We start from the raw sequence: 110,847 nt of genomic DNA on the forward strand, positions 1-110,847 counted from the left end.
ATCACGCGGTGACCGTCGCTACGTCCGCAGCGACACGGTCACCGGGGGGTTCGTACACCACCATGCCGGACGCAACCACTGCGACGCGCCGACAAGGACGACCTCAGTGTCGTCTGTATGGTGAAACCCGCGCTCGGCGAAGGAGTTCCGTTTAGTGGGATCACCCCAATAGATGTTGTCCGCTACAACATCCGCGTGAGCAACGATCTGCTGCTCCAGCATTGAAGCGTCGGGTGTGCCGACCCCGCCACCAAGGAGGCCGGATGAATTCGCGTGCGTCCCCGACTCGTCTAGGTACACGGTGCTCATAGGTTCAGACGCTATTCGAGTGGCATCGAAGGGTGAGCGTTTCAACGCTCAAGGCGAGTTTGCACCGCGTCTCACTACCCGACGGCCGAGTGGCGGTTGCGATCAGGAAGTCGCCGCGACGCACGCACCGGCTTCACGCGTGAAGGGACCTGATCCCGTCCTTCGCGAATGCCGGCAACGCGTTGAACTCGATGCCCTGCCACAGCGCTGGTCTGCCGAATTCCGTGCCTTCTCCCTTGGCGCCATTCCACAGCTTCTTGAAGTAGCTCGGGCCGCGACCGTCGCTCGCCATCCACTCTTCGACCTCAGGGTCAATCACCGACAGCCGCTTGGCTGCGTCTCCATTCATCCACCTGGTCAAAGCTCGATTGATGTGTGCATCTCGGAATGAGTAGCCGACGATCGTCAGCCATTCGGTGTGGGCGAGGAGACTGTCGAGCTCTACCAACATCGCTAGAAAGGGCCCGTCAGAACGCAGCTTCGAATTTGCGCCGAAGACCATGGCAGGGTTGGCACCGATTTCGTTGCGAAGCTTGATGAGTGCGTCGCCCGGCATCCGCTTCCCTTTCTCACGCGCCGGGTGCAGCTCGTAGTCCAACGAGCCATGCAGCTTTAGCAGGCGCACATCTACGTCGTCGGCCCACCGCCAGTCCAGTTGTCGAGCCCCGTGTCAATCGACAACTGGGCTCGCCGGCTTGCCGTCTCGACAGATAGGTCGTAGTTGAGCGTTGCGACCGCGTGCAAGTCGTCGGCGCAGATCATCGGCTCGAGGTATGCCACCTTCGCCTCGTCGACCTGAAGGACCTCAACCAATGCGCGCAGCATCTGTCGTTCCAGATCGTGAAAAAGCTCCCACGCCCGCAGCTCTGTCAGCGCGAGGACTCCCTGCTCGAAACTCGATTGCAACTCACTGTCACCGGCCCTTTCACCGTTCAGTGCTTCGCGAAAGTCGCGCCCCCATGAGTGGCGGAGCCCGGACGGGCCGGTGGCGGCATCGAGGCTGCGACTCCAGCTCTGCACAAAGGCTGACAAATCAGAGTCGTCACGCTGCTTGAGAGTTCTTACCGCCGCGAACACGTTCTCGACGTCGGGAGTCTCGAATGCATCCCCTCCGTTACCTGACTCGTGCTGGATCATTGCGCCGACAACAGCATGCAGCAGTTGGGCAACAGCACCTCGTGCGGAACCTTGCTGGAGTCGGCTAGCGATCACCTTCGTGAGTTGAACACTCGACCACAGTCCGGCGTCGATTGACGCGCCCGCGCCGAGGAGGAACATCTTCTTCATTCGCTATGTGTAACAGCTTGCGCCGCCGTCAACTCACCAATCGCTGCAGCATCGTGAAGCAGCGGCCGTGGGCACTGCAACCAATCGCCGCGGTGTCCACCGACATCCCCGTTCGACTGCTCTTTGGGTGACCGTTACGGTGAATTCTGCACCGTGACGCCAGCTGAGGCCGTGCCCGAGAGCCGGTCGCTCAATTGCGCGGCAACCCCCGTGTCGGGCTTCTGAGCTAGAGGGTGTCCCGTTGAGTTTCTCGCGGCGTACAACGGCTATGACACCTCTGACACCCGGCGACTGGATCGAACTCGCGAGCCTAATGTTGACCTTCCTCATCATCCACGGAACCAAGGACGATCGCGATCGATGACCAATCCTTCATCGCCGCCGTTCGGTGTTGGGTGCTGGATCAGCGATACGTTGTCCACGTGCCCACCCTCGTAACCACCGCCGAGCCGGAGCTCATGACGGCGGTGCAGACAGCCAAGGAAGTCGTGTGGCTCGCCAGCCCATTTCTTTCGATAAGCATCGCCAAGCGGCTCGCCCGGGTCGCGAGCCAGTCGGCTGCGGATTGGCGCCTTCTCGTTCAGCTGGACCCCGGTGCGGTTGCCGGCGGATACCTTTCGACTGACGGTATGCGAGCGCTCCTGCACGCTGGAGTCGAGATCAGGAGTGCCTCGCGCCTTCACGCGAAGGTGTATCTCGTGGACAGCACGTTCGGGATAGTGGGATCTGCGAATCTGACCGGTGCAGGATTGGGCGCTTCGACCAAGCCAAACCTCGAGCTGTCGCATCGCCTCGACGCGGGCGGAGCCGAGGAAGCCACCACGCAGCTGGAGGAGTGGTGGCGCGCTTCAGTCCATGTGTCGCTCGTCGACCTCGCGAAGGTGGACGCGGATGCGCGAGCGCTACCTCGGGGCCTGGCCCTGGAGATAGCCCGGGCCTCCGACTCAAGCGAGAAAGAGTTGACGCTGCTTGCCGCGCTTATTGGTGACGCTCGCCAGACCAACCTCTGGGTAAAGGCGCAGTACGGCGTACCGGATTATGAGCAGTGGAGAGGTGAATTCTGGTTCTCCAGCGCCGCAAACCGTCGCCCATCGTTTGCGCCGGGGGATCTGGTCCTGATTTATGCCAAGGAGGTTCACGCTTGCTACGCAATTGTCGAGGTGATCGATGAGCCTAGGAACGATCCGCGCTTCATCATCGAACGCGGCGGTCGGCCCGAAGAGGAGGCAAGGCGATGGCCGTGGGTAAACCGGACCGTGCCTCGCTTCGTCCCGGCCGACGGGCGGATCGTGCGTCCGGCGGAGCTCGGCTTCACCGGCCAAGGTTTGCAGGGCGGCCACCGGCGAATCGGGTTACCTGAGTTCATCAGCGCTGTGCGAACTCTCTCGGATGGTTTCGAAACTCTCTAGACGCAAGACAGTCGACACCGACCGACCGCCCGCAAGCCGGTCCTCCATGAGAACAGGCGACGAGCTGTCGCGAAGGAACTGATGTCGCCATCCCACCCCACCCGGTTAGCACGCACGAGCGCTTGCCCGCTGAGCGCGCCGCGAATCGAACGCAGCTACATCCCCATCCCACGTCCCGGATTCGGCGCCCCGACAACTGGATCCGTCGCCATCGCGGCCTCGCGATTCCGCGCCGCGCGGCGCATCTCCGCCTGAGCCGCGCGCACGGCATCCTGCATCGTCAGCTCGGGTGTGCCGCGCTGCATCGACTCGGCGAGGCACTCGCGCGCGGCCGCATCCGTCCACGCGACCACGATCGCGACGTTGTGCACCCGCCCGCGAGTGAGGCCCACGTACAGTCCCGCCGCGTCCACATCCGGCCCGACCACGGATGCATCGGCGGTGTCGCCCTGCACTCCGTGCACCGTGGAGGCGTATGCGAGCTGCAGGTGCTCCCGCGCGTACTCGGTCGACACTCGCCGGAACTCGCCGCTGTCGCCAACCGACACAAGATCGACGAACTCGTCGCGGATGCCGCGCACGATCCATTGCGCACGGTTCTCGACGCCCGTGAGGCGGTCGTTGCGGCGGGTTTGGACGGTGTCGCCGACGAGGATGCGCTGCTCCCCCGTTCCCCACGCGACCACGCCGGGATCCAGCTCGCCGTCATCGACTCGCCGCTGCTGGATCGCGTCGTTGATGGCATCAGCCTCAGCGTTGGTACCGCAAACCAACGTCACCCGCCTGCCACGCACGTGCCACTCGAAGTAGGCGTCGATCATCCGCTCTCGGGCTGCATCATGATGCTTAACCCGTACGACGTGACCGCGTTCCGCCAGCTCACCAGCGACCGCCAGCCCATGCTCGCGGTCGCTCGTGTTGCGTAGCCGCAGCGTGAGAGCCGCGTACTCGGGATCGCGGAACCGATGCACCGTATCCAGCTCGACCGCTGCATTCGCATGCCGAATCGCTGAACCCATCGCACCGGCATGCCCGACCGGTAACGCCTGATGCGGGTCACCGACGAACGCGAGCCCGACGCCCTGTTCGATCCCGAGGTCGGCGAGGACGTTCGCCGTCTGCAGATCGACCATGCCGGCCTCATCGACCACTATCCGATCGCGAGGACGCAGCGCGTACTGCGCCGGCCCGCCATATGCGACACCCGTGCTGGGGTCGATCTCCCCCACGCTCAGTCGTGTCCACATCTTCGCACCGGACTGATCGGCACCCCATCGGTACCCGTGGTCGGCGAGCAGTGCATGAATGCTGGATGCCGCAGCCCCAACCTCGCGAGACGCCACCGATGCCGCTTTCCGGGTCGGAGCGACGACGAGCATCCGCCGCCGTTGCGCCCCCAGCGCTGCGAACGCAACACGCAACATCGTCGTCTTGCCTGTGCCAGCGGGGCCGGCGACCGTCACGAGCCCGTCGGTGCCGGCGATCGCGCACGCGGCGACGTTCTGCGAAGCATCGAGTGCCGAGGTGTCCTCGTTCGACGCGAAGCGATGCAACTCGTTCGGCAGGAGCGAGCGCCCGGACCGGGCGAGCACGTCAAGGCGTCCGGCGAGGCGCACCTTGGCCCGCACCGTTTCGGTAGCCATGAAGGCCTTCACGTGCGCGGGGGAAACCTCCGCAACGAGCCGATAGACAGCCTTCGCCGCGCGCGTCGTGATCTCTACGATCACGCCGTCGAGCTGATCGCGCGGCGCAACAATGCCGGTGCGAGAGAGCGCGCGAGTTGCGCCGGCGCGGATGTCGAAGGTGCTGAACCGCCCGCCACATGATGTGGACCGTTCGTCCGCATCGACGATCGCCGCAGCAGCGAGCAGATCCAAATCGAGGGCGTGCAGGTCTGTCGCAGCGACTGCAAGCGGTGCACGCGCGGTAATCAGGCTCGGATCGATGGCTGCAATCTCGTCGCGGACGCGCGACTCCCACGACATTTCGTCAAGGTCGGCCGGCTTGTTCGGTCGCGCTACCGCCCACGCCCGCCGGTCGATCTGATGGAGCACGTCGACGCTTGGCGCCGATCCCCCATGCGCCGCCGACCACTCCGCGATCAGACGGGCGCGGTTCGCCTCGATCTGCGCCGACCGACGCGAGAGCGGGCGGACGGCACCGGCGAGTTCGGTGATCTCCCCCGCGTCGTCCAGTGTGTACCCGTAGCGCGCGAGCGCAGCGATCCACACGGGGTCTGTCCGGGCGGCGAGTTCGCCCTCGGCGTTAACGACGGTGTGCAGCTTCATCGCCACGCGCGAGTCGAGGTTCGACCACTTGCCGTCCGCGCCGAGCACCTTGATGTTCAGCCATAGGTGGCGGTGGATGTGCGGGTCGAGCGCCCGGGATCGGCGGTGCTGCAGCTCGACGACCTCGATACGCGTGACCTCCTCGCGGATGAGGCCGCCGTGGCCGCGTCGCGCGTTGAGCTCGGTCTGCCACGTGAGGAGGATGCGCTCGCGCAGCCGATCCTGGAGCGCTTCGAACTCGGTGGCGAGTTCGGGATGTAACAGAGCGGCGATGCTGTACGACTTCGGGTGATTGAGCGTCCCGTCGAGCAGCAGATCGGCGTCAGGGCTCAGCCTCTGGTGGCCTCGCTCCTCGCCCGTGGCCGGGTCGTGCCCGGTGAGCCAGACACGGAGACCGCCGGCCGTGAGCTCGTCAGTGGTGATGACGCCGTTGTCGACGATGAACCGAGAGACGGTGGAATCGGATGCCGTGCTGTATGCCTCGAGAGCTTCGGTGCCCGTCGTGTGTCGCAGGTGGGCGTCGCAGGTGCCCTCCAGAGCGTATGAGATCGCCTGCCGAACACCGTGGGATTCGACACCCCTCTTCCATCGCTCCAGACCTCCGCGCATGGCGCCAGAGTAGGATAGTTTTTCCCAGTTATCCAGGGATTTTTCGGCATTGCCGGCCCTTGCAGCAAAGTGGCTCAAAACGGCGTCGCCCACCTATGGTGCCTGCGTGCATCGTTGACTCATACTTAGGCCGTTTCCGCGGCGTGCACATGTCACCGCCTGGACTCGGTCGTCTCGGCTTACGGATACGGTGTTCCTGACAGTGGTGACCAGGGGGCCGATATGCGGTGGATCGTTAGTGACTTCAAGGGGCTTCGCGAGGCCGAGTTGGATCTAACCGGCGGCAAGATCACAGTGCTAGCCGGAATCAATAGCAGTGGCAAGTCCTCGATCGTGCAGTCCCTGCTGATGTTCGCGCAGAGCCTGTACCACGACGGTGCAATCGTCCTCAACGGGCCGCTCGTTCGCCTTGGCCAAGCGAGCGACTTGGTGAGGGAAGGGGCCGATGAGGGGTCCGTCCGATTTTCGATTGAGTTCGACACGGCCGACGATGAGGGGACCGAGTCGATCCGAGTCGACATCGACTTGGCACCCAGCGAAGACGACACATCGCTCACTGTGCTCAAACTGACCGCAGTTGGCTTCCCTGGTGCGGGCGTCGCTCAGCCGCTGACGGTCGACCGGAAGCGTGCTCGCTCGTCGGATGCCACTGAGGCAATCTTTGCGGCTGGGATTCGAGGGGTGACGGACGCGCTTCACATTAAGACTCTCCTCGCCTCCGATCGGCGAGCGCTACGAACCTACGTCGCCTTTAGCGGCGTAGTGCCCCGCGCCGTTGTACAGCTTCGGACCCCGGAAGAGATCTCCAGCCGATACCAGAAAGTCCTGGATCCGATACTTTCCGCGGTTGCGGAGGAGACGCGCCATTCTGGGCTGAGAGATATCGCAGAGGCAGAATCCGTTCCCATCGCGCGCGAGTTTGCGCAACTCCTCGCCCAGGCAGTAGGGGACGATGACGCTACGAGGCGGCGATTCCGGGGCGTACTTTACGATCGAGGCTGGTTTTCAGCTCGCTTCCGCGATGCGTGGCGCGACCTCGATCAAGGCTCCCGCGAAGAAGCGATACGTCTTGCCAGCTCAATCCGCGCGGAGACTCACGTGACGGTACTGCCGCTGGACGAGCGGCTACGTCGACCGGGCGGCTCTCCCCGGGGGGCGCTTGAGATTGCCTTGGCGGAAGAACTCGGCGAAAGCCTGAAGGTTCTCCGATCGTTGACGCGTAGCCTGCTCGAGCTTGGAGACCGAGTTCAGTACCTAGGCCCTCTACGTGACGAGCCTCGAGTCGTCTGGAATCAATGGAATGAGCTCACCCGTGGTCTTCCAGTAGGGACCCGCGGCGAGTACAGCGCAGCTGTTCTTACGCGGTCGAGAGAACGTCGCATTCCGTTCGTCAGCCCAGAAGGCGTGCTTGGCATGGGGAGCCTTGGAGAGGCAGTGGATGCTTGGCTTGGATATCTTCAGATTGGCGACGCCGTCGTAACGAACAACCGAGGCAAGCTTGGCGTGGGTATGGAGATCAGCCTCCAGGGTGCGCGACGCGACCTAACCGCCGTCGGTGTTGGAGTCAGCCAGGCATTGCCGCTTGTGGTGGGACTATTAGTTGCGCCAGCCGCTTCGATCTTTTTGGTGGAGCAACCCGAGCTTCACTTGCATCCAGCAGTTCAAGCGCGGCTCGCCGACTTCATCGCACGAGCAAGGCCGGACGTCACCGTAGTGGTAGAAACCCACAGCGAGGCTTTGATCACTCGCATACGCCGGCGCGTCGCAGAAGAGCAGATCGACCCGAACCGGGTGGGCATCGTGTTTGTTGAGCCAACCACCGAGGGAACAGTGACGCGGGCGCTTCGGTTGACGGAGTTTGGCGACCTCTCGGACTGGCCAGCTGGCTTTCTGACGTTGCCGGATGAAGACACATCGGCCATTCTGCAGGCGAACCTCAAGCGTCTATCTGCGAGCGATCGGTGACGGTCCAGGTTCGGACGCTGCTGGACCCAGAACTGGCCGTTCCGTCCATAGAGCACATCAACGACCTCGCCTTCTGGGCTCGGCTCGACCGATGGACGAGTGGCGAAGTGCCACACGTGGGGCCTGAGACTCTGCGCGCAATCGGGGAGCTACTGTCCAATCCCCCGAGCGTCCCCGGTCTTGCTGTGTGGGACTTTCGTCGGATCACTGGGCGTATTGCATCCAGAGTGCTGGCGCCTGCAGATCCCCGCGCAACGTGTTGCGAGGATCACGTCCTCGCTCGGTACGAACCGATGTGGGGGGACGCAGACAATCGCGTCAGACTCGAGTTCGACGTCTCGGCTTTCCCCGCCGAGTTCGCTGTGGTGCTGGCGACTGAAGCCCGTGCGTGGCCCGGGGGGCCGCCCGTACCGGATGTCTCGTGCGCACGCTGTGAAGCACGCCGTGTGCACTTCCAGGTGGTTCCCGGCCCCAACCCTGCATCCGCTTGGCGAGAAGAGCTTCTACGGTCGGGAGCCTCGCTGCGCGATCTCGAGGTGCACGCTGGACGGCTCTTCCCCCACTTGGCGTTCGCAACGGGCGCGTGGTCGAACGCGCGAGACGCGCTCTCCGGTGGAGCCGACAGCTCCGAACTCCTTCGTCACCTGGCCGTCCTCAACGACTTCGGAGCAGAAATTTGGGCGTCTCACCTCGATACACGAATGCGCCAGCAGCAACTCGCCGCCAAGGGCGTTGAAGCGTCTCCCGAGAGTCCCCGAACCAGACGAAACAGGGCGGCAATTAGCGAGCGCACCTTCTTGTTCGGTGAGCGTTCAATCAGTTGTCAGTGGCATACGAAGCTGAGCCCCACGTTGGGGAGAGTGCACTTCGAGGTCGAAGCTGAACGCTTACTCATCGGCGCCATCGTCGGTCACTTGAGCACTTAAGCGGCGCACCCCCGCATGTCAACGGCCCTGGGTCCTCCGCAGCAGGCCGCGCTGGCAAGCGTTCGGAGCTCTATCACCGCGTTGCTAAAGGGCGACGGAGCGTTTGACCTGACGCTTCGTAGAGCAGCGCAAGCCGCAAGCCGCTCATTTGGGTAATCACGCGTGTCGCGTCGCTGCGCTGAGTACCACTCTCCGCTAGCCTCAGAGTCAGCCAGCGGGGGAGGCAGATGGGCAATCAGAGCGCAAATCTGCGTGCCATCCAGTTTGCCGAGAACTATGCGAGTAGCGCGAACGAACTGATGCACGATTTCTACGTTCCCGCTCTGTCGCACTCGAGTCGGTACGACCGTGCGGCGGGATACTTCTCATCGGCGATCTTCGCATTGGCGCCAGCAGCGTTCAGCGATTTTGTCGCTCGAGGGGGACGGATCCGCCTGCTCTGCTCTCCGCACCTCAGCGAAGCCGATGCAGAGGCGATACTGCAACTTCCCGATACTCACCGCCCGGACGCTCTGACCGTCGCGGTGGGCTCCCTCGCATCGCTGACGCATGGTTCCAAGGTTCAGAGCCGGGCAGTCTCGTGCATGAGGGCGCTAATCGATGCGGGTGTGCTTGAAGTTCGATTCGTTACCGTTGGCCGGACGGGCTTGTATCACGAAAAGATTGGGATCTTCTCAGACGAGCGCGGCAACAGCGTCTCATTCAACGGAAGCGCCAACGAAACTGCCGCAGCCTGGTCAGGCTTCGCGAATCATGAAAGCTTCGATGCCTTCCCAAATTGGATGGGCCCATCCGAAGCACGGAGATGCGACCGCCATGCGGACCAGTTCGAGGAAACTTGGCAGGGCCTGAGGCGGGGCCTCAACGTTACGTCCTCCGACGACGCCGCCGGGATAATCCGCGAACACGTGCCACCCGAACCCCTGAAGGAAATCCTCCGGTCTTTACGAGAAGCCATCCACCGTGCGGAATTTCAGCCGGACGTCATCTCGCTGCGGGAGTATCAAGCGGACGTCCTGACTTCATGGACAGCTGCCAATCACCGCGGTATTGTCGCGTTCGCGACCGGTGGCGGCAAGACCCGGACTGCCCTGGAAGCCATTCGGCGGTGGGTTGTTCAGGGGAAGCCGGCGCTTGTGCTCGTGCCGTCAGAGTTGCTGCACAAACAGTGGTCTCAAGAGATTGCCGCACTTATACCGTCGGCTGCAGTCCTACCAGCGGGCGCTGGCCACACACGTCAATCCTGGTCTTCGCGGCTCGCGGATTACACGAGACCAGACGCTGCACTCGGTCAACGGATCGTGCTCGCGACCTATCAAACTGCCGCATCGCCGCGCTTCCTAGAGCTGGTCCAGGCTGGTGAACACCTTCTCATCGTTGGTGATGAGGTTCACCGCGCCGGAGCACGCGACACTCGAGGCATTCTTGAGCGTCTAGACGCCGGCGGCCGACTGGGACTGAGCGCGACTCCGGAGCGGTTCGGAGACGAAGTTGGGACAACCGCGATCTTCTCCTTCTTCGGTCCAATTCTCGTGCCCGAGTTCACGCTGCGAGACGCACTTGAGGCGTCTGTGCTCGTGCCATACGACTACGACTTTGTGACGTGCGAGTTGACAGAGGATGAGCAGACAGCTTGGGACGAGTTCACCGATCGAGTTGCTCGAGAAATCGGCCGAAACGATGGCAAGCTGAGTGACTTTGCACTCCATCTACTGCGACAGCGAGCGCGCGTCGCGAAGCGCGCCCACCACAAAGCCGGAATCGCCCGAGACATCGTCGGCGGGACCTACCGCAAAGGTGACCGATGGCTCGTCTACTGCAATGACGTCCAGCACCTCAAGGAGGTTCGAGCAGAGCTCGAAGGGCTCGGCCTTAACTTGCTCGAGTATCACTCGCAAGATGACGGCGACCACGAGGCCACGATTTCATTCTTCTCGAACCGCGGAGGCGTGCTGCTGGCTATCAAATGCCTGGACGAGGGAATCGACATACCTATGATCAATCGTGCCCTCATCCTCGCGTCGTCCACGAACCCGCGCGAGTATATTCAGCGACGCGGCCGCGTTCTGCGGCGATCCCCTGGAAAGTACAGCGCGCAGCTATTCGACGTCATAGTCGTCGGTCGCGATGGCAAGGCCATTAGCCCAAGCGAGGTGGTTCGCGCGAAGGAGTTCGCCGAGGATTCCCGTAACGTGAGCCCGGCGATATATCTAGATGACTTGCTCTGGCCCGACGCGGGACCGCTCATGCAAGATGTGGAAGAGGACTAGGAGGCTAACCATGGTACGAACGGGCCGTTTGTCCCCGCGACAGGAAGCGCTGGACGCAATTCTGGCGACTAGGTCCGCAATTGAGGATCCGAAAATCGATGAGGCCACATGGGAGCAGCTGCTCAACATCGCCTGGGACGGCCGCTCCACGGGCGGCGACCGGCGAGACATTCAGCGCAAGATTCGAGCGCTTCTAATGGAAGCTGGGCGCGAGAGGGCCAACAATGCAGTTGACTGACCTCGAGCTGAGGAATTGGGGGCCGTTCTTCGAAGACCACCTGATTCCCCTGAGTGTTGATGAGGCAGCACCGGTGATCCTGTTCCGGGGCGAGAACATGCGAGGAAAGACGAGTCTGCTGCGCGCGATCGTCTGGTGTCTTTACGGCGAAATCAAGGAGCAAGACGGGCGAACGCCGCTAGACGTCGCGCGCATGGTGAACATCGATGCACTGAGGTCCGGCCAGGCCGACTTCTCGGTAAGACTCGGCTTCTCACACAGCGGGAGTGTCTACAGCCTCTACCGGTCGGGCGTCGCCACCGAGGACGCCGAGGGCCGACCCATGGTCTCCAACGTACGCGTGGATCTCATCCCGGCCGGCGGTCAGCCATTTCCCGCTGCGCAGATCCAGGACATCATAAACGGCGTCCTCAGCCGGGAAATCTCGGATTTCTACCTTTTCGACGGCGAAATGTTGAATCGATTCGAGGAGCGTCTTCGTGCTGAGCGAGCGGCGTCTCAAAGCTTCGTTCGCATGCAGGTTGAGCGCGCACTGGGATTGCCGTTTCTGGAGGATCTCAGCCAGGACCTAGACAGCCTTGAGAGCGGACTCACCGCATCTATGGAGCAGGTCTTGAGGCGCAGCAATCAACACAAGAAACTAAGCGAAAGCTATCGCGAGAAGGCGGACGCTCTGGATTCCATGAGTCGTGACCTCGCGAAACTGCGAGCCACCGAGCAGGACTTAGCGGACGACATCTCGAACATCGATGCGCAGCTAGCGAACGTCGACGAAATCAAGGAGTTGTACTACGAGCGGAAGTCGCTGGAACGCGACCTCGATGCTGCAGACGACGCGATCAAGGACCTACAGGAGGCGATTGCCGACCGCACAGATGCACTCTGGTGGCTCCCGATGGCGGAGCAACTGATCACGGACCTTGAGGCTGTGGAGAGCGAGATCGTGGAGGCCGAGGGCCTCGAGCGGGAGCGGCTCGCGCTCGAGTTCAGGGCCAATCAAATCGAGGAGCAGCTTGCGTCGGGGTTCTGTGCTGCGTGTGGCCAACCGGTCGCTATCCACAATGAAGCCGAGCTGCGAACCGAACTGAGTCGCTTGCGCGGCGGATCGGCGTCCGCGTCGGTCCTAACGCTTGATCAGTTGCGGCCGCGTCGGGATCGGCTTCGCAAGTTCGCGGGAGCGCCAAATCAACTGCAATGGCTACACGATCAAGAACGGGACTTGAGGAGGGAGCGGCTCCGGCGTGACAAGCGCGAACAACGGATACGTCAGATCTCGGAGCAGTTCGAAGGCGAGACCCTGGACATAGAAGTTCTCGAGCGGACGCTGAGCGACCTGAAGTTCAAGCAGTCTCGTGTCGCTCGCGCGATCGCTGACCTGGATGAAACACGAATGAAGCTCAAGCAAGAGGTCCAACGTCTCGGAACGAGGCTTGCAGACCAGCCGGAAGTGGACGCAACGGAGCGGGTATTGCAGCACACTCTTACGGAGGCGCTCGAAGTCGTTGGTCAGTCGTTTGAGGCGTTCACAGCAGCGATGCGGGAGCGGGTCGAAGACGCCACGTCGGAGCTCTTCCTCCAGTTGACGACAGAGAAGCAGTACTCGGGTGTGACAATCACCGACGACTACCAGCTGACCCTTACGGACCAAGAGAGTCGTCCGATGAGCGTCATATCGGCTGGCGCTAACCAAATTCTCACCATGGCATTCATCGGGGCCTTGGCGCAGTGCTCAGTGGATGAGGCTCCCATGGTCATGGATACTCCATTCGGCCGACTGGACCTAGGGCATCGCAGTGCAATCCTCGAGTGGGTCAGCTCGTTCGAGACCCAAGTGATCATGTTCGTACAATCGGGCGAGTACGACGTCGAAAGGGACTCTCATCACCTAGCGGGGCGTATCGGTCGCGAGTACACAATTGATCGACTGTCGCCGAATCGCTCGGAGGTGAGCGTCGCATGAACGACGACGAAGTGGATGACAAGATCAGCGACCGCGTAACGCTTGGTCCTTCCGTCTCTAACAAGGATGTACTGGATCTACTTGTTCGACAGGGCATGTTTCGCACCGCTCTCGGCGCATTTCAAGCGGCCGCCATGCTCGCGATCCGCAGGGGGTTGGACCCCGCGACGGCGCAGGGTTCTGCCGGCACGATGTGGAACCGCGGTTCTGTGACACCACAAGTGCTCGAGTTCTTGGAGTGGTACCTGCCAACGAAGACGCCGGTTCGAATGCTTGAACAACTAGGGAATCTAGGCACCGCGCACGTTGCCGATCGAGTCCGCTCAGGCGGTTACACCCTCACGGAATTATTCGAGCTTCCCGAACTTGAGATCGATCAGCCCTGAGTGTCGTGGTACACAGTGAAAACCCTGAGGTTGGTGCCAAGCGGCAGAGTGCAACCGAGCTAGGACGGGGACTGCGCACTGACCGAGAAGGCCTCGACGAATTTCTCCTGGATCTCGAGCGTCGAAACCCCGCGCTGACCGCTAGCCGGCTCAAGAGCGAGATAGACGAGCTGCTGGGACGCCCATCCGAGCACCAACCTGCCAAACGGGCGCGAACGCCGAAGGTTCAGCCGGCCGACGCCGCATCCGAGTCACCAGACTTCTCGTGGTTCGGCAATCTCGTCGCTACCATCCCCGCATACGACGAGGACCCTGCAAAGTATGCCGCGCACGTCGAGGTCGGCCTCCTTGCACGCGGGCGGGCCGCGACGCTCAACAGATCCGAGGCAACAAGGCGCGAGATTAGCGACCTCAGTGTGCTGATCGACAGAGGCGAGTCGGCGTTCGAGGCGCTTGTACTTTCGAACATTCGGCTCGTGTTCCACTGGTCGAAGGGAGTTGCCCAGTCTGTTGACTCCGACTGGGCGCAGGACGCATTCCAAGTTGGCTGCATCGGGTTGATTCGGGGCCTGCAGAGCTGGGATTATCGGCTTGGTTATAAGGTCAGCACGTTTGTCTCGTGGCACATTCGCCAGGCCATTCAGCGGTGGCGCGCAAACGACGTGATGATCATTCGCGTACCGGTTCATGTTTGGGATGCCCTTGGCGCCGACCCGGCGGGCGCAGGGGACGCTGCCCGGCTCGGAGCTGAGCGCGCCCAAGACCTGCGCTCCATCGACGCGATGCAGTCGAGGGGCGAGGACCAGTCGTGGGACGGCGGTCTCGAAGACATCGAGGAGCGGATCGACGCTGCGAGACTGACCAATCGCGTTCTCGCCCTCCTCGATGAGCGGGAGGCAGGCGTTCTCACCCTTCGTTTTGGGCTTGAGGGTGACGAGCCAGCGAATCTCGAAGACATCGGGCGAGCGTATGGCGTGACGCGCGAGCGAATTCGGCAGATTGAGAAGAAAGCTTTGGAGAAGATTCGCGACCGTATGGCGCCCACCCGCCTCCCTGGCGAGCCGAGTCGGTGATACAACAACGGCGCCATCCGGAGCGCGCCGCTCGAGCAGCCGGGCCGAAGCGCAGGGGCTGTCGGCGGGTGGAACTATCCTTGACGGACCAGGGGTCGCCTTACCGTCGAACGCCAGCGCGGCGGTCCGCGCCTCGCGCGGCTGCTCTGCGAAAATCGCTGTAGCCAAGGAAAGTAAGAGACGTGACGGAAACCCAGAGTGTGGACGACGGCGATCGAAGCTTTGATGCGTCGGTACACCAGTTCGCGATCGAGAATGTGCCTGTAGTTAAGATCCGCCCAGAGGATGGTCTGGGGCGAAAACGGGACCGCGACGGCCACGCCGAGTTACAGCGGTCAATTGCCCAATTCGGCGTACTTACGCCGATCACTGTCCGTCGAGCACGTGATGGTGACGACTTCTTGCTCATAAAGGGCCAGGGGCGAACCCTCGCCTGCAGGATGCTTGGACTTGAAACGATTCCAGCCATGGTCGTTGATGACCGGTTCTCGGACAATGAGAAGGTTCAGCAGTTTCTCGTCGAGAACGTGGCGCGGTTGAAAATGCGTCCTGTCGATCGAGCACTTCTCATCCACCGCGCGCGAAGCGCCGGCGAGGAGACCGGGACCATTGCAAGGCGCTTCGGTATCTCGGCAGCAACCGTTCGCCGACTAGCGACACAGTTGGAGGGCGTCAGCGCGAACGAAGTAAGGGCGCTCCGAGACGGTGAGATCTCCCTCGCGCTTCACGCTGTTATAGCCCGATTCGTGGCTCGAAACGAGCGTGCAGGCGTCATGGCAGCAGTTGCCATGGATCCCCCCTCTCCGCGCGAACTTGAGACGTTGTTCGTTGCCTTGGGTTGGTCGACCCTAACCGCCCTCGGTCCCAGTTCGCTCGCACACCGACTCGTTTTGCTCGCGTGGGCATGTAAGACAATCTCGCGAGCTTCGGGGAGCCTTGAGGAACGACTCAGCGAAGTAGCCAGTCAATTTCCGACGTCGTTCTCATCCGAGCCTGACTCATTGGCAATACAGATTTCATGATGCGCATCGATGTCAACCCAGATGACCTGGTGGTGAGTAGAGAGCTGGCGCGGTCAGGTTCGTCGCGATCGTTTGAAGAGCGACTCCGAGCATCCATCGATCAAATTGGACTTGCAGAACCACTGAAGGTCGCCGCCGACCCCAGCGGAGGATACGTGGTGATCGACGGAGCCCTGCGACTGAGGGCAATTGAACAGATCCGGTCGGCTGATCCGTCCCGGTTTCCGACAGTTCCCGTCTACGTCCTAGATTATGAAAAGCGCTATGAGATCCGATATCAGTCGGACATCTATCAGGACCTCCTTCCAAGTCAGCTCGCGACACTGGTCGAGCACCTTCATCAGAGCGAGCACGTACTGAAAACTGACATCGCAAAGTACATCGGCGTCTCCCCAGCGACCCTTCGGAACTACACCGGCCTATCGCGTCTGATGCAGCGCGAGGGGCTGTTTGCCCGCGTAGTCGAGCTAATGGATATCGGAGTACTGCCGTCATCCAACCCGTATGCGTGGCTACGGCTCACGGCTGCCGGCCTTGAGCGCGTGCTCCAGGAGAGCTTTTCAGACGGACAACCCGCCGACGCATGGATTGACGGACAAGTCTCCGCAGCTCGTCTCGGGCACGCCGTCCGATTTCCCATCAAGTGGGTCGAGACAGCAACTGACGGATTGCCTCCCGACTGCTACCGCGAGCACGCGGACGTCCGGCGCGCCAAGCGCGATCTTGGCCTCAGGAAGGGCGGGACGGCAGCAGCGGCAGTATACCGGCGCGGCCCAGCTTGGACGAAAGGGCAAGCAGCCCTTGCTCACGTCTTGACTGAAAGCCGCGAACCCGTGCTCAAGACGGCCGCTAGCACCTTGATGGAGTATCTCCGATGAGCACTGTGACGGAGTGGACGGATGACGCATTCTTCGATTCCACCGAGGCCCCCTCGATAGATGGCGGGACTACGTCCTCTGGAACGCTCTGGCATGGGGTGAGCGCGCGCTGGGGTCACTCCATGAATTCGATGTGTTCTTACCACGGCATGTTTCCCGCAAAGGTGGCCCACTACTTCATCCAGCAGTACTCCGAACCGGGAGACCTGGTGGTGGACCCGTTCAGCGGACGAGGGACGACCGCTCTGCAGGCACGAGTAGAAGGGCGTCGGACAGCCGCGAACGATCTCAGTCCACTCGCATATGTCTTGACGGCTGCGAAGGTCGACCCGCCCTCGTGGGGGGAGATAAACGAATTCCTAGATGACCTCCAGCGACGCTTCGGCGCCGCGAAGTACCTAACCGAAGCCGTTTCACCAGACATCTCGATGCTTTATCACCCGCGGACACTCCAGCAGATCTGCTTCATCCGCGACTACCTTCTCAGTCGCCCGATCACCGCCTGGAACTCGAAGCAATTGATGATTGCGGGTGCGCTAGCAGGCATTATGCATGGCTCGTGGCGCCGCGACGGGTCGTCACAGTACTTGAGCATCAGCATGCCCAATACGTTCAGCATGTCACCGACGTACGTAGCAAATTACATACGGGACAACAACCTCGAAACGATCGAACAGGACGTCTTCGACAGGTTGCGCGACAAGCTCGGGCGACTGTACCTCGACGACATCGATGGTTACCGGGGTCAGGCAGGTCACACCGATGCAGCGGACTTTCTTGGCTCCGGCCCCATCGAGCCTGGCTCAGCGGACCTCATCCTGACCTCCCCGCCTTACCTGCGGGTTGTCAATTATGCCGCCGCAAACTGGATACGCCTCTGGCTCTTGGGAATCGATGAGGTAGGTAGAGACAACGGGGCCGGGCGTCAGAGACTGGATTCGACACTCGACCACCGACACTCCTATGAGTCGTACAAGCAATTCATGTTGCGCACCTTGCTTGGGGCGCAGCGCAGCCTCGCACCCGATGGCATTGCGGTTTTTGTCATCGGCGACGTGGCCGATCCGGGAAAGACTCCTGTTCCCCTTGCAGCCCAGCTCTGGCGTGATGTCGCAGATCAAACAGATCTGCGATTGGTGGAAATCCTGGAAGACGACCTGCCGGCGCAGAACAAGGTGAGCCGCATATGGGGGGAGACTAAGGGGCAGGCAACAAACCGCGACTGTGCACTAATCCTGACGCACCGTCGCGGGAATCCCTCGCTCGAGGCGAGGAAGATCGACTGGACCGAACCGTATAAGGATGGCGGTCCCGACGCCGCGCACCTGCGAGTTAGAGCGCGCTGAATTGGCCGGGGCTCCGCACGGGGATGGAAGCCACGAGGGAGCCGCGCAGCGCGACATCGAAGGCTACGCCCGGCAAATGCCTTGAGGTGAAACGCTGCCAGCGAGATGGGTGCCGCGGCGTTCCGCCGACTGTCCAGACCGGAACTGAACATCGCGCGACGGCGTCCAAAACCCACTCAACCTGATCTCGATGATGATTCCTCGCCGTTCCCGTCGGTTCCGTCGTTCCCCACGCGAGAAGTACGTGGTCAGCCAGGTGAATGGCATCGAGAATGCCTTGCCTTGATTGCACCCAATCTTTTTGGGCGGCGCCAACGGAACTGATCGCAATGACGTCCGCCGTCGGAGTGCGAAGCAAATTGGCGATCACAACCTGCTCGCAGCCGAGCAGGGGAGCTAGCCGTTCGAGTCTGCGCCGAGTGCGGGTACCTGAAGTCGCGAGTGGCGGCGTCGCGAGGATAGCAACAAGCCTGGGCCGGGCGGTAGGCGCGAAGTCTGTCCGGCTTGAGGTCACTCGACGAACTTACCTCCGGCTGCGACCGTCGACGGTCAACTCAACGCCGGAGTTGGCGGCGGCTAGGCAACAACGGTACAAAGGGGGCTATGGCCTCGAAGACTCCGCCTTTGGATGATTGGCGTGCCGCATTTCACAAGGCGGACAACCTCCCTGAGGAGGCGAGTGCGCAGCAACGCCGCGCGAGAGGGAAATTGCTCGAGAGCATTCTTCGATCGATGTTCGCCGAGTCCGGGCTCGACCCCCGACTGAGCTACCGACCGCGCGGCGAAGAAATCGATGGGTCGATCTGGCTTCATGGGCGCACGTTCTTAGTCGAAGCGAAGTGGACCGCCGAGCCGCAACCTGCATCGAGCATCTACCAGTTCCGGGGAAAAGTAGACGGAAAGCTTGTGGGAACGCTGGGGATATTCATCAGCGTGGCCGGATACAGCCCTGATGCGGTGAATGCTCTAGTTGCAGGCAAGGAACTGAACATCGTGCTTTTCGACGGGGATGACCTTCGCTCCATCGTCGCGGGACACCACACGATCGAGGACTCGATCATATTCAAGCTACGTGCCGCTGGCGATGCCGGTACTCCGTTTGTACCGCTACACGCGCTCACGCGTACTCAACAGGTTGCCACGCGAAGTCTCGTGGTCGTCGAGAGCCGCAGTGAAGCCCGCGCATTGGAAACTCTCCGGGCCCGGTACAAGGGCAATCCGTCGGTGACAGTCGTGGCGTCGGGGGGCTACGGCAACATGCTCCCCGTGGTGGACGCCCTTACAGAGGAGGACCCGGGTATTGAACGGGTGACACTGGTGCTGAGCGAGGACGCTGCGGCGACGAGCGAGATCACCGACCTTGTGACCGTGACGGAGGCCAAGCGAGCGTCGCCCCATCTTCGCTGGGAAGCCATCACCGTCGCCCCAAGCCTGCGTTACGCATTGGGCATTGCGCCGAGTGAGGAGTTCAGGGAGTCCCAACGCGAATCAAGGTCCCGAGAGGACTTATCGCTCCTGTCCATCGATCTCGCTGCAGTCATTGCCAGCTTTCCTACGGTTAAGAGAGTTCTTCGACGCGCCGGCATATTCGTTCCAAACGCCTGGTCACCAGTCGTCGCGAGCGACGCCTAGGTTCAGGATGACTCGTTCGGAGGACGCAATCGGCGTTCCAGCTTAGGATCTGTCGCTCACTGGCGAAGGCGGCTCCGGACGTAGTCACGCAATGCTGGATCGCAGACGTAGACGTAGGTGCCGAGCACGCCACGCGTAAGCAGTACCCCGTAGATGTTTCGGATGTACTGGAGCAAGTCACCGTCGGTGAACGCGATGCCCAGCCGTGGGTTGTTCTCGCTGCCCTTCTTGTCACGGTATGAGTCCCGGTCGATGAACAGCTGCCCCGAATTCGAGTCATAGCGCAGATCCGGTCCGATTATCACGCCAGCGAAGTTGAGGTCATAGCCCTGCACGGTGTGAATGGACCCGACTTCCTGAAGCGATCCCGGCGAGTCGATCCAGTCGGTGTCCTTGCTGTTCCATCGCATCGAGACGCCGTCGAGCACGATGTCGTGCGCAGAGGCGTCTCTCTTACTCACCCAGTCCCATGCATAGCCAGCTACGAGTCTGGCAAGACCGCGGGACGCATCCTGGGCGAAAATGGCGCGGCGCATCGCGCCCACATCGTCGAAGAAGCGGAGGTCATACTCGCCGAAGTCAGGGCGGGCACTCACCTCCGCCTCCCCGCGCAGCAGCCGGCGAATGAAATCGACATAGTCCGTGCCGGCGCGGACGCGCATCTGAGTCGTGAGTGGATACAGACGATGCGCGGCCTGCGTCAATCCAGCTCTCGTCGGAGAACGAATTCCGGAAGATCTGCGGGGCGGACGCTCTGCTCGCGGTCCAGGAGCAACAACTGATGGCGACTCTTGGCCTTGATCCAGTCGAGCTGTGTCTTCACGTAGTCGTCGGCGCCAAAGAGCTTCTCATTGATGCGTTGATAGTCCAGGTTGCGCATGCCCGACGACTGGTTCGCTCGTCGGCTCAGCCGGTGGGTCTCATCAACGACGAGGAGGTCGTAGTCGCCATCCCCGAGCCCCACATCCCATGGTGAGAGGACCATCGACGGGTGGAGCTTCGGCGTCTTCTTGAAGACTCGTCGAATCGACTGGCGAAGCGATTGCTGGGGTACGACCAGACCCATTCGGAAGCCGTCCAGCAACGCACGGTGCTCGGGCACGAACAGCTCAGAGAAGACCGAGTCGGGCTGTATGTCGTCCAGGTCGTAATCGCGAATGTCGGCCAGAAGCTTCAGTAGGAAGATCCCGATGATCGTCTTACCCGTCCCGGGTTGTCCCTGGATGACCGCCGTCGAACTGAGACCTAGGTCAAGATCGACGAACAACCCCTCCAGAATGTCCTCGACAGCGATCGCTTGATCGGGCGTCAGTGCCTTAAATGGCGACAGTTTGAAGAGATCGCCGTTCTCGATCTCGGGGATGCTGCGCGCGAAGAGGCCCTCCGCGCGGAGCTGATCGAAGATCTGGCGGAACGACTCTCGGTAAACGTCGCGGTCGTAGTAGGCGGCATCGACTATGCCCTCGTTGCCGTTGATGACCGTGAATCGACCATCCCCCGCGAGCCAGCGAATGAGATGAGACTCAAGGTCGAGGCAAACGGACTTGTTGAACGTGTCATCGAGAACGACGCGTATCGTTTTCAGGCCCGACTTGGAGGGTGACGCCAGGTGCTGGCGCATGCGGGCGACCGTGTTGACTGTCTCGCCCACGTAAACCGATGACTCTGTCCCACCGTTCAGCACATAGACGACGGGCCAATTGGAGTATCGCTTGTCGCTGCGCGACAGTCGGGCGATCGCCGCGGCTTCGAAGCCGAGCTTCTCGACGCTAGAGGGCGTCATACTTCGCGCTCTTCCCACGCGCCGTATCCACCGGATACTTGGCCGCCGACTCGCGAAGCTTGTCGAGCACGATCTCGTCGAGGTCCACTCCGAGCCGGTCGGCCAGCAAAACGCAATACGTTAATATGTCCGCCAGCTCTGCGGCTACTCGACGGGGATCGGCGTCGTCGGACCACTGGAAGCACTCCAAGAGCTCGCCCGCCTCGATGGAGATGCTCTTGGCGAGGTTCGCCGTCGAGTGAAATTGGCCCCAATCTCGCTCCACGGTGAACGCCTTAATCGCCTCTTGCGTCTGCTGATTGACCACGATGCGAAGCTATCAGCCGCGACAAGGCTCGCCTTGGCGCCCGTCTCGCGTCTAGACCAGCCCATCGCTGCTCGACAGCTACGAGTCTTCTACCTCCGGCAGATGGCACATCGCGCGATCGGGGCGCGGCGGAGTGCCGGGACCGTGAAATAGCGCAGGACCGGAGCGAGCGAAGTGAGTGAGGATATGTCGCTGAGTCTGGCTCTGGCCGGTCTGGGACCTGGCTGGCAGGGTGGGCGTTGGTCGTCTTCGTCCGGTCGTGGCTCGATATGCCGCTGGCCCTCAGTGGGCCTTTTCTTTCGACATGTCCGACCAGGCGGGGGCGGGCGGCGCCGACCCGGCTCCACGTCGATGGCCGGATTAGAAGCGTAACAAGGCACTCCACTACATCGCGATTACCCGAATGAGTCGGCACCCCGGCACCCGGGCCTATCTCGAGAGACGCATCGCGGAAGGACGCAGCCGACGCGAAGTCCGACGCTGCATCAAGCGCTACCTCGCCCGGCACCTCTATCGCAAGCTCGACGCTCTCTACGAGGCGAACCGAACGGGGTCCACCTTAAGCCTCACCCTCGCTCCGACAGTCGGCTGATCACGCGGGGAGGTGAGGACGTAGTGCCGGAGTGAGCGGTTGATAAGCGGAGCTCGTAGCGAAGCGGAGAGCGGAGTCTGCAAATAGCGAACGACAGGAACGGAGTCATCTCCTCCCCGCTACCATCTCGCCGTCGGAGGAAGGGCAACAGCGTCAACGACACCTTGACAAACATAGAAGCGTCGAAAGCCCGGAACGCAGCCGCGGCAGGTCGCTAGACTCTCGGCGGCGGACGGAGGCGATCGCCTCCCGCAGCCCCACACCTGGCGACGTTCTCCAGCATCTGGCTGCATCCCGTTTCTCGGCGTTGACGCAGTCGTTCTGATGTCCGACACTGGCCCGATACTGACCGTCGAGCCGGGCATGAGCGGAGGTCGAGATGGGCAGCATTAGCCCGTACGAATCGGCGAAGGGTCGCCGCTACCGCGTGCGCTATCGCAAGCCGGATCGCACCGAGGCGGAGAAGCGCGGTTTCACGACGATGCGTGAAGCAGAGCTGTACCTGGCCATGGTCACGGTGTCGAAGTCGAAGGGCGAGTACATCGACCCGTCTTCATCGCGGGTCCCAGTTCAGATGTTCGCGGACAGCTGGTTGCGATCAAAGCAGCCGCCTATGTCCAAGCCCTCGTACTACATGACCCTCGAGCGCGCATGGAAGAACCACGTTGCTCCGGTCTGGGCTGACAGGGAGATCTCGTCGATCCGGCGCTCGGAAGTTCAGGACTGGGTGTCGGACCTCGCGTCGCGGAGATCGCGGACGGTTGTCCTGCGCTCCTTGGGGATTTTGGCCGGCATCCTCGACGTCGCCATCGACGATCGTCGTCTCGCCAGCAATCCGGCTCGGCATGTGCGCAGCCTTCCGCGGCATGGGCCGGGGAAACGTCGCGTGTACCTGACGCACGACCAGGTGGCGACGCTGGCGGCGTGCTCGGCGTATCCGACGCTCGTCCTGACGATGGCCTACACCGGCCTCCGCTGGGGCGAGGCGACGGGGCTGCGGGTGCGGAGCGTGAACCGGCTCCGTCGGCGCTTCGTCATCGAGGAGAACGCGGTGATGATCGCCTACGCAATCCACGTCGGCACGCCCAAGACGCATGAGAAGCGTTCGGTCCCGTACCCCGAGCGTCTGGCTCCGATGATCGAGCAGGCGTGCGCCGGCAAGGGCCCCGAGGGGCTGCTGTTTGGCGACGGAGTCAACCACATGCGCAACTCGGGTGCGAAGGGCTGGTTCGCGAACGCGGTCCGGCGTGCGCAAGAGTTCGACCCGTCGATTCCGCGGCTCACTCCTCACGACCTCCGTCACACCGCAGCATCGCTCGCGATCAGCTCGGGCGCAAACGTGAAGGCCGTGCAGAGGATGCTCGGCCACGCGTCGGCCGCGATGACGCTGGACACCTACGCCGATCTCTTCGACGACGATCTGGATGCCGTCGCAACGAGACTGAACGACCAGATGCCGTTGGTTGCGCTGCCGTCGGGTCCGCAGACCCGCTACGCCCGACCTCAGTGACCGCAGAGAGCAGATTGCTCAGTTTTTCGATGAGGCTTGGGACGCCCGAAACGCTCGATTTCGGCGTTCCGCGACGTCCGACGAAGCGCCCCGAAGCGGCTTGTCGGCGCCCTCAGAGTTTTCAGAATGCGGGCAAAAAGCGGGCAAAAACGCCTTTCGTGTGGTCCGACCACACAAGAAATACCTGGTCAGAGGGAAAAAAAGACTGTGCCCCTGGAGGGACTCGAACCCCCAACCGTTTCCTTAGGACGGAACTGCTCTTCCATTGAGCTACAGAGGCTGGCGGCATCCAGTCTACCGATCCACGCGGAGACCACTGGCAACCCTGCACCCGGTCAGCCAGCGTCCGCCGCCACCGCAACGACCACCTTCCCGAGCGCCCGACCGCCGCCCACATACGCTAAGGCGTCCGCCGTCTGCTCCAGCGGGAAGACCCGATCGATGTGGATGCGCACGTCTCCGGCGACGCAACGCTCGGCCACAGCCCCGAAGTGCTGAGGCCCTTCTCGCACAACCAGTACCCCCAGGCGCGCACCGGTGACCAGCCCGAGTGCCGCACCGACCGTGAGGACCCGCAGCAGCGCGCGCACCGTCCCGCCGACAACGAGGTACCTGCCCCCGCGGGCCAGCGCCCGGCGGTAGGCGAAAACCGAGCGTGACGCGACAAGATCGATGATCACGTCGTACGGACCGGTGCGGGTGAAGTCCTCGACTCGATAGTCGATCGCCCGATGTGCGCCCAGCGACCGGATGAAGTCGAGCTTTCCCTCGTTGTCGACGCCGGTGACGTGGATGCCGGCGGCAGAGGCCAACTGCAGGGCGAACATGCCCGTGCCTCCCCCGGCGCCGTTGAGCAGCATCCGCTCTCCCCTCTTCGCGCGGCCGACGGCTTGCGCCGCGATGGCACCCGCCTGTGGGATCGTCGATGCCTCGGCGAAGGACAGTTGAGCGGGTTTGGGCGCCAGTACCGACTCCGGTGCCACGACGTACTCCGCGAAGCCGCCCATGCGGGTGAGGTTGTCTCCGAAGACCTCATCACCGGCCGCGAAGCGGGTGACGCCGGCGCCCACGGCAGCGACCCGGCCCGCGATGTCCGAGCCGAGGATGCGCCGAGCCGGTCGGGTCAGTCCACCGAAGCGCGCGTACATCGGCGAACCCCGCAGCCCCTCCCAATCACTGAGGTTGACCGAGGTTGCCACGACCTCGACGAGCACTTGGCCCCGGCCTGGTGACGGTGTCGGGACCTGCTCGACCCGCAGTTGGTCGGGCATCCCGTAGTGGTCGTACACGACGGCCTTCACATCAATCCGCCGTTCCCCCGGAGATGTGACCGGGCGCTGGCTTCAGCGTACGGGTCGCTATGTCTCCTGTCTCAAGGCAGGCGTCCGAAGCGAGGGGAAAGGGGTCGACGCTGCAGCCGACGCTCAGCGGAAGTCGCGGGAGCGGTGATCGATCTCGACCCTGAGGTCTTCGAAGCGGTCCGCGAGCAGGTTGGTCACCCCCTCGGTCGAGCGCTCCAGGATCCCGCGGACGATCAGGGCCGGAGCATCCCGCACGACGCGGCGATAACGGTTCCACATCCCCACGGAGCAGATGACGTTGACGAGACCGTGCTCGTCCTCGAGATTCAAGAACGTGACCCCGGATGCCGTGGCCGGACGCTGCCGGTGCGTCACCAGCCCCGCGACCTCGACCCTCCGGCCGGTCTCGTTCGTACGCAGATCGCTAGACGTGAGCACCCCTCGAGCGTCGAGACCGGATCGGTAGTGTGTCATGGGATGGTCGTCGGTCGAGATGCCCGTGGCCCAGAGATCGGCGGCGAGACGCTCGTAGCTCGAGGGATCGGCGAACAGCGGCGGCTGCACGGAGATGAGCGAGTCGGGGAGGAACTCGGCACGGTCCTGGGCCGCGGAACCGGCGAGCCAGATCGCCTCCCGCCTGCTGAGACCCAGACACTCGAAGGCTCCGGCCGTGGCCAGGGCCTCTAGCTGCGCCGCGGTGAGGCCGGTGCGGCGGACGAGGCTGCGGAGGTCGGTGTAGGGGCCGTTGGCCTCACGTTCGGCGACGATCCGCTCGGCGACGGTCTTGCCGATGCCGGTGACCGCCGCGAGGCCGAGGCGAACGGCGAAGGCTCCGTCGCGGCGGTGGGCGGCGGATTCGTCTGGTGAGTGGAGGTGAAAGTCTCCGACAGGGGGTTGGATGCGCTCGGCGCAGGAAGGGAGTCCGGTGGGGCCCTTCGTCTCGGTCGCTGCGCTCCCTCGCTCAGGGACCGGGGAGAGAGTGGGCGACGCCTCGACGGGCTCGGCGACCGGGTAGAGGGTGGGCGACGCCTCGACAGGCTCGGCGACCGGGGAGAGAGTGGGCGACGCCTCGACGGGCTCGGCGAGCGGGGTAGGGGTGGGCGACGCCTCGACAGGCTCGGCGACCGGCTCCAGGGTGGCCTCGACGCCCGAGCGGAGGAGGTCGGGGCGGCGGACCTCTACGCCGTGCCGGCGGGCGTCGGCCGTGAGGGTTGACGGCGAGTAGAAGCCCATCGGCTGGGCGCGCAGGAGGCCCGCGAGGAAGGCCGCGGGGTAGTGCAGCTTGATCCACGAGCTCGCATAGACGAGCAGGGCGAACGAGAGCGAGTGGGATTCGGCGAAGCCGAAGTTCGCGAACGCCTGGATCTTCGCGTAGATGTCGTCGGCCGCCTGGCCGACGAGCCCGTTCGTCGCCATGCCCTCGTAGAGCTTCTCGCGCAGCGAGTCGATGCGCTCGATCCCGCGCTTTGAGCCCATCGCGCGCCGCAGCAGATCGGCATCCTCCCCCGTGCACTCCCCCACGGCCATCGCCATCTGCATCAGCTGCTCCTGGAACACCGGCACCCCGAGCGTGCGCTCCAGGACAGGGGCGAGCTTCGGATGCGCGTAGGTCACCGGCTCCTGGCCGAGCTTGCGGCGCACGAACGGGTGCACCGCGCCGCCCTGAATGGGACCCGGACGGATGAGCGCGATCTGCACCACGAGGTCGTAGAAGCGCCGAGGCTGCAGGCGCGGCAGCAGCCCCATCTGCGCGCGGGATTCCACCTGGAACACGCCGATCGAGTCGGCGCGGCACAGCATGTCGTAGACGGCCTTCTCCTCCTTCGGCAGGGTGGCGAGCTCCCAGTCCTCGCCGGTCGCCTCCCGGATGAGATCGAAGCAGTACTGCAGGGCCGCCAGCATCCCGAGGCCCAGGAGGTCGAACTTGACGAGGCCCATCCACGCGGCGTCGTCCTTGTCCCACTGGATGACTGTGCGGTTCTCCATGCGGGCGTGCTCGATGGGCACCACCTCCCCGACGGGCCGGTCGGTGAGCACCATGCCGCCGGAATGGATGCCGAGGTGCCGCGGCGCCTTCAACAGCTCCGAGGCGTACTCGATCACATGGGCGGGGATGTCGTGGTCGGCGCCCGTGTCGAGGGTGGCTCCCCATCGCTCCACCTGCTTCGACCACGCATCTTGCTGACCCGGCGAGTGACCCAGGGCCTTCGCCATGTCTCGGACGGCGTTCTTCGGGCGGTACTGGATGACGTTGGCCACCTGCGCGGCCCGTTCCCGGCCATAGGTTGCATAGACCCACTGGATGATCTCCTCCCGCCGGTCGGAGTCGAAGTCCACGTCGATGTCGGGCTCCTCATCACGCAGGCTCGAGAGGAATCGCTCGAACGGCAGCTGGTAGGCGATCGAGTCGACGGCGGTGATGTCCAGCAGGTAGCAGACCGCGCTGTTGGCGGCGGATCCCCGTCCCTGACAGAGGATGCCGCGGCGCCGGGCCTCCTGAACGATGCCGTAGACGATCAGGAAGTACCCGGGAAAGTCCTTGAGCTCGATGACGCCGAGCTCCTTCTCGATGCGAGTCCGGTCCTCCGGCGCGAGGTCCGGGTACTTCCGCGGCACCGCCTCCCACACGAGCTGCCGGAGCCACGACATCGGCGTGTGACCCTGCGGGACCTCCTGCTTGGGCAGAGCGGGCTTCGCCCGACGCAGGGGGAACGCCAGCTCGTCCGCCAGGGTCACCGTGCGGGCGACGGCCCCCGGATACCGGAAGAAGCGCTCCTGCATCTCGGCGCCCGAGCGCAGGTGCGCCCCCGCGTGCACGGGGAGCCAGCCGTCCAGTTCGTCGAGGCCCCGATTCGCCCGGACGGCGGCGACGGCCGCCGCCAGCCGCGCCCGCTCCGGCGCGGCGTAGTGCACGTTGTTGGTGGCCAGCAGGGGAAGGCGGCGCTCCGCCGCGAGCCCGGCCAGCACGTCGTTCGTCCGCGTGTCGAGCGGGTCGCCGTGGTCGAGCAGTTCGACGTGCACGGCATCCGGACCGAAGAGCGTCGCCAGCCGGTCGAGCTCTCGCCCCGCGGCATCCGGACCGTCGTCGGCCAGGGCTCGCCGAACGACGCCCTTGCGGCATCCGGTCAGCACCGCCCACTGACCATCGGCCTGCGCGGCGAGCTCTTCCAGGTCGTACGCGGGACGCCCCTTCTCCGAGCCGCTCAGCTGCGCGTGCGTCAGTGCGGCTGCCAGGCGGTGATACCCCTCCTCGCCGCGCGCGAGCACGAGAAGGTGTGCTCCGGTGGGGTCTGGTTCGCCGCCCCTCGCCGGACTCGGAGACCGATCCTGATTCCCGAGCGACAGCTCGGCCCCGAACACCGTCCTCAGCTGCAGCGCCTCCGCCGCCTCCGCGAAGCGCACGATGCCGTAGAAGCCGTCGTGATCGGTGACGGCGAGCGCGTGCAGGCCGAGGCGCTCGGCCTCCTCGGCGAGCTCTTCGGGAGACGACGCCCCATCGAGGAAGGAGAACGACGAATGGGCGTGCAGCTCGGCGTAGGGCACGACGTCGTCGGGTCGCTCGATGACCGGCGCCACGTACTTGCCCCGTTTGTACGACCACGCCGGGCTGTCGCCCCCGTCTGCGCCGGCCGGAACCCCCCGCGGGCGACGGGTGTCGCTGAGGGTCCGCTCGATCTCCGACCAGGGCACGGGAGGGTTCTGGAAGCCCATCAGGAGGCCGACCCTTCGACAGGCTCAGGGACCGGCATCCGCGACCCTTCGACGGGCTCAGCGACCGGCATCCGCGACCCTTCGACAGGCTCAGCGACCGGCATCCGCGACCCTTCGACGGGCTCAGCGACCGGCATCCGCGACCCTTCGACAGGCTCAGGGACCGGCATCCGCGACCCTTCGACGGGCTCAGGGACCGGCATCCGCGACCCTTCGACGGGCTCAGCGACCGGCATCCGCGACCCTTCGACAGGCTCAGGGACCGGCATCCGCGACCCTTCGACAGGCTCAGGGACCGGTTCGACAGGCTCAGGGACCCGCATCCGCTCAGTCATAGCGCGCCTCAGCGACCCACGCGCCGTCCTCGCAGACGAGCAGCCACGCCATCCCCTCGGCGTCGATGATCTGCACCCGGTGCGCGCGCCGGGCGCGCGCGGCATCCCATCCGCGTTCGAGGATCGGCCACGGCCCCGCCCACGCGTCGATCGCCATCCGGCGACCGCCCTCGAGGAACATCGCCGGGGGTGCCGTGACCCTCCCCCGGTCATCGATGTCGACGGGCACCCCGCCCGGAGAGGCGACCTGCACCGGCACGGGGTCGGGAAAGACCGTCCCCGGCAGGGGGTCGGGCAGGCTTCCCGGCCACGGACGCGACCGCTCCTTCGCCAGCACCGCGCGGTCACCCCACGGCACGAGCACCTGCCGCTCGGCGAGCCAGCGGCCGCCGCCGATCGCCGGCGTGAGCACACCACGGTGCCCCAGCATCGCCTGTACCCGCGAGAGCGCGTGGTGCAGGCGCTCTTCGGGTCCCGAGCCGAAGATCGCCGCAACGTGGTGCGACGCCTCGTCCACCGCTTCGGGCGCGATCCGCACGAGCGAGACGCCGCTGGAGAGCACGCTCTTGCCCTCGGGCTCCTTCGCCGCCTCACTCAGCTGCCACCGCACGCGGTCGACGACGGATGCCGCGTCGAACGATCCCGGATGCAGCCACACCCGCTCGCTGCGCTCTCCCCGGTCTCCCCGGAGTTCCACTCGCAGCTCCGTGCAGACAAGCCCCGCGGCGCCGAGGCGTGCGACGAATTCGTCGGCCGCGATCCGGATGCCGAAGGCCACCTGCTCCGCCATCTCGAGGGCGGGCTCGAATGCCACCTCGCGGTGCAGCTCCGGTGGCGGCACCCGGGGTTCCACCTCGCGTGAATCCTGACCGGCGGCCAGGGAATGCAGCCGAACACCACGGTCGCCGAACCTCTCCCGCACACGATCCGGGTCCATCTCGGCGAACTGACCCAGGGTTCTGACCCCCAGCCGGGCGAGCAGATCGACCAGCTCCGCTCCGGAGCCGACGGCGGCCGACGCATCGATCAGGGTGGCGACGGACAGGGGTGCCAGGAATCCGGCCGCTCCGCCGTTCGGCACGACGAAGACCGGGTCTGAGACCCCGGTGCCGATCCGTGCCGCCTGCTCGGCGGTGAAGGGCCCGTCGGCGATGCCCGCCCGCACGCCCTCGACCCCTGAGGCGCCCTCTCCCCCGCCCTTCCGCAGCGCCGTCAGCAGCACGCGCGCCGCCTCGACCTCGCCCCCGTAGTACCGCGCCGGGCCGCGGATGCGCAGCGCGCACATGCCGGGCCGCAGGATCTGCACTCCCGGCGCCCGCTCTTCGACGACCGCCACGAGAGGAGCGAACTCCCGCTGGTCTCGCATCGGATCCGCCGCGACGACCGCGAGACCCGGGCACAGGGCCTGCGCATCGCGACGCCGCTGCCCTCGGCGAACGCCCTCCGCCCGAGCGGCCGCGGAACACGCCACCACCGTGTTGTGCTCCATCACGGCGATGGCCGGACCGGCATCCAGCGGCTGTGCACGCTCGCGCGCCAGCGCGGTGACCGGCCAGTCCGGAAACCACAGCACCAGGCTTCGCACCGGCGCTCCGGGTCGCATGTCAGCCCACCGCCTCGAGGGGCTGGTACTCCGGCAAGGGCGTCTCCCGCACACGGCGTTCGATGGCGGAGACCGCTCCGTCGGCGCCGGGCAGCATCACGCGGCCGCGCCGCGCCACGGGCGTGCGCCGGCTCGTCACCGTCACGGTCACCTCGCGCCCGGCGAGGTAGCCGTGCCCTGGGCCGAGGCCGCTCCACTGCGACTCCTCGATCCCGATCGACGCCTCGGCCTGCGGCCATGGGCCCTGCACCAGCAGCACGGTGCCTCGATCGCGGAGCCGGGCGGCGAGCCGCGAGACCTCGGCGTCCGCCGCGCGTCGCGGTGGCCGCACCGCCACGACGGGCAGCACCTCGGCGATGGTCGCCGTCACGGCGAGCCAGCGATCGCCGGGATCGGGGATGAGCACCAGTCGGGGCAGCTCGACGCCCATGCTCTCGGCCGCCTCGGCGCCGAAGTTCGGCATCCCGACCACCCCGCACCACGATCCCGCCTGCGAAGGCGGTGCCAGCAGGGCGAGCAGCAGCGACGCGGACGAACTGAGCGAGTACGCGGCACCGGTACGCAGCCCTCCCCCGGGGAGGAGCGACGCGAGCGCCGGATGCGCGGGGAGCACCGGAGCATCGAGCCTGCGCCCCTGCGCCCGCTCGAGCTGCGCGCGGAGCCGCAGCACGTCACCGCTGCGTTCGTCCTGCTGCGCACCCACGATCGCCCTCACTCCCACAGGCTAGAACAGATGTTCTAGTCGGTCAACGTAGTGAGGCGATGCTAAGGCTGGCCTCCGACACCCGGAGGCCCGTTTCCATCAACTATGTTCGAGAGTCGGAGGGTGCAGCTGCTCGTGCGACACGTTGTCCTTGCCGCTGCCCTTGGACTCGTACATGGCCGCGTCCGCGCGGATGAGCAGTTCTTGAGGCGACGGCCGGCCGTCGACCTCGGGGCTGTAGGTCGCGACCCCGATGCTGGCCGACACCCACAGGGGCTCGGGGCCGGCCTCGATCTGGTGACGACTGAAGGAGCGGAGTCGCTCGGCGATGGATGCCGCCGACCTGGCGTCGGCGGTCGGGCAGATGACGACGAATTCGTCGCCGCCCATCCTGCCCAGGATGTCGTCCGCGCGCACGGCGTTGCGCAGCCGCTCCGCTACTTCGCGCAGCACCGCGTCCCCCGCCGCGTGACCGAGTCGGTCGTTGACCGCCTTGAACCCGTCGATGTCGAGGAAGACCAGCGACAGGGCGTCTCCGCTCCGCTCCGCGTCGGCGATGGCCGCATCGATGCTCTGCAGCAGCAGCTGCCTGTTGGCGAGCCCCGTCAGCTGGTCGTGCAGCGCCATGTGCGAGAGCTGTCGCTGCAGCCGCACGCGCACGAGCGTCTGCGACGCCTGCCTGCCGAGGGCGCGCTGCAATTCGAAGAACTGCGCGTCGAAGTCGCGCTGCCGCGAGAAGAGGCAGACCAGGATGCCGAGCTGCTCACTCTCGGTCGACAGCGGCATGATGCTGAGGGCATCCAGCCGCGCTGCCCGGAGCCCCGCCGCGAGGTCGGGATAGTCCGTGTCGGCGTCGTCGACGGTGACCACGATCTCGACCGGAGAACGCCGCAGCGTTTCCACGGGCGCGACATTGCCCCAGAGCGGGTTGGTCCCGGCGGCGAGGTGCAGTTCGCCGGCTTCGTCGTAGAGCAGCACAGAGGCATGCGTCGCTGCGAAGGCTTCGCGGGCGATCTCGGCGAACGACTCGACGACGTCTTCGTCGTTCGCGCTCAAGCCGAAGGTGCTGGAGACGTCCTGCAGGATGCGCACGCGGGACTCGGATGACTCCGCCGACCTGCGGGCGTTCACGAGCTCCCGCTCGTACTCCAGGCGCTCGGTCGCATCGAACACCGCGGTGCGCACCACTGCGGACGCACCCTCGGGGATGAGCACCGAATTGACGAGCACCGGCATCGGCATCCCATCCGCCGTCACCATCGTGAGCGCGACCTGGTCCACGCGCCCTTGCAGGTGCAGCACGGGGAGGTGCCGGGTCGCGTAGAAGAGCTTGCTGCCGGGCTCCAGCAGCGACGTGAAAGGGCGACCGACGAGCTCGTCGAGCCCGTAGCCCATCCATTCGAGCAGCGTGGCGTTCGCCTCGAGGATGGTCCCCTCCGCCGTCGACGACAGCAGCCCGCAGGGTGACTCGTTGTACCGCCTCTCCCACTCCCCCTCGTTCATGCGAGATGTCGCCGGATCTCGGCGACGAGCTCCGCAGCCCCGGAGAGGATCGGGACGTGCCCGGTGGTGGAGAGCACCGTCAACCGGCTGCCCGGGATCGAGCGATGCACGTAGTGACCCACCTCCAGAGGCGCGATCACGTCGTCGCTCGACTGGATGACGAGTGTGGGAACGGACACCTCGGGCAGGTCGTTCCTGTTGTCCGAGAGGAACGTGACCCGCGCGAAGTGCCGGGCGATGGCCGGGTCGATGCTGCAGAAGCTCGCCGTCAGGCCGTCGCCGAGCTCGGGGCGATCCGGATTTCCCATGATGACCGGCGCCATGGTGCCCGACCAGCCGAGGTAGTTCGCATCCAGCGTGTCGAGCAGCGCCTCGATGTCGACGCGCTCGAATCCACCGAGATACGCCTCGTCGTTGACGTACCTGGGGGACGGCCCGACGAGGATCAGCTCGCCGAAGCGGGACGGATCACGGTTGGCCGCGAGGACGCCGATCATGCAGCTCACCGAATGCCCCACGAAGATCACGTCGTGCAGGTCGAGGGCTTCGAGGATCTCCAGCACGTCCTGCGCATACCCGTCGAGCGAGTCGTATTTTCCGCGGTCGTATGCCGCGATGTCGGAGTTGCCGGAGCCGACATGATCGAAGAGCACGACCTGGTGGTCCTCCTCGAATTCCGGCGCGATGAGGCGCCACGATTCGAGACTGCAGCCGAAGCCGTGGGCGAAGATCATCGCGCGACCGTCGGCGTTGCCGCTCACGAGAACGTTGTTCCGCGTGAGGACCTCGTCGATGGATGTCGGTGCCACTGATCCTCCCCAGGAGTCGCGCCTTTGCCGGCCCATAATTCGTCCAGTCAGATCGTAAGCGAATCCGCGCCGGAAACGGCTACGGGAGGCAGGGCGAACTGTACGCCTCCTGCGGGTAATCGGCGTGGCATTGCGTTCCCGCCCCGGTTAGGACTGACTGGAACCATGGAAGACATCGAAGACCTGACCGCCGCGCTCGGCGGCGCCGTCTCGCGAGGGGAGGTCTTCGCCGTCTTCCAGCCCCAGGTGGCACTCGACACCGGCGACGTCGTAGCCGTCGAGGGGCTCTGCCGCTGGCGGCATCCGGAGCTCGGTCTCATCGCGCCGGACCTGTTCATCCCCCTTGCGGAGCGCACGGGAGCCATCCACGAACTGGGCGCCTTCATGGTCGACGAATGCCTCGAGGCGGTGGATTTCTGGCATGCCGGCGGACAGTGCGTCGAGGTGTCGGTGAACGTCTCCCCCGTCCAGCTCGCCGATGCGTCCTTCGCTGAGCTGCTCGCGGCAAGGCTGGGCGATCGAGCGCTTCCGCCGAACTCCTTCACCGTCGAGATCACCGAATCGCTGCCCGTGACCGATCTGCCGATGATCGTTCCGCGCCTGGTCGCCCTGCAATCGCTCGGCCTCGGCGTCGCTCTCGACGACTTCGGCACCGGTCACGCATCCTTCGACCAGCTCGATCGGCTGCCCGTCACGGAACTGAAGATCGACCGGTCGCTGATCCAGGGCGATCAGGCGGATGGCGACGAGGTGCTCGTCGGCATCATGGCCGTCGCACACGCACGCGGGCTGCGCGTGGTCGCCGAGGGCATCGAGACCGCGGCGCACCTCGCGCTGGCCCGCTCGCTCGGTTGCGATCGTGCCCAGGGCTTCCTGCTGGGGCTGCCGATGGTCCGGTCGGACGTCGATCGTCTGATCGCGGCCTGATCAGAGGTCGGCGAAGCTTTCGCGCTCGGTGGTCTCGGCGGGCTCCGGGTCGCCGCCGATTTCGAGCTTCGTCCACACCACCGGCATCCCGGGGGAGAAGAGGATGTCGATGCCGGGGCCGGATCGCAGTGGCGGGATGTTCACGTATCCCCCACCGGCACGGATCGCCTGCAGGATGTTCTCCCGCAGCTCCGTGACAGGGTCGGGCAGAAAGTAGTCCCGCCCGTCGACGGTGAGTCTGTTGACGATTGTCATCGATTTCCCCTCTTCAGCACGAAGTCCGACACATCAGGCTACGGCCGCCCGACAGCCTTGGGCTTCGTCGCGGGCGCCGGCTCAGGAAGCAGCTCGAGCCCGTTCGGGCTGTTCGCCGTCTCCATCAGCGCGTCGATCCACGCCCGGTTGAGGGACGCTTCATGGCCGCCGAAGAATTCGAACTGCAGGGGTATCGCCGGATGGATCCAGAACGAGCTCCGACCGCTGCCCTGCACCGTCTCGTACTTCCACGAGAAGCTGAAGCTCTCGGAGCGGCGCAGCTTGGCCAGCATCACGATACGCAGGTGCGCCAGTGCGCGGTCTTCGAACTCCACCGACCACGACGGCGTGCCATAAACGAACTTTCCCACTGAACCTCCCAGTCGGCATCAAGTCTCGCATGAGCGCGCGCGCCCAGTCGCCAGCACGGGGCGAGGCGGCCCTCGTTTTCGCCGCCGTTGCCGCTCGCCGGGGTAGCGTGAGGCTGTGAACTGGCAGGTGTTGAGCACGGTGCTGGGGGTGGCGCTCATCGTCTACGGACTGTCGGACGTCTTCCTCACCCTCGTGCATCCCCATGCCCGCGGCCGGCTGACGCGCGGCATCGTCGCCGGGGTGTGGATGCTGACATCCGGCCTCGGCAAACGGGCGAGGGCCGCGTCGGGTCCGGTCGCGGCCATCAGCGTGGTGTTCGTCTGGACCGCCACGCAGGCGGTGGGATGGGCGCTGGTCTACTTCCCGCACATCCCCGACGGGTTCCTCTACAGCGAAGGCGTGGATCCCGACCGCTATCCGAACCTGCTCGAGGCGCTCTACTTCTCGATGGTCTCGCTGTCCACCCTGGGATTCGGCGAGGTCGTGCCGGTCGATCCCGTCATCCGGATGGTGTCGCCGCTGCAGGCGGTGACCGGATTCGCGCTGCTCACGGGTGGCGCGACGTGGCTGCTGCAGCTGTTCCCGACCCTCGCGCGCAGGCGCGGGACGGCGCTCTACCTGACCTTCCTCGGCCGTTCGCGCTACGCGGAGACGCTGGAAGACCTGGATGCCGTCGCTTCCTCGAGCGTCGTGCACTCCGTCGCCCAGCAGCTCGGCAGCGTGCGCGTGGATCTCAGCCAGAGCCCCGAGTCGTACTACTTCCGCGAGGGCGAGGCGCCGACCTCACTGGGTCACGCGCTGCCGATCGCGCAGCGCCTCGCCGACGCATCGCGCGCGTCGAAGCACGCCGACCTGCGCGTCGCCGGCGCGGTGCTCGATGAAGCCCTCGAAGACCTCGGCACCTGCCTGCGCGACAACTTCGCCGCGCACGGCGAGTCACGAGCGGAGCTGATGGAGTCCTTCGCCCGCGATCACTCCTGATCCCGGGCGTCGAGAAGCGCGTCGGTGGCCACGATCGACGCGAAGCCACCGGCCTGCAGGTCGAGCGCCGTGGTCGCCATGAGCTCCGACGCCGTGCGCGTGACGGGACCGAGTCCCGCGATCTCGGCAGAGAGGTCGAACGTGCGCGTCGCATCCAGCGCCACGGTCACGTCGTAGCCGAGGTTCCCCGCCATGCGGGCGGTCGTCTCGACGCACATGTTGGTCTGGATGCCGCACAGGACGACATCCCGGATGCCGCGGCCGGCGAGCCAGGCGTGCAGGTCGACATCGCCGTAGAACGCCGAGTTGACCTGCTTGCGCACGAAGAGGTCGGGTGCCACGGCGGCAACGGGCTCGACGAGGGCGTTGCCGGGGCTGTCCGGGTGAAGGGGCGAGTCCGGCGACGTCGAGTCGTGGCGCACGACGACGATCGGCTCTCCACCGGCCACCCAGGCATCGATCAGACGCGCGACGTTGGCCTCGCAGTGCGGGTTGGCGGTGGCACCCCAGAAGGATGCGTCGTCGAAGCCGCGCTGCATGTCGATGACGAGGAGCGCTCTGTTCATCCCTCCATCACATCACGCGCGGATGGCTCTGGCGTCCCGGAGCCGAGCGCGGCGCCCGGGCCCGCGCCGCGCGCGCCGCGCCCGCCGCGTCAGGCGGCGAGCGCCAGGTACGGCTCCCACCGTGGATCGGCGCGCTCGGTGCCCCGCACCGACCACCCCGTGCCGTGCGGCGGCCTGGGGGTGAGGCGCAGCGACCACGACATCTCCTGCGGCGTGCGGTCGCCCTTGATGTTGTTGCACCGCAGGCAGCACGCCACGAGGTTCTCCCAGGAGTCGGCCCCTCCGCGGGAACGGGGAAGCACGTGGTCGATCGTCGATGCCGCCTTGCCGCAGTACGCACAGCGATGGGCATCCCGGCGCAGCACCCCGCGTCTGGTCACCGGCACCCGTCTGCCTCCGGGAACGCGAACGTATCTCGTCAGCACGATGACCGCCGGTCGGTCCCATGCCGCCGACGTGCCCCAGACGGGGTCGTCTTCGATCCGCTCGATGATCGTCGCCTTGTCGTTCATCACGAGCACGATCGCCCGCTTGAACGACACGACGGCCAGGGGCTCGTAGCCCGCGTTCAGCACTAGGGTGCGCATCCGTTGTCCTCTCGAAGATGCCCGGAAGGCTTCCGGGTTCTCGATCTGTCTCGACGTGGGATGAGCGATGGGTGCGGGCACGAAAAAGGCGCTGTCTCAGAGACAGCGCCTTACCGCCACGGCAGAGCCGTGGCCTCCGAGCGAGCATTGCCGAAGGACGTAACGACCGAGTGCATCCATGGTGCGGATGCCAGGTATTCGTTCCATCGGCTCCCCTTCGCTGATCGCAGCGTCGAGTTTCAGGGTAACCCACGCCCACGACACGTGGGTCGCAGGGATCATGAACGCGCGGTGGCGTGTCGGTGCCGCGGGGGCGCCGACGCAGCTGCGTCGAGGAGGAGTCGTCAGCCGGCGTTGGCGTTGAGCCAGCTGATGGGGTCGACCAGCTGGCCACCGACGCGCACCTCGAAGTGCAGGTGGTTCGCGGTCGAGCGACCGGTGCTGCCCACGAGGCCGATCACCTGTCCGGCCTCGACGTACTGGCCCGACGCGACCTGCCGGCTGCCATAGATCATGTGCCCGTACAGCGTCGAGACGCTCTGACCGTTGATGACGTGGTCGATGGTGACAGCGACGCCGTAACCGCCGTAGCTCTCCTGCGACACGCGCACGACGCCCGCCGCCGAGGCGAAGATCGGGTTCCCGCCGCCGGTGAGCATGTCGACGCCCTGGTGGGCTCCGCCCCGCGACATGAAGCCGTCGCCCTGCGTGAAGCTGTTGAGGGGCCAGCGGACCGCTCCGGAACCGGGCGCCACCATGTTGAGGTCGACGTTGGAGCGACTGGATGTCGGAGCAGACCTGACGGTGGCGGCGAGTCGGGCGCGCTCCGCGGCGGCGGCCGCGGCCGCGGCGGCGGCCTCCTCGTCCTTCTTCTTCTGGATCTCCTCCGGCGTCGTCGCCGCGTAGGTGTCGCGTCCGAGGTCTGGTGTGTCGGCGGCCGAGGCCACCACGAGCGACTGGGCGCCGTCGGCGGCGACCTGCTGCAACGTCACCGCATCCGCCGTCGGCTTCCACGCGCCATACGCGGGAAGAGCCACGGTCGCCACGAGTCCGGCCACGATCGCCAGAGTCGCCAGGCTGCGTGCCGGCTTGGCGGCGGCCTTCGCCGCGCGCTGCGGAGCGGCCCGCACGTCTCGCGCCGGCCTGCTCTTGCGGGCGGGGCGGCCCGCAGCGGGTCGAGTGCTCGGGTGGCGGCGCGCGCGCCGTTCGGGCGTCAAACTCGTCGCGTCGGTTTCGGGTACGTCCGCAGACGAATCGATTGGTTCAGCCAAGCTGGGATCCTCCGTCGCCTCTGCGCTGTGAAACGCTGGTTCGTCGGCACTCTGTTACTTCGGGCACTTTGTGCAGGCTTCGCCGTGCGGATGACGAACCGGTGAGGCAATCCGCGCGGGGTCCGACGGCTGGCTTCTGCCTGTGGACGCTCCCACGCTACCCGAATGTAACGTTTCTGTCACCTTGAGCCCCTGGCAATGAGCTGAAAACGCTTCCCGCGCCGGTCAATCCGGCTCTGAAATGCCCGGTCAGGGCGCAAATCAGCGCAGTTCGTCGACCAAGAAGATGTGCGAGGCGACCTCGACGGGCAGCTCGAGCCCCTCGTCGTTGCCGTCCATGTGCACGAGCACGTAGCCCTCGCTGTAGCGGTAGTCACCGCGTGCACCGGGCAGCACGCCCGCGGCGCGCAGCTGCTGGAGCAGCTCCGGGTCGACCTGGGCGGGCTCCGCGAGGCGGCGCACCGTTCCCTCGATCGGGCCCCCTGCGGCGTTGAGGCGCGTGACGAGCCCGACGACACCCTCTTCGAAGGTGCGGGCGGGCGAATCCCCGAGCTGATCGAGACCCGGAATCGGGTTGCCGTACGGCGACTCCGTGGGGTGCCCCAGCAGCTCCACCAGGCGGCGTTCCACCTGCTCGCTCATCACATGCTCCCAGCGGCATGCCTCCTCGTGCACGTATGCCCAGTCGAGCCCGATCACATCGGAGAGCAGTCGCTCCGCGAGCCGGTGCTTGCGCATCACGTCCACGGCCTTCTGCCGTCCCGCGCCCGTCAGTTCGAGCGTTCGGTCCTCCGAGACCACGACGAGGCCGTCGCGTTCCATGCGGCCGACCGTCTGCGACACGGTGGGCCCGGAGTGTCCGAGGCGCTCCGAGATGCGCGCGCGAAGGGGAACGATGTTCTCCTCCTCGAGCTCGAGGATCGTGCGCAGATACATCTCGGTCGTGTCGATCAGGTCGGTCATGTAGCCCTCGTTCGTGCGCAGTCGATGTAAGGCAAGCCTATCCACCGTTGCTGTATGCGAGCCGCCGCCCGGCATCCGCCCCGCTCGCGCATCGACGGCGCCGACGCAGCGCGCTCGCGCTGCATAACTTGTCGCACGCGGCGCGAATAGGCGTAGCGCGGTGCGGGAAGTGCAGCACGGACGGGATCCCGTCGCTGTGGCTGCCGGGGCTACCTCGCCGGGAACCTTGACCCCTGTGCCCGGGGAGGAGCGGACTCCTCCCCGGACGGCCGGATGCGCTCACGCCTTCCGCCGCTACCCATCACGTGCACAACGGCGGGGATTCTGCGGGCCACGCCGACGCGCGGCATCCGCTCCCGGCGTGTTGACCACGATCCCCGCCATTGTGCCGAGCGCAATTCGCGGCGGCGGCTCGGCGCACCCGCGCTCCCGCATTGAGCCCGGCCCGCGTGCAGCCCTCACTCCCCCGGTGGCGCTGCGTTGATTGGCGTGCGCGGCGCGAATCGGCGGAGCGCGGTGCGAGAAGTGCAGCGCGAACCGGATGCCGGCCCGGCGAGCGCAGCGCCGAGGGATGCGATGTGACGCAGGGAGACGGGCCACGGCTTCCAGGCGATGCCCGCGAAGCGGCGAACCCTAGAATCGAGAGATGCCGCACGCCGTGATTCCGCGCGACCTCCTGCCCGTCGATGGCCGCTTCGGATGCGGGCCGTCCAAGATCCGCCCCGGCCAACTCGAGGCGCTCGTCGGCCCGGGGGCCGGCATCCTGGGCACCTCCCACCGCCAGGCACCCGTCAAGGACCTGGTGGCACGCACGCGCAGGGGGCTCGGAGAGCTGTTCCGCCTCCCCGACGGCTACGAGATCATCCTGGGCAACGGCGGCTCCACCGCCTTCTGGGACGCCGCCGCCTTCGGGCTCATCGAGAAGCGCAGCCAGAACCTCGTGTTCGGGGAGTTCGGCGGCAAGTTCGCGGCCGCAGCCGGGGCGCCGTGGCTCGACGCCCCCGACGTCCGCAACGCGGCGGCCGGCACGCGCACCGCCGCCGAAGCGGTCGAGGGCATCGACGTCTACGCCTGGCCGCACAACGAGACGTCCACGGGCGTCTCCGCTCCGGTGGAACGGGTGAACGGCGACGCCGGCGCTCTCACGGTGGTCGATGCGACCAGCGCCGCCGGAGGCATCGACTTCGACATCACCGAGGCGGATGTCTACTACTTCGCCCCTCAGAAGAATCTCGGCTCCGACGGTGGCCTCTGGTTCGCCGCCGTCTCCCCCGCCGCCATCGAGCGCATCGAGCGCATCGCGGCCTCCGGCCGGTACATTCCCGAGTTCCTGAGCCTGAAGAACGCCGTCGACAACTCCCGCCTCGAGCAGACGCTGAACACTCCCGCGATCTCGACGCTGGTGCTGCTGGAGAACCAACTCGACTGGATCCAGGGCAACGGCGGCCTGTCGTGGGCCGGCGCGCGCACCGCCGAGTCATCCGGTGCGCTCTACGAATGGGCCGAGGCATCGACGTTCGCGACGCCCTTCGTGACCGATCCGTCGCACCGCTCACCCGTGGTGGCGACCATCGACTTCGACGACAGCATCGACGCCGCGGCCATCGCGAAGACGCTGCGCGCGAACGGCATCGTCGACACGGAGCCGTACCGCAAGCTCGGACGCAACCAGCTGAGGGTCGCGACGTTCGTCTCGATCGAGCCTGAGGACGTGCGGCAGCTGATTCGCTCGATCGACTGGGTCATCGCCAACGCGCAGGAGTAGGGGCGTTTCGTCTCGCTGCGATCGCTCAACGACCGGGACTTATCGGCTGCGCCAGAACGCAGCAACGAAACGAGCCCTACCGCGCCAGCTCCTCCGGAACCGGCCGCGGCGCGAAACCCGCCGCGACGACGCGTTCCGGGTCGTGCCGCAGGCACGCCACCGAGCGCCTCGGATCGTCTCCCTCCACGAGCGGCCCCACCAGCTCCGGCGTCACGGAGCCGCACGGCTCCCAGGCGAACCCGCACCGGTCCCGATAGGGACAGCCACCGCCGAGGCGCGACAAGTCCGGCGGGCTGCCGGGGATTCCGGTCAGCTCGCGGCGCTCTCCTCGCAGCGGCGGGAAGGAGTGCAGCAGGGCGTCCGAGTACGGATGACGGGGGTGCCGGTACACATCGAGCGAAGCGGCATCCTCGACGATCTCGCCCGCGTACATGATCGCGATGCGGTCGGCGATCTCGATGAGCAGCGACACGTCGTGCGTGATGAAGATCACCGAGAAGCCGAGCCGGTCGCGCAGCTCGGCGATCTGCTCGACGATCTGCCGCTGCATCACAACGTCCAGCGCGGTGGTCGGCTCGTCCATGATGAGCACCTGCGGCTCGAGCGCCAGCGCCATCGCGATCATCACGCGCTGGCGCATCCCGCCCGAGAGCTGGTGGGGGTATGACCGCAGGCGGTCGGGCGCGATGCCCACCATCTCGAAGAGCTCCGCGGCCCTGCCCTGGGCATCGGCCTTCGACATCCCCGGGCGATGCGCGAGGATCCCGTCCACGAGCTGCCGCCCGACGCGGTAGACCGGGTTGAGCGAGTTCATCGCACCCTGGAAGACGATCGCCAGGTCCTGCCAGCGCGTCTGGCGCAGCTCGTCATCCGAAAGCGCCAGGATGTCGCGGCGCAAGCCGTCGCGGCCCGTGAAGTGCACGGCGCCGCCCGTGATGAGCCCTGGCGGGGGCAGCAGGCGGGTCGCGGCATACGCCAGCGTGGACTTTCCGCATCCCGATTCCCCGGCGAGACCGAGCACCTCCCCGCGGCCGAGCGTCAGCGATACCTGCCGCAGCACGTGGGTCGGATCGTCATCGAAGCCGTAGTCGACCGACAGGTTCTCGATCTCGAGGACCGGATCCGTGACGGTGCGCAGGGGTGCGGTGGTGCCGATCATGCCCGATCCTCCGGTGCTTCGCGCACGACGGGCGTGAACCCGATGCGGGGGCGGATGCCGCGCTTGCGGAGCGAGCGGGCATTGAGGTCCGTCGACCGCAGACGCGGGTTGACGAACTCGTCGATGCCGAAGTTGACCAGGGCGAGCGCCATGCCGACGAGGGCGATGCAGAGGCCGGCCGGCACGAACCACCACCAGGCCCCCCGTTGCAGCGCCAGCTGGGCCTGCGCCCAGTAGAGGATCGTGCCCCAGTTCCAGTCGCCGGTCGTCCCGATGCCGATGAACGACAGCGTGATCAGGGAGAGGATGGCGAAGGACACGGTGCCCACGAACCCGGCCGCGATGATGGCCGTGAGGTTCGGCAAGATCTCGGCCGTGATGATGCGCCAGGTGCGTTCACCGTTCGCGCGGGCCGCTTCGACGAAGTCCCGCCGCCGGAGCGACAGCGTCTGCGCACGCAGCACGCGGGCACCCCACGCCCAGCCGGTGATCGCGATGACAAGGGCGACGGTGATCCCGCCGGCGGAGGGCAGCTGGCCGGCGATGATGATGATCAGCGGCAGCTGCGGGATGACGAGGAACACGTTGGCGAGGACCGAGAGGCTCTCATCCCCCACTCCCCCGATGTACCCCGCGGTGACGCCGACCACCACACCGATGGCCGTCGCGACAAACCCGGCGACGAACCCGACGACCATGACTCCCCGCGTGCCGACGAGCAGCTGCGAGAAGATGTCCTGCCCGAGATGCGTCGTACCGACCAGGTGCTCCCACGACGGCGGCTGCAGGATGTCGTCGCTGCGGGCACTCGGATCGTACGGGGCGATCCACGGTCCGATGATCGCGATCAGGGTGAAGAACCCGAGGATCGCGAGCCCGGTCAGGGCCTTGCGGTTGCGCAGGAACAGGAATCGCCGCTTGCCGCCGGCCGACGGCGCCGTGGCGTCGGGGCCGACCTCGGCGGATTCGCTGACCAGCGAGGTGTCGATGGCCATCTCAGCCCTCCTGTCGGGTGCGGGGATCGAGGACGCCGTACGCGAAATCGGCGGCGATGTTCGCCACCAGCACGGCGATGGTGATGACCAGGAAGATGCCCTGCATCAGGGGGTAGTCCTTGGCCGCGACGGCGGTGAAGAGGAAGTAGCCGATGCCCTGGTAGGAGAAGACGATCTCCATCACGAGCGTGCCCCCGACGATGAAGCCGAGCGAGAGGGCGAAGCTCGAGATCTGCGGCAGGATCGAGTTCCGCGCGGCGTATCCCCAGAGCACCTTCCGCTCGGACAGCCCCTTCGCGTGGGCGACGGTGACGTAGTCCTCGGACGAGACGGTCACCATCATGTTGCGCATGCCGAGCATCCAGCCCGCGACCGACGCGATGACGATCGTGATGGCCGGAAGCGTGCCGTAGTAGATGACGGAGCCGATGAATTCCCACGAGAGCTCGGGCACCAGGTTGCGGTCGTAGCTGCCGCTTGCGGGAAACCAGCCGAGCGTGACCGAGAAGATCGAGATCGCGATGAGCGCCAGCCAGAAGTACGGCACGGCCGAGAAGAAGGTCGAGATGGGCAGCAGCGAGTCCGCCCACGTGCCCCGCCGCCAGCCGATGCCCGCGCCGACGAGCGTGCCGATCGTGAAGCTCAGCAGGGTCGCGATGCCGACCAGCCCGACCGTCCACGGCAGCGCCTGGGCGATCACCTCGGACACGGGCGTCGGAAAGTAGGTGAACGACGTGCCGAGGTCGCCGGAGAGCAGCAGGCGCCAGTAGTCGACGTACTGGTCCCACAGCGTCGACTCCTGATCGAGGCCGAAGAGCGTCCGAAGCGATGCGGCGGCGTCGGTGGAGATCCGTCCCTGGTTCTTGGCGATGAGGGCGCTCACCGGGTCGCCGGGCATGATGCGCGGGATGACGAAGTTGATCGTCACGGCGGCCCACAGGGTGATCAGGTAGAAGCCGACGCGGCGGAGGAAGAATCTCATCGGGCCTCCTCCGCATTCAGGGGCGGCACATCGATGCTCGGGCGCTCGCCGTACGCCTCGAGCACGGAACCCACGAGGGGGCGGTTCTCGCGGTCGGAGTATCCCCAGCACGCGGCCTCACGACCGTCGCCGACGTGGAGGAGCGGGGGCACCTCGGCCTTGCACAGCTCGGTCGCGAACGGGCAGCGAGGGTGGAACCGGCATCCGGTCGGGGGCGTGACGAGGCTCGGCGCCTCGCCGCGCGCGCCGCGGGCGCGGGCCGTCAGGTCGTCGGGGTCGGGCGCCGATGCGATCAGAAGCTGGGTGTACGGATGCTTCGGGTCCTGCGTGAGGGACTCCGAATCACCCGTCTCCACGACCCGGCCGGCGTACATCACCATCGTGCGGTCGGCGAAATAACGCGCAGACGCGATGTCGTGCGTGATGTAGAGGATGGCGATGCCCAGCCGGTCGCGCAGGTCGCGCAGCAGATTCAGGATGCCGAGGCGGATCGACACGTCGAGCATCGAGATCGGCTCGTCGGCGAGCAGCACCTCGGGGTTGGCCGCGAGCGCACGCGCGATGGCGACGCGCTGGCGCTGACCACCGGACAGCTCGTGCGGGAACTTGTCGATGTAGCGCTCGGCGGGCGTCAGCTGCACGCGACCGAGCAGTTCCCGGAGCGCGGCCTCGAGCTCGTCTCCCGTGAGCCGGCCGCGATGGATGCGCAGGCTGCGGGTGAGGATGTAGCGCACGGTGTGCACGGGGTTCAGCGACCCGAACGGGTCCTGGAAGATCATCTGCACCCGCCGCGCGTAGCGACGGAAGGCGCGTCCGCCGCGGGCGGTCGCGTCCTCGCCGTGCAGCAGGAGCCGGCCGGAGGTGACCGGCATCAGCTGGGCGAGCAGTCGCGCGATCGTTGACTTGCCGGACCCCGACTCGCCCACCAGGGCGACTACGCGACCGCTGAACAGCGAGATGTCCACGTCGTCGACGGCGTGCACCGAGCCGGCGCCGCGGCCGCGGAGGCGGAAGTACTTTCGCAGGGCGACGGCCTGCAGAACGGGGGTGTCGGCGTCGACGGTCATGATCCACCTGAGGGTATCGGGAGGGAACGGGATGCGGCGGGCGGCCTCGCAGGCGCCCGCCGCATCCGTTCCGTCACTTCGTGGGCGTCAGCTTGGACAGGATGAGCGCCGCCTGCGGCCCGGTGGGCTGCGGGTTGGCGTACGGGTCCTCGTCCGTCGGAAAGCCGGTGTAGTTCGCCGTCGAGTACTGCGCCACCGCCGGGCGCGACCAGATGATCAGACCGGGTACGTCCTCGACGAAGCGCTGCTGCACCACATCGAGCGCCGCCTGGCGGTCCTCGTCGGACGTGCCGGCCTTGAACCGCGCCAGCGCGTCCGTCACCTCGTCGTTCTTGTAGCGGCCGTAGTTCCACGTCGCCGTCTCACCAAGCGGCACGTACGAGGCGCCGTCCATGATGTTGGAGTACATGTTCCACGGCGTGCTTCCGCCGTCCGTCCAGTGCAGCGAGGCCTGGAAGTTGCCGAACGGGATGGTGTCGTTGAACCAGGTGTCGGCGACGATGGGCTCGACGGTCGCCTCTGCGCCGAGCGCCGCGGCACCCTCGGCGATGATGCCGAGCGCGTCGAGGTAGTCGGTCCAGCCGCTCGGGTTGGTGAGCACGAAGCTGACCGGCTCGCCGTCGGGGTCGATGAGCGCCTCGCCCGACCAGGTGTACCCGGCACCCTCGAGGAGCGACCGTGCGCCCTCGACGTCGACGTCGAGCTCCTGGCCCTGGTAGGCCTCGGAGATGAAGGCGTCGCCGGAGGGCTGCGGCAGCCCGGTCACGCTCGTGATCTCGGGCCAGACGCCGTAGCCGGCGGTCGCCGAGATGTCACCGCGGTCGACGACCATGTTGAGCGCCTGGCGGAACGCCACGTCGTTGAAGGGCTTGGTCTCGTTGTTCAGGTAGAGCACGTCCACGCCGAACCCGCCGCCGGCGACCTGGTGGTTGTTCTCCGGGTCCTTCGCGATGTAGGTCTGCTCGTAGTCGGGGATGAACGTCCAGCCCCACTGCGCCTCGCCCGTGGTGAGGGCGGTGGTGAGTCCGTTGTTGTCGTTGAACGCGTCGTAGCGCAGCTGCGCCACCTGCGGCTTCGCGCCCCAGTAGTCGTCGTTCGGCACCAGCGTGACCGACTGCGGCGTGAAGGACTTGAGCGTGAACGGGCCGGTGCCGACCATCTCGTCATTGGTCCACTTCACCGGGTCCTGATCGGCCCAGAGGTGCTCGGGCACGATCAGCAGCCGGTAGAGCTTCGCCTGGTTGACGAACTGGCCGGACGTGAAGCCGACGGTGACCGTGTTGCCGTCGACCGAGATGTCGCCGTACTGGTCGGGGAAGTCGGCGTTCAGCTCCGGGTTGTCCTTGCGCAGCTGAATGGAGAACGCGATGTCCTCGGCGGTGAAGTCCTCGCCGTCCGACCACTTCACGCCCTCGCGCGCCGTGATGACCGCCTGCGTGGAGTCCTCGTTCCACTCCACCGACTCCGCGAGCCACGGGGTGGGCGGGTCGGTCGGCTTGACGTCGTTGACCTGCATCAGCGACTCGTAGACGGCGAACGCGTAGCCGAGCGAGAGGGATGCCGAACCCGTGGCGAGCGGGTTCTGGTTGGGCTGCTGCGGGCCGTTGGGCATGCCGACGGTCAGCACCGCTCCGCTGCTGTCGGTGTCTCCGCTGCTTCCTGCGCAGCCGGTGGCGACGAGCGCCACCGCCGCCATTCCGGCTGCGATGGACAGGATCCTGCGCTTGTTCACGAGTGCCTCCTTGCCTCGGTTGTGGACGTGCGAGCGTCTGCTGTCTGGATGCGCGCTCTTGCGGTGCCTGACATCTCAATGCCTCCTTGCATCTGTGGGTCCTGAATCTGTCGGTCGGTGTACTGCTGCTCAGTCCGCGATCGTGTGCGGCGCCGCAAGGCGGAGGTCCCGGCTGGATCGACCGGTGCGCACACGGTAGGCGCCGCTCGGCAGGATCCATGCGCTGCGGTCGACCGACCACGTCTCGAACGACCGACGGGCGATGGGCACGTCGACGCTCGCGCTGCCGCCGGCGGCGACATCCGCCACTGCGAAACCCGCCAGCCAGCGCACCGGGCGCTCCGGGTCGCCCCCTGGTGCCTCGAGGTACACCTGCACCACCTCGCGTGCGTCGCGGTCGCCGGTGTTCCGGATCGTGACGCGCGCGGTGAGGAACGCGTGGGTGTCGGACGTTGTGCCCGGAGTGGTGTCCGGCGCGGTGCCGGAGGTCAGCTCGAGTCGCTCGTATCGCCAGGATCCGAAGCCCAGCCCGAAGCCGAACTCGCGGGCAGGCGTGCGCTCGAGACGGTCCCACCCGCGGTGCCCGACATCCACGCCCTCGGTGTAATCGATGTAGCCCGCGTGCGGGCGGCCGTGCGGGACGGGCACGTCGGCTTCATCGGCGGGAAGGGTCCACGGGAGCCGTCCGGACGGTTCGATGGCTCCCGTCAGCACGGCGGCGAGGGATGCCCCGGCCTCCTGCCCGGGGAGCCACCACCAGAGCACGGCGGCGACGTCGTCGAGCCACGGCAGCAGCACGGGCGCTCCCGCGTTGACCACGACGACAGTGCGCGGGTTGGCCGCCGCCACCCGGCGAACGAGCTCGTTCTGCCGACCGGGCAGGGCGAGGTCGGGGCGGTCCCAGCCCTCGGACTCGGTCTCGGGGTTCGTTCCCACGACCACGACGGCCACGTCGGCGGCCGCAGCTGCCGCGACCGCGGCATCCAGTTCCTCATCGATGCTCGGACCGGGCGTGCGGTGACGCAGGTGCACCCGCACGAAGCGGCCATATGCATCGGCGTCGACGACCTGCGCGTCGACCTCGACGCGCACGGCTCGCGGGTCATCGATCGCGAGATGCGCGGTGCGCGTTTCGGGGTTGGCGTAGCTCGAGTCGAGCACCACCTCCGCTCCGACACGCACGTCCGACGAGCCGATGGACGCCCCGTCGACCCGCACGTCGTGCGCCCCGACCGGCGCCACCTCCAGGGCGTGCTCGCCGGATGCCTCGAGCAGCACGTCGGCCGTCAGGCGGACACGGACGACGGCATCGTCCTCGATCGGGAACCAGATGAGCGCTGGATCGGCGAGCACGTGCGCGGAGCGAACGGCACCGCCGGCATCCAGTTCCTCCACGAGGATTCCGGCGGTGCCATCCGGAGTGCGCACACCCTCGAGCGGGATGCTCGGAGCGCCGACCGTGGTGACGCCGCCGCGGGCGAGCTCGACGGATGCCCCCGGGAACGCCGCGCGCAGCGCCTCGAGCGGGTCTCCGATGTGCGGAGCGCTGACGAAAGCGCTCCCGCCACCCTGGGTGAACGGCTGAACGGCGTTGTGGCCGAGAAGGGCGATCCGGCGGATGCCGGAGGGGTCCAGGGGCAGGATGCCTCCGTCGTTCCGGAGGACGACCGTGCTGCGCGCCGCCGCCTCCGTCAGGAACGCGACGACCTCGGCGTCGTCCGGCTCGGGTCCGGCCTCCGACGCGTCGTACGCGCCCACCTGGCCCGGATGCCCGCTGAGAGCCCCGACGCGGGCGGCGAGCAGCAGGATGCGGGCGACCTTGTCATCGAGAACGGCCTCGGGCACGAGTCCGTCGCCCACGGCCTGCACCAGGTGCGCGCCCCACGGGCCGCCGGGGCCGGGCATCACGAGATCGAGCCCGCCTAGGGCCGAGCCCACGGTGTCGCGCGTGGCGAGCCAGTCGCTCACGACGACGCCGTCGAAGCCCCACTCGCCCTTCAGCAGATCGTTGAGGAGGGGACCGTGCCCCGTGGCGGTGGCATCCACCCCTCCGTACGAGACGCCGTTGTAGGCCGCCATCACGGTCCAGGCACCCGCGTCGATGATCGCCTCGAACGGCGCGAGGTACACCTCGCGGAACGTGCGATCGTCGATGCGCGACCGGTACTGCGTGCGGTCGGTCTCGGTCTCATTCGCCACGAAGTGCTTCACGGAGGCCGCGATCCCCCGCTCCTGCAGGCTCGCGACGAAGGCGGCGCCGAGACGCGCCGTGAGCAGGGGGTCTTCGGAGAGGCACTCGAAGTGCCGCCCGCCGACCGGGCTGCGCTGCAGGTTCACCACGGGTGCGAGCACGACGTCGACGCCCTTGCGCCGGGCTTCGCCGGCGATGAGCCGCGCGATGCTGCGCTGCAGCGTTTCGTCCCAGGTAGCGGCTGTGGCCGACGGCGCCGGCAGCTGGGCGGAGGGCAGGCCGTCCTCGCCGGTCCCCCGCACGCCGACGGGCCCGTCCGAGAGCGTGATGGGACGCAGCCCGATCTCGGCGATCTCGCCGAGCGTCCAGGTCGTCGCTCCGGTGAGCAGTGCCACCCTGGTCTCGAGGGGCAGCTGCCGCGCCCGCGTCATCGCCTCGTCGATGTCCGCCAGGGGCAGAGCCTCAGCGCCCGCGGGAGGCCCCGCCTCCGTACCGAGGGGATGCACGTCCGGGGCCGTCGTTGCCGTCACGCCTATACTCCAATTCGACTCACCGATGAGTCATGAGGGTATGGTTGCACACTTACTGACATGTAAGTAACTTGGTATCCATAACGGTTGGATAACGAGGGCGTACCCCGTCGACGAGCACGCGAGAGGGATGGGCGATGGCAGCGAAGAGCACCGCTGAGCGCGGGGCCGCGACGGCCGCCGCCGACAGAGTGGCCAAGCCCCAGGCGAAGACCACCGAGCGCCGTGAGGCGGTGCTGCGGGCGGCGATGACCGTGTTCGGCCAGCGCGGATACAACAAGGGCGCACTGGTCGAGGTCGCCGAGCAGGCGGGGATGACGCACGCCGGCGTGCTGCACCACTTCGGGTCGAAGGAGGCCCTGCTCGTCGCGATGCTGCAGTACCGGGACGGCGAGGAGGCCGCCGGGGTGCCGGGGCGTGCCCAGACGGAGGGCCCCGCGTTCCTGGGGCATCTCCTGGACACCGTGGTCGAGAACACCACACGCCCGGGGGTGGTGCAGACCTACACGGTGCTCTCCGCGGAATCGGTCACCGAGGGCCATCCCGCGCAGCAGTACTTCCGGGAGCGCTTCTCGATCCTGCGCAGCAAGATCGCCGGGGTGCTCGCCGAAGTCAGCGGTCGCGACGCCGACGACCCAGAGGTGCGGGATGACGCATCCGCCCTCATCGCCATGATGGACGGGCTGCAGGTGCAGTGGCTGCTCGATCCCGACGACGTCGACATGCCGCGCATCATCGAGAAGATCATGGACCAGCTGGTCGATCGGCTGACCACTCGCTCGGTGGCGCCGCCGTTCCCCCGCCCGAAGGACTGAGCGGGCCTAATAGTCCCTGAGGCCCTCTTCGCCGTCGTCCGCGTCGCCGAGGTCCGCGTCGTCGTCGTCGCCGTCGGCATCCGCGTCGACGGCATCCGGGTCGTCGTCGTCATCTGCGGCGTCGTCATCCGCGTCGTCGTCGTCATCGTCATCCGACTCGTCGAACTCGTCCTCGACCAGGTCCGCGTCGCCGAGCTCGTCCTCTTCGTCGCTCTCATCGAGCACGTCGATGTCGACCCCGTCCACATCGCCGGCGTGCAGGATCGGCGAGCCGTCGGCGTCGAAGTCGGCGGCGTCGAGGTCGTCCACGTCGGCGAACTCGTCGTCCACCTCGTCTTCGGCTTCGGCGAGCACCCCCGCGGCTGCCTGCAGAGCGTGGTAGTCGGCAAGGCGCTCGGCCCACGGCACCCACTCCGGAGCCAGCAGCGCCCCTTCCCGTGGAAGCAGTTCGGCCTCCAGCACGGTCGGCTCCTCGTCGCCGACCCGGGCGATGGTGACCGTCCAGTACCACCCGGGATAGCCGTGCAGTCTGTTTTCGAAGAGCAGCGAGAGAACACCGTCGTCTTCGACGAGGTGCCCGGCCGGGTCACCGATCGTGGCCTCGGGCGTGATCTCCTTCAGCGCCGCGCGCGCGAGGTCGTGTGCTTCGAGAAGACGAGGATCAGGCGTCGAAGTCATCCGCGACCTTGCGCAGCACCGCTGCGACCTTGCTCGCGTGCGCACCGCTCGGGTAGCGGCCCCTGCGGAGGTCCCCGCCGATGCCGTCGAGCAGCTTCACGAGATCCTCGACGATGATCGCCATGTCATCCGCCGGCTTGCGCTTGGCCTTCGCCAGGCTCGGCGGAGCCTCGAGCACCCGGACCGACAGCGCCTGCAGGCCGCGCTTGCCGTCGGCGACGCCGAACTCCAGTCGGGTGCCGGCCTTGGGCGCGGTGGTCCCGGCGGGCAGCGCGGTGGCGTGCAGGAAGACGTCCTGGCCGTCATCGGAGGCGATGAAGCCGAAACCCTTCTCCTCGTCGTAGAACCTGACCTTGCCGGTGGGCATGACAAACCTCGCTGTGTTTCTCCCCGCGCGACTCGCGGATGGACGTACTCGCGGCGCCGATGGACCCGCATATCAAGCCTACGGCACCGAGTCGGAGAAGGCGGGGTCGGCAAGAGGGCGGAGACCGCCCCACCTCGTCCGTCCCCGCCCGTGCGACTACGATGATGAGGATGAGCACCCCCGCGTCCGACGACGTTCCCGTTCGTCGCATCGACCGCATCCTGGCGTTCATGTCGCTCGGCATCGCACTGCTGTCGATCATCTGCTTCTTCGCGATCATCATCGGCACCGCCACGGGCATGGAACAGCGCGACTTCGGCCAGGGGATCTGGCCGATGATCGCCGCCATCCCCCTGTTCGGGCTGCCGATCGCGTTCGTGCTGATCATCGTGCTGCTGATCATGAGCTTCGTTCGGAGGGCGCGAGCCGCGAAGAACGCGTGACTCCCCTCCCATGACCACAGACGCGCGCACGCTCGCAGCCCGTCTGGCCGCGCGGGACGACGACGACCTCGCCCGTCTTTTCGCGGCCCGCGGCGTTCACGACAACCCGCACTGGCGCGACTTCTTCGATGCCGCCGAGGGGCTGCTGGATGCCTCATCCGTCGCCGTCGCCCTCGCCGGCGTGCCGCGCGACCTCGCTGCCGAACTCGCCACGGCGTCCGAGACGGGCGAACCCGTTCCCGGCGAGGCGGCCGCGCGGCTCGCCTCACTCGCCCTCGTCGACGAAGCCGGTCACCCCTACGCGGTCGTCGGCGCGGCGATGCGCGGCAGGCACATCACCGCGCCGGCGGCATCCGTGCCCGCTCCCGCCTCCCCCGAGGGCACTGCGCGCGCCGCGGAGCGCGCCTTCACGACGATCGCGGCGCTGGCGGAGACGCTCATCGCCTGCCTGCACGCGCCGCTCGCCCGCATCGGCACGGGGCTGGTCGGCGCTGTCGACCGCCGGCGCCTCGTCGAGCTGGCGATCGTGTCGGACCCCGCCGAGGTCGACGGGCTCGTGCTGCTCGCCCAGACGGCGGGACTGCTGCGGGTGTCGGCACGATCGTGGCTCGTCACCGAGGCCGGGGCCCGGTGGCTGCGCGAGCCGACGGCCGCACGCTGGGTCGAGGTGGCGGGCGGATTGCGCGACGCGCTGCCCGATGGCCTCCGCACGGCCGACGGCGGATGGATCGACCCGGCCGAGTGGACCGACGCCTACCCGCTGGATGACGGATGGCCCGAGCGGGCCGAGCGACTGCGGATGTCTGCACGACTGATCGGGCTGCTCGCGGACGACGGCAGCGAGCCGCCGTGGGCCGTTCCGGTGCGGACCGGCGAGGAGCCCGACCCTGCGTCGCTGCAGGCCCTGCTTCCCAGCGAAGTGGAACGCGTGTACCTGCAGAACGATCTCACCGCGATCGCTCCCGGTCCTCTCGCACCCGCCCTCGACGTACGGCTTCGCACCATGGCCGTCCGCGAGTCGCACGCCCAGGCATCCACCTACCGGTTCACCGCCGACTCCATCGCCGGCGCACTCACGGAGGGCGAGTCCTCCGAGTCGATGCGAGCCTTCCTCACCGAGCTTTCGCTGACCGGTCTTCCGCAGCCGCTGGAGTACCTGATCGAGCGCACGGGTGAGCGGCACGGGCTCGTCCGGGTCGGCACGGACGCGGTTTCCGGGCGCACCCGCATCACGAGCGATGACACCGGGGTTCTCGAGATGCTGGCCGTCGATCAGGCGCTTCGCCCGCTCGGCCTCTTGCGTGAGAGCGGCGGTCTGCTCTCGCGCGCTCCCCGCGATGCCGTCTACTGGTCGCTCGCCGATGCCCGCTATCCGGTGGTCGCGGTCGACCACGGCGACCGGCCCGAGGCACTGCACCGCTACCGCCTCGCTCCGTCCGAGACCGACGGCGCGCGTGAGCACGACCCGCACGTCACCCTGGTCGCGACACTCCGGGCCGGGCAAGGCACGGATGCCGATTCCGCCTGGCTCGGCCGGGAACTGGATGCGGCCGTTCGCACCAAGTCGATCGTCGCGGTGGTCGTCGCGCTTCCCGACGGCTCGAACCGGGAGTTCACGCTCGAGGCGACGGGCCTCGGCGGAGGTCGCCTGCGGGGCCGCGACAAAGGCGCCGACGTCGAGCGAACCCTTCCCGTCTCGAGCATCGTCAGCGTGCGGACGGTGGCCTGAGTCCGTCCGCTCCGCGAACCCGCGTAGAATTGACCGTTATGTCTGACGGCCCACTCATCGTGCAGAGCGATCGCACCGTGCTGCTCGAGGTGGCGCATCGCGACGCCGAGACCGCTCGCCACGAGCTCGCCATCTTCGCCGAGCTCGAGCGCGCACCCGAGCACATCCACACCTACCGCGTCACGCGGCTGGGGCTCTGGAACGCCCGCGCCGCCGGGCATCAGGCCGAGGACATGCTGGAGACCCTCGAACGGTGGTCGAAATTCCCCGTGCCGCCATCGGTGTCCATCGACATCCGCGAGACCGTCGGGCGCTACGGCCGCCTGGTGATCGAGCGCGACGACGAAGGACTGCTGGTGCTGCGCAGCACCGACCCCGCCGTGCTCGCCGAGGTGTCGCGCAACAAGCGCATCCAGCCGCTGCTCATCGGGCATCCGACTCCGAATTCCTACGTCGTCGACGCCTGGGCGCGGGGGCACATCAAGCAGGAGCTGCTGAAGATCGGCTGGCCGGCCGAAGACCACGCCGGCTACACTCCGGGAACGCCGCACGAGATCGAGCTGAACAGCGACGGGTGGTCCTTGCGCCCGTACCAGAACAAGGCGGTGGAAAGCTTCACCGAGGGCGGCTCAGGCGTCGTCGTGCTCCCCTGCGGCGCGGGCAAGACGCTCGTCGGCGCGGGGGCGATGGCGGCGACCGGCACCACCACCCTCATCCTCGTGACGAACACCGTCAGCGCGCGCCAGTGGCGCGACGAGCTGCTCAAGCGCACCACGCTCACCCCCGAGGAGATCGGCGAGTACTCGGGGCAGGCCAAAGAGGTGCGCCCCGTCACCATCGCGACGTATCAGATCCTCACCGCCAAGCGGAAGGGCGAGTACGCCCACCTGGCCCTGCTGGATGCGCTGGACTGGGGGCTCATCGTCTACGACGAGGTGCACCTGCTGCCGGCTCCGGTGTTCAAACTCACCGCCGACCTGCAGGCGCGTCGGCGCCTGGGCCTCACGGCGACCCTCGTGCGCGAGGACGGTCGCGAGGGCGACGTGTTCAGCCTCATCGGCCCTAAGCGCTTCGATGCGCCGTGGAAGGAGATCGAGGCGCAGGGCTTCATCTCCCCCGCGGTCTGCTACGAGGTCCGCATCGACCTGCCGGCCGGTGACCGCCTCGAGTATGCGGCCGCCGCCGACGACGAGCGCTACCGGCTTGCCGCCACCGCGCACGCCAAGATCGGCGTCGTGAGGCGCCTGGTCGAACGGCACGAAGGCGAGCGGATCCTCGTCATCGGTCAGTACCTCGACCAGATCGACATCCTCGCAGAGGCCCTGAACGCCCCCAAGATCACGGGCTCGACCCCTGTCGATGAGCGCGAGACGCTCTACCAGCAGTTCCGGGTGGGGGAGATCTCGCTGCTCGTGGTGTCGAAAGTCGCCAACTTCTCGATCGACCTGCCGGAGGCATCCGTCGCCATCCAGGTCTCCGGTTCGTTCGGCTCCCGCCAGGAGGAGGCACAGCGCCTCGGCCGCCTGCTGCGGCCCAAGGAATCGGGCCGGACGGCGAGCTTCTACACGCTCATCGCGCGCGACACGGTCGACCAGGACTTCGCCCAGAACCGGCAGCGCTTCCTCGCCGAGCAGGGCTACAGCTACACGATCCTCGACGCGGACGGGATTTCGGCGAACGCCGCCTGACCCGTGGGACGGAGCCGGCAGCGCGCACAGCGCTGATCAGCTGGCAGGCCCGTCGCGCTCGCGCCGGCAGCGATGGCGGTTCTGCGGCCTCACCCCGCGATCGTGGCGCCGATGGCCACGCCCACGCTGGAGAAGAAGACCACGCCACTGAATACCCCGTGGAAGCGGACGCTCGCGGGAACCCCACCGCGGAAGACGTCGACGATGAATTGCCAGTACTCGACCCCGACCGCGCGCTTCTCCCCGCCCCTGAGTCGGCGTCCGCGGCGGCGCATGATGCTGTCCCCGAATGGGATCCCGACGCAATAGATGAGGACATTCGCCCACGCGAAGGCGACCGCGTCGGTGATGATGAAGGCGATCCACAGGGCAAGCGCGACGATCATCAGCGCCACGTGCGTGATGATCGAGCCGGCATGGGCCTGACTGTGGCGCGCCCATCCGACGAGCATCCACAGCCCCACCGCGGCCTGAATAGCCCACGCCACCAGCACGAAGTACCCCACGTGCGCGATGTTACTACACTCATAGTGATTCCGCACTACTTTCGTAGTGCGGTCGCTGAGTGCGACGGAGGATCCTCCTCCCCGAAGCCGAAGTGGCTTCGTTCGCGCGCTCAGTCCGTGCGTTGCGGCTCTCCCGCGAGGAAGGTGTCGAGGCGGGCCAGCCCGCCGGGCCAGGCGACGTTCGCGAAGAAGTCGCGCATCTCGGTCGCAGGGAACCCGGTCTGCTCGACCGTGACGAGTGTGCCCCCGCCTGTCGGCTCGAACGTCATGACGATCCGTGTCTCGAGCACGGGCATCCGCTGTCCGCCGATCGTGGACTCGGCGACGAGGTCAGTGACCAGGCGACGCGGTCGATCGATCTCGGCGTACGTCTGCACATCGTGGACCTCGGTCTCCGGGTTCGGACGGAACCGCGCCTCCCAGGCTCCGCCGACGCGCAGGTCGACGGAGGTCTCCACCGCACCACCATCAGGACCGAGCGCCGACAACCAGCTGCGCTGCTTGGCGGGATCCGTATACGCGTCGAACACCTCCTCCGGAGTGGCGTGCAGTTCCCGCTGCACTCGCAGCCCGACGGACTCGGTCGATTTGATCTCACTCATGACACTCCTCCTGCTCTGGTGCGACCGCCCGCGCCATGTCGAACAGCGTACTACGCTCGTAGTGAATTGTCACTATGAGCGTAGTATCTGATGCTAGGTTCGTTCCATGGCCATCACGCGGGAACGAGCTCTCGAAGCCGCCGTCCGACTTGTCGGCGAGCAGGGCGTGCGTGCACTCACCCACGCCCGCGTTGACATCGAGGCCGGGCTCCCCAAGGGATCCACCTCGAACTGGTTCCGCACCCGCGATGCGCTCGTCGCCGGCGTACTGGTGTGGATCGCCGAGCATGAGCGCGCAGAGCTGACCGCCGCAATGGAACCAGCCCACACGGTCGATGAGGTCGTCGACGTGTTCACACGCCTGCTCGAGGACGCAACGAGCCGAAATGCAGTGCGCACGCGGGCTCGGTATGCGCTCTTCCTCGAAACAACGGCGGCCCCCGGGGCACAGCCATCGATGCGCGCACAGCGCTCGATGTTCGAGGAGTGGACGCGGGAGCGCCTGTCGACGCTCGGCGCCAAGAATCCGGACGTCGCAGCCCGCGCTCTGCTCGCCTTCTGCGCCGGTCTCATCGTCAACCGGCTGACGGTCGCCCCCGACACACTGATCCGCCCGACGGTCGAGATCGCCGTCCGAGGCTGCCTGACGACCTGATTCGCGCGCGCGTCGGCAGGGCGCGAGGCAGCGGAAGGACACGAAGCCGTTGCCGTCAGTCACGCCACCCGGCCACCGTTGGACTGCGGGGTCTCCGCGTCGTGGAGGCGGCCCAGCGGCAACATCGGGGTGTCGTCGCGGCGGGCCGGAATGGAGTGATCGGTGCCGTTCCGGCCGATATCCGCACACCGCATGGGTTCGGTGGCCATAATGAGGGCATGACCGCACCTCGCATCCTGGTCGTCGACGACGAGCCGAACATCCGAGACCTGCTCATCACCAGCCTGCGCTTCGCGGGCTTTCAGGTGAGGGCCGTCTCCAACGGCGCCCAGACCATCTCCGCCGTGCTCGAAGAGGAACCGGATCTGATCGTCCTGGACGTCATGCTCCCCGACATGAACGGATTCAGCGTCACCAAGCGTCTCCGCGGCGCGGGGTACACCGCTCCGATCCTCTTCCTCACCGCCAAGGACGAGACGGAAGACAAGATCACGGGTCTCAACGCGGGCGGCGACGACTACGTCACCAAGCCGTTCTCGCTCGATGAGATCGTCGCACGCATTCAGGCGATACTCCGCCGCACCATGCAGGCCGACGAGGAGTCGGTCATCCGCGCGGGCGAGCTCACGATGGATCAGGACACCCACGACGTGCTCGTCGGCGATGCCTCCATCGATCTCAGCCCCACGGAGTTCAAGCTGCTGAGGTACCTCATGCTGAACCCCAATCGCGTGCTCTCGAAGGCCCAGATCCTCGATCACGTGTGGGAGTACGACTTCAACGGCGATGCGGGCATCGTCGAGAGCTACATCTCATACCTGCGACGTAAGATCGATCCGCACTCGTCGGAGTCGCTCATCCAGACCAAGCGCGGCTTCGGCTACATGCTGAAGGCGGGCAAGACCGCCTGACGCCGACCGAACTCGAGGGGGCCGCCCTGGCGGAGAAGGAGGATGCGGTCACCCGATGGTGGCGTGGCATCAGCCTGCGCGCGAAGGTCACCGGGGTCACCGTGGCCGTGCTGGCCGCGGGGCTGCTGGCGGCGGGGATCGGCACCGTTCCGTTCCTTCGGACGTCGCTCATCGCGAGCCTCGACGAGTCGCTCGTGTCGCTCGCCACGAGCAACGTCGCGACACGCCTGTTCGAGGCCTCCGCCGATGACGAGGGCAATGTCGAGTTGGAGGTGAAGCCGAACGCGCCCGACACCCAGTACTTCGTGGCGATCTACGGCCCCGAAGGCGACTTCCTCGTCAGCGGAGGCGGAAGCGGCGGCCCCGAACCGGCGTATCCCGCGACCTACAAACTGTCGAGGGCGCAGATCCAGGGCCAGGAGCCGTTCCCCCTCGACTCCTCGGGAAAAGGAGCCGGCTTCCACGCCAGCGTGGCCATCATCGGCGTCACGGGGACGACCGACCTCTACACCCAGCTCGTGGCGCTTCCCCTCGCATCCATCGACCAGAGCATCGCCACCTATCTCGGCATCTTCAGCATCCTGGCCCTCCTCACCGTGATCGCCGGCGCCCTGCTGACGCGATGGCTCGTGACCCTCACTTTCCGCGGGCTCGGCCAGGTGGAGACGACCGCGATGGCCATCGCCGCCGGCGACCTCAGCCAGCGCATGACGGATGTCGAGCCCGGCACCGAGGTGGGCCGGCTGAAGATGGCCATCAACACCATGCTGGGTCGCGTCGATGCGTCGATCGCCGAGCGTGATGCGACCGTCCGGCAGATGCGGCGCTTCATCGGCGACGCGAGCCACGAGCTGCGAACGCCCTTGGTCACGGTCCGCGGCTACGCCGAGCTCTATCGCATGGGAGCCATCGAAGGAGACGAAGACACCGCCCAGGCGATGGTGCGCATCGAGAAGGAGGCGATCCGGATGGGAGTGCTCGTCGAGGACCTGCTCTCCCTCGCGCGCCTCGACGAACGCAGCGAGGTGAACATCACGGAGGTGGACCTGCGCCCGGTGGCACGGGATGCCGCGCTGGATGTCCGCGCGGCCTCCCCCCTCCGCGAGGTCACCGTCATCGACACCACGGCGCCCGCCGAGGTCGAACCGCCGGCCCCCGCGGACGCTCCGGCGGAGTCGCCCGTCGAACCCGAGCCCCGCCGGCGTGCCGGTGCCGCGACGACCTCAGCGGTCGCGATCGCCGGCGCCACCCGTGGCCTGCTGCGCCGCAAGCCGCGACCGGTTCCCGCCTCGGAGGCGACGACGGCGGCGGATGCCGGTGCGCGGCAGCCCCCGCTCACCCCGCTCGCGGAATCCGAAACGCCCGGCCCGGTCGTCGAGGGGCCCCTGGTGAACGCGCCGATAGTGCTCGGAGACGAGAACCGCATCCGGCAGGTCGTGGCCAACCTGCTCGGCAACGCCCGTCGCTTCACCGCCGAGGACTCCCCCATCGAGCTGGAGGTCGGTGTCGATCCGCGGGCAGGAATGGCGTCGATCGCCGTCGTCGATCACGGCGAGGGCATCCCCGAGCAGATCCGGGAGCAGATCTTCCAGAGATTCTGGCGTGCCGACACCTCGCGAACCCGCGAAACAGGTGGCAGCGGTCTCGGGCTCGCCATCGTGGCGTCGATCGTAGAGGCGCTGCACGGCTCGGTCGTCGTGGAGGAGACGCCGGGAGGCGGCGCGACGTTCCGGGTGTCGTTCCCGCTCGCGACGGCCCGGGACGCCGGTGAGGACCTGCTCGTCGAGACCCAGCCGATCGCCCGTCCGCGGCGCGGAGGGGGCGACGGGAGCACTGGCGCCTGATGCTCGCCTCCTGAAGCGGGCTCGTCGGCTCCTCCCCAGGCGGATGCCGCCGACCCGTTCGCACGGCCGCCGCCGCCTCGGCGATCGGGCGGCTGCTCGCGTTCTAGCGTGGCTCCCACATCCCGCCACCTCAGAGGAGCCCCCATGGCCGTGTTCTCCGTCGACAGCGACGCCGTCCTGACCAGTACCGCCGCCATGAGAGGAACGATCGAGCGGTTGCAGGCCGAGACATCCACGATGCTCAGCCAGCTCACGCAGCTGCAGGCGTCCTGGACGGGCGGGGCATCCGTCGCCTTCCAATCGGTCATCGAGCAGTGGCGCGGCACCCAGCGCAACGTCGATGACACCCTGGCCTCGATCAGCTCGGCGCTCGGGGCTGCGGGCGCGCAGTACGCGGATGCCGAGCAGCTGACCGTCAGCCTGTTCCGGTAGCGCGGCGCCTTCCTCCACCTGCCGCACACGACGGAAAGGGCCCCTCCGAGGAGGGGCCCTTTCTGTGATTCACCTGCCGCGACGAGGCGGCGAAGCGGTTCGGACCTAGAAGTCCATGCCACCCGTCGGGTCGCCGGCCGGAGCCGAGACCTTCTCGGGCTTGTCGGCGACGACGGCCTCGGTCGTGAGGAAGAGCGCGGCGATCGACGCGGCGTTCTGCAGCGCGGAGCGCGTCACCTTGGCCGGGTCGATGATGCCCTGGGCGAAGAGGTCGCCGTACTCGCCGGTCGCGGCGTTGAGGCCGTGACCGCGCGGGAGGTCGGCGACGCGGTTCGCGACGACACCGGGCTCCATGCCCGCGTTGAGGGCGATCTGCTTGAGCGGGGCCTCGATGGCCACGCGCACGATGTTCGCACCCGTCGCCTCGTCACCCGTGAGCTCGAGACCCTCGAACGCGACCTTGCCGGCCTGGATGAGCGCGACGCCACCACCGGGGACGATGCCCTCCTCGACGGCCGCCTTCGCGTTGCGGACGGCGTCCTCGATGCGGTGCTTGCGCTCCTTGAGCTCGACCTCGGTCGCGGCACCCGCCTTGATGACGGCGACGCCACCGGCGAGCTTGGCGAGACGCTCCTGGAGCTTCTCGCGGTCGTAGTCGCTGTCGGTGTTGTCGATCTCGCGACGGATCTGGGTCACGCGACCCTCGATCTGCGCGGCATCGCCGGCGCCCTCGATGATCGTGGTCTCATCCTTGGTGATGATGACCTTGCGCGCACGGCCGAGCAGGTCGGTCGTGGCGTTCTCGAGCTTGAGGCCGACCTCTTCGCTGATGACGGTGCCGCCCGTGAGGATGGCGATGTCCTGCAGCTGCGCCTTGCGGCGGTCGCCGAAGCCGGGAGCCTTGACGGCAGCCGACTTGAAGATGCCGCGGATCTTGTTGAGTACGAGTGTCGCAAGCGCCTCGCCCTCCACGTCCTCGGCGATGATGACGAGCTCCTTGCCCTCCTGGATCACCTTGTCGACGATCGGCAGCAGGTCCTTGATGTTCGAGATCTTGGAGTTCGCGATCAGGATGTAGGCGTCCTCGAAGACGGCTTCCTGGCGCTCGGGGTCGGTGACGAAGTAGGGGTTGATGAAGCCCTTGTCGAAACGCATGCCCTCGGTGAGCTCGAGCTCGGTGCCGAACGTGTTCGACTCTTCGACCGTGACGACGCCTTCCTTGCCGACCTTGTCGATCGCCTCGGCGATCAGGTCGCCGATGGCGGTGTCGGCCGCGGAGATGCTGGCCGTGGCGGCGATCTGCTCCTTGGACTCGACCTCCTTGGCGCTGGAGAGAAGCTCGGCGGTGATGGCCGCAACGGCCTTCTCGATGCCGCGCTTCAGCGAGATGGGGTCAGCGCCGGCCGCGACGTTGCGCAGGCCTTCGCGGACGAGGGCCTGAGCCAGGACCGTGGCGGTCGTGGTGCCGTCGCCCGCGACGTCGTCGGTCTTCTTGGCGACCTCCTTGACGAGCTCAGCACCGATCTTCTCGAACGGGTCGTCGAGCTCGATCTCCTTCGCGATCGACACACCGTCGTTCGTGATCGTGGGGGCGCCCCACTTCTTCTCGAGCACGACGTTGCGACCGCGGGGGCCGAGCGTCACCTTGACGGCGTCGGCCAGAATGTTGAGGCCGCGCTCGAGGCCACGACGGGCCTCTTCGTCGAAAGCGATGATCTTTGCCATGTGTTGCGTCCCTCCCGGGATTGAGCGTATGGGATTAGCACTCGAACAACACGAGTGCTAACGGCCATTCTGGCACTCGACCCTAGGGAGTGCAAGCCGCCGCGGCGTGTTCCGCTTCGTGTCGCGCGTCTCCGGCCCGCGCGTCGACTCCTCGTCCGCGCCGGAGTGCGTCGATGCCCGCGCGCTCAGGCGAGGACGCGCACCGCCTCAGCCTGGGGACCCTTCTGACCGGTGCCGACGGTCAGCTCGACCTTCTGGCCCTCTTCGAGCACGCGGAATCCCGACATGTCGATGTTGGAGTAGTGGACGAACACGTCCTGCCCACCCTCAGTGAGAGTGATGAAGCCGTAGCCCTTCTCCGCGTTGAACCATTTGACGGTGCCCTGTGCCATGTCGGATCTCCTGTTGCTGTGCGTCTGGAAAAAAGCGTATCCAGGGCGCGGCGGCGGGATCCGCCATGTGGGCAACTGTTGACACACGTGCATCCAAGTGTTTACGGCCCGGAAACACGCCTCGCTCGGACCCCTATTCGGTGGCCGACGGGCTCGGCGACGCGATGCGATCCAGCCCCAGGACGACGGTGAGCTGCTTGACCACCGATTCGTCGACCTCGGTGGCGGGATCATCCACCTGCAGATAGGCGTCGGTCTGCGCCACCTGCGCGCCCCCGATGACGCCCGCGAGACCCAGCGCGGCCGCTTCGTCTTCCGGGAACGAGTAGTAGACCGTCGTCTCGGGAAAATCCGTGCTTCCGGCGTCGCCCGGCAGCACCGAGTCGGCCGGCCAGCCCGCCGCGACGATCGTGTCCTTGGTGCGCGTGGCCAGACCCGGTTCGGGCGTGGCGTTGAGCACCACCACGCCATAGGTCAGGTCGATGACCGGCTCGATGGTCGCCACCGGGGCGGGTGTCGCGGACGGTGCCGGGAAGAGCGTGACGCGTCCTGTCGCGATGAGGCTGCCGAAGATGCCGATCGCCACGAGCACGATGGTCGCGAGCAGGGCCCACAGCACGACGACCCAGGCGCGCATGCGCGGGTTCTCGGCTCGGTGCGCTCCTACCCGGGCGCGCTGGCGGGAAACCTCGTCGAAGCGATCCCGGGGGTAGGTCGTTTTCGGCACTCCCCGATGCTATCGGGACCGGCGTTCGCGGCCCGGACTGCCGGGGATGGGGAGCCCGCTCAGGGGCGCGCGTCAGCAAGCCGGGGGGCGTGGGGGCGGAGCCCCCACATAGGACCCCGCCTGGCCCCGGACTGCCGGGGATGGGGAGCCCGCTCAGGAGGGCGTGCCCGACGCGCGCGCCAGGCGCGTGGCGTCCCGCCGGTCGCGCAGCCGGCGCAGCCGCTTGACGAGCATCGGGTCGTACTCGAGCGCCGCCGCCTGGTCGATCAGGCGGCCGAGCAGCTGGTAGTACCGCGCGGGCGTCATGTCCAGCTCCGCGCGGATCGCCTCTTCCTTGGCGCCGGCATGGCGGCGCCACTCCGCCTCGAAAGCCAGGATCGCCCGCTCGGTGTCGGTCAGGCCATCGGTCATGAACTTCACGCTACGGGGCGGATGCCGCATCCCCCGCGCGCCACTCCAGCCACCGGCCAAGTGGATCCGCGGCAGCCAGGATCCGGCCGTCCAGCGCGAGGGCGAAGCCCCCGGCGGGCCACGTGGAAGCATCGGTCGGCGCATCCCAGCTCTCGTGCAAGCCGGGTGCGTCCAGGGTGATCCAGGCGTCCCCGCACTCGCGGGCCAGCGCGATCACCCTTTCGCGACCGGCGCGCGGGATGTGGGCGAGCACCCCAGGGGTCGTGATCACGAGCGTCGCTCCCCGCGGCGCCGCCGACCGGACTGCGGCCGCCACCTCGGGGAGCACCTCGGGGGCGTTTCCGGCCACCAGGTGCGGCGGATCGGCGGCCGCGACATCGAGCGCCGCCTCGATCCGCTGCTCTCGCCCGGACTCCCCCGGCCAGACCAGGCCGCGCAGCCACGCCCGGTCCCGTGCCACCCGGGCGTCGAGCGGCTGCAGGTCGATGCCGGCGCGCCACACCACGTCGGGCATGCGCAGCGGCGGTCGAGCTTCTCCCCGGAGAGCCGTCTGCAGCACCAGGGGCGACGGATCATCCACCGGGTCGACTACGAGGGCTCCCCCGGAGCCCGTGTACCGGTAGCCGTAGCGATCGGGATACAGGCAGAGCCCCGCGGACGCTCCCACCTCGAGCAGCGCGATCGGACCGTCGATGAGCGAGAGCGCAGGAAGCAGCGCCGCGCACCGCAGCGGCTCGTTGGTCTGCACGCTGCGCGCCGTGCACTCGGCCACCACCTCGTCGGCGTGTTCGGCCAGCCAGGCGGCCCACTCACCGAACGGCCGCAGGGGCGCCCCCAGCATGCGGGTGACGGCGAAGACGAGCGGCGGCTGGCGCCGGTTCGCCGGGATGCGCGCGAGCGTCGCGGCCACGACCGCGTCGCCTGCCACACCGGACGCCCAGTCGGCGTAGAGCTCCGACCTGCCCGGTGCCTCCTCGCGGGCGAAGCGCTCGTACCGCTCCGCGACCGCGGCCGCCGCATCCGAGAAGCCAGTCATCCGCCCATTCTCGGGGACTGCCAGGCGTCACGGTGCGGTCCGCACCGCTCGCCCGCACCCGAGGGGCCGACGGGTGGAGGAAAATGGGGGTGACCCAGGAGGAACCATGAGCTATTCCGTGCAGAAGTCCGACGCCGAGTGGCGCGACGAGCTCGACCCGCAGCGCTACGCCGTGCTGCGCACCGCCGCGACCGAGCGCCCGTGGACCGGCGAGCTGCTCGACGAGAGCCGCGCCGGGCTGTACACCTGTGCCGCCTGCGGTGCCGAGCTCTTCAAGAGCGGCACGAAGTTCGACTCCGGTTGCGGCTGGCCGAGCTTCTACGAGTCGATCCGGCCCGACGCCGTGGAGCTGATCGAGGACAGCACGCTCGGCATGGTGCGCACCGAGGTGCGCTGCGCGACGTGCGGCTCGCACCTCGGACACGTCTTCCCCGACGGCTTCGGCACGCCGACCGGCGACCGGTACTGCATGAACTCGATCGCGATGGAGTTCACGCCAGAGACCCCCGCGTGAGCGCCGCGCTCGAGGCGGTCCGCGCGCGCCGCTCCTGGTCGAAGGTGACGGATGACGCCCCCACCCACGAGGAGCTGCTGGCTCTCGTCTCGGCGGCCGGCCGCGTCGCCGACCACTCCTCGCTCCGGCCATGGCGCCTGATCGAGCTGCGCGGGTCCGACCGCGAGGTGCTCGGCCGCGCCATCAACAAGGCCGACGGCGACAAGGGCATCTCGTCGAAGCCGCTGCGGGCACCGTTGCTGATCGCGGTCGTCGTCAGCTATCGCAAGAGCAAGGTCGCGCACTGGGAGCAGGAGGCGGTGGCATCCGGGGTCGCCCACGTGCTGAGCCTGCTGCTCGATGACGCCGGCTGGGGCGTCTTCTGGCGCACCGGCGACTACACGCGTTCGAAGGCGATCGCGAAGGCGCACGGCCTCGGCAAGCACGAGAAGCTGCTCGGCTGGCTCTATGTCGGCGGCAAGCCGGTGAGCAAGCGCAGCGGTCGCCGCAAGCCGGTGGATGCGCGGCGGCACCTCTCGCGGATGCCGCACTGACGGCGTTCGGTCCTCACGAGGAGGGCCGGCGCCGCCGACGCGCCGTCGCCACGAACACCGATGCCAGGGCGACGGCGACCATGGCCGCCGATTGCCCCAGACCGGGTGCCTCGGCCGCCGGCCACACGGCGTCGATCAGCACCGAGGTGAGCAGCTGCCCGACGACGGCCCCGAGTCCGAGCAGCAGCACTCCGGTGTACTGCACCAGCGCGGCCGACAGGAAGATGTAGGTGACCCCGATGGGGCCGCCGAGGTAGAGCCACGCGTCGGTGGGGAAGCTCGCCGGAGCACCCTCGATCGCGATGTGGATGCCGGCGGCGATGCCGAGGGCGATCGAACCGCCGACGAAGTTCACGAGGGTCGCGGTGAGCGGGGTGCCGACCCGCTGCCGCAGCCTCCCATTGGTCGCCTGCTGCCACGCGATGCCGACACCCGTCAGGAACGGCAGCAGCAGCATCCACCACGGCACGCTGCCGAGCGTGTCGCCGACCAGCGCGATGCCCACTGCCGCGAGCGCGAGGCCCGCGCCGGCGACGCGGCCCATGGTCACCGCGACGACGCCCGCCGGGCTGTAGCCGATGCGGTCGAGCACGAGCCCGTTCACCGTCTGCCCGGCGACGAGCCCCACCGTGAAGAGCGAGACGCCGATGAAGGCCACGGTCAGACCCTGGGTCGCCACGGTCAGCGCGCCCGCGAGACCGCCGGCCAGCATCCACCACGGAATCGTGCGCGCACGCACGCCGTGTGCGAGCGCCCGAACTCCTCGTCGCCCGGCCGGAAGCGCGGCCGAGAGAACGAGCAGGATCACCAGGCCGGTGGCGAACGACACGATCGCCGCGGTCAGGCCGTCATCGAGCCGGGCGCCGAGCTGCCCGTTCACGCGCGCCTGAGCGGCGGTGAGAACGCCGACGAGCACGGCACCCGCGATGGCGAGCCACGCGGGCATCCGGGTCGTCACGAGCCGACTACGGGACTTGAACCCGTAACCCCCTAATTACAAGTTAGGTGCGCTACCAATTGCGCCAAGTCGGCGGAAGCCCCCAGTTTAGCGGGGGCTCGGCTCACGGCGCTGTCGTCGGGGACGGAGTCGCGCTCGGGGTCGCGCTCGGGGTCGGGGTGGGTGACGGCGTGCTGTAATACGCGTCGCTCGAGAGCGTGAGCACGAACTGCGCGAACTCGGCGGGGTCATCGAGCTTGCCGACGTAGGGCTGGCCGTTCACGAGGATCATGGGCGATCCGGTGAGCGTCGTGCCGTCGGTGCCCGGCAGATCCTCGCTGAGGGCGCGCTCGGTGGCATCCCGCACCCACAGGGCGAAGTCCTCGTCCTCGATGCACGCGCGAACCACCTTGGGGTTCTCGGCGCCCGCGGCGATCGCCTTCGCGGCGAGCTCGGGATCGGTGTACCCGTCGGTGTCCACATCCGGCTGCTTCACGAGAAGCTCGTGGTTGAAGGCGAAGAACGTCTCGGGCGCGTGGGTCGCCACGCAGGCCGTCGCGTTGGCCGCCCGCATCGAGTACTTGGTGCCGTTCGACTTCGCCGTCAGCAGCGCCACCGGGTGATAGGTCAGCACGGCCGCCTCTTCGCTGACCCACTCCGAGAGCTGCTTGGCGTTGGCGAGCTGGAACTCCCCCGCGCCGGGCGAGAGGTAGTCGACGTAGATGCGGATGTCGATGGGAGGCGGCGTCGTCGCGGATGGTGCGGGCGAGGCCTCGAGGGCCTGGGGCGTCGGCGTCGCCGTGGGCGCCGCGTCCGTCATCGGGCCGCCGGGGACGCTTGTCAGCGGGATCGTGCCGAACGCGTCGACGACGATGCCGTCATCCTGCATGTTGGCCGGGTTCAGCAGGGGCTTGGATGCCGCGGACGCGAACACCCAGGTCACGACGACGCCGATGGCGACGACGGCGGCCACGATGGCCACACCGGCCGACACACGGCGGATGATCCTCGCCCGCGACTGCTGGGCGTGCACCTGCTCGGCCTTCTCCCGCACCGCCGCACGCCGTCCGCGCGCAGCGGGAGCGTTCGGCGTCTCGTCGTTCGACATGAAACCTCTTGAATCCCTGGCCCGGGCGTACCCGGGCGACCGCTCACTGCGGCAACCTGAACGATGCTAGCCAGGGAGCCTGGGAAATGCCCAGATGCTGGCCCGGCGATCGCCGTGTCATACTAGAGCAGCGCCCGACGAAGGGCGTGCGGTTCGCCCCGCAAATCCATTCACTACGGATCGTCCGGCACGTACCTGCCGGTGAAGGAGAAGAAACAATGGCGTCAGTCACGTTCGACAACGCAACGCGCTTGTACCCCGGGGGCACTCGTCCCGCGGTCGACAAGCTGAACCTCGAAGTCGCGGACGGGGAATTCCTCGTTCTCGTGGGACCCTCCGGCTGTGGCAAGTCCACGTCGCTGCGCATGCTGGCCGGCCTCGAAGAGGTCAACTCCGGCCGCATCCTGATCGGCGACCGTGACGTCACCGACGTCCCGCCGAAGGACCGCGACATCGCGATGGTCTTCCAGAACTACGCGCTGTACCCGCACATGACGGTCGCCGAGAACATGGGCTTCGCGCTCAAGATCGCCGGCGTCGGCAAGGACGAGCGCGCCGCCCGCGTGCTCGAGGCCGCCAAGCTCCTCGACCTCGAGGACTACCTGACCCGCAAGCCGAAGGCCCTCTCGGGTGGCCAGCGTCAGCGTGTCGCCATGGGTCGCGCCATCGTGCGTCAGCCCCAGGTGTTCCTGATGGACGAGCCGCTGTCGAACCTCGACGCGAAGCTGCGCGTGCAGACGCGCACGCAGATCGCCTCGCTGCAGCGCCGGCTCGGCGTCACCACGGTCTACGTCACGCACGACCAGACCGAGGCGCTCACGATGGGTGACCGCATCGCCGTCCTCAAGGACGGTCTCCTCCAGCAGGTCGGCACGCCCCGCGACCTGTACGAGCGTCCGAACAACGTGTTCGTCGCGGGCTTCATCGGTTCGCCCGCCATGAACCTGTTCGTCTCCAACCTCGCGGAGGGTGGCGTGCAGTTCGGATCCGAGGTCGTGCCGCTCGACCGCGACACCGTCGGTCGTGCGCACGGCAGCCAGCTGACGATCGGCGTCCGCCCCGAGGACATCGTGGTGGGCCCGGCCGATGGCAAGGGCCTCCCCGTGGTGGTGGATCTCGTCGAGGAGCTCGGCGCCGACGGATACCTCTACGGCCACACCGACATCGCCGGCAAGCGCACCGACATCGTCGCTCGCGTCGACGGCCGCAGCCACCCGATCGCGGGCGACACCGTGACGCTGGCGGCGGCGGCGGGACACGTGCACGCCTTCGACATCGAGACCGGCGAGCGCCTCAACGACTCGGTCGTCCCCTCCATCTAGGGACGGTCGCTCGCTGCGACACGAGAACAAGACGCGGCGCGGGTAGCCTGGAGGCTGCCCGCGCCGCGTCTTTCCTTTGAGGGGACCATGCCCGACTCGCTCAGCATCACCGCCAGCTCCATCGATCCGGGTCTGCTCTCCCTCCCGTGGTCGACCACTCTCGCCGAGTGGCCGAGCAGCACGATCGTGTCCCTGCCCAAGGGCCTCTCACGGCACCTGGTGCGCTTCGCCAACCTGTCCGGTTCGGTGGTCGCCGTCAAAGAGACCACGGCGCAGATGGCCAGGCGCGAGTACGACATGCTCGGCAACCTGACCCGCCTCGATGTGCCATGCGTCGAGAGAGTGGCCGTCATCGCCGGGCGGACGGACGCCAAGGGCAGGCCGCTTCCTGCGGCGCTCGTGACGGCGCACCTGCGCTTCTCGCTGCCGTACCGGGCGCTGTTCACGCAGGTGCTGCGGCCCGACACCGCCAACCGGCTCGTGGACGCACTCGCGGTGCTGCTCGTCCGCCTGCACAACGTCGGGTTCTTCTGGGGCGACGTCTCGCTGTCCAACACCCTCTTCCGTCGCGACGCCGGGGCCTTCGCCGCGTACCTCGTCGACGCCGAGACAGGCGAGCTGCACGAGAGTGGGCTCACTCCCGGTCAGCGAGAGCACGACCTCGACGTCGCGCGCACCAACATCGCCGGCGAGATCATGGACCTCGAAGCCGGCGGGCGCCTCGAGGGCGGCGTGGACGCCCTCGCCATCGCCGACGGAATCGTCTCGTCGTACCGGTCGCTGTGGGGCGCCCTGACGGTGCAGGAGAGCTTCTCGGCCAACGAGGCCTGGCGCATCACGGAGCGGGTGCAACGGCTCAACGCCCTCGGCTTCGACATCGGCGAGATGAGCATCCAGACGGAGGCGGAGGGCACGCGCGTCGCCATCCAGCCCAAGGTCGTCGATGCCGGCCATCACCAGCGCCGGCTGCTGCGGCTGACGGGGCTCGACGTCGAGGAGAACCAGGCCCGCCGCCTGCTCAACGACCTCGACGAGTTCCGCGCGCGCACGTCTCGGCTCGGCACCGACGAGGAGATGGTCGCCCACGAGTGGCTGACCCGCGTCTTCGAGCCCGTCATCAAGGCGATCCCGTTCGACCTCCGAGCCAAGCTCGAGCCGGCCGAGGTCTTCCACCAGGTGCTCGAGCACCGCTGGTACATGTCGCAGGCGCGCGGGCGGTCGGTGCCGCTCGCGGAGGTGCTGACGTCGTACATCCGCGACGTGCTGCGTCACCGGCGGGATGAGGCGACGATCATGGGACCGCCGACGGAGACACTGTCGCTGCCGGTCATCACGCAGAGCGGCTCCCCGTTCGACGAAGACGAGGCCGACACCGTGGACTGGCGCGACCTGGTCTGAACCGCGAGTGGCTCCGTCGGATGCTTCACGGCGGTGGCGCGGTCGTCGCGCGCGGCACGAGGCGGGTCGGCAGCCGCAGATGCGTCTTCTTCGGCGTCTCCCCATCCATGAGCGCAAGCAGGAGCTTGGTCGCCGCCTCGCCCAGCCGCTGCATGGGCTGGCGCACCGTGCTGAGCGGAGGAATGTGACGGGAGGCCTCGGGGATGTCGTCGAAGCCCACCACCGAGAGCTCGCCGGGGACTTCGATCCCGAGCTCCGTCGCGACCAGCAGAACGGCGATAGCCGACAGATCGTTGGCCGCGAAGATGGCGGTCGGACGGTCGTGGTGCGAGAGCAGCTGGTGCGCGAGTTCCCGTGAGGCATCGACCTGGTATCGACCGACTCCGACGAGCGAAGGATCGAACGGGATGTCCGCCTCCAGCAGCGCGCTTCGATAGCCGGCGTCGCGCAGGGCGGACGAACGCAGATCCGGGCGTCCCGCGATGAAGCCGATACGGGTGTGTCCGAGTCCGATCAGGTAGCGGGTTGCGAGCTGTGCGCCGTGATAGCTGTCGGACTCCACCGTGGGGAGGTCGGCCGGGCCGGTGTGCGGGTCGATCGCGACGATCGGGACGTCGGCGGAGACGTTCACGACCGACGGCGTGACCATGATCACGCCGTCCACGAGGCTCCCGCTCAATCTGCTCACCGAGCGCCGCTCCCAGCCCTCGCCGGTGCCATCCTGCGAGCCGCTGTACGCGAGCAGGTCGAATCCCGTGCCTCGAACAGCGGCGCCGACGCCCTTCAGGATCTCCGCGGTGAACGGCTCGAACTCGGGCACGAGCACGCCGATCACCCCGGTCCGGTGCGACCGCATGCTGCTGGCGCCGAGGCTCGACTGGTAGCCCAGTCTCTCGACGACCTCGAGCACGCGACGCATGGTCTCCGGTGCGACGCCATAACGTCCATGCACGGATTTGGACACGGTCGACACGGAAACGCCCGCCGCCGAGGCGACGTCGTGGATGGTGGCGCGGCGTCCCATGAGGGTGAGTATAGACATGGAAAAGGTTTTCGAAAACGTTTGACACCCCCGAATCGACTTGCGACACTGATTTTCACCTTGGGTGCCCTCTGGGCTCCGAACGCATATCGCAGCGGCTCGCTGCGATCACGCGGATTCACACACCTCGATGGGCGAGGTGCGACTCGATGAAGAGGACGGAAATCACATGAATGGCAAGAAACTCCTGCTGGGGTCTGCCGGACTGGTCGTCGCGGCGCTCGCTTTGAGCGGCTGCGGCGGTGGAGCCGGCTCGGAAGGATCCGGAGACGGCGACGTCACGATGACGTTCTGGCACAACTCCACGACCGGCGAGGGCAAGGCGTACTGGGAAGACACCGTGGCCGCGTTCGAAGAGGCGAACCCCGGCGTCTCGATCGAGATCCAGTCGATCCAGAACGAGGAGATGGACGGAAAGCTCCAGACCGCGCTCAATTCCGGCGACGCGCCGGACATCTTCATGTCCCGCGGCGGCGGCAAGCTGGCCGACGTCGTGAAGGCCGGACAGGCCATGGACATCACCGACGGCATCTCGGATGCGACGCGGACCGCCCTCGGCGACGCCGTGCTCTCGGCGTTCGAGATCGACGGCAAGAACTACGGCGTGCCCACCGCGGTGCTGCCCTCCGGCATCTTCTACGCGTCCGACCTGTTCGAGGGCGCCGGGGTCGCCGCTCCCCCGACGACGATCGACGAGCTCGTGTCGGTCGACGACCAGATCAAGGCGACCGGCGTCGCGCCGATCGCCGTCGGCGCCAAGGACGCATGGCCGGCCGCCCACTGGTACTACAACTTCGCCCTGCGTGCGTGCTCGAAGGATGTCATGGACGAGGCCGCCGACAGCCGGAGCTTCGATGACCCCTGCTGGCTGACGGCGGGCGAGAACCTGCAGGAGTTCATCGAGACCGATCCGTTCAACGAGGGCTTCCTCACGACCACCGCCCAGCAGGGGGCCGGCTCGTCGGCCGGCCTGCTGGCCAACCACCAGGCCGCGATGGAGCTGATGGGCGCGTGGAACCCCGGCGTCATCGGATCGCTCACCCCCGATGAGAAGCCGCTGGCCGACCTCATGTGGTTCCCCTTCCCCGAGGTGGAGGGTGGCGACGGAGAAGCCGGTGCCATGATGGGCGGCGTCGACGGATACACCTGCTGGGTGAACGCCCCGGAAGAGTGCGTCGACTTCCTGAACTTCACCGCCGAGAAGGCCAACCAGGAGGCGTACGCCACCGCGTTCCACACGTTGCCCGCTTCGCAGGAGGCGCAGGGCGTCGTGACCGAGCCCGCGCTGCAGGAGGTCCTCAAGGCCTACAACGCGGCGCCTTACGTCATGGTGTGGCTCGACACGCTGTACGGCCAGAACATCGGCAACGCGCTGAACGTCGCCGTGGTCGACATGTTCGCCGGTGAGGGCGACGCGCAGGCGATCGTCGACGCCGTCAACGACGCGGCCGCGAAGTCCTGAGGCTGGACCGCTGATGGCTTCCGCACGCGAAACACCGCAGTTCACTGCGGACGCGCCCCGGACGCCCCAGGCCGACGGGGGCGGCGCTCAGGCGCTGCCGCCGTCGGCCTGGCCGCCGGCCGGCCGGCGAGCCGGGCGAGCGTCCCGCGGCACCGGGCTGGGTCCCCGGCTCGAGCTCGCGATCCTCATCGGACCGGCGCTGATCGTCTTCGTCGCCTTCGTGATCTTCCCCGTCGTGCTGGCGGCCTACTACGGGTTCTTCAGCTGGACGGGCTTCGGGCCGGCGGTCGACTTCGTCGGACTGCGCAACTACGTCGTCATCCTCACCGACCCTGCGTTCCACGAGGCGCTCGGGCACAACGTGTTCATCGCCGTCATGTCGCTCGTGCTGCAGGGGCCGGTCGCCCTCGGCCTGGCGCTGCTGCTCAATCGCAAGCTGCGCTACCAGTCCGTCATCCGGGTGCTCATCTTCGTGCCGTACGTGATCTCCGAGGTGGTCGTCGGCATCGGGTGGAGCCTGATGCTCCAGTCCAACGGCGCCCTCAACGGCCTGCTCAACCGGTTCGGCCTCGGAGCGCTCGCCTCCGACTGGCTGTCGGATCCGTCCGTCGCCATCTGGACGCTGATGGTCATCATCACGTGGAAGTACATCGGATTCGCCGTCATCCTGTTCCTGGCGGGCCTTCAGGGCATCCCCGATGAACTCTCCGAGGCCGCGGCGATCGACGGCGCCTCGTACTGGCAGATCCAGCGCCACATCGTGCTGCCGCTGCTCGGGCCGACCATCCGCATCTGGGCGTTCCTGTCGATCATCGGATCGCTCCAGCTCTTCGATCTCGTCTGGATCATCTGGGGCCAGTACATCGCCTCAACCGCCGGCACCTCCACGATGGCGACGTACATGGTCGCCAACGGGCGCAACGCCGGCAGCTACGGCTACGGCAGCGCCGTCGCCGTCGTGATGTTCCTCATCTCACTCGCGGTGGCGCTGCTCTACCAGCGCTTCCTGCTCCGACGCGATACCGCCGGGGCCATCACAGGAGGGAAGGCATGATGGCCTCCGCAGTCATCGAGATCCCGCCGGCTCGACAGAGGCCCGCCCCGGGGCAGCGCCGAGCGGGCGGTGACCTGATCATCTACTTCGTCGCGCTCGTTCTGATCGCCCTGATGCTCGCTCCGGTCGCGTACGTCATCCTCGGCGGATTCCGCTCGAACTCCGACATCACACTCGACCCGGCCGGCTTCCCGACCATCTGGCACTGGGAGAACTACGTCGACGTGCTCGTCAGCCCGGTGTTCTGGCGCCAGGTCGGCAACTCGACGATCGCGGCGGTCGTGACGACCGCCGTGGTGGTGGCGTTGGGCCTCATGGCCGCGTTCGCGCTGTCGCGGTACTCGTTCCGCGGTCGTGGCTTGATCTACGCGATCTTCACGGCCGGCCTGATGTTCCCGATGACCGTCGCCATCACGCCGCTGTACATCCTGGTCCGCAACCTCGGCCTGATGAACTCGCTCGCCGGCGTGATCATCCCGCAGATCGCCTTCGCCCTCCCGATCACGATCATCATCCTGGTGCCGTTCCTCGCGGCGATCCCGAACGAGCTGCAGGAGGCGGCTGCGATCGATGGATGCAGCCGCCTGGGATTCTTCTGGCGCATGGTGATCCCGCTCGCGGTCCCCGGGGTGATCACGGTCGGCATCCTCGCGTTCATCGCCAGCTGGAACAGCTACATGCTCCCGCTGTTCATCCTCAACAACGAGGGCGCCTACACCCTCCCCCTGGGAACGCAGGCGTTCGCGTCGCAGTACTCGGTCGACACCGCACGGGTGCTCGCATTCACCTCCTTGTCGATGATTCCCGCGCTGGTCTTCTTCAGCCTGTTCGAGCGGCGGATCGTCGGAGGACTGACCGGCGCCGTGAAGGGCTGAGCATACACATGGGACAGTCGCAGGAACTCGGATCGGCGCGCGTCCGCGCGCTCGTGAGCCAGATGACACACGAGGAGAAGATCGCCCAACTGGGGGCGTACTGGGTCGATCAGGGCGACGAACTCGTCGCTCCCATGGCGGGCGAGCTCGCCTCCTCGACGCGGTACGAGGATGCCACGCGCCACGGCATCGGGCACCTCACGAGGGTGTACGGCACCCGGCCCGTCGACCCCGTCGAACGCGCCGGGTGGCTGTGGGAGGAGCAGCGGCGCCTGCAGACCGACACGCGGCTGGGCATCCCCGCCATCGTCCACGAGGAGTGCCTCACGGGACTCGCCGCCTGGAAGGCCGCGACGTTCCCCACGCCGCTCGCGTGGGGTGCGTCCTTCGACCCCGAGACGGTCGAGGAGATGGCGCGACTGATCGGCGACTCGATGCGGACGCTCGGCATCCACCAGGGACTCGCTCCGGTGCTGGATGTCATCCGCGACCCGCGGTGGGGCCGTGTCGACGAGTGCATCGCGGAGGACCCGTACGTCGTCGGGACCATCGGCACGGCGTACGTGCGCGGACTGCAGTACGCCGGGGTCGACGCCACCCTGAAGCACTTCGTCGGCTACTCCGCATCCCGGGCCGGGCGCAACCACGCCCCCGTCTCGGCGGGCCCGCGGGAAGTCGCCGATGTGCTGCTGCCGCCGTTCGAGATGGCCGTCCGCGACGGCGGGGCGCGCAGCGTGATGAACTCGTACGCCGAGATCGACGGGGTGCCCGTCGCCTCGTCGTCGGCGCACCTCACCGACCTGCTGCGGGATGAGTGGGGTTTCGACGGCGTGGTCGTGGCGGACTACTTCTCGGTGCTCTTCCTGCAGACGATGCACGCCATCGCGGGCGACGCCGGGGAGGCCGCCCGGCTCGCGCTCACGGCGGGCATCGACGTCGAGCTGCCGAGCACCGAGGCCTTCGGGGAGCCGCTCCTCGAGCTGCTGCGCAACGGCGGCATCGACGAGGCCGTGGTCGACCGCGCCGTCGTGCGGGTCCTGACCCAGAAGGAGCGCCTCGGACTCCTCGACGAGACGTTCGAGAATCCGCCGTCATCCATCGACCTCGACTCGCCGGCTTCGCGCGCCATCGCCCGGCGCCTCGCCGAAGAGTCGGTGATCCTGCTGTCCAACGACGGGATGCTTCCGCTCGGCTCGCCGCAGCGCGTGGCGGTGATCGGCCCCAACGCCGACTCCCCCGAGGCGCTGATGGGGTGCTACTCGTTCGCGAACCACGTGCTCGCCCACCACCCCGGCATAGAGCTGGGCTTCGAGATCCCCAGTGTGCTCGATGCGCTGCGGGCCGAGTTCCCGTCGGCGGAGCTGACATACGCGCCGGGCTGCGGCGTCGAGGACCCCGACCGTTCCGGCATCCCCGAAGCGGTGGCTGCCGCATCGAAGGCGGATGTCGCGATCGTCGTCGTGGGCGACCGCGCGGGTCTCTTCGGCCGGGGGACGGTCGGCGAGGGCAACGACGTCGAGAGCCTCCAACTGCCCGGTGCCCAGCGAGAGCTCGTCGAGGCGGTCGTCGCGACCGGCACGCCCGTCGCGCTCGTCCTGCTGACCGGACGCCCATACTCCATCGGCTGGGCGCTCGACGGCGAGAGCGCGCCGAGCGCGGTGCTCCAGGCGTTCTTTCCCGGTGAGGAAGGCGGGCCGGCTCTGGCCTCGGTGCTCTCCGGCGCCACGAACCCGAGCGGGCGTCTCCCCGTCTCGCTTCCGCGCTCCGCCGGGTCGCAGCCGTTCTCGTACCTGCACCCGATCCTCGGGGGGCCGAACGAGATCACGTCCGCGAGCAGTGCGCCGACGCGGCCGTTCGGGTTCGGGCTTTCGTACACGTCGTTCGAGCACTCGGACCTGCGCGTCGACCCCGAAGCCGCCACGAACGACTCCTTCCGAGCCTCCGTCAGCGTTCGCAACACCGGCTCCCGGTCGGGAACCGACGTGGTGCAGCTGTATGCGCGCGATGTGCAGGCATCCGTGACGCGCCCCGTCGCGCAGCTCCTCGGCTACCTGCGATTGGACCTCGAGAGCGGTGCGGAGGAGACCGTCGAGTTCGACGTGCCGACGACCCGGCTGGCGTTCACGGGGCTTTCCGGCGAGCGGATCGTGGAGCCGGGGACGATCGAGCTCTGGGTCGGCGCATCGTGCGCGGACAAGGAGGCGACGGCCTCCGTCGAGTTGACCGGCGCCGTGCACCTCGTCGTCCCCGAGGACCGGCGGTCCACGACGGCTGGCGTGCGATCCGGTGTGCGCATCGGCTGAGAAGCGCACGCCTCGGCCGACCATAAGCCGAGCACAACGGCGGGGATGGTCTCCGACACGCCAGCACCGGACGCCGAAACCCGGCGTGTCGCCAAAGATCCCCGCCGTTGTGCACCACCGGTCACAGAAAAGGAGGGCCGCCCGCTGTGCGGGCGGCCCTCCTTTTCGATGTCGGATCAGCCGCGGGCGCCGAGCAGGTGCTCGGTGGCCAGCTGCTGCAGACGCACGAAGCCGAAGCCGTGGCCGCCCAGGTACGCGTCGGTGTCGAAGTCCTCGTAGGCGGACCGGTCGGCGAGAAGGTCGTCGTACGACTCACCCTCGTTGAGGGTGGGCTGCGCGAGCTCGAGGACCTTGGCGGCCTCCAGCGCCTCCTGCACCTCGGGGTCGGCGCGGAACGCCGCCGCCCGCTCCTTGAGCAGGAGGTAGGTGCTCATGTTCGCCGCGGCGGAGTCCCAGACACCCTTCTCGTCCTCGGTGCGCGAGGGCTTGTAGTCGAAGTGGCGGGGACCGTCGTACGCCGGGACTCCCCCGGGTCCGCCGTTCTCCAGCAGGTCGACGAGAGCGAACGCGTTGTGCAGGTCGCCGTGGCCGAAGACGAGGTCCTGGTCGTACTTGATGCCGCGCTGGCCGTTCAGGTCGATGTGGAAGAGCTTGCCGTGGTACAGCGCCTGGGCGATGCCGGCGGCGAAGTTGAGGCCGGCCATCTGCTCGTGTCCGACCTCGGGGTTGAGTCCCACGAGTTCCGGCCGCTCCAGCGAATCGATGAACGCGAGGGCGTGACCGAGCGTGGGCAGCAGGATGTCGCCTCGCGGCTCGTTCGGCTTCGGCTCGATCGCGAAGCGGATGTCGTAGCCCTTGTCGGTCACGTAGTCACCGAGCAGGTTGACGGCCTCGCGGTAGCGCTCGAGCGCCGCGCGGATGTCCTTGGCGGAGTCGTACTCGGCGCCCTCGCGGCCGCCCCACATCACGAAGGTCTTGGCGCCCAGCTCGACGCCGAGCTCGAGCTGGCGGATGACCTTGCGCAAGGCGAAGCGCCGCACCTGCCGGTCATTCGACGTGAACCCGCCGTCCTTGAAGACGGGGGCGCTGAACAGGTTCGTGGTCACCATCGGGATGACGAGCCCGGTGTCGGCGAGCGCGCCCTTGAGCCGGTCGATCTGCGTCTGGCGCTCGGCATCCGTCGAGCCGAAGGCGAACAGGTCGTCGTCGTGGAAGGTGAGGCCGTAGGCGCCGAGTTCCGCGAGCTTCTCGACCGCGTGCACGACGTCCAGAGGCTGACGGGTGGGGCCACCGAACGGGTCGGTTCCGTTGTAGCCGACGGTCCAGAGCCCGAAGGTGAACTTATCGGCGGGAGTGGGGGTAGGCATATCGCTCCTTCGCGTGAAATTGTTGCTCTCTACAACCTATACCAGATGGGCCGGTACGTCCACCCGTTTTCACAGGTCGGGTGGGCAGCGCTTCAGACAGGGCCCAGGTTTGACGTCGAGCGCAACTTATCCCGGTGGGGCATCAACGCCCGGATGCCCGTGGCTCTAACGTGGAGGGGTGACCGACGCAACGCGCGCCTTCGACGGTGTCCACCGCCGCAACCTCTCGAAAGTCCTGCGCCTCGTGCACGCCGACGGCGCGCTGCCGCGGTCGCGGATCACCGAGGCGACCGGGCTGAATCGATCCACGGTCGCCTCCCTCGTGGGTGAACTGGTCGACCTGCAGCTCGTGGTGGAAAGACCCCCCGACCCCACCCGCAGGGTGGGCCGGCCCTCCCCCATCGTGGACGTGGACCTTCGGACCGTCGTGGTGGCCGTCAATCCCGAGGTGGACGCGGTGACCTTCGGCGTGGTCGCGCTCGGGGGGCGCGTGGTGCACCGCGAGCGCGTCGAGATGGATCACATCGTCTCTCCGGAGGAGACCGCAGAGCTGGTGAACGCGACGATCGGTCGCTGGGCGGAAGGCGAACTGGCCGGATGCCGCGTGGTCGCGATCGGACTCGCCGTGCCCGGCATCGTGCGTGCGGACGACGGCCTGGTGCGCTGGGCGCCGCACCTCGAGTGGTCGCAGGCCCCTCTGCGCGCGCTGGTGGAGGAGGCCACCGACCTGCCGGCATCCGTCGGCAACGACGCCAGCCTCGGCGCCCTCGCCGAGCACCTGTTCGGTGCCGGCCGGGGCGTGGATGACATCGTGTACCTCAACGGCGGCGCCAGCGGCATCGGCGGGGGCATCATCATCGGCGGCGCGAGCGTCGGCGGCGCCGGCGGCTACGCCGGGGAGTTCGGGCAGAACCGGCCGGGCATCGGGAGTCTCGAGGATCGGCGGGCGGGCGATGGGGTGCTGGAGGACGAGGTCAGCCGCGCGCGCCTGCTCGAAGCCGTCGGCCTCGCAAAGGCCGACGAGCCGACGCTCGCCGGCGCGCTCGCCGCTTCGCCGAGACCGGAGGTGGCCGAGGAGCTCGCGCGGCAGCGCCGCATCCTGGCCACGGCTCTCGGCAACGCGATCAACGTGCTCAACCCGTCACTCGTCATCCTCGGCGGGTTCCTCGCGACGATCGCCTCGAGCGATCAGGCCGAGCTGGAGCGAGCGGTCGCTGCGCAGACCGTGCCGACGATCTTCGAGGGCACTCGCATCGTCGTCGCCCGGCTCGGCGAGGACAGGCTGCTGATCGGCGCGGGCGAGCTCGCGCTGGCCCGCCTGCTCGATGATCCGGAGTCGGTGCTCAGTACCCCACCGTGAAGCGATCGCGCGAGTGCTTCGGATCCTCGATCTCGTCGATCACGGCCACCCCGAGGTCGGCGCCGGAGATGAGGGATTCGCCCTTCTCGTTCGTCACGAGCACGTCGCCGCCGTCGCGGTACTCACCGGTGCGCTCGCCCTCGTTCCAGGGACCGAATCCGCCGGCGGGATGCACGAAGAACCAGTCGTGGGCCGAGCCCGAGGCCTGCAGGTCCTCCAGCACGCCGATCATCTCGAACGCCTCGGGCTTGAACTCCTCGGTGAAGCCCGGGGTGTCGATCAGGCGCGGTCCCTCCGGTGCGACGAGACTGCCGCCGGCGCCCCCGATGACGCCCAGGCGGGTCGTCTCGGGCAGCAGGGCCGCCAGTTCCGCGACGGCGGGCCGGACGCTGCCCTGCATGTCCCCGCGAGGGGCGACCGCCACCACCACGACATCGGCCCCCTGAAGCTCGGCGACGAGCCCGGGGACATCCAGCAGCGTGCCCTCCATGTAGGTCGCTCCTTCGATGCGGTCCGTCGAGATCGAGCGGGCGACGGAGACCGCGGTGTGGCCTCGCCTCACCGCCTCGGCGACGATGTGACTTCCGGCGTAGCCGGTTCCTCCGATGACGGCGATGCGGGCCATGACGACTCCTTCGTGTGGGTTGTTACTGCGCGCGGCGACGTGCGACTTCGTAGAGCGCCACCGATGCGGCGATGCCGGCGTTGAGCGACTCGGTCGCCGCCTCGATCGGGATCGAGACGACCTGATCGCAGTTCTCGGTGACCAGGCGCGAAAGACCCTTGCCCTCCGACCCGACGACGATCACGACGGGGCGGTCGGCGAGTTCCAGGGCGGGGAGCGACACGTCGCCCCCGCCGTCGAGACCCAGGATGAACACGCCCTGCTTCTTGAAGTCCTTGAGCGTCGAGGTGAGGTTCGGGGCGATCGCCACCGGGATGCGCGCCGCGGCGCCGGCGCTGGTCTTCCAGGCGGCGCTGTTCACGCTCGCCGACCGGCGCTGCGGAAGGATGACCCCGTGTCCGCCGAAGGCACCCGTCGAGCGGATGATGGCGCCCAGGTTGCGCGGATCGGTCACGCCGTCGAGCGCCACGAAGAGCGGCACCTCGCCGCGATCGATCACGGCCTCGAGCAGGTCGTGCGGGTGCGCGTACTCGTACGGCGGAACCTTCAGCGCGACCCCCTGGTGCACGCCGTCGAAACCCGCCATCCGGTCGAGCTCGGGGCGCGTGACCTCCATCACGGGGATGCTCCGGTGCGTCGCGATCGAGAGCATCTCCTTGACGCGGTCATCCATCTCGACGCGCTGGGCGATGTAGAACGCGGTGGCGGGGATCTTCGCGCGCAGCGCCTCGAGCACGGAGTTGCGGCCCGTGACGATTTCCGTGTCATCCGCTTTCTTCGCGCCGCCGCCTCGGCCGGCCGACGGCCGGGCCGCCGGCTTTCCCTTGCCACCGGCGGCGGTGTAGCGCTCGGCGGCCGCCTTGCGCTTGCCGGCGGGGTGCCAGGCGCGATCCTCGGCCTTCGGGGTCGGACCGCGACCCTCGAGCGACCGCTTGTTCTTGCCGCCCGTGCCCTTCGTGGGGCCCTTCTTGCCCTTGCTGGCGCCGGGGCGCCCAGGCTTGCTACCGGCCACTGATACTCCAATGTGTTTCGTCGGGGGTGTCTTCGAGGGCGATGCCCGCGGCGGCGACGGCGTCACGGATGCGATCAGCGGCCGCCCAGTCCTTCGCCGCGCGCGCGTCGGCCCGTTGCGCGATCAGGCTCTGCACGAGAGCGTCGAGAGCGGATGCCTCGGCGGAGGCGTCGCCGGTGGACCACTGCGGGTCGAGCGGGTTGATTCCGAGCAGGTCGGTCATCGCGGTCACCGACGTGCGTGCGCGCAGCGCCGCATCCGAATCTCCCCCATCGAGCGCCGCGTTGCCGGCCCGCACACTCTCGTGGATGACCGCGAGCGCCTGCGGCACCCCGAGATCGTCATCCATGGCAGCGACGAACGCCTCGGGGAGGCTCCCACCGCCGTCGTTGGATGCCGCACCCTCGCGCGCCGCCCGGGTGAGGAAGCCGCGGATCCGCTCCAGGGCGGCCGCCGCCTCGTCGAACGATGACTCGGAGACGTCGAGGCTCGAGCGATAGTGCGCGGCCGCCAGCGCGTACCGAACGACGAGGGGTTCGCGGGTGGCCAGCAGGTCGTCGGCGAGGACGAAGTTGCCGAGGGACTTCGACATCTTCTGGTCGCCGACCGTGACCAGGCCGTTGTGCATCCAGTAGCGCGCAAAGGGATCGCCCGCGGCCGTGGACTGCGCCAGCTCGTTCTCGTGGTGCGGGAAGCGCAGATCGAGGCCGCCGCCGTGGATGTCGAATTCGGGTCCGAGGTACCGCCGCGACATCGCGGAGCACTCGATGTGCCAACCCGGGCGCCCGCCGCCCCACGGCGAATCCCACGTGGCGCTCTCCGGCTCGCCCGGCTTCGCGCCCTTCCAGAGGGCGAAGTCCCGAGGGTCTCGCTTGCCCCGGGGATCGGCGTCCTCGGCGGGCTCCATCGCATCCAGGGACTGGTTCGTGAGGCGTCCGTAGTCCTCCCACGACCGCACGTCGAAGTACACGTCGCCGTCTGACCCAGCGCCTGTCGAAGCGTACGCGTGTCCCCGCTCGATGAGCCGCTGGATCAGCTCCTGCATCTGCGGGATGGATGCCGTGGCCCGCGGCTCGTACGTGGGCGGCAGGATGCCGATCGCGGCATACGCCCGCGAGAAGGCCAATTCCATGCGGTAGGCCAGCGCCCACCACGGCTCGCTGTCCGTGGCGTTGGCCAGCACCTTGTCGTCGATGTCGGTGACATTGCGCACGAACGTCACGCGGCGGTCGCGGGAGAGCCACCGGCGCAGGATGTCGAAGGCCAGCGCTCCGCGGAGGTGGCCGACGTGCGGACCCGACTGAACAGTCGGGCCGCAGACGTAGACGGAGACGTTCTCGGGGTCGAGGGGCACGAAGTCGCGCAGGGCGCGCGCCTTGGTGTCGAAGAGCCGGAGAGTCACCTCACCAGCCTACCGGCGGGCCCCACCCCGAGCCTGGGCACGCGCACAGCAGGGCGGATCCGTCTCGGCCGCCCCGAACACCGCCGACCCCGTGGGACACAACGCAGGAGATCCGGCCGGGAACCGGGGGCGCACCGGAGCCCGACGGTGGGGCTGGCGCGGAACTCCTGCGATGTGCCCAGCGTGTAGAACTGAAGAGTGCTGTCCGTGCTCGCCGTCCTCGCCGCGTCGGTGCTGTTCGGCACGACGGGAACGTCGCAGGCCCTCGGACCCGACGGCACGACGCCCCTGTCGATCGGCGCCGTGCGGCTCGTGCTCGGGGGGACCGGCCTCGCCGCGATCGCATTCGTGCTCGCACGCCGGCACGCCAGGAGCCGGCCTCGGCCGAATCCGCGGACCGGTGTGCGTCCCCTCACCCTGATGGTGCTGACGGGCCTCTGCCTGACGATCTACCAGCCGCTCTTCTTCCTCGGCACCGAGCGCAACGGCGTGGCCGTCGGCACGGTCGTGGCCCTGGGTTCCGCCCCGATCCTCGCGGGACTGCTCGAGTGGGCACTGACGACGCGGATGCCGAGCGCCACCTGGATCGCAGCCACCCTGCTCGCCACCGCGGGGGTGGTGCTCCTCGGCTTCGGCGGCGAGACGGGATCGGCCGGAACAGATCCGATCGGACTGCTCGGCTCCGTCGGCGCCGGCGCGTCCTTCGCCGTCATCGCCAACGCCCAGCGCCGACTGCTGGATTCCGGATGGGATCCGTTCACGGTCGTCGGCGGGATGGGCGCCAGCTCCGCCGTGCTCTCCGCCCTGCTGCTCCCCTTCGTCGATCTGAGCTGGCTCGCGACGCCCGCCGGCCTGGCGATGGCTCTCTGGCTCGGATTCGCGACCATCTCGATCGCCTACGTGCTGTTCACCTGGGGCCTCGGCGGCCTGACCGCCGCGACGGCCGCCACGCTGACGCTGGGCGAGCCTCTGACCGCCAGCATCCTGGGCATCGTCGTGCTGGGCGAGCGCCTGTCGACGCTGGCCATCGTGGGACTCGTCGTGCTCGCCGCCGGGCTCGCGCTGCTCGCCTGGGGCTCGCGCACCGCCCGCGACCCCCGACCGTTCGCCCTGGAGGCCTGAACCGTGACACACATCGACATCCGCAACGACGACCTGAGCGGTGACGCGACCCGCGCCCTCATCGCCTTGCACCTGGAGGGGATGCACGCCACGTCTCCGCCCGAGAGCGTGCACGCGCTCGACGTCGACCGCCTGACCGACCCGGCGGTGTCCTTCTGGTCGGCATGGATCGACGGCGAGCTTGCGGGCATCGGCGCCCTGAAGGAGTTCGGCGAGGGGCGTGGTGAGCTCAAGTCGATGCGGGTGGACGAGCGCTTCCTCGGCGCCGGCGTCGGGCGCGCGATCCTTCGTCACATCATGGATGCCGCCCGCTCCCGCGGGCTGACGAGCCTTTGGCTCGAGACCGGCAGTCCGGCGGAGTTCGTCCCCGCGCAGCGGCTGTACGAAAGCGAGGGCTTCATCCGCTGCGGCCCCTTCGGTGACTACACCGATGATCCGTTCTCGGTGTACATGACCCGCGAGCTGTAGCCCGGGCTGTGGTCCGAGCCTGCGTCGGTTCAGGCAGGCACGATCAGGGCGACCGCGAAGGCCTGAACCCCCTCCCCCGCCCCGACGAAGCCCAGGCCGTCGGTGGTCGTGGCCGACACCGACACCGCGGCTCCGCCGAGCGCGGCCGACAGCGCCGCCTCGGCCTCGTGACGGCGCGCTGCGAACCGCGGGCGGGCCGCCTGCACCTGCACCGTGACGTTGCCGATGGCCCAGCCCGCCTCGCCCAGGAGCGCGGCCGTCCGGGCCAGGAACGCGTCGGCGTGGGCGCCCGCGTACTCGGGCTGGGCGGTGCCGAAGTGCGTGCCGATGTCGCCGAGGCTCGCGGCCGACAGCAGCGCGTCGACGATCGCGTGCGCGACGGCGTCGCCATCCGAGTGCCCGGCCAGTGCGGGCTCGCCTGGCCATTCCAGGCCCGCCAGCCACAGCGTGCCGCCGCCCGAGAAGCCGTGCACGTCGGTCCCGAGCCCCACGCGCGGCACGCGAGGGACCCTGTCCAGCGACGAGCGGATCGGAGGGATCGGATGCTGCGCCACGAGGCTGCGGGCACGCTCGAGATCGGCGGGCGTCGTGATCTTGAAGGACAGGGGGTCGCCCTCGACACTCGCGATCGGATGACCGGCGGCCGCGACCAGCGCCGCGTCGTCGGTGTACTCCTGCGTGGCCACCGCGTACGAGGTCTCCAGCACGTCGCGCCGGAACCCCTGCGGGGTCTGCGCCGCCGCGAGCTCTGCTCGGTCGACGACCCCGATGATCCGCGCGCCGTCGACCCGCTTGATCGTGTCGATGACCGGAAGCACCGGCACCACTCCCCAGCCGGTGCGGTCGATCGCGTCCACGACCCGATCGAAGACCGCGCCGGGCGTCAGCGCCCGTGCGGCGTCGTGCACGAGCACGATCTGCACGTCGGGCCACACTGCTCCCAGCCCCGCCGCGACGGAGGCCTGACGGGTCTCACCGCCGGCGACGACCGACACCAGCTCACGCCGATCGCCCGACGCCTCCGCGGCATCCGTCAGCGCCTCGCCTTCGCGTCCGGACGGCGCGACGATGACCACCTGCGCCGGAGCGGCGGAGAACACGCCGCGGAGCGCATGGCGGAGCATCGTGTGCTCGTCGATCCCGACGAAGGCCTTGGGCGCGCCGGCCGCGAGTCGCGTGCCCGAGCCCGCGGCGACGACGATGACCGCGACGCGCGGAGAGGGTGTGATGTGCACTCCCCCACGCTAGTGCGACGGCCCGCCACCCGTGCGCCGGTCAGGCACAGGGATGGCGGGCCATCGACGCATCGATCAGGATGCGGAGAACTCGCGGGTCAGGAGGCGAGGACTTCGCGGGTCAGGAGGCCAGGACTTCGTCCAGGACCAGGCTGGCCCGATCCTCGTCGGTCTTCTCGGCGAGCGCGAGCTCGGAGATGAGGATCTGACGTGCCTTCGCGAGCATGCGCTTCTCACCCGCGGACAGCCCACGGTCCTGGTCGCGCCGCCACAGGTCGCGCACGACCTCGCTGACCTTGATCACATCGCCGGACGCGAGCTTCTCCAAGTTTGCCTTGTACCGCCGCGACCAGTTCGTCGGCTCCTCGGTGAACGGGGCACGCAGCACCTCGAACACCCGGTCGAGGCCCTCTTTCCCAATGACGTCGCGAACGCCGACAAGGTCGACGTTGTCAGCCGGAACCTCGATTGTCAGATCGCCTTGGGTCACACGGAGCTTGAGATAAACCTTCTCTTCGCCCTTGATCATGCGAGTCTTCACTTCGGAAATCGTTGCGGCCCCGTGGTGGGGGTAGACGACCGTCTCGCCAACCTCAAAAAGCATGGAATTATGTCCCTTCGGCAACCTCCAGGATACCACAGGCGACATACGCTAGAGTTCTCCGCGCGCCGCCCGGCCGCGTCGCCGAGCGGCACTGAGGCCGGAGCACCGGGGGCGAACACACGGGCGCGGGCCGTCAGCCCATAGAATGACGGGACTGCTTGCTACCCCCGGGAGGATCCGTGAAACCGCGCCTCGTCGCGTCCCTCGCACCGCGCCAGACGGCTCGCGCTCCGCGCCTGATGGCGAGCGTTGCGATCGGGGCCACTGTGATCCTCGGAACGGCCGGCTGCAGCATGGTGTCGACCCAGGCGACCACGATCGGGTACTCCCCCTCCGACGGCGTCTCCGTCCCGGACTCCGGGCCGCTGCTCGTGCGCAATGCGCTCATCGTGGCGGATGAGGAGGGCACCGAGGGCAACTTCCTCGCCGCCATCATCAACACGACCGACGAGGCCCAGGAGCTGCGCATGGAGTACGGCGACGACTCCACCGCGACGGTCCGCGTCGGCCCGCGGGAGACTGTCAGCCTCGGTGCCGAGGACGAGGATCCGCTGCTCCTGGAGGATCTCGACGCGCTCCCCGGCAGCACCATCGAGATCTACTTCCAGTCCGGCGATGACGAGGGCGTTCTGCAAGAGGTCCCCGTGCTCGACGGCTCCCTCCCGTACCTCGCGCCCTTCGAGCCGTGAGTCATCGACCCGCGGCGTGACCGCGGGTCTCCGACCTCACAACTCGAAGCGGTAGCCGAGACCCCTCACCGTGACGAGCGCGACGGGCTCGCTGGGGTTCTCCTCGATGCGTGAACGGATCCGCTTGATGTGCACGTCGAGCGTCTTGGTGTCGCCGAAGTAGTCGCTCCCCCACACCCGATCGATCAGCTGCCCCCGGGTCAGCACGCGGCCGGCATTGCGCATCAGCACCTCGAGCAGCTCGAATTCCTTCAGCGGCATGTTGATCACCTTGCCGTCCACAGAGACGGTGTGCCGGTCGATGTCGAGCGACACCCGGCCGCTCTCGAGCACGCGGTCGTCGAGGTCGGACTCGACGTTCGCGAACCGGCGCAGCACCGACTTCATGCGCGCGAGCAGTTCGCGCGCCGAGTACGGCTTCGTGACGTAGTCGTCGGCGCCGAGCTCCAGCCCCACCACGATGTCGACCTCGGAGTCCTTGGCCGTCAGCATGATGATGGGGACGCTCGACGTGGTGCGAATCTGCCGGCACACCTCCGTCCCCGACATCCCGGGAAGCATCAGGTCGAGCAGGATGATGTCGGCTCCGTTGTCGCGGAAAGCCACGAGCGCGTCGGGACCGTCCTCGGCGATCTCGACGTCGTATCCCTCCCGTCGCAGCAGGTAGGCGAGCGGCTCGGCGAGGTCGGGCTCGTCTTCGACGAGGAGGACGCGCGTCATGCAGGGTCTCCGTTCACGGTCTTCTGGGGGTTGAGGGTCGGTTCGACGGTCGCCTGGCTCTTCGCGGTCGACGTCGTCCGGGAGCTGGGCGGCGGGCTGGTGGCGCTCCCGCTCTTCGGAGCCGCCGACGGCTTCGGCCTGCTCTTCTTGGGCTTGCCGTTGCGGCGCTTCTTGAGGGACGGGTCATCGATCGGCGCGGCGCTGCGCGGAAGGCGGATGGTGAACGTCGAGCCCCGGCCCGGCCGTGACCAGAGCTGCACCTCGCCGTCGTGGCGGTGCACGGCGTGCTTGACGATCGCGAGACCGAGACCCGTGCCACCGGTGCGTCGGGACCGCGCCTGATCGGCGCGGTAGAAGCGCTCGAACACGCGCTGCTGATCGGCCTCCGCGATCCCGATGCCCTGATCCGTGACGGCGATCTCCACGACATCCGGCGTGGAGCGGACTCCGACGCCGACGCGGGACCCGCGGGGGGAATAGGCGATCGCATTGGCGAGCAGGTTGCCCACCGCATCGATGAGCACCTGCGCATCCCCTCGTACGTACAGCCCGCGCTCGCCGCCTCGCGCCAGCTCCACACCGGCGGAGTCGGCCTGCACCACGTGCGACTCCACGGATGCGGCGACCACCTCGTCGATGGACACGTCGCGCACCTCCGCGAGCTCATCGGCGGACTGCAGGCGCGACAGGTTCATGATCCGGGCCGTCAGCCGGGACAGGCGGGCGGCCTCGCCCGAGAGCCGGGCGGTGAACGACCGGACCTGGTCGGGGTCATCGGCCGCCGACTCGATCGCCTCGGCGAGCAGGCTGACCGCGCCGACGGGGGTCTTCAGCTCGTGGCTGGTGTTTGCAACGAAGTCCTGGCGCATCTGCTCGACGCGCTCCTGCTCGCTGATGTCGCGCACGATCAGCAGCGCGAGGCGTGGGCTCAGCACGCTCGCCCGCGCGGCGACCAGCCGGGACTCCGACGAGAGGCCTCCGCGGCGGATGCGCAGCGTGTCCGCGCGGGCGACGCCCGCGGTGCGCGCCGACCGGACGAGCGCACGCAGCTCGGTGTTCTCCAGGATCCCTCCCGCATGCATGCCGAGGCGGCCGGCGGCATGCGAGGTGGCGACGAGGTGAAGCGACGTGTCGACGACGGCGGCCGCGTCATCCATGCCGTCGAGCACGGCCGCGATGCCGTCCGGCAGCTCCGCGCTGGACTCCAGACGCACGCGATCCCGCGCCCGCAGGGCGAGGAGGACGATGGATGCCACGCCTGCTCCGATGAGCACCCCGACGAGCAGGGCGAGCAGCGCGAGCTGCATGGTGTCCATGGCTCAAGGGTATGGCGCAGGGTGTCGCCTCTGCGACGGTTCGGAGCCGGGAAGGAGCCGCCGGGCTACTATTCACGTGGGCGGCACCGTTCGTTAACCTTCGCTGACGATGATCACGCAGGGTCGTGATGCCCCGTGCGATGCCGGGCCGCGACGATGAAAGGGTACCTCGATGCGCGAAGTGTTCCACCAGTCCCTGGAGGACGTCCAGTACCGGCTTGTCGAGATCGCCGAGCTTGTCACGGTCGCGATCGACAAGGCCACCCGTGCGTTCGGCACGAGCGATGTCGGCCTGGCCGAAGAGGTCATCGCCGACGACGCCCACATCGACGAGCGGGCCGTCGCCCTGGATGAGATCGCGATCGAGATCCTCGCCCGCCAGCAGCCGGTCGCGCGCGACCTGCGCATCGTGGTGACGGCACTTCGTGTCAGCGCGTCGCTGGAGCGCATGGGCGACCTCGCGGAGCACATCGCCCAGCTCGCCCGCTACCGCTTCCCCGAGCGCGCGGTGCCCAAGGGGCTGAAGAGCACGTTCGCCCGGATGGGCGAGCTGGATGTCGACGTCGCCCGCAAGCTCGCCGAGCTGCTCCGCACCCAGGACCTCACCCTCGCGGAGGAGATCCGCAACTCCGACGACCTCATCGACGAGCTGCACGTCAGCGTCTTCGAGAAGGTGCTGGGCGAGAACTGGCAGGGCGAGGCCGTGGCCACGGTCGACGCGACACTGGCGAGCCGCTACCACGAGCGGTTCGCCGACCACGCCGTCGCCGTGGCGAAGAGGGTCGTTTACCTCGCCACCGGTGACTGGTCGCCGGCGTCCGAGCCCGTCGAGCAGCTCTAGCCGGAGGGCGCCCCGCGAGGAGGGCGGCCCGCGCCGCCCCCTCGCCGTGCCTGCTAGCTCTTGCCCTGCGCGGCGACGGCGGCCGCGCCGGCCGCTGCGGCGTCGGGATCGAGGTACTCGCCCGGGCCGAGCGGCACGAGGTTCTCGTCCAGCTTGTAGACCAGCGGGATGCCGGTGGGGATGTTCAGTTCCGAGATGTCGGCATCGCTGATGCCTTCCAGGTGCTTGACGAGTCCGCGCAGCGAGTTGCCGTGGGCGGTGACGAGCACCACCTTGCCATTGCGCAGGTCGGCGGCGATGTCGGTCTCCCAGTAGGGGAGAAGGCGGTCGATGACGAGCTTGAGCGACTCCGTGCGGGGCACCTCGCCGTCCATGCCGGCATAGCGCGGATCGCCGATCTGGCTGTACTGGTCGTCCTCCGCGAGCAGCGGGGGCGGCACGTCGAACGAGCGGCGCCAGAGCATGAACTGCTCCTGACCGAACTCCTCCAGCGTCTGAGCCTTGTCCTTGCCCTGCAGCGCTCCATAGTGGCGCTCATTCAGGCGCCACGTGCGCTTGACAGGGATCCAGAGCCGATCGGCCGCGTCCAGCGCGATGTTCGCGGTCTGGATCGCGCGGCTCAGCACCGATGTGTAGAGGATGTCGGGGTGCAACCCGGCCTCGGCGAGCAGCTCGCCGCCACGCTGGGCCTCGGCCTTGCCCTGCTCGGTGAGCCGGACGTCGACCCATCCCGTGAAGAGGTTGAGTTCGTTCCATTCGCTCTGGCCGTGGCGGAGCAGGATCAGCGTGTAGGGCGCGGTCATGGCCCCATGATACCGACGGCGCACGACGCGCCCGCGCGCGAGCGGTCGGGGCGCGATCCCTCCGTCGGGGCGCAATGCGTGCGCCCCGACGGAGGGGATGCGCCCCGAACCCGCGGCGGCTCAGATGCGCGGCACCGCCGCGCGGCGGCTCAGATGCGCGGCACCGCCGCGCGGGCATCCGCCTGCGTCATCCCGGTGCCGACGAGGAGGTCGACCGCGAGCGGTCGCATCGCCGCGAGCAGGTTCTGGTCCCCCAGCGAGGCACCGGGCATCAGCTCCCGTGGATCGAGATGCGCGGCGATCGCGCGGATGGTCTCCCGGGCGACCGGCTCGAGGGAGATGTCATCCAGGGAGCGCCCCACGAGGTCGATGCCCCTCGCCAGCTCTGCCAGCACATCCGCGGCGACGGGTCTCGGGGTGCCGTCGTCGCAGAGATAGACGACCCGGCGGGCGATGACGCGCAGGTTGCGGGTGGCGAGATCCATCGCAGCCAGCACGCGGGCGTGTCGGTCGAGCTCGCCGCGCTGTCGGCGCAGGAACGGCGAGATCCGGGCGATCGCCAGACCGGAATCCAGGGAATCCCGCCACTCGTCCACGCGCGACTGCAGGGCGCGTGCCTTCTCGAGCCCGCGCTCGGCGCGCATCCGGTCCGATCGCCGCAGCGCCTGGCCGAGGGCCGCCGCGGCGCTGCCGACATCCCGGAACAGCGCCCGGGCATCGCGGAGTTCCACGCGCCGGGGACTGCGCGGGATCAGCGCCGTCACGAGGAGCGCGAAGACCCCGCCGACGATCCCGTCCGTGAGACGCACGAAGGGGGCGCCGCCGGTCATCGGGATGACCATGACGATCAGGGACTGGATGGCCGCGGCGATCGCGAAGCTCGCCTGCGGCGACAGGAAGCGGGCGACCGCGAGGGTGAGACCGAGCGCCAGGGCGAGCTGCCACCATCCGGTGCCCGCGACGATCAGCAGCAGCTCGCTGACCAGGATGCCGAGGAGCATGCCGAGCACCGTCTCGAGCACTCGGCGCGGCCGCGCGTCGCGCACCAGCCCGAGGCTCGAGACCGTCACCGTGGCGGCCAGCAGCGGCGCGGGATGCCCGAGCACCGATGACGCGAAGGCATAGGCCGCCGTCGAGGCCACGACGATCTGGATGATCGCGAGCCCGGAGTCCCGCACCCGGCGCACACGCCGGGACGGATCGATCCTGGTGCGCCACCCGACGGCGATGGGAGCGGTGACCGGCTCCGGGCGGTCGCCGGTCCCCTGACTCATCGAGCGGGAGCGCGACGGTTCAGACGAGGCAGACGAGGGACGGATGCGGTGGCCCCGGCATCCGCCGGCACGATGACCTCCTGGCCGGCGGCGATCAGCACCTCGTCGGCCCGAACCGCGAGTGGCGCGTCATCGGGCACGCGGCGCGTGATGATCGCGAGCGCGATCGGGCCTTCTTCGTAGTGCAGCGCGGACGAGGTGATGGCGCCCACCGTGTCATCCCCGCTCAGCACGGGCGCACCCGGATCGGGCAGCACGCTGTCGCTGCCATCGAGATGCAGCAGAACGAGCCGCCGCGGAGGGTGCCCGAGGTTGTGCACCTTCGCCACGGTCTCCTGACCGCGGTAGCAGCCCTTGCTGAGGTGCACGGCGCTGCGCAGCCAGTCGACCTCGTGCGGCAGGGAGCGCTCGTCCACTTCATTGGCCCACCGGGGGCGCCAGGCGGCGATGCGCAGGGCTTCTGCGGCGAGCAGCCCGGCCACCGGGGTCTTCCCCGCGGCGAGTGCATCGCGGGCGGGCTGGGCCACGATCGCCTCGCGCCACGCGAAGCCCGCGCCGGGATGCGGGTCGACCGCGGCGTACTGCCAGCCGCCCGGCGTCACCGCGGCCCACGGATCGGCCCACACGAAGGCGTCCGGTGCGACATCCTCGACCGCCCGCCGAGCGGGACCGTCGCCGAGGAAGGCGATGATCGCGACATCCGGCTCGTCGCGCACCTCCACCCGGGAGCGGAAGACCATGCGGCGAAGCCAGGCGCCCAGGCCCGGCGCGTCGCCCTCATCGACGATCAGCCACGTCGTCTCGCCGTCATCGACGACGGATGCGGCGTGCTCGACCCGCCCGTTGGGATCGAGGATGAGCAACTCCGTGCCCCGCCCGGGCTCCAGGGCGGCCAGTGCCTGCGACGCGATCGAGTCCAGCCAGGTCAGCCGATCCGGCCCGGTGACCGAGAGCACGCGGCGATCGGTGCGATCGACGATCGCGTCGCCGTCCGCGAGCCGGCGCTGCTCGCCGAGAGGGTTGCCGTAGTGCAGGATGCCGGCGTCGCCGGAGACCGCACCGGGGCGGGAGGTGAAATCGGTCATCAGAAGGTCACTCCGCTCGCGCCAGCCGGGCCGAGGCATGGGAGCCGAGCTCCTGGCCCAGCGCAGCGATGTCCCACGCCCACAGCAGGTGCCCATCGACGAGCCCGTACATGCGAGTGGCCGCGGCATAGTGCTTCGCCCCGGCCGTGCGCACGACGGCATCCGTCGCGATGTCGATGCGAGGACCGCGCGCCTGCCCGAGATACAGCTCGCTCACCCCGTCGGAGTGCACGATCGACACCTCGATGTCGAAGCCGCCGTCAGGGGTTCGGAGTCGCTCCACATCGTCGGCGGTGCGAGGAGGGGCATCGGCCGTCGGAGGCAGCAGTCCTGGCCCTGGGTCGGCATCCGTCGCCTCGCGGATCAGCCGCCAGAAGCCGACCTCGGCGACCAGGGGCACCCGAGGAGCATCGTCGGCGACCGCCAGCCATGCGGTCGCGGAGTAGTTGAGGTACGGGCCGCCGTCGTGGCTGAAGCTCACCCGGTGCGCGAACTCGCCCGCGTAGTGCGTGTCGCCGACGCGATAGTCGATCACGCCGGTGCCCTCCCAGACGCCGACGAGCCAGGCGAGGGGTGCGAGGTCGGCGGGCAGGTCGGTCGGAAGATCGAACACGACTCGCCTCGTCAGCGCTGGCCGCGGAAGAGGTTCAGGAGCACGACGCCCGAGACGAACGCGATCGCCAGCGATGCCAGGCCGAGCAGTCCGACGTAGAACAGTTCGAGCGCGACGAGATCCATGACTTCACTTTATCCCGGAATGATCGCCGCGAGTCCGAGCCCCGCGGAGATAACGCCCATCACCACGAGGGCGCCCAGGACGCTCGCCGCGACGCGGTCGATGAACCCCTTGGACCGGCCGGTGAAGAGCTGCACGGCGAAGGCGAGGAGCAGGCACGCCCCGAGCCCGACGGTCAGCCATGCGGCGCGCCAATCGGGGGGAACGAAGAGTCCGATGGCGATGGCGACGAGGCCGCCGGTGACCCACACCGCGACGACCCCGCCGAACATGCTGCGGGGAGCGAGCTCCGGTGTCGTCATGCCCTCATTCTGTCGCAGGATGCCTCGGGACGCACAAGAATCGGCCATGATAGGGCACGGCCTATCATTGGAACCACGGCGCGGAACCGCCCGCCCGAAAGGAACGCGTTGGCTCAGCTTCTCGTATTGAGTTCCGCCCAGGGCGGGGGTGCTGTCCTGCCTTCGCTCGAACTGCTGAGCCACCGAGTGCGCCAGATCCCCGCGGAGCCGGCCCAGCTGGTCAACGCACCGAGCGCCGACGTCATCTTCGTCGATGCGCGCGTGGACCTCGTCGGGGCCAAATCCCTCTGCAAGATCCTGAACACCACGGGGCTCGATGCCCCGCTGCTGCTCGTGGTGACAGAGGGCGGGCTGACCGCCGTGTCCACCGACTGGGGCGTCGATGACGTCATCCTCTTCACCGCGGGTCCCGCAGAGGTCGATGCACGCGTCCGCCTGGCGATGGGGCGGATGACGCAGGAGCAGGTCTCGACGCGCATCCAGACCTCCGGAATCACGATCGACGAATCCTCATACTCCGCCAAGGTGCACGGCAAGCCGCTGGATCTGACCTACAAGGAGTTCCAGCTCCTGCACTTCTTCGCCACGCACCCCTCACGGGTGTTCACGCGCGAGCAGCTGCTCAGCGAGGTGTGGGGCTACGACTACTTCGGCGGCACGCGCACCGTGGACGTGCACGTGCGCCGCCTCCGCGCCAAGCTCGGCGACCTCGAGCAGCTGATCGGCACGGTGCGCAACGTCGGCTACCGCTTCAACGTCTACGAGGACGACGCGGTTCCGGCTCCCCGCAAGAGCTGAGCCCGCCTCGCGTGCGACCGCGGACACGGTGGTGCCGCGGACATCGGTCTGAGACCGACGCCCGCGGCACGGATCCGTGGACTACTCGGCGACGGGGATGGACTGGGCCTCCATCGCCGCGATCGTGGCATCCTGCCCGGTGGCGAGGGCATCCGCAAGGGTTCCACTGCCACTGACGGCGGCCTTGAATCCGTCCGAGACGTCCGCGTACGTCTGCGTCATGGTCGGACCCCACACGAAGTCGGGGTCGACCTCACCGGCAGCCTCGGCGAAGACGTCGTAGATCGGCTGGTCGCCGTAGAACGGAACGCCCTCGGAGAGCGCGGGAAGCTCCAGACCCGCCTTCGTCGCCGGGTAGATCGCCGCCGTCTCGTTCAGAGAGGTCAGCGACTCCTCCGATGTGTTGAGCCAGAGCGCGAACTTCGCGGCCTCATAGAGGTGCTCGGTTCCCTTGAAGACGGCGATCGAGGATCCGCCCCAGTTTCCGGCGGCGGACTCGCCCGCGTTCCACTGCGGCGCCTTTGCCACGGACCAGTTGCCTGCGGTGTCGGGAGCCCCACTGGCGATGGAGTTGGCACCCCATACGGCCGAGTTCCACGACCACACCTCGCCGGAGTTGTACGCGTTGTTCCATTCGTCGGTCCACGCGGGGTAGGTCGAGACGAGGTCGTTGGCGATCAGGTCCTGCCAGTAGTCGGCGACCTGCTTGGAGGTCTCGTCCGTCATCTCCACCGTCCACTCGTCGCCGTCGTTGGCGAACCACTCACCGCCGGCCTGCCAGACGAAGCCGGCGAACTGGTTGATGTCGGTCTGCGAGAAATTGGTGATGTAGCCGCCCAGCGCGCGGATCTTCTCCGCGGCCGCCTTGTACTCCTCCCAGGTGGTCGGAACGGCGATCCCGTTCTGCTCGAACAGGTCGGAGCGGTAGAAGAGCGCCATCGGGCCGGAGTCCTGAGGAACTCCGTAGACCTCTGACTCGGTGCCCAGGGTGACCTGGCCCCATGTCCAGTCGACGAAATCGCCCTTGCCCGCAACGATCTCCTCGCATGCGCCCAGGTCGGCGAGGCCGTCCTGCACGCGGAAGTTCGGGAGCGCGTCGTACTCGATCTGGCCGAGGTCGGGGGCGTTGCCCGCCTTCAGCTGGTTGAAGAAGTTCTGGTACGTGCCGGCGTTGCCGGACGGACCGGTCTGCACCTCGACCTGGATGTCGGGGTTGGCATCGTTCCACATCGCAACAGCCTCTTCGATGCCGGGGATCCACGATGTGAAGGACAGGTTGACCTTCCCTTCGGAAGGCTCGCACGCGCCGGCATCAGTGCCGCCGCCGTCGCCGCTTCCTGCGGAGCAACCGGCCATCGCAAGGGCGACGGAGGTGATCACCGCCGCTGCTGCTGCTCGCTTCATGTGACGCATGGTCTCTCTTTCTGGGGTGGTGGATTTCTCAGTGGTGGATTTTCGAGGGCCGGCCGGTCGGATCCGGCCGGGGTCTGTCACTTGAGCGCGCCGGTGCCGAGGCCCGTGCGCCAGTACCGCTGAAGCAGGAGGAACGTGATGATGAGCGGGATGATCGACAGCAGCGCGCCGATCAGCACGAAACTGCGCAGCTCGGGGAACTGGTTGATCGTGGAGTTCCAGGCATAGAGCCCGAAGGTGACGGGGAAGAGCTCTTCGCTGCGCAGCATGATCAGCGGCAGGAAGAAGTTGTTCCAGATGCCGACGAACTGGAACAGGAAGATCGTGACGAGTGCCGGCAGCATCAGCCGGATCGATACCGTGAAGAACGTCCGCAGCTCGCCCGCTCCGTCCAGGCGGCTCGCCTCCAGCAGTTCCTCCGGAACGCTGGCCTCGGCGAAGACCCGTGCCAGGTAGACCCCGAAGGGGCTGACGATGCTCGGCAGGAAGACGGCCCAGAACGTGTTGGTCAGCTGCACCTGGCTGAAGAGCAGGAACAGCGGCAGCGCGAGGGCCGTCGCGGGGACGAGCACCCCACCGAGCACGACGTTGAACAGCAGCTCCCGTCCGCGGAAACGGTACTTCGCGAGGGCATAGCCGCACATGCCCGCCAGCAGTGTCGCGACGAAGGCGCCGACACCGGCGTAGAGCACGCTGTTGACCATCCAGCGCACGTAGATGCCGTTGTCGTAGCCGATCAGCGCCACCAGGTTGTTCCAGAACGCCATGTCGGCGAACCACAGGGGGTTGGTGGTGAACAGCTGACCCCGGCTCTTGGTCGATGCGACCAGCAGCCACCAGATCGGGATCAGGAAGTAGACCGTGAACGTCAGCATGATGATCATGGCGACCCCGCGAGAGATCAGGCTCTCCTGCGGCTTGGTGCGCGTGCCCTTGCCGCCGGCGGAGGAGCGGAGCGCCGCGGCATCCGCGTCGATCACACGGCTCATGACTCTTCCTTCCGTCGGGTGATGCGCAGGAACGTGAACGACAGCGCGAAGGTCGCGAGCGCCAGCACCACGGAGAACGCGGCGGCGAGGCTCACGTTCGGCACGGCCGACGTGGCGTAGATCGTCATGTTCGGGGTGTAGGTGCTGGTCACCGCGGAGCTGAACGAGCGGAACACCTGCGGCTCGGCGAGCAGCTGCAGCGTGCCGATGATCGAAAGGATCGCCGTGAGCACGAGCGACGGGCGGACCATCGGGATCTTGATCGACCATGCGATGCGCATCTGCCCCGCGCCGTCGAGCCGGGCGGCCTCGTAGATATCGGTCGGGATCGCCAGCAGCGAGGAGTAGATGATCAGCATGTTGTAGCCGACGAAGACCCACGTGACGACGTTCGCGATGGCCCACAGCACGATGTCGGCGGAGAGGAAGTCGATGCGCTCGGTCAGCACCGTGAAGGGCGAGAGGTTCGGCGAGTAGAGGAACCCCCACATGATCGCCGCGATGACGCCGGGCACGGCGTAGGGAACGAAGAACGCGAGACGGAAGAAGCGCCGGCCCCGCAGCAGCGGGGAATCGAGCAGCAGCGCGAAGAGCAGCGCCAGCCCGAGCATGACGGGCACCTGCACGATGCCGAAGAGCAGCACCCGGCCGACCGACGTCCAGAACGGGCCGTTCTGGAACACGAGGGCGTACTGCTGCAGGCCTCCGAAGACCTCCTTGGCCTCACCGAACGTTCCCTCCCGCTCGACGACGAGCAGCGACTGCCAGATCGCGACGGCGATGGGCACGAGATAGAAGAGGATGAACAGGATGCCGAACGGCGCCACGAAGGCGATGATGGCTCCCTTGTGCTGCAGGCGGCCTCGACGGCGGTCGGGGCCGCGTCGCCTGCCTCCTGTGACGAGCGTCTCTGTGACGATCTGGGCCGTCATGGCGCGACATCCTCTCTGATCACGCGCACCGCTCCCGCTGGCACGCGAACGGTTCCGGTGGCGGCTTCGCCTGTGACGAGGTCGAGGCCCCGGGCGTTGAGCAGCACGTCCTCCGTGCCGTGGTTGATGAGGAACCGATAGCTGCGGCCGTCGCCGACACGCCGGACGATGTCCAGGCCGGCGCGGGCGCCGGCCTCGCGCAGCGCATCGGATCCGCTCAACACGCGATCGACGATGCGGGCGAGCCCGGCGGCATCCGGAAGCGTTGCGAGATACCAGGCATCGCCGGCACCGTCCGCCCCCCGGCGGCGCGTGAGGGCGGGGAGGCCTCCCGCTGGGCCGCCCACGAAGCGGTCGAGCACCTCGGCGTCGCTCGCGACGAGGCGCTCGGTCCAGAGGGAGGCGACCGTACCGGATTCCAGCAGCACCGGTTCGCCCGGCAGGACGGGGGCGAATTCCTCGACCCGGATGCCGAGCAGTTCACGCCACGCACCCGGGTAGCCACCCGCGCGCACCCTGTCGTTCTCGTCGACGATGCCGCTGTAGAAGGTCACGAGCACATGCGCTCCCCCGGCAGCGGCGGCGTCGAGTGTCGCCGCATCCTCGTCGCGCACGAGATGCAGGCCCGGAACCACGATGAGGCGATAGCCCGAGAGGTCTGCGCCCGGGCGGACGACGTCTACGGTGGCGCCGGACTCGCGAAGCGCCCGGTGCAGGGCCCCGACCTGGTCGAGGTACGAGACGGACTCGCTCGGGCGGTTCTCTGCGTCGCCGGCCCACCACGCCTCCCAACTGAACAGGAGGGCCACGTCGGCGGCGACGCGGGTGCCGGCGACCTCTCCCATGCGCTCCAGCAGCGCTCCGAGCTCGAGCGCCTCCCGCCACAGCGCGGAGTCGGTGCCGGCGTGCGGCAGAAGCGCCGAGTGGTATTTCTCGGAGCCCTGCAGTGAGGCGCGCCACTGGAAGAAGCACACCGAATCGGCGCCGCGCGCCACATGCCGGAGGGAATCGCGCGTCATCTGCCCCGGCGCCTTCGCCAGGTTGTGCGGCTGCCAGTTGACGGCGCCGGTCGAGTGCTCCATCAGCATCCACGGGGAACCCCCGGAGAGCCCCCGCGTCAGATCGGCCGCGAAGGCGAGCTCGGCGGCCGGGTCGGCGAGGCGGTTGTCGAGATAGTGGTCGTTGGCGATGACATCCATCTCTTCCGCCCACGACCAGTAGTCCAGGTCGCGGATGTGCGCCGTCACCATGAAGTTCGTGGTGACCGGCACATCGCTGTGTCGGCGGAGCACGGCTGCCTCCGCGCGATAGTAGTCGAGCAGCTCGTCGGAGCTGAAGCGCGAGAAGTCGAGCATCTGGCTCGGATTGCGCGACGAGAGCGTGAGGCGCGGCGTGCCGATCTCGTCCCAGTCGGTGTACCGCTGACTCCAGAAGCTCGTGCCCCATGCGCGGTTGAGGGACTCGATCGACCCGTAGCGCTTCTGCAGCCAGATCCGGAAAGCCCCGGCACTCACGTCGCAGAAGCAGTGCGCGTTGTGGCAGCCGAGCTCGTTGGAGACGTGCCAGAGAGCGACGGCCGGGTGGCGGCCGTAGCGTTCTGCAACCGCCTCCACGAGGGCCTGCGCGTGCTGCCGGAACACCGGAGAGCTCGGGCACCACGCCTGACGGCCGCCGGGGTAGCGCGTGGTCCCGTCCTCTACCATCGGAAGGATCTCCGGATGCCGCGCGGTGAGCCAGGGCGGCGGTGACGATGTGCCCGTGCCCAGGTTCACCCGGATGCCGGCCCCATGCAGCAGCGCGATGATCTCGTCGAGCCGCGAGAAGTCGATGGCACCGTCGGGGCCCTGCAGATCCGACCAGCCGAAGATGTTGACCGCGACCAGCCCGACCCCTACCTCCCGCATCAGCGCGACGTCCTCGCGCCAGACGGCGGGGTCCCACTGCTCGGGGTTGTAGTCGCATCCGAAGTCGATGCCGCGGTGCACGTACCGGGGCTTGGCGATGCGCGGCTCGGGCGAGGCGAGGTGCGGGTTCACGGATCTCCTGAGCGACGTCGGCGGCGTGTGTGTGCACGTGCACAGCCTCGCGAGCAAAGACTCGCCCTCGAGCTTCTGTGAACGTGCACAGCCTCGCACCCGCCAATCCGGTCTGTCAAGCGACCGGGCGATACAGTGGTCACGTGTCGACCGCTTCCGACCGCCCCCGCCGTGCCACCGTGCACGACGTCGCGCGCGTCGCCGGCGTCTCACGCGGCACCGTCAGCCGCTTCGTGAACGGCGAACCGTACGTTTCGGCCTCTGCCCGCGCGGCCATCGAGGCCGCCATCGCCGAAGTGGGCTACGTTCCCAACACCGCCGCTCGACACCTCGTGATGCAGCGGACGGAGACCGTCGCGTTCATCGTGCACGAACCGCATTCTCTGTTCGTCGAGGACCCCAACATCGGCCGCATCCTGCTGGGGGCCAACACCGCGCTCTCCGACGCCGACCTGCAGATGGCGGTGCTCATCATCGATACGGATCGGGATACGGATCGCGTCGCCCGCTACCTCTCCGGAGGCGCCGTCGACGGGGCGATCGTGGTTTCGGCACGTGCGTACGATCCCATCGGCCGGGTGCTGGAGCGACTCCGCCTTCCCGCCGCCTTCGTCGGCCATCCCCCGGGGGCCGCCTCGGCCGCGTTCGTCGTCATCGACAACCGCGGCTCCGCGCGCGCGATCACCGAACGACTCGCCGCCACCGGGCGCCGGCGCATCGGCATGATCGCCGCAGCACTCGACCGCGATTCCGGCGCGGACCGTCTGGCGGGATTCGCCGACGCGCTCGGGGCCGCATACGACGACGCCCTCGTGGAGCCGGTCTCGCTCTATTCGTACTCGGCGGGCCGGGAGGGGATGCGGCGGCTGCTGGAGCGGGCGCCGGATCTGGACGGCGTGTTCGCGGCGTCCGATGCCGTCGCGGCCGGCGCGATGGATGCGCTGCGGAGCGCCCACAGGCGGGTGCCCGAGGATGTCGGGGTGGTCGGCTTCGATGACAGCGAGTGGGCGAGGAGGACGGTTCCGCCCCTGTCGACGGTGCATCAGCCGGCCGAAGGGCTCGGGCGGGAGGCCGCCATGCTGGTGCTGCGGCAGCTGCGCGGAGAGCCGGCCTCCCGCGACGTTCTGCTGCCTTCGGAGATCGTGTGGCGGGGCTCGGCGTGAGTGGACCTTCTGCGGAGTTCACACCAGCGACACGTCGCCCTGCAATGATGAAGACATGATCGATCACGCGATCCTCGATGCCGGCCTGGGTGACTCCGACGATGACTTCGACGAAGCCTTCGAGGCGTTCGACGAGCTGCTGCCCGACAACCGCTATCTCGACAGGGAGCTGAGCTGGCTCGCCTTCAACCAGCGGGTGCTCGAGCTGGCCGAAGACGACACCCTCCCCCTGCTCGAGCGGGCGAACTTCCTCGCGATCTTCGCCAGCAACCTCGACGAGTTCTTCATGGTCCGGGTGGCAGGCCTCAAACGCCGCATCGTCACCGGGCTCGCGGTGCCGACGAACGTCGGCCGGCAGCCGGCGGAGGCGCTCGCCGACATCTCTGCGGCCGCCCACACCCTGCAGCTGCGGCACGCCGACGTGTGGACGCGAGCCGTCAAACCCGCCCTCGAGAGCGTCGGCATCAGCGTCACGACCTGGTCCGCGCTGGATGATGACGAGCGCGCCGGGCTGTACGAGTACTTCCAGCAGCAGGTGTTCCCCGTGCTGATGCCGCTGGCGGTCGACCCCGCGCATCCCTTCCCCTACATCTCCGGGCTCAGCCTCAATCTCAGCGTCCGCATCCGCAACGCCAAGACCGGCCGCGAAGAGTTCGCCCGCGTCAAGGTGCCTCCGATGATGCCGCGCTTCGTCGAGGTCCCGTCGGAGAACAGCGACACGAAGTACCTGCCGCTCGAGGATCTGATCTCCAACAACCTGGGCGACCTGTTCCCCGGCATGGAGGTGCTCGATCACCACACCTTCCGCCTCACGCGCAACGAAGACGTGGTGATCGAGGAGGACGAGACCGAGAACCTGATCCAGGCGCTCGAGGCGGAGCTCCTGCGCCGCCGGTTCGGTCCGCCCATCCGGCTCGAGATCACCGACGACATGGACGACCTCACGCTCGGGCTGCTGATCCGCGAGCTCGACATCACCGAGCAGGAGGTCTACCGCCTCCCCGGTCCGCTCGATCTGCGGGGCCTCTTCGACATGGCCAAGCTCGATCGACCGGAGCTGCGCTACCCGCCGCGCGTACCGACGACGGCGATGGCCTTCCAGCCGGCCGAGCAGAACGGGCGCGCCGACATCTTCGCCGCCATCCGCAAGGAAGACGTGCTGGTGCACCACCCGTACGAGTCGTTCACGACCTCCGTGCAGGCCTTCCTCGAGCAGGCGGCGGCCGACCCCCATGTGCTGGCCATCAAGCAGACTCTGTACCGCACGAGCGGCGATTCGCCCATCGTCGAGGCGCTCATCGACGCGGCCGAAGCGGGCAAGCAGGTGCTCGCCCTGGTGGAGATCAAGGCCCGTTTCGACGAACAGGCGAACATCTCCTGGGCCCGAAAGCTCGAGAAGGCCGGCGTGCACGTCGTGTACGGGCTCGTGGGGCTGAAGACCCACTGCAAGCTCGCGCTCGTCATCCGCGAAGAGAACGGGATGCTGCGCAGCTACAGCCACATCGGCACCGGAAACTACAATCCGAAGACCAGCCGGCTCTACGAGGATCTCGGCCTCTTCACGATCGACCCGCAGGTCGGCAAGGACCTGACCCGGCTGTTCAACGAGCTGAGCGGCTACGCCATCGAGAAGAAGTTCAAGCGCCTGCTCGTCGCCCCGCTTCACCTGCGCAAGGGATTGCTCCGCCTCATCGACAAGGAGCGCCGCAATGCGCTCGCCGGCAAGCCGTCAGGCATCCGCATCAAGGTGAACTCCATGGTCGACGAGCAGATCATCGACGCCCTGTACCGGGCGAGCCAGGCGGGCGTGCCGATCGATGTGTGGGTACGAGGGATCTGCAGCCTCAAGGCGGGCGTGGAGGGGATGAGCGAGAACATCCGTGTCCGCAGCATCCTGGGCCGGTATCTCGAGCACTCGCGGATCTTCATGTTCGCCAACGACGGCGACCCGCAGGTCTACATCGGCAGCGCCGACATGATGCACCGCAACCTCGACCGCCGGGTGGAGGCGCTCGTGCGGGTCGTCTCGCCGGCCCACCTCACCCAGATCGAGGATCTCTTCGATCAGGCGATGGATGACGCCACCGCGTCGTGGTGGCTGGAGCCGGACGGCGAGTGGGTGCGGCACAGCGAGGGCCCGGACGGCGCGCACCTCGCCGACCTCCAGGAGCGCAACATGGCGCGGGTCATCCGCCGACGACGGACCCGAGTCGCCCGATGAGCGAGACCGCGGTCTACGCCGCGGGTGCTGTGATCTGGCGCCTCATCGAGGGCAGGCTGATGGTGCTCGTGATCCACCGGACGACGTATGCCGATGTCACCCTCCCCAAGGGCAAGGTCGACCCCGGCGAGACGCTGGCCGAGACGGCCGTGCGCGAGGTCTTCGAGGAGACCGGCATCCGCGTGCGTCTCGGCATCCCCGTCGGCGTCTCGCACTATCGCATGCCCAGCAAGCGTCAGAAGATCGTGCACTATTGGGCAGCCGAGGCGACCGATGACGCCATCCGCGCCTCGGCGTTCGTGCCGAACAAGGAGATCGCCGCGCTGGAGTGGGTCACGCCGAAGCGGGCGCTCGCGTACCTGAGCTACCCCGTCGACGTCGAGATCCTCGAGAACTTCCTCCGGTTCGTCGACGACGGCGTGCTGCAGACCTTTCCGATCATCGCTCTCCGACACGGCAAGGCGGTCGCACGCGGGGACTGGAAGGGACCGGATGCCGCGAGGCCGCTGACCGCGCGCGGCGCCAAGCAGGCGGGGGTGATCGTCGGACCGCTCAGGGCCTTCGGCGTCCGGAAGATCATCTCGAGCCCGGCGGTGCGCTGCGTCACGACCGTGACGCCCCTCGCGGTGGCACTCGGTCGCTCGGTCGAGCGGACCCCGGCCATCAGCCAGGACGCCTGGGAGGAGGGCGAATCCGACGTGCGCGGGGTGATCGGCAAACGGGTGCGCTCGCGCAAGGCGGCGGTGCTGTGCAGCCACGGACCGGTGCTCCCGGACATCATCAACGAGATCGCCCTTGCCACCGGGACCCTGCGAGGGTCGTACCTCGGGAGCGCGGCGGCGCTGGAGACCGGAGCCTTCTCGGTGGTGCACCTGTCGGCGACGAACCCCGGTTCGGGCATCGTGGCCATCGAGACGCACGAACCGCGCGAGTAGCCGGAAGCGACGGCGGAGTAGGCGCACGCCCTTGCAGAGTAGACGCCGGTGTCGGGCGGACGTACCCAGTTCACCTTCCGTTCACCGTCAGCGCGCACTCTCTTAAGAATCCGCTTCTACCTTCAGAGCGGGCCCTGCAGCGGGGCCGTCCCTGACACCCGAAGGATTCACACAGTGAAGCTCTCTCGCATTGCCCGCATCGGCGCCATCGGCGCCGTGGCAGCCCTCGCCCTCACCGCATGCGCCGCGAACGAAGGCGGCACCGCCAGCGGCACCGACGCTCCCAGCGAGGAAAGCAGCCTGTCCGGCAACCTCGTCGGCTCCGGTTCGTCGGCCCAGGAGGTGGCGGTCCAGGCGTGGAGCGCCGGCTTCCAGACGGCCAATCCCGACGTCACGATCGACTACGACCCCGCCGGTTCCGGCACGGGCCGCGAGTCCTTCCAGGCCGGCGCCGTGAATTTCGCCGGCTCCGACCGCGCGTTCGACCTCGAGGAGATCGAGGCGGGGCCCTTCGACGCCTGCGCCGCCGACTCGCCGATCATCGAGTTGCCGACGTACGTCTCGCCGATCGCGGTCGTCTTCAACATCGAGGGCGTCGAGACGCTGAACCTCGACGCCGCCACGATCGCGGGCCTCTTCGCCGGCACGATCACCAACTGGAACGACCCGGCCATCGCGGCGCTCAACGCCGACGCGACCCTGCCGGATCTGGCCGTCACCCCGGTGCACCGCTCCGACGACTCGGGCACCACGGAGAACTTCACCGACTACCTCTTCGCCACGGCGCCGGACGTCTGGACCAGCGAGCCCGATGGTGTGTGGCCGCTTCAGACCGGCGAGGCCGCGCAGGGAACGTCTGGTGTCATCTCGGCGGTGGAGGGCGGCCAGGGCACGATCACCTACGCCGACGCCTCCCGCGCCGGTGAGCTGGGCACGGTCGCCGTGCAGGTCGGCGAGGAGTTCGTGGAGTACTCCCCCGAGGCGGCAGCGGCCATCATCGACGCCTCCCCACTCGAAGAGGGCCGCACCGAGGGAGACCTCGCCATCGCGATCGATCGCACCACGCAGGAAGCGGGCGTGTACCCCATCGTCCTCGTGAGCTACATGATCGCCTGCGAGCAGTACGAGGACGCCGCGATCGCGGAGCTCGTCAAGGGCTTCCTGAGCTACGTCGCCAGCCCCGAGGGTCAGGACGAGGCTGCCGCAGCGGCCGGCAGCGCACCGATCTCCGACACGGTTCGCGAGCAGGTCGACGCGGCGATCGCGCTGATCCAGTAGCCCTTCCCGGCCCCGGTCTCCCGCAGGGAGTCCGGGGCCGGATCCACTCCGAGTGAGGAATGCCCCGCGCATGACGACCACTGAAGCCCCGGCTCCGCCTCCGGCGCCCGCCCCGGCGAAGCCCAAGGCCAAGGTCCGGCCGGGAGACCGCTGGTTCTCCGGAGCCGCTCTCTTCGCCGGATCGATGATCCTGGTGACGCTCGCCGCGGTCGCGGTGTTCCTCCTCGTCCAGTCGATCCCGGCGCTGACGGCCACGAGCGAGGACGCCTCGCTCCTGACGACGAACTTCTGGGACTATGTCTGGCCGCTGCTCTTCGGCACCGTGTACGCGGCGATCCTGGCGCTGCTGATGGCCGTGCCCATCTCGATCGGCGTCGCCCTCTTCATCTCGCACTACGCCCCTCGCCGGCTCGCTGCGGCGCTCGGCTACGTCGTCGATCTGCTGGCCGCGGTGCCCTCGGTGGTCTTCGGCCTCTGGGGCATCATGGTGCTGGCCCCGGCCGTCCAGCCCCTGTACGAGTGGCTGACGGTCAACATGGGCTGGTTCCCGCTGTTCTCCGGTGAGGCATCGAGCACCGGCCGCACGATCCTCACCGCCGGCATGGTGCTCGCCGTCATGGTCATACCGATCATCACCGCCATCTGCCGGGAGATCTTCCTGCAGACCCCGGTGCTGCACGAAGAGGCGGCGCTCGCGCTCGGATCGACCCGCTGGGAGATGATCCGGATGGCGGTGCTGCCGTTCGGTCGCAGCGGTATCGTCTCAGCATCCATGCTCGGTCTCGGCCGCGCGCTCGGCGAGACGATGGCCGTCGCGATGGTGCTCTCTGCGACGAACATCGTCTCGTGGCAGGTGCTGACCTCGACCAACCCGCTGACGATCGCCGCAAACATCGCGCTGAAGTTCCCTGAGGCCTTCGGCACCAACATCAACGTGCTGATCGCGACGGGTCTCATCCTGTTCGTCGTGACCTTCGCCGTCAACGCGCTTGCCCGCTGGATCGTCAGCCGGCGCAAGGAATTCTCGGGGGCCAACTGACATGACGATCACCGCCACTCCCGCTCCCGCGCCGGCCAGCACCGAGTCCTCGCACCGGAGCATCACCGCCGGTCACCTCGCCGTCTGGGCGCCATGGGGCCTGCTCGCCGCGAGCCTCGCCATCTCGCTCGCTCTCTTCGGAACGATGGCCGTCGCCGGCGACGCCGGCCTGAACTACGGCGGCTGGCTCGTCGTATCGGCGCTGCTTTACCTGCTGCTGATCGGCGTCATCTCGGCCATCGTCGAGGGCCGCCGCCGGGCGACCGACCGGTTCGTCACCGGCCTCGTGACCGGAGCGTTCCTCATCGCGATGGTGCCGCTCATCTCTGTGGCCTACACGGTGATCACCTACGGCATCAATCGCTTCGATGTGATGTTCTTCACCAACTCGATGCGCAATGTGGTGGGCGAGGGCGGTGGCGCACTCCACGCGATCATCGGCACACTGCTGATCACATTCGCCGCCGCCGTGATCTCCATCCCGATCGGGCTCTTCACCGCGATCTATCTGGTGGAGTACGGCCGTGGAGCGCTGGCGCGCGGAATCACCTTCCTCGTGGACGTCATGACCGGCATCCCGTCCATCGTCGCCGGCCTCTTCGCCTACGCGCTCTTCGCGCTCTTCTTCGGACCGGGCATCCGGATGGGCTTCATGGGATCGGTCGCCCTGGCCGTGCTGATGATCCCGGTGGTGGTGCGCTCCAGCGAGGAGATGCTCAAGCTGGTGCCGAACGAGCTGCGGGAGGCATCCCTGGCCCTCGGCGTGCCGAAGTGGCTGACCGTGGTGAAGGTCGTGCTCCCGACATCCATCGCCGGCATCACGACGGGCATCATGCTCTCCATCTCCCGCGTCATCGGCGAGACAGCGCCGCTGCTCATCACGGCCGGCTTCACGGCATCCGTCAACTACGACCTCTTCTCCGGCCGGATGCAGACCCTGCCGGTCTTCACGTACACCCAGTATGCGAATCAGGGCATCCCGGCCTCCGCGTACCTCGACCGGGCGTGGGCCGCCGCCCTCACCCTCATCATCATCGTGATGCTGCTGAACCTCATCGCGCGCATCGTCGCCAAGGTCTTCTCGCCGAAGACCGGTCGCTGACAAGGAAAGAAAGAGCACCGTGTCCAAGAGCATCGAAGTGAACGACCTGAACGTCTACTACGGCGACTTCCTCGCCGTCGAAGGCGTCGGGCTCGAGATCGATCCCCGCAGCGTCACCGCGTTCATCGGCCCATCCGGCTGCGGCAAGTCCACCTTCCTGCGCACCCTCAACCGCATGCACGAGGTCATCCCCGGAGCGCGCGTGGAGGGCGAGGTCCTGTTGGACGGCAGCGACCTGTACGGCCCCGGGGTGGACCCGGTGCTGGTTCGTCGTCAGGTCGGCATGGTGTTCCAGAGGCCGAACCCGTTCCCGACCATGTCGATCCGCGAGAACGTGCTGGCCGGTGTGAAGCTCAACAACAGCCGGATCTCCAGGAGCGACGCGGATGCGCTCGTCGAGAAGTCACTGCAAGGCGCGAACCTGTGGAACGAGGTCAAGGACCGCCTCGACCGCCCCGGCTCCGGACTCTCGGGCGGCCAGCAGCAGCGCCTGTGCATCGCCCGCGCGATCGCCGTCTCGCCCGAGGTGCTGCTGATGGACGAGCCGTGCTCGGCCCTCGACCCGATCTCGACGTACGCGATCGAGGAGCTGATCGGCGAGCTCAAGAAGGACTACACGATCGTCATCGTGACGCACAACATGCAGCAGGCATCCCGCGTCAGCGACAAGACCGCGTTCTTCAACATCGCGGGCACCGGCAAGCCGGGCAAGCTCATCGAGTACAACGACACGCGTGCGATCTTCACGACGCCGTCGGTGCAGGCGACCGAGGACTACGTCTCCGGCCGGTTCGGGTAGGCAGGTCCGGGGCGGGGCCGGGGCGGGCCCGGGGTTCGGGCGGTCGGGTCGGGGTTCGGGCGGTCGGGTCGGGCGCCTGCGGCGCCGCTGGAGGTCCTGCGGGCACAACGGCGGGGATCGCCCGCGACACGCCGTCGGGCGGCGTCCAATCCCGGCGTGTCGCCGAGGATCCCCGCAGTTGTGTCCGAGGGGCAGGAGGCGTCCGGGCAAAGACTCCCGAGCCGCCTCTTGACGCCCCCTCCACTGAGCACCTCCACGGCTCCGTGATCCACAGATCACCTCTTTCGGGCCGGCGGACAAGCGACGCGACGCACGATCTGACGTGTGCCTATCGCCTGAGCCCATCCAGACGTACGGCCGGCTTCGAGCGACCGGGACGAGCCGGACGGCGATCGCGACCGCTGTCGATGAGGGGCGGATGCTGTGGCTCCGGCGAGGTGTGTACGCGGCCTCCGGAGCATGCGGCTACGTTCTCGACGCGGCGCGACACGGCGGTCCGCTGGCCTGTGTGTCCGCCGCGCGCCATCTCGGACTGTGGGTGATCGAGCCCGAGTCCGAGGTGCATGTGTGGATGCGCGGCACAGGACACCGGCATCCGCACCCGTCGTGCCTGTGTATGGAGCACTGGGATGACGGAGCGCGAGCGGACCCGTTCGCCCCTCCGTCGCTCCCCCGGGTGCTCCGACAGATTCTCGGATGCCGGGGCGTCGAGTCGTTCTTCGTCGCTCTCGAGTCCGCCCTGCGCCAGCGGCGCCCACGAAGGCGGCCCTCGCCTGGCTGCGCAGCCAGACGAACGATGCCGGGCGGGACGCCATCGCGTTCGCTCGGTCGAACTCCGACAGCGGCCTCGAGTCGCTCTTGCGCTGGCGGCTGCGCCGATACGGCCTCTCGGTCCGGACGCAGGTCGAGATCGCGGGCGTTGGCCGTGTCGACTTCCTCGTCGGCGAGCGGCTCCTCCTCGAGGTCGATGGGAGGGCCAACCACGACGAGTCGGCGCTGCATCCCGATGGCACGTCCCTCCGACACAAGGACCTGGTGCGCGACGCCAACGCCGCCGCGTGGGACTACGTGACGCTGCGTTTCGACTACGCCATGGTCGTACACGACTGGGACCTCGTCGAGCGCGCGATCCTCGCTCAGATTGCGGCCTCTCGGCACCTCCGCTGAGGGCGTTCGCGGCACAGCGGCGGGGATTGCTGCCGACACGCCGTTCACGGATGCCGAGGGCCGGCGTGTCGCGACGGATCCCCGCCGTTGTGCTCGCCGCGGCGGTCGGGTGCACCATTCTCGCGCGGACGGCGGCTCTCAGGAGACTCCGCCGACCGTGTCGGCGGCACAGCGGCGGGGATTGTGCGCGACACTCCGAGCACGGATGCCGAGGGCCGGCGTGTCCCGAGGGATCCCCGCCGTTGTGCTGGCAGCGGCCGTCGGGTGAACCATTCTCGCGCGGACGGCCGTTCCCAGGGACTCTGCTGACCCGGTTGGCAGCACAACGGCGGGGATCGTAGGCGACACACCCATCACGGATGCCCGAGCCGGCGTGTCCCTAGGGATCCCCGCCGTTGTGCTCGCAG

General features: G+C 67.9%; 99 protein-coding genes, 2 tRNA genes and 1 pseudogene. 44 read left to right on the forward strand and 58 right to left on the reverse strand.

Annotation, left to right across the window (positions count from 1 at the left end; all coding sequences use genetic code 11):
- Positions 1-442: 442 nt before the first annotated feature.
- Positions 443-907 (reverse strand): hypothetical protein, encoded by a 465-nt coding sequence (locus tag ACPW96_RS14115; RefSeq protein ID WP_425883843.1) that lies wholly within the window; start codon positions 905-907, stop codon positions 443-445.
- Between the two features lie 29 nt (positions 908-936).
- Positions 937-1,596 carry a hypothetical protein gene (locus ACPW96_RS14120; RefSeq protein ID WP_425883845.1) on the reverse strand — a complete coding sequence of 220 codons (660 nt, stop codon included), beginning with the start codon at positions 1,594-1,596 and terminating at the stop codon, positions 937-939.
- Positions 1,597-2,018: 422 nt separating this feature from the next.
- On the opposite strand from ACPW96_RS14120, the gene ACPW96_RS14125 reads away from it, so the two are divergent.
- Positions 2,019-3,005: a phospholipase D-like domain-containing protein gene (locus ACPW96_RS14125; RefSeq protein ID WP_425883847.1), complete on the forward strand. Its 987-nt coding sequence runs from the start codon at positions 2,019-2,021 to the stop codon at positions 3,003-3,005.
- Between the two features lie 155 nt (positions 3,006-3,160).
- On the opposite strand, the gene ACPW96_RS14130 is transcribed toward ACPW96_RS14125, so the two are convergent.
- Positions 3,161-5,902: an AAA family ATPase gene (locus ACPW96_RS14130; protein WP_425883848.1), complete on the reverse strand. Its 2,742-nt coding sequence runs from the start codon at positions 5,900-5,902 to the stop codon at positions 3,161-3,163.
- Between the two features lie 222 nt (positions 5,903-6,124).
- On the opposite strand from ACPW96_RS14130, the gene ACPW96_RS14135 reads away from it, so the two are divergent.
- The 8 genes from ACPW96_RS14135 to ACPW96_RS14170 all read left to right on the forward strand — a co-directional run bounded on the left by ACPW96_RS14135 (position 6,125) and on the right by ACPW96_RS14170 (position 17,966).
- Positions 6,125-7,867, forward strand: coding sequence for an AAA family ATPase (locus tag ACPW96_RS14135; protein WP_425883849.1), 1,743 nt, complete (start codon positions 6,125-6,127; stop codon positions 7,865-7,867).
- 1,153 nt (positions 7,868-9,020) lie between these two features.
- A complete protein-coding gene (locus ACPW96_RS14140) occupies positions 9,021-11,063 on the forward strand; it encodes a DEAD/DEAH box helicase family protein (protein WP_425883851.1) in 2,043 nt (680 codons plus the stop codon).
- A 224-nt stretch (positions 11,064-11,287) separates the two neighbouring features.
- Positions 11,288-13,261: an AAA family ATPase gene (locus ACPW96_RS14145; RefSeq protein ID WP_425883852.1), complete on the forward strand. Its 1,974-nt coding sequence runs from the start codon at positions 11,288-11,290 to the stop codon at positions 13,259-13,261.
- Positions 13,258-13,647, forward strand: a complete 390-nt coding sequence (locus ACPW96_RS14150) for a hypothetical protein (RefSeq protein WP_425883854.1) — start codon at positions 13,258-13,260, stop codon at positions 13,645-13,647. Before ACPW96_RS14145 ends, ACPW96_RS14150 begins: the two co-directional genes overlap by 4 nt.
- Positions 13,648-13,652: 5 nt before the next feature.
- A complete protein-coding gene (locus ACPW96_RS14155) occupies positions 13,653-14,720 on the forward strand; it encodes a sigma-70 family RNA polymerase sigma factor (protein WP_425883856.1) in 1,068 nt (355 codons plus the stop codon).
- Positions 14,721-14,902: 182 nt separating this feature from the next.
- Complete coding sequence (locus ACPW96_RS14160) at positions 14,903-15,742, forward strand: ParB/RepB/Spo0J family partition protein (RefSeq protein WP_425883857.1); 840 nt, start codon at positions 14,903-14,905, stop codon at positions 15,740-15,742.
- Complete coding sequence (locus tag ACPW96_RS14165; RefSeq protein ID WP_425883859.1) at positions 15,739-16,620, forward strand: ParB/RepB/Spo0J family partition protein; 882 nt, start codon at positions 15,739-15,741, stop codon at positions 16,618-16,620. The genes ACPW96_RS14160 and ACPW96_RS14165 overlap by 4 nt, the downstream gene beginning before the upstream one ends.
- The gene (locus ACPW96_RS14170; protein ID WP_425883861.1) at positions 16,617-17,966 is read left to right on the forward strand and encodes a DNA methyltransferase; all 1,350 of its coding nucleotides are present in this window, start codon (positions 16,617-16,619) and stop codon (positions 17,964-17,966) included. The genes ACPW96_RS14165 and ACPW96_RS14170 overlap by 4 nt, the downstream gene beginning before the upstream one ends.
- On the opposite strand, the gene ACPW96_RS14175 is transcribed toward ACPW96_RS14170, so the two are convergent.
- Positions 17,953-18,480 carry a DUF1643 domain-containing protein gene (locus tag ACPW96_RS14175; protein WP_425883862.1) on the reverse strand — a complete coding sequence of 176 codons (528 nt, stop codon included), beginning with the start codon at positions 18,478-18,480 and terminating at the stop codon, positions 17,953-17,955. The genes ACPW96_RS14170 and ACPW96_RS14175 overlap by 14 nt on opposite strands.
- 89 nt (positions 18,481-18,569) lie before the next feature.
- Here ACPW96_RS14175 and ACPW96_RS14180 point away from each other — a divergent pair, with 89 nt between their 5' ends.
- The gene (locus ACPW96_RS14180) at positions 18,570-19,598 is read left to right on the forward strand and encodes a restriction endonuclease (RefSeq protein WP_425883864.1); all 1,029 of its coding nucleotides are present in this window, start codon (positions 18,570-18,572) and stop codon (positions 19,596-19,598) included.
- Between the two features lie 56 nt (positions 19,599-19,654).
- Here the strand turns inward: ACPW96_RS14180 and ACPW96_RS14185 are convergent, their stop codons facing one another.
- The 3 genes from ACPW96_RS14185 to ACPW96_RS14195 are packed head-to-tail and all read right to left on the reverse strand — an operon-like array spanning position 19,655 to position 21,688.
- A complete protein-coding gene (locus ACPW96_RS14185) occupies positions 19,655-20,302 on the reverse strand; it encodes a DNA/RNA helicase domain-containing protein (RefSeq protein WP_425883866.1) in 648 nt (215 codons plus the stop codon).
- Positions 20,299-21,381 (reverse strand): DNA/RNA helicase domain-containing protein, encoded by a 1,083-nt coding sequence (locus ACPW96_RS14190; RefSeq protein WP_425883868.1) that lies wholly within the window; start codon positions 21,379-21,381, stop codon positions 20,299-20,301. The genes ACPW96_RS14185 and ACPW96_RS14190 overlap by 4 nt, the downstream gene beginning before the upstream one ends.
- The gene (locus tag ACPW96_RS14195) at positions 21,368-21,688 is read right to left on the reverse strand and encodes a nucleotide pyrophosphohydrolase (RefSeq protein ID WP_425883869.1); all 321 of its coding nucleotides are present in this window, start codon (positions 21,686-21,688) and stop codon (positions 21,368-21,370) included. Before ACPW96_RS14195 ends, ACPW96_RS14190 begins: the two co-directional genes overlap by 14 nt.
- A gap of 971 nt (positions 21,689-22,659) precedes the next feature.
- On the opposite strand from ACPW96_RS14195, the gene ACPW96_RS14200 reads away from it, so the two are divergent.
- Positions 22,660-23,790 (forward strand): tyrosine-type recombinase/integrase, encoded by a 1,131-nt coding sequence (locus ACPW96_RS14200; RefSeq protein WP_425883870.1) that lies wholly within the window; start codon positions 22,660-22,662, stop codon positions 23,788-23,790.
- Between the two features lie 208 nt (positions 23,791-23,998).
- Here ACPW96_RS14200 and ACPW96_RS14205 read toward each other — a convergent pair.
- The 7 genes from ACPW96_RS14205 to ACPW96_RS14235 form a co-directional block, all read right to left on the reverse strand.
- A tRNA-Arg gene (locus tag ACPW96_RS14205) sits at positions 23,999-24,070 on the reverse strand.
- A gap of 55 nt (positions 24,071-24,125) precedes the next feature.
- A complete protein-coding gene (locus tag ACPW96_RS14210) occupies positions 24,126-25,091 on the reverse strand; it encodes an NAD(P)-dependent alcohol dehydrogenase (protein ID WP_425883872.1) in 966 nt (321 codons plus the stop codon).
- A gap of 123 nt (positions 25,092-25,214) precedes the next feature.
- On the reverse strand, positions 25,215-28,802 hold the full coding sequence (locus ACPW96_RS14215; protein ID WP_425883874.1) for an error-prone DNA polymerase: 3,588 nt from the start codon (positions 28,800-28,802) through the stop codon (positions 25,215-25,217).
- Positions 28,803-29,129: 327 nt separating this feature from the next.
- Complete coding sequence (locus ACPW96_RS14220) at positions 29,130-30,740, reverse strand: DNA polymerase Y family protein (RefSeq protein WP_425883876.1); 1,611 nt, start codon at positions 30,738-30,740, stop codon at positions 29,130-29,132.
- A gap of 1 nt (position 30,741) precedes the next feature.
- Complete coding sequence (locus tag ACPW96_RS14225) at positions 30,742-31,455, reverse strand: hypothetical protein (RefSeq protein ID WP_425883878.1); 714 nt, start codon at positions 31,453-31,455, stop codon at positions 30,742-30,744.
- An 87-nt stretch (positions 31,456-31,542) separates the two neighbouring features.
- Positions 31,543-32,946, reverse strand: coding sequence for a sensor domain-containing diguanylate cyclase (locus ACPW96_RS14230; protein ID WP_425883880.1), 1,404 nt, complete (start codon positions 32,944-32,946; stop codon positions 31,543-31,545).
- Complete coding sequence (locus ACPW96_RS14235) at positions 32,943-33,755, reverse strand: alpha/beta fold hydrolase (RefSeq protein ID WP_425883882.1); 813 nt, start codon at positions 33,753-33,755, stop codon at positions 32,943-32,945. The genes ACPW96_RS14230 and ACPW96_RS14235 overlap by 4 nt, the downstream gene beginning before the upstream one ends.
- Before the next feature lie 165 nt (positions 33,756-33,920).
- Between ACPW96_RS14235 and ACPW96_RS14240 the strand changes: the two genes are divergently transcribed.
- On the forward strand, positions 33,921-34,682 hold the full coding sequence (locus tag ACPW96_RS14240; protein ID WP_425883884.1) for an EAL domain-containing protein: 762 nt from the start codon (positions 33,921-33,923) through the stop codon (positions 34,680-34,682).
- On the opposite strand, the gene ACPW96_RS14245 is transcribed toward ACPW96_RS14240, so the two are convergent.
- Complete coding sequence (locus ACPW96_RS14245; protein ID WP_425820903.1) at positions 34,683-34,937, reverse strand: hypothetical protein; 255 nt, start codon at positions 34,935-34,937, stop codon at positions 34,683-34,685.
- 38 nt (positions 34,938-34,975) lie between these two features.
- On the reverse strand, positions 34,976-35,308 hold the full coding sequence (locus ACPW96_RS14250; protein WP_425820902.1) for an ATP-dependent DNA ligase: 333 nt from the start codon (positions 35,306-35,308) through the stop codon (positions 34,976-34,978).
- A gap of 115 nt (positions 35,309-35,423) precedes the next feature.
- Here ACPW96_RS14250 and ACPW96_RS14255 point away from each other — a divergent pair, with 115 nt between their 5' ends.
- Positions 35,424-36,290, forward strand: coding sequence for a potassium channel family protein (locus ACPW96_RS14255; RefSeq protein ID WP_425820901.1), 867 nt, complete (start codon positions 35,424-35,426; stop codon positions 36,288-36,290).
- On the opposite strand, the gene ACPW96_RS14260 is transcribed toward ACPW96_RS14255, so the two are convergent.
- The 4 genes from ACPW96_RS14260 to ACPW96_RS14275 all read right to left on the reverse strand — a co-directional run bounded on the left by ACPW96_RS14260 (position 36,281) and on the right by ACPW96_RS14275 (position 39,677).
- Positions 36,281-36,856 (reverse strand): cysteine hydrolase family protein, encoded by a 576-nt coding sequence (locus ACPW96_RS14260; protein WP_425883886.1) that lies wholly within the window; start codon positions 36,854-36,856, stop codon positions 36,281-36,283. The genes ACPW96_RS14255 and ACPW96_RS14260 overlap by 10 nt on opposite strands.
- A gap of 89 nt (positions 36,857-36,945) precedes the next feature.
- Positions 36,946-37,443: an HNH endonuclease gene (locus ACPW96_RS14265; RefSeq protein WP_425883887.1), complete on the reverse strand. Its 498-nt coding sequence runs from the start codon at positions 37,441-37,443 to the stop codon at positions 36,946-36,948.
- A gap of 344 nt (positions 37,444-37,787) precedes the next feature.
- Complete coding sequence (locus tag ACPW96_RS14270) at positions 37,788-38,714, reverse strand: M23 family metallopeptidase (protein ID WP_425883889.1); 927 nt, start codon at positions 38,712-38,714, stop codon at positions 37,788-37,790.
- Positions 38,715-38,975: 261 nt separating this feature from the next.
- Positions 38,976-39,677 (reverse strand): metal-dependent transcriptional regulator, encoded by a 702-nt coding sequence (locus tag ACPW96_RS14275; protein WP_425820897.1) that lies wholly within the window; start codon positions 39,675-39,677, stop codon positions 38,976-38,978.
- A gap of 646 nt (positions 39,678-40,323) precedes the next feature.
- Here ACPW96_RS14275 and serC point away from each other — a divergent pair.
- The gene (serC, locus tag ACPW96_RS14280) at positions 40,324-41,442 is read left to right on the forward strand and encodes a phosphoserine transaminase (RefSeq protein ID WP_425820896.1); all 1,119 of its coding nucleotides are present in this window, start codon (positions 40,324-40,326) and stop codon (positions 41,440-41,442) included.
- 76 nt (positions 41,443-41,518) lie between these two features.
- On the opposite strand, the gene ACPW96_RS14285 is transcribed toward serC, so the two are convergent.
- The 6 genes from ACPW96_RS14285 to ACPW96_RS14310 form a co-directional block, all read right to left on the reverse strand.
- Entirely contained in the window at positions 41,519-42,601 is a 1,083-nt protein-coding gene (locus ACPW96_RS14285) for an ABC transporter ATP-binding protein (RefSeq protein ID WP_425883890.1), read from the reverse strand.
- On the reverse strand, positions 42,598-43,596 hold the full coding sequence (locus ACPW96_RS14290) for an ABC transporter permease (protein WP_425883892.1): 999 nt from the start codon (positions 43,594-43,596) through the stop codon (positions 42,598-42,600). Before ACPW96_RS14290 ends, ACPW96_RS14285 begins: the two co-directional genes overlap by 4 nt.
- 1 nt (position 43,597) lies before the next feature.
- A complete protein-coding gene (locus ACPW96_RS14295) occupies positions 43,598-44,578 on the reverse strand; it encodes an ABC transporter permease (protein ID WP_425883894.1) in 981 nt (326 codons plus the stop codon).
- Entirely contained in the window at positions 44,575-45,645 is a 1,071-nt protein-coding gene (locus ACPW96_RS14300; RefSeq protein ID WP_425883896.1) for an ABC transporter ATP-binding protein, read from the reverse strand. Before ACPW96_RS14300 ends, ACPW96_RS14295 begins: the two co-directional genes overlap by 4 nt.
- Before the next feature lie 73 nt (positions 45,646-45,718).
- Positions 45,719-47,377 (reverse strand): ABC transporter substrate-binding protein, encoded by a 1,659-nt coding sequence (locus ACPW96_RS14305; RefSeq protein ID WP_425883898.1) that lies wholly within the window; start codon positions 47,375-47,377, stop codon positions 45,719-45,721.
- 129 nt (positions 47,378-47,506) lie between these two features.
- Positions 47,507-50,098 (reverse strand): beta-glucosidase, encoded by a 2,592-nt coding sequence (locus ACPW96_RS14310; protein WP_425883900.1) that lies wholly within the window; start codon positions 50,096-50,098, stop codon positions 47,507-47,509.
- A gap of 137 nt (positions 50,099-50,235) precedes the next feature.
- Between ACPW96_RS14310 and ACPW96_RS14315 the strand changes: the two genes are divergently transcribed.
- A complete protein-coding gene (locus ACPW96_RS14315) occupies positions 50,236-50,913 on the forward strand; it encodes a TetR/AcrR family transcriptional regulator (RefSeq protein ID WP_425820889.1) in 678 nt (225 codons plus the stop codon).
- A gap of 6 nt (positions 50,914-50,919) precedes the next feature.
- Here the strand turns inward: ACPW96_RS14315 and ACPW96_RS14320 are convergent, their stop codons facing one another.
- Both ACPW96_RS14320 and ACPW96_RS14325 read right to left on the reverse strand, forming a co-directional pair.
- Positions 50,920-51,591, reverse strand: a complete 672-nt coding sequence (locus ACPW96_RS14320; protein WP_425883902.1) for a DUF3027 domain-containing protein — start codon at positions 51,589-51,591, stop codon at positions 50,920-50,922.
- Positions 51,575-51,958 (reverse strand): cold-shock protein, encoded by a 384-nt coding sequence (locus tag ACPW96_RS14325; protein ID WP_425820887.1) that lies wholly within the window; start codon positions 51,956-51,958, stop codon positions 51,575-51,577. The genes ACPW96_RS14320 and ACPW96_RS14325 overlap by 17 nt, the downstream gene beginning before the upstream one ends.
- Before the next feature lie 170 nt (positions 51,959-52,128).
- Between ACPW96_RS14325 and ACPW96_RS14330 the strand changes: the two genes are divergently transcribed.
- From ACPW96_RS14330 to ACPW96_RS14340, 3 genes are read left to right on the forward strand one after another with little or no spacing between them, the layout of a single operon-like run.
- Positions 52,129-52,401: a multidrug ABC transporter ATPase gene (locus ACPW96_RS14330; RefSeq protein ID WP_425820886.1), complete on the forward strand. Its 273-nt coding sequence runs from the start codon at positions 52,129-52,131 to the stop codon at positions 52,399-52,401.
- A 10-nt stretch (positions 52,402-52,411) separates the two neighbouring features.
- Positions 52,412-54,130, forward strand: a complete 1,719-nt coding sequence (locus tag ACPW96_RS14335; RefSeq protein ID WP_425883904.1) for a helicase-associated domain-containing protein — start codon at positions 52,412-52,414, stop codon at positions 54,128-54,130.
- A 38-nt stretch (positions 54,131-54,168) separates the two neighbouring features.
- A complete protein-coding gene (locus tag ACPW96_RS14340) occupies positions 54,169-55,818 on the forward strand; it encodes a DNA repair helicase XPB (protein WP_425883906.1) in 1,650 nt (549 codons plus the stop codon).
- An 89-nt stretch (positions 55,819-55,907) separates the two neighbouring features.
- Here the strand turns inward: ACPW96_RS14340 and ACPW96_RS14345 are convergent, their stop codons facing one another.
- Positions 55,908-56,324 (reverse strand): hypothetical protein, encoded by a 417-nt coding sequence (locus ACPW96_RS14345; protein ID WP_425883908.1) that lies wholly within the window; start codon positions 56,322-56,324, stop codon positions 55,908-55,910.
- 110 nt (positions 56,325-56,434) lie between these two features.
- Positions 56,435-56,926 carry an SRPBCC family protein gene (locus ACPW96_RS14350; protein ID WP_425820882.1) on the reverse strand — a complete coding sequence of 164 codons (492 nt, stop codon included), beginning with the start codon at positions 56,924-56,926 and terminating at the stop codon, positions 56,435-56,437.
- A gap of 106 nt (positions 56,927-57,032) precedes the next feature.
- Here ACPW96_RS14350 and ACPW96_RS14355 point away from each other — a divergent pair, with 106 nt between their 5' ends.
- Positions 57,033-57,581, forward strand: a complete 549-nt coding sequence (locus ACPW96_RS14355) for a TetR/AcrR family transcriptional regulator (RefSeq protein WP_425820881.1) — start codon at positions 57,033-57,035, stop codon at positions 57,579-57,581.
- 59 nt (positions 57,582-57,640) lie between these two features.
- On the opposite strand, the gene ACPW96_RS14360 is transcribed toward ACPW96_RS14355, so the two are convergent.
- On the reverse strand, positions 57,641-57,790 hold the full coding sequence (locus ACPW96_RS14360; RefSeq protein WP_425883909.1) for a hypothetical protein: 150 nt from the start codon (positions 57,788-57,790) through the stop codon (positions 57,641-57,643).
- Positions 57,791-57,799: 9 nt separating this feature from the next.
- On the opposite strand from ACPW96_RS14360, the gene ACPW96_RS14365 reads away from it, so the two are divergent.
- The 3 genes from ACPW96_RS14365 to ACPW96_RS14375 all read left to right on the forward strand — a co-directional run bounded on the left by ACPW96_RS14365 (position 57,800) and on the right by ACPW96_RS14375 (position 60,768).
- On the forward strand, positions 57,800-58,492 hold the full coding sequence (locus ACPW96_RS14365) for a response regulator transcription factor (protein WP_325483469.1): 693 nt from the start codon (positions 57,800-57,802) through the stop codon (positions 58,490-58,492).
- 101 nt (positions 58,493-58,593) lie between these two features.
- A complete protein-coding gene (locus ACPW96_RS14370) occupies positions 58,594-60,336 on the forward strand; it encodes a sensor histidine kinase (protein ID WP_425883911.1) in 1,743 nt (580 codons plus the stop codon).
- A gap of 144 nt (positions 60,337-60,480) precedes the next feature.
- Positions 60,481-60,768: a WXG100 family type VII secretion target gene (locus ACPW96_RS14375; protein ID WP_425820878.1), complete on the forward strand. Its 288-nt coding sequence runs from the start codon at positions 60,481-60,483 to the stop codon at positions 60,766-60,768.
- Between the two features lie 105 nt (positions 60,769-60,873).
- Here ACPW96_RS14375 and groL read toward each other — a convergent pair whose 3' ends face one another.
- The 5 genes from groL to ACPW96_RS14400 all read right to left on the reverse strand — a co-directional run bounded on the left by groL (position 60,874) and on the right by ACPW96_RS14400 (position 65,059).
- Positions 60,874-62,493 carry a chaperonin GroEL gene (gene groL, locus ACPW96_RS14380; RefSeq protein WP_425820877.1) on the reverse strand — a complete coding sequence of 540 codons (1,620 nt, stop codon included), beginning with the start codon at positions 62,491-62,493 and terminating at the stop codon, positions 60,874-60,876.
- A 185-nt stretch (positions 62,494-62,678) separates the two neighbouring features.
- Positions 62,679-62,885, reverse strand: a complete 207-nt coding sequence (locus ACPW96_RS14385) for a cold-shock protein (RefSeq protein ID WP_425820876.1) — start codon at positions 62,883-62,885, stop codon at positions 62,679-62,681.
- Positions 62,886-63,018: 133 nt separating this feature from the next.
- Positions 63,019-63,612, reverse strand: coding sequence for a LytR C-terminal domain-containing protein (locus ACPW96_RS14390; protein ID WP_425883912.1), 594 nt, complete (start codon positions 63,610-63,612; stop codon positions 63,019-63,021).
- Positions 63,613-63,765: 153 nt separating this feature from the next.
- Positions 63,766-64,023 carry a DUF3263 domain-containing protein gene (locus tag ACPW96_RS14395; RefSeq protein ID WP_425883914.1) on the reverse strand — a complete coding sequence of 86 codons (258 nt, stop codon included), beginning with the start codon at positions 64,021-64,023 and terminating at the stop codon, positions 63,766-63,768.
- 10 nt (positions 64,024-64,033) lie between these two features.
- Positions 64,034-65,059 carry a DUF2332 domain-containing protein gene (locus tag ACPW96_RS14400; RefSeq protein ID WP_425883916.1) on the reverse strand — a complete coding sequence of 342 codons (1,026 nt, stop codon included), beginning with the start codon at positions 65,057-65,059 and terminating at the stop codon, positions 64,034-64,036.
- Between the two features lie 106 nt (positions 65,060-65,165).
- On the opposite strand from ACPW96_RS14400, the gene msrB reads away from it, so the two are divergent.
- Both msrB and ACPW96_RS14410 read left to right on the forward strand, forming a co-directional pair.
- Complete coding sequence (msrB, locus tag ACPW96_RS14405; RefSeq protein ID WP_425820872.1) at positions 65,166-65,573, forward strand: peptide-methionine (R)-S-oxide reductase MsrB; 408 nt, start codon at positions 65,166-65,168, stop codon at positions 65,571-65,573.
- Positions 65,570-66,106 (forward strand): nitroreductase family protein, encoded by a 537-nt coding sequence (locus ACPW96_RS14410; protein ID WP_425883918.1) that lies wholly within the window; start codon positions 65,570-65,572, stop codon positions 66,104-66,106. The genes msrB and ACPW96_RS14410 overlap by 4 nt, the downstream gene beginning before the upstream one ends.
- A gap of 13 nt (positions 66,107-66,119) precedes the next feature.
- Here ACPW96_RS14410 and ACPW96_RS14415 read toward each other — a convergent pair whose 3' ends face one another.
- From ACPW96_RS14415 to ACPW96_RS14425, 3 genes are all read right to left on the reverse strand, one after another.
- On the reverse strand, positions 66,120-67,064 hold the full coding sequence (locus ACPW96_RS14415) for a DMT family transporter (RefSeq protein WP_425883920.1): 945 nt from the start codon (positions 67,062-67,064) through the stop codon (positions 66,120-66,122).
- 1 nt (position 67,065) lies between these two features.
- A tRNA-Thr gene (locus tag ACPW96_RS14420) sits at positions 67,066-67,138 on the reverse strand.
- 29 nt (positions 67,139-67,167) lie between these two features.
- Complete coding sequence (locus ACPW96_RS14425; RefSeq protein ID WP_425820870.1) at positions 67,168-68,151, reverse strand: DsbA family protein; 984 nt, start codon at positions 68,149-68,151, stop codon at positions 67,168-67,170.
- Between the two features lie 218 nt (positions 68,152-68,369).
- On the opposite strand from ACPW96_RS14425, the gene ACPW96_RS14430 reads away from it, so the two are divergent.
- Positions 68,370-69,473: an ABC transporter ATP-binding protein gene (locus tag ACPW96_RS14430; protein ID WP_425820869.1), complete on the forward strand. Its 1,104-nt coding sequence runs from the start codon at positions 68,370-68,372 to the stop codon at positions 69,471-69,473.
- A gap of 87 nt (positions 69,474-69,560) precedes the next feature.
- Positions 69,561-70,871 (forward strand): DUF4032 domain-containing protein, encoded by a 1,311-nt coding sequence (locus tag ACPW96_RS14435; protein WP_425883922.1) that lies wholly within the window; start codon positions 69,561-69,563, stop codon positions 70,869-70,871.
- 25 nt (positions 70,872-70,896) lie between these two features.
- On the opposite strand, the gene ACPW96_RS14440 is transcribed toward ACPW96_RS14435, so the two are convergent.
- Positions 70,897-71,895 carry a LacI family DNA-binding transcriptional regulator gene (locus ACPW96_RS14440; protein ID WP_425883923.1) on the reverse strand — a complete coding sequence of 333 codons (999 nt, stop codon included), beginning with the start codon at positions 71,893-71,895 and terminating at the stop codon, positions 70,897-70,899.
- Positions 71,896-72,082: 187 nt separating this feature from the next.
- On the opposite strand from ACPW96_RS14440, the gene ACPW96_RS14445 reads away from it, so the two are divergent.
- The 4 genes from ACPW96_RS14445 to ACPW96_RS14460 are packed head-to-tail and all read left to right on the forward strand — an operon-like array spanning position 72,083 to position 77,607.
- A complete protein-coding gene (locus tag ACPW96_RS14445) occupies positions 72,083-73,375 on the forward strand; it encodes an extracellular solute-binding protein (RefSeq protein WP_425883925.1) in 1,293 nt (430 codons plus the stop codon).
- 13 nt (positions 73,376-73,388) lie between these two features.
- Positions 73,389-74,429, forward strand: coding sequence for a carbohydrate ABC transporter permease (locus tag ACPW96_RS14450; protein ID WP_425883927.1), 1,041 nt, complete (start codon positions 73,389-73,391; stop codon positions 74,427-74,429).
- The gene (locus ACPW96_RS14455) at positions 74,429-75,304 is read left to right on the forward strand and encodes a carbohydrate ABC transporter permease (RefSeq protein ID WP_425821070.1); all 876 of its coding nucleotides are present in this window, start codon (positions 74,429-74,431) and stop codon (positions 75,302-75,304) included. The genes ACPW96_RS14450 and ACPW96_RS14455 overlap by 1 nt, the downstream gene beginning before the upstream one ends.
- A gap of 8 nt (positions 75,305-75,312) precedes the next feature.
- Positions 75,313-77,607, forward strand: coding sequence for a glycoside hydrolase family 3 N-terminal domain-containing protein (locus ACPW96_RS14460; protein WP_425883928.1), 2,295 nt, complete (start codon positions 75,313-75,315; stop codon positions 77,605-77,607).
- 176 nt (positions 77,608-77,783) lie between these two features.
- Here the strand turns inward: ACPW96_RS14460 and xylA are convergent, their stop codons facing one another.
- Positions 77,784-78,974, reverse strand: a complete 1,191-nt coding sequence (gene xylA / locus ACPW96_RS14465; RefSeq protein ID WP_425820864.1) for a xylose isomerase — start codon at positions 78,972-78,974, stop codon at positions 77,784-77,786.
- Positions 78,975-79,152: 178 nt separating this feature from the next.
- Here xylA and ACPW96_RS14470 point away from each other — a divergent pair, with 178 nt between their 5' ends.
- Positions 79,153-80,334 (forward strand): ROK family protein, encoded by a 1,182-nt coding sequence (locus ACPW96_RS14470; RefSeq protein ID WP_425883929.1) that lies wholly within the window; start codon positions 79,153-79,155, stop codon positions 80,332-80,334.
- Here the strand turns inward: ACPW96_RS14470 and ACPW96_RS14475 are convergent.
- Genes ACPW96_RS14475 through cysS form a run of 3 tightly spaced genes read right to left on the reverse strand, consistent with a single transcriptional unit; the run spans position 80,318 to position 83,373 of the window.
- A complete protein-coding gene (locus ACPW96_RS14475) occupies positions 80,318-80,959 on the reverse strand; it encodes an NAD(P)-dependent oxidoreductase (RefSeq protein ID WP_425883931.1) in 642 nt (213 codons plus the stop codon). The genes ACPW96_RS14470 and ACPW96_RS14475 overlap by 17 nt on opposite strands.
- Before the next feature lie 22 nt (positions 80,960-80,981).
- Entirely contained in the window at positions 80,982-81,971 is a 990-nt protein-coding gene (rlmB, locus tag ACPW96_RS14480) for a 23S rRNA (guanosine(2251)-2'-O)-methyltransferase RlmB (RefSeq protein ID WP_425883933.1), read from the reverse strand.
- The gene (cysS, locus tag ACPW96_RS14485; protein WP_425883935.1) at positions 81,961-83,373 is read right to left on the reverse strand and encodes a cysteine--tRNA ligase; all 1,413 of its coding nucleotides are present in this window, start codon (positions 83,371-83,373) and stop codon (positions 81,961-81,963) included. The genes rlmB and cysS overlap by 11 nt, the downstream gene beginning before the upstream one ends.
- A gap of 198 nt (positions 83,374-83,571) precedes the next feature.
- Here cysS and ACPW96_RS14490 point away from each other — a divergent pair, with 198 nt between their 5' ends.
- Together ACPW96_RS14490 and ACPW96_RS14495 are read left to right on the forward strand one after the other, a co-directional pair.
- Positions 83,572-84,495, forward strand: a complete 924-nt coding sequence (locus tag ACPW96_RS14490) for a DMT family transporter (RefSeq protein ID WP_425883936.1) — start codon at positions 83,572-83,574, stop codon at positions 84,493-84,495.
- 3 nt (positions 84,496-84,498) lie between these two features.
- Positions 84,499-84,963 (forward strand): GNAT family N-acetyltransferase, encoded by a 465-nt coding sequence (locus tag ACPW96_RS14495; protein WP_425883937.1) that lies wholly within the window; start codon positions 84,499-84,501, stop codon positions 84,961-84,963.
- 29 nt (positions 84,964-84,992) lie between these two features.
- Here ACPW96_RS14495 and ispF read toward each other — a convergent pair whose 3' ends face one another.
- The 3 genes and pseudogenes from ispF to ACPW96_RS14510 all read right to left on the reverse strand — a co-directional run bounded on the left by ispF (position 84,993) and on the right by ACPW96_RS14510 (position 86,802).
- On the reverse strand, positions 84,993-85,463 hold the full coding sequence (gene ispF, locus ACPW96_RS14500) for a 2-C-methyl-D-erythritol 2,4-cyclodiphosphate synthase (protein WP_425884212.1): 471 nt from the start codon (positions 85,461-85,463) through the stop codon (positions 84,993-84,995).
- Between the two features lie 63 nt (positions 85,464-85,526).
- A pseudogene (gene ispD, locus ACPW96_RS14505) lies at positions 85,527-86,198 on the reverse strand (2-C-methyl-D-erythritol 4-phosphate cytidylyltransferase); the annotation flags it as partial.
- A gap of 121 nt (positions 86,199-86,319) precedes the next feature.
- Positions 86,320-86,802, reverse strand: a complete 483-nt coding sequence (locus ACPW96_RS14510) for a CarD family transcriptional regulator (protein ID WP_425821069.1) — start codon at positions 86,800-86,802, stop codon at positions 86,320-86,322.
- Positions 86,803-86,981: 179 nt separating this feature from the next.
- Here ACPW96_RS14510 and ACPW96_RS14515 point away from each other — a divergent pair, with 179 nt between their 5' ends.
- Complete coding sequence (locus ACPW96_RS14515; RefSeq protein ID WP_425883939.1) at positions 86,982-87,491, forward strand: hypothetical protein; 510 nt, start codon at positions 86,982-86,984, stop codon at positions 87,489-87,491.
- A gap of 36 nt (positions 87,492-87,527) precedes the next feature.
- On the opposite strand, the gene ACPW96_RS14520 is transcribed toward ACPW96_RS14515, so the two are convergent.
- Positions 87,528-88,211, reverse strand: a complete 684-nt coding sequence (locus ACPW96_RS14520) for a response regulator (RefSeq protein ID WP_425820855.1) — start codon at positions 88,209-88,211, stop codon at positions 87,528-87,530.
- Positions 88,208-89,527: a sensor histidine kinase gene (locus ACPW96_RS14525; RefSeq protein WP_425820854.1), complete on the reverse strand. Its 1,320-nt coding sequence runs from the start codon at positions 89,525-89,527 to the stop codon at positions 88,208-88,210. The genes ACPW96_RS14520 and ACPW96_RS14525 overlap by 4 nt, the downstream gene beginning before the upstream one ends.
- A gap of 172 nt (positions 89,528-89,699) precedes the next feature.
- Between ACPW96_RS14525 and phoU the strand changes: the two genes are divergently transcribed.
- On the forward strand, positions 89,700-90,368 hold the full coding sequence (gene phoU / locus ACPW96_RS14530; protein ID WP_425820853.1) for a phosphate signaling complex protein PhoU: 669 nt from the start codon (positions 89,700-89,702) through the stop codon (positions 90,366-90,368).
- A gap of 53 nt (positions 90,369-90,421) precedes the next feature.
- Here the strand turns inward: phoU and ACPW96_RS14535 are convergent, their stop codons facing one another.
- The 5 genes from ACPW96_RS14535 to ACPW96_RS14555 all read right to left on the reverse strand — a co-directional run bounded on the left by ACPW96_RS14535 (position 90,422) and on the right by ACPW96_RS14555 (position 94,568).
- Positions 90,422-91,171 (reverse strand): phosphoglyceromutase, encoded by a 750-nt coding sequence (locus tag ACPW96_RS14535; RefSeq protein WP_425820852.1) that lies wholly within the window; start codon positions 91,169-91,171, stop codon positions 90,422-90,424.
- A gap of 149 nt (positions 91,172-91,320) precedes the next feature.
- Positions 91,321-92,445 carry an FUSC family protein gene (locus ACPW96_RS14540; RefSeq protein WP_425883941.1) on the reverse strand — a complete coding sequence of 375 codons (1,125 nt, stop codon included), beginning with the start codon at positions 92,443-92,445 and terminating at the stop codon, positions 91,321-91,323.
- Positions 92,442-93,530, reverse strand: a complete 1,089-nt coding sequence (locus ACPW96_RS14545; protein ID WP_425883942.1) for a YgfZ/GcvT domain-containing protein — start codon at positions 93,528-93,530, stop codon at positions 92,442-92,444. The genes ACPW96_RS14540 and ACPW96_RS14545 overlap by 4 nt, the downstream gene beginning before the upstream one ends.
- Before the next feature lie 7 nt (positions 93,531-93,537).
- Positions 93,538-94,143 (reverse strand): FABP family protein, encoded by a 606-nt coding sequence (locus ACPW96_RS14550; RefSeq protein WP_425820849.1) that lies wholly within the window; start codon positions 94,141-94,143, stop codon positions 93,538-93,540.
- 134 nt (positions 94,144-94,277) lie between these two features.
- A complete protein-coding gene (locus ACPW96_RS14555; protein ID WP_425820848.1) occupies positions 94,278-94,568 on the reverse strand; it encodes a hypothetical protein in 291 nt (96 codons plus the stop codon).
- A 108-nt stretch (positions 94,569-94,676) separates the two neighbouring features.
- Here ACPW96_RS14555 and ACPW96_RS14560 point away from each other — a divergent pair, with 108 nt between their 5' ends.
- Positions 94,677-95,366 (forward strand): winged helix-turn-helix domain-containing protein, encoded by a 690-nt coding sequence (locus ACPW96_RS14560; protein ID WP_425820847.1) that lies wholly within the window; start codon positions 94,677-94,679, stop codon positions 95,364-95,366.
- Between the two features lie 81 nt (positions 95,367-95,447).
- On the opposite strand, the gene ACPW96_RS14565 is transcribed toward ACPW96_RS14560, so the two are convergent.
- The 4 genes from ACPW96_RS14565 to ACPW96_RS14580 all read right to left on the reverse strand — a co-directional run bounded on the left by ACPW96_RS14565 (position 95,448) and on the right by ACPW96_RS14580 (position 100,736).
- Positions 95,448-96,770, reverse strand: a complete 1,323-nt coding sequence (locus ACPW96_RS14565) for an ABC transporter substrate-binding protein (protein WP_425883943.1) — start codon at positions 96,768-96,770, stop codon at positions 95,448-95,450.
- Between the two features lie 86 nt (positions 96,771-96,856).
- Complete coding sequence (locus ACPW96_RS14570) at positions 96,857-97,768, reverse strand: carbohydrate ABC transporter permease (protein WP_425883945.1); 912 nt, start codon at positions 97,766-97,768, stop codon at positions 96,857-96,859.
- Complete coding sequence (locus tag ACPW96_RS14575; RefSeq protein WP_425820845.1) at positions 97,765-98,700, reverse strand: carbohydrate ABC transporter permease; 936 nt, start codon at positions 98,698-98,700, stop codon at positions 97,765-97,767. The genes ACPW96_RS14570 and ACPW96_RS14575 overlap by 4 nt, the downstream gene beginning before the upstream one ends.
- Positions 98,697-100,736: a beta-galactosidase gene (locus ACPW96_RS14580; protein ID WP_425883947.1), complete on the reverse strand. Its 2,040-nt coding sequence runs from the start codon at positions 100,734-100,736 to the stop codon at positions 98,697-98,699. Before ACPW96_RS14580 ends, ACPW96_RS14575 begins: the two co-directional genes overlap by 4 nt.
- Positions 100,737-100,879: 143 nt before the next feature.
- On the opposite strand from ACPW96_RS14580, the gene ACPW96_RS14585 reads away from it, so the two are divergent.
- The 8 genes from ACPW96_RS14585 to ACPW96_RS14620 all read left to right on the forward strand — a co-directional run bounded on the left by ACPW96_RS14585 (position 100,880) and on the right by ACPW96_RS14620 (position 110,440).
- A complete protein-coding gene (locus ACPW96_RS14585; RefSeq protein ID WP_425820843.1) occupies positions 100,880-101,899 on the forward strand; it encodes a LacI family DNA-binding transcriptional regulator in 1,020 nt (339 codons plus the stop codon).
- A gap of 55 nt (positions 101,900-101,954) precedes the next feature.
- The gene (locus ACPW96_RS14590) at positions 101,955-104,120 is read left to right on the forward strand and encodes an RNA degradosome polyphosphate kinase (RefSeq protein WP_425820842.1); all 2,166 of its coding nucleotides are present in this window, start codon (positions 101,955-101,957) and stop codon (positions 104,118-104,120) included.
- Complete coding sequence (locus ACPW96_RS14595) at positions 104,117-105,055, forward strand: NUDIX hydrolase (RefSeq protein ID WP_425820841.1); 939 nt, start codon at positions 104,117-104,119, stop codon at positions 105,053-105,055. The genes ACPW96_RS14590 and ACPW96_RS14595 overlap by 4 nt, the downstream gene beginning before the upstream one ends.
- A gap of 174 nt (positions 105,056-105,229) precedes the next feature.
- On the forward strand, positions 105,230-106,333 hold the full coding sequence (gene pstS, locus ACPW96_RS14600; protein ID WP_425820840.1) for a phosphate ABC transporter substrate-binding protein PstS: 1,104 nt from the start codon (positions 105,230-105,232) through the stop codon (positions 106,331-106,333).
- A gap of 70 nt (positions 106,334-106,403) precedes the next feature.
- Positions 106,404-107,372: a phosphate ABC transporter permease subunit PstC gene (gene pstC, locus ACPW96_RS14605; RefSeq protein WP_425820839.1), complete on the forward strand. Its 969-nt coding sequence runs from the start codon at positions 106,404-106,406 to the stop codon at positions 107,370-107,372.
- Between the two features lies 1 nt (position 107,373).
- Positions 107,374-108,474, forward strand: coding sequence for a phosphate ABC transporter permease PstA (gene pstA / locus ACPW96_RS14610; RefSeq protein ID WP_425820838.1), 1,101 nt, complete (start codon positions 107,374-107,376; stop codon positions 108,472-108,474).
- Positions 108,475-108,493: 19 nt separating this feature from the next.
- Positions 108,494-109,273 carry a phosphate ABC transporter ATP-binding protein PstB gene (pstB, locus tag ACPW96_RS14615; protein WP_425883949.1) on the forward strand — a complete coding sequence of 260 codons (780 nt, stop codon included), beginning with the start codon at positions 108,494-108,496 and terminating at the stop codon, positions 109,271-109,273.
- 696 nt (positions 109,274-109,969) lie between these two features.
- Entirely contained in the window at positions 109,970-110,440 is a 471-nt protein-coding gene (locus tag ACPW96_RS14620; RefSeq protein ID WP_425883951.1) for an endonuclease domain-containing protein, read from the forward strand.
- Positions 110,441-110,847 lie beyond the last annotated feature (407 nt).

The sequence above is a fragment of the Micromonospora sp. DT81.3 genome (genome assembly GCF_049847225.1).
Taxonomy (GTDB): domain Bacteria; phylum Actinomycetota; class Actinomycetes; order Actinomycetales; family Microbacteriaceae; genus Microbacterium.

Bases quoted from the DNA above. Each gene is read 5' to 3' on its own strand.
- ACPW96_RS14120 (WP_425883845.1), bottom strand. From the start codon at position 1,596: ATGAAGAAGATGTTCCTCCTCGGCGCGGGCGCGTCAATCGACGCCGGA.
- ACPW96_RS14130 (WP_425883848.1), bottom strand. From the start codon at position 5,902: ATGCGCGGAGGTCTGGAGCGATGGAAGAGGGGTGTCGAATCCCACGGT.
- ACPW96_RS14135 (WP_425883849.1), top strand. From the start codon at position 6,125: ATGCGGTGGATCGTTAGTGACTTCAAGGGGCTTCGCGAGGCCGAGTTG.
- ACPW96_RS14140 (WP_425883851.1), top strand. From the start codon at position 9,021: ATGGGCAATCAGAGCGCAAATCTGCGTGCCATCCAGTTTGCCGAGAAC.
- ACPW96_RS14145 (WP_425883852.1), top strand. From the start codon at position 11,288: ATGCAGTTGACTGACCTCGAGCTGAGGAATTGGGGGCCGTTCTTCGAA.
- ACPW96_RS14150 (WP_425883854.1), top strand. From the start codon at position 13,258: ATGAACGACGACGAAGTGGATGACAAGATCAGCGACCGCGTAACGCTT.
- ACPW96_RS14165 (WP_425883859.1), top strand. From the start codon at position 15,739: ATGATGCGCATCGATGTCAACCCAGATGACCTGGTGGTGAGTAGAGAG.
- ACPW96_RS14170 (WP_425883861.1), top strand. From the start codon at position 16,617: ATGAGCACTGTGACGGAGTGGACGGATGACGCATTCTTCGATTCCACC.
- ACPW96_RS14180 (WP_425883864.1), top strand. From the start codon at position 18,570: ATGGCCTCGAAGACTCCGCCTTTGGATGATTGGCGTGCCGCATTTCAC.
- ACPW96_RS14190 (WP_425883868.1), bottom strand. From the start codon at position 21,381: ATGACGCCCTCTAGCGTCGAGAAGCTCGGCTTCGAAGCCGCGGCGATC.
- ACPW96_RS14200 (WP_425883870.1), top strand. From the start codon at position 22,660: ATGGGCAGCATTAGCCCGTACGAATCGGCGAAGGGTCGCCGCTACCGC.
- ACPW96_RS14215 (WP_425883874.1), bottom strand. From the start codon at position 28,802: ATGGGCTTCCAGAACCCTCCCGTGCCCTGGTCGGAGATCGAGCGGACC.
- ACPW96_RS14220 (WP_425883876.1), bottom strand. From the start codon at position 30,740: ATGCGACCCGGAGCGCCGGTGCGAAGCCTGGTGCTGTGGTTTCCGGAC.
- ACPW96_RS14230 (WP_425883880.1), bottom strand. From the start codon at position 32,946: ATGAACGAGGGGGAGTGGGAGAGGCGGTACAACGAGTCACCCTGCGGG.
- ACPW96_RS14240 (WP_425883884.1), top strand. From the start codon at position 33,921: ATGGAAGACATCGAAGACCTGACCGCCGCGCTCGGCGGCGCCGTCTCG.
- ACPW96_RS14245 (WP_425820903.1), bottom strand. From the start codon at position 34,937: ATGACAATCGTCAACAGACTCACCGTCGACGGGCGGGACTACTTTCTG.
- ACPW96_RS14260 (WP_425883886.1), bottom strand. From the start codon at position 36,856: ATGAACAGAGCGCTCCTCGTCATCGACATGCAGCGCGGCTTCGACGAC.
- ACPW96_RS14265 (WP_425883887.1), bottom strand. From the start codon at position 37,443: ATGCGCACCCTAGTGCTGAACGCGGGCTACGAGCCCCTGGCCGTCGTG.
- ACPW96_RS14275 (WP_425820897.1), bottom strand. From the start codon at position 39,677: ATGACCGACCTGATCGACACGACCGAGATGTATCTGCGCACGATCCTC.
- serC (WP_425820896.1), top strand. From the start codon at position 40,324: ATGCCGCACGCCGTGATTCCGCGCGACCTCCTGCCCGTCGATGGCCGC.
- ACPW96_RS14285 (WP_425883890.1), bottom strand. From the start codon at position 42,601: ATGATCGGCACCACCGCACCCCTGCGCACCGTCACGGATCCGGTCCTC.
- ACPW96_RS14290 (WP_425883892.1), bottom strand. From the start codon at position 43,596: ATGGCCATCGACACCTCGCTGGTCAGCGAATCCGCCGAGGTCGGCCCC.
- ACPW96_RS14295 (WP_425883894.1), bottom strand. From the start codon at position 44,578: ATGAGATTCTTCCTCCGCCGCGTCGGCTTCTACCTGATCACCCTGTGG.
- ACPW96_RS14300 (WP_425883896.1), bottom strand. From the start codon at position 45,645: ATGACCGTCGACGCCGACACCCCCGTTCTGCAGGCCGTCGCCCTGCGA.
- ACPW96_RS14315 (WP_425820889.1), top strand. From the start codon at position 50,236: ATGGCAGCGAAGAGCACCGCTGAGCGCGGGGCCGCGACGGCCGCCGCC.
- ACPW96_RS14320 (WP_425883902.1), bottom strand. From the start codon at position 51,591: ATGACTTCGACGCCTGATCCTCGTCTTCTCGAAGCACACGACCTCGCG.
- ACPW96_RS14325 (WP_425820887.1), bottom strand. From the start codon at position 51,958: ATGCCCACCGGCAAGGTCAGGTTCTACGACGAGGAGAAGGGTTTCGGC.
- ACPW96_RS14330 (WP_425820886.1), top strand. From the start codon at position 52,129: ATGAGCACCCCCGCGTCCGACGACGTTCCCGTTCGTCGCATCGACCGC.
- ACPW96_RS14335 (WP_425883904.1), top strand. From the start codon at position 52,412: ATGACCACAGACGCGCGCACGCTCGCAGCCCGTCTGGCCGCGCGGGAC.
- ACPW96_RS14340 (WP_425883906.1), top strand. From the start codon at position 54,169: ATGTCTGACGGCCCACTCATCGTGCAGAGCGATCGCACCGTGCTGCTC.
- ACPW96_RS14350 (WP_425820882.1), bottom strand. From the start codon at position 56,926: ATGAGTGAGATCAAATCGACCGAGTCCGTCGGGCTGCGAGTGCAGCGG.
- ACPW96_RS14355 (WP_425820881.1), top strand. From the start codon at position 57,033: ATGGCCATCACGCGGGAACGAGCTCTCGAAGCCGCCGTCCGACTTGTC.
- ACPW96_RS14360 (WP_425883909.1), bottom strand. From the start codon at position 57,790: ATGGCCACCGAACCCATGCGGTGTGCGGATATCGGCCGGAACGGCACC.
- ACPW96_RS14365 (WP_325483469.1), top strand. From the start codon at position 57,800: ATGACCGCACCTCGCATCCTGGTCGTCGACGACGAGCCGAACATCCGA.
- ACPW96_RS14375 (WP_425820878.1), top strand. From the start codon at position 60,481: ATGGCCGTGTTCTCCGTCGACAGCGACGCCGTCCTGACCAGTACCGCC.
- groL (WP_425820877.1), bottom strand. From the start codon at position 62,493: ATGGCAAAGATCATCGCTTTCGACGAAGAGGCCCGTCGTGGCCTCGAG.
- ACPW96_RS14385 (WP_425820876.1), bottom strand. From the start codon at position 62,885: ATGGCACAGGGCACCGTCAAATGGTTCAACGCGGAGAAGGGCTACGGC.
- ACPW96_RS14395 (WP_425883914.1), bottom strand. From the start codon at position 64,023: ATGACCGATGGCCTGACCGACACCGAGCGGGCGATCCTGGCTTTCGAG.
- ACPW96_RS14400 (WP_425883916.1), bottom strand. From the start codon at position 65,059: ATGACTGGCTTCTCGGATGCGGCGGCCGCGGTCGCGGAGCGGTACGAG.
- msrB (WP_425820872.1), top strand. From the start codon at position 65,166: ATGAGCTATTCCGTGCAGAAGTCCGACGCCGAGTGGCGCGACGAGCTC.
- ACPW96_RS14425 (WP_425820870.1), bottom strand. From the start codon at position 68,151: ATGTCGAACGACGAGACGCCGAACGCTCCCGCTGCGCGCGGACGGCGT.
- ACPW96_RS14430 (WP_425820869.1), top strand. From the start codon at position 68,370: ATGGCGTCAGTCACGTTCGACAACGCAACGCGCTTGTACCCCGGGGGC.
- ACPW96_RS14435 (WP_425883922.1), top strand. From the start codon at position 69,561: ATGCCCGACTCGCTCAGCATCACCGCCAGCTCCATCGATCCGGGTCTG.
- ACPW96_RS14440 (WP_425883923.1), bottom strand. From the start codon at position 71,895: ATGGGACGCCGCGCCACCATCCACGACGTCGCCTCGGCGGCGGGCGTT.
- ACPW96_RS14445 (WP_425883925.1), top strand. From the start codon at position 72,083: ATGAATGGCAAGAAACTCCTGCTGGGGTCTGCCGGACTGGTCGTCGCG.
- ACPW96_RS14450 (WP_425883927.1), top strand. From the start codon at position 73,389: ATGGCTTCCGCACGCGAAACACCGCAGTTCACTGCGGACGCGCCCCGG.
- ACPW96_RS14455 (WP_425821070.1), top strand. From the start codon at position 74,429: ATGGCCTCCGCAGTCATCGAGATCCCGCCGGCTCGACAGAGGCCCGCC.
- ACPW96_RS14460 (WP_425883928.1), top strand. From the start codon at position 75,313: ATGGGACAGTCGCAGGAACTCGGATCGGCGCGCGTCCGCGCGCTCGTG.
- xylA (WP_425820864.1), bottom strand. From the start codon at position 78,974: ATGCCTACCCCCACTCCCGCCGATAAGTTCACCTTCGGGCTCTGGACC.
- ACPW96_RS14475 (WP_425883931.1), bottom strand. From the start codon at position 80,959: ATGGCCCGCATCGCCGTCATCGGAGGAACCGGCTACGCCGGAAGTCAC.
- ACPW96_RS14510 (WP_425821069.1), bottom strand. From the start codon at position 86,802: ATGCTTTTTGAGGTTGGCGAGACGGTCGTCTACCCCCACCACGGGGCC.
- ACPW96_RS14520 (WP_425820855.1), bottom strand. From the start codon at position 88,211: ATGACGCGCGTCCTCCTCGTCGAAGACGAGCCCGACCTCGCCGAGCCG.
- ACPW96_RS14525 (WP_425820854.1), bottom strand. From the start codon at position 89,527: ATGGACACCATGCAGCTCGCGCTGCTCGCCCTGCTCGTCGGGGTGCTC.
- phoU (WP_425820853.1), top strand. From the start codon at position 89,700: ATGCGCGAAGTGTTCCACCAGTCCCTGGAGGACGTCCAGTACCGGCTT.
- ACPW96_RS14535 (WP_425820852.1), bottom strand. From the start codon at position 91,171: ATGACCGCGCCCTACACGCTGATCCTGCTCCGCCACGGCCAGAGCGAA.
- ACPW96_RS14540 (WP_425883941.1), bottom strand. From the start codon at position 92,445: ATGAGTCAGGGGACCGGCGACCGCCCGGAGCCGGTCACCGCTCCCATC.
- ACPW96_RS14545 (WP_425883942.1), bottom strand. From the start codon at position 93,530: ATGACCGATTTCACCTCCCGCCCCGGTGCGGTCTCCGGCGACGCCGGC.
- ACPW96_RS14555 (WP_425820848.1), bottom strand. From the start codon at position 94,568: ATGACGACACCGGAGCTCGCTCCCCGCAGCATGTTCGGCGGGGTCGTC.
- ACPW96_RS14565 (WP_425883943.1), bottom strand. From the start codon at position 96,770: ATGAAGCGAGCAGCAGCAGCGGCGGTGATCACCTCCGTCGCCCTTGCG.
- ACPW96_RS14570 (WP_425883945.1), bottom strand. From the start codon at position 97,768: ATGAGCCGTGTGATCGACGCGGATGCCGCGGCGCTCCGCTCCTCCGCC.
- ACPW96_RS14575 (WP_425820845.1), bottom strand. From the start codon at position 98,700: ATGACGGCCCAGATCGTCACAGAGACGCTCGTCACAGGAGGCAGGCGA.
- ACPW96_RS14590 (WP_425820842.1), top strand. From the start codon at position 101,955: ATGATCGATCACGCGATCCTCGATGCCGGCCTGGGTGACTCCGACGAT.
- ACPW96_RS14595 (WP_425820841.1), top strand. From the start codon at position 104,117: ATGAGCGAGACCGCGGTCTACGCCGCGGGTGCTGTGATCTGGCGCCTC.
- pstC (WP_425820839.1), top strand. From the start codon at position 106,404: ATGACGACCACTGAAGCCCCGGCTCCGCCTCCGGCGCCCGCCCCGGCG.
- pstA (WP_425820838.1), top strand. From the start codon at position 107,374: ATGACGATCACCGCCACTCCCGCTCCCGCGCCGGCCAGCACCGAGTCC.
- ACPW96_RS14620 (WP_425883951.1), top strand. From the start codon at position 109,970: ATGCCGGGGCGTCGAGTCGTTCTTCGTCGCTCTCGAGTCCGCCCTGCG.